Annotated in this window: 115 protein-coding genes and 1 riboswitch (1 of these 116 running past the window's edge); of the genes, 60 read left to right on the forward strand and 55 right to left on the reverse strand. The window is 66.6% G+C overall.

From position 1 onward, the window contains the following. Positions 1 to 295: IS3 family transposase (locus H977_RS0112670; protein WP_029108220.1), on the forward strand; the 295-nt coding region annotated here is incomplete at its 5' end. Positions 296 to 379: 84 nt separating this feature from the next. Here H977_RS0112670 and H977_RS0112675 read toward each other — a convergent pair. Continuing rightward, complete coding sequence (locus tag H977_RS0112675) at positions 380 to 1285, reverse strand: SDR family oxidoreductase (RefSeq protein ID WP_029108221.1); 906 nt, start codon at positions 1283 to 1285, stop codon at positions 380 to 382. A 21-nt stretch (positions 1286 to 1306) separates the two neighbouring features. Further along, positions 1307 to 2089 (reverse strand): SDR family oxidoreductase, encoded by a 783-nt coding sequence (locus H977_RS0112680; RefSeq protein ID WP_029108222.1) that lies wholly within the window; start codon positions 2087 to 2089, stop codon positions 1307 to 1309. Positions 2090 to 2148: 59 nt separating this feature from the next. On the opposite strand from H977_RS0112680, the gene echA20 reads away from it, so the two are divergent. The 9 genes from echA20 (at position 2149) to narI (ending at position 13542) form a co-directional block, all read left to right on the forward strand. Continuing rightward, positions 2149 to 2904 carry a (7aS)-7a-methyl-1,5-dioxo-2,3,5,6,7,7a-hexahydro-1H-indene-carboxyl-CoA hydrolase gene (gene echA20, locus H977_RS0112685; protein WP_029108223.1) on the forward strand — a complete coding sequence of 252 codons (756 nt, stop codon included), beginning with the start codon at positions 2149 to 2151 and terminating at the stop codon, positions 2902 to 2904. Between the two features lies 1 nt (position 2905). Beyond that, on the forward strand, positions 2906 to 3793 hold the full coding sequence (gene ipdA, locus H977_RS0112690) for a cholesterol ring-cleaving hydrolase subunit IpdA (RefSeq protein WP_029108224.1): 888 nt from the start codon (positions 2906 to 2908) through the stop codon (positions 3791 to 3793). Then, positions 3790 to 4539 (forward strand): cholesterol ring-cleaving hydrolase subunit IpdB, encoded by a 750-nt coding sequence (gene ipdB, locus H977_RS0112695; protein ID WP_029108225.1) that lies wholly within the window; start codon positions 3790 to 3792, stop codon positions 4537 to 4539. The genes ipdA and ipdB overlap by 4 nt, the downstream gene beginning before the upstream one ends. A gap of 3 nt (positions 4540 to 4542) precedes the next feature. Next, positions 4543 to 5613 carry a (3aS,4S,5R,7aS)-5-hydroxy-7a-methyl-1-oxo-octahydro-1H-indene-4-carboxyl-CoA dehydrogenase gene (gene ipdC / locus H977_RS0112700; RefSeq protein WP_029108226.1) on the forward strand — a complete coding sequence of 357 codons (1071 nt, stop codon included), beginning with the start codon at positions 4543 to 4545 and terminating at the stop codon, positions 5611 to 5613. A 119-nt stretch (positions 5614 to 5732) separates the two neighbouring features. Then, the gene (locus H977_RS0112705; protein ID WP_029108227.1) at positions 5733 to 6407 is read left to right on the forward strand and encodes a class I SAM-dependent methyltransferase; all 675 of its coding nucleotides are present in this window, start codon (positions 5733 to 5735) and stop codon (positions 6405 to 6407) included. Between the two features lie 329 nt (positions 6408 to 6736). Then, positions 6737 to 10384 carry a nitrate reductase subunit alpha gene (locus tag H977_RS0112710; protein WP_502691169.1) on the forward strand — a complete coding sequence of 1216 codons (3648 nt, stop codon included), beginning with the start codon at positions 6737 to 6739 and terminating at the stop codon, positions 10382 to 10384. Positions 10385 to 10418: 34 nt separating this feature from the next. Beyond that, on the forward strand, positions 10419 to 12023 hold the full coding sequence (gene narH / locus H977_RS0112715) for a nitrate reductase subunit beta (RefSeq protein ID WP_051288824.1): 1605 nt from the start codon (positions 10419 to 10421) through the stop codon (positions 12021 to 12023). Next, complete coding sequence (gene narJ, locus H977_RS0112720; protein WP_029108230.1) at positions 12020 to 12691, forward strand: nitrate reductase molybdenum cofactor assembly chaperone; 672 nt, start codon at positions 12020 to 12022, stop codon at positions 12689 to 12691. The genes narH and narJ overlap by 4 nt, the downstream gene beginning before the upstream one ends. Before the next feature lie 107 nt (positions 12692 to 12798). Beyond that, on the forward strand, positions 12799 to 13542 hold the full coding sequence (gene narI / locus H977_RS0112725) for a respiratory nitrate reductase subunit gamma (protein ID WP_029108231.1): 744 nt from the start codon (positions 12799 to 12801) through the stop codon (positions 13540 to 13542). 3 nt (positions 13543 to 13545) lie between these two features. Here narI and H977_RS0112730 read toward each other — a convergent pair whose 3' ends face one another. The 5 genes from H977_RS0112730 to H977_RS0112750 form a co-directional block, all read right to left on the reverse strand. After that, positions 13546 to 14181 carry a DUF1345 domain-containing protein gene (locus H977_RS0112730; RefSeq protein ID WP_029108232.1) on the reverse strand — a complete coding sequence of 212 codons (636 nt, stop codon included), beginning with the start codon at positions 14179 to 14181 and terminating at the stop codon, positions 13546 to 13548. 78 nt (positions 14182 to 14259) lie between these two features. Further along, complete coding sequence (locus H977_RS0112735) at positions 14260 to 15228, reverse strand: cation diffusion facilitator family transporter (RefSeq protein ID WP_029108233.1); 969 nt, start codon at positions 15226 to 15228, stop codon at positions 14260 to 14262. Between the two features lie 83 nt (positions 15229 to 15311). After that, positions 15312 to 16460 carry a steroid 3-ketoacyl-CoA thiolase FadA6 gene (gene fadA6 / locus H977_RS0112740; protein ID WP_029108234.1) on the reverse strand — a complete coding sequence of 383 codons (1149 nt, stop codon included), beginning with the start codon at positions 16458 to 16460 and terminating at the stop codon, positions 15312 to 15314. Then, entirely contained in the window at positions 16453 to 17070 is a 618-nt protein-coding gene (gene kstR2, locus H977_RS0112745) for a TetR family transcriptional regulator KstR2 (protein ID WP_029108235.1), read from the reverse strand. Before kstR2 ends, fadA6 begins: the two co-directional genes overlap by 8 nt. A gap of 32 nt (positions 17071 to 17102) precedes the next feature. Further along, entirely contained in the window at positions 17103 to 17756 is a 654-nt protein-coding gene (locus tag H977_RS0112750) for a DNA alkylation repair protein (RefSeq protein ID WP_051288863.1), read from the reverse strand. Between the two features lie 681 nt (positions 17757 to 18437). Here H977_RS0112750 and H977_RS0112755 point away from each other — a divergent pair. Both H977_RS0112755 and H977_RS0112760 read left to right on the forward strand, forming a co-directional pair. Beyond that, a complete protein-coding gene (locus H977_RS0112755; protein WP_036475984.1) occupies positions 18438 to 19142 on the forward strand; it encodes a response regulator transcription factor in 705 nt (234 codons plus the stop codon). Next, positions 19120 to 20622: a sensor histidine kinase gene (locus H977_RS0112760; protein ID WP_036475870.1), complete on the forward strand. Its 1503-nt coding sequence runs from the start codon at positions 19120 to 19122 to the stop codon at positions 20620 to 20622. Before H977_RS0112755 ends, H977_RS0112760 begins: the two co-directional genes overlap by 23 nt. A gap of 51 nt (positions 20623 to 20673) precedes the next feature. On the opposite strand, the gene H977_RS35255 is transcribed toward H977_RS0112760, so the two are convergent. The 6 genes from H977_RS35255 to H977_RS0112785 form a co-directional block, all read right to left on the reverse strand. Then, positions 20674 to 20895, reverse strand: coding sequence for a hypothetical protein (locus H977_RS35255; protein ID WP_175538015.1), 222 nt, complete (start codon positions 20893 to 20895; stop codon positions 20674 to 20676). A 292-nt stretch (positions 20896 to 21187) separates the two neighbouring features. After that, positions 21188 to 21835: an AmiS/UreI family transporter gene (locus H977_RS0112765; protein WP_036475988.1), complete on the reverse strand. Its 648-nt coding sequence runs from the start codon at positions 21833 to 21835 to the stop codon at positions 21188 to 21190. Then, positions 21835 to 22593: a cysteine hydrolase family protein gene (locus H977_RS0112770; RefSeq protein ID WP_029108240.1), complete on the reverse strand. Its 759-nt coding sequence runs from the start codon at positions 22591 to 22593 to the stop codon at positions 21835 to 21837. The genes H977_RS0112765 and H977_RS0112770 overlap by 1 nt, the downstream gene beginning before the upstream one ends. Positions 22594 to 22658: 65 nt before the next feature. Continuing rightward, a complete protein-coding gene (locus H977_RS0112775) occupies positions 22659 to 24206 on the reverse strand; it encodes a DUF4153 domain-containing protein (protein ID WP_029108241.1) in 1548 nt (515 codons plus the stop codon). Then, on the reverse strand, positions 24203 to 25222 hold the full coding sequence (locus tag H977_RS0112780; RefSeq protein WP_029108242.1) for a HAMP domain-containing sensor histidine kinase: 1020 nt from the start codon (positions 25220 to 25222) through the stop codon (positions 24203 to 24205). The genes H977_RS0112775 and H977_RS0112780 overlap by 4 nt, the downstream gene beginning before the upstream one ends. Before the next feature lie 46 nt (positions 25223 to 25268). Continuing rightward, positions 25269 to 25946, reverse strand: coding sequence for a response regulator transcription factor (locus H977_RS0112785; RefSeq protein WP_036475871.1), 678 nt, complete (start codon positions 25944 to 25946; stop codon positions 25269 to 25271). 144 nt (positions 25947 to 26090) lie between these two features. Here H977_RS0112785 and H977_RS34425 point away from each other — a divergent pair, with 144 nt between their 5' ends. The 5 genes from H977_RS34425 to H977_RS0112810 are packed head-to-tail and all read left to right on the forward strand — an operon-like array spanning position 26091 to position 33267. Beyond that, a complete protein-coding gene (locus tag H977_RS34425) occupies positions 26091 to 27398 on the forward strand; it encodes an SWIM zinc finger family protein (RefSeq protein WP_196808231.1) in 1308 nt (435 codons plus the stop codon). Further along, positions 27395 to 28852, forward strand: coding sequence for a DUF5691 domain-containing protein (locus H977_RS0112795; RefSeq protein ID WP_029108244.1), 1458 nt, complete (start codon positions 27395 to 27397; stop codon positions 28850 to 28852). The genes H977_RS34425 and H977_RS0112795 overlap by 4 nt, the downstream gene beginning before the upstream one ends. Further along, a complete protein-coding gene (locus H977_RS0112800; RefSeq protein ID WP_029108245.1) occupies positions 28849 to 29943 on the forward strand; it encodes an ATP-binding protein in 1095 nt (364 codons plus the stop codon). The genes H977_RS0112795 and H977_RS0112800 overlap by 4 nt, the downstream gene beginning before the upstream one ends. Further along, a complete protein-coding gene (locus H977_RS0112805; protein WP_231395945.1) occupies positions 29940 to 32120 on the forward strand; it encodes a DUF5682 family protein in 2181 nt (726 codons plus the stop codon). Before H977_RS0112800 ends, H977_RS0112805 begins: the two co-directional genes overlap by 4 nt. After that, complete coding sequence (locus H977_RS0112810) at positions 32113 to 33267, forward strand: VWA domain-containing protein (RefSeq protein WP_029108247.1); 1155 nt, start codon at positions 32113 to 32115, stop codon at positions 33265 to 33267. Before H977_RS0112805 ends, H977_RS0112810 begins: the two co-directional genes overlap by 8 nt. On the opposite strand, the gene ipdF is transcribed toward H977_RS0112810, so the two are convergent. Both ipdF and ipdE1 read right to left on the reverse strand, forming a co-directional pair. Next, a complete protein-coding gene (ipdF, locus tag H977_RS0112815) occupies positions 33264 to 34055 on the reverse strand; it encodes a (5R,7aS)-5-hydroxy-7a-methyl-1-oxo-2,3,5,6,7,7a-hexahydro-1H-indene-carboxyl-CoA reductase (RefSeq protein WP_029108248.1) in 792 nt (263 codons plus the stop codon). The genes H977_RS0112810 and ipdF overlap by 4 nt on opposite strands. Further along, positions 34055 to 35203, reverse strand: coding sequence for an acyl-CoA dehydrogenase IpdE1 (ipdE1, locus tag H977_RS0112820; RefSeq protein ID WP_029108249.1), 1149 nt, complete (start codon positions 35201 to 35203; stop codon positions 34055 to 34057). The genes ipdF and ipdE1 overlap by 1 nt, the downstream gene beginning before the upstream one ends. A gap of 47 nt (positions 35204 to 35250) precedes the next feature. Here ipdE1 and fadD3 point away from each other — a divergent pair, with 47 nt between their 5' ends. Genes fadD3 through H977_RS0112845 form a run of 5 tightly spaced genes read left to right on the forward strand, consistent with a single transcriptional unit; the run spans position 35251 to position 41063 of the window. After that, positions 35251 to 36855 carry a 3-((3aS,4S,7aS)-7a-methyl-1,5-dioxo-octahydro-1H-inden-4-yl)propanoate--CoA ligase FadD3 gene (gene fadD3, locus H977_RS0112825; RefSeq protein WP_051288827.1) on the forward strand — a complete coding sequence of 535 codons (1605 nt, stop codon included), beginning with the start codon at positions 35251 to 35253 and terminating at the stop codon, positions 36853 to 36855. Further along, the gene (locus H977_RS0112830) at positions 36846 to 37988 is read left to right on the forward strand and encodes an acyl-CoA dehydrogenase family protein (protein ID WP_029108251.1); all 1143 of its coding nucleotides are present in this window, start codon (positions 36846 to 36848) and stop codon (positions 37986 to 37988) included. Before fadD3 ends, H977_RS0112830 begins: the two co-directional genes overlap by 10 nt. Beyond that, positions 37985 to 38938: an acyl-CoA dehydrogenase family protein gene (locus tag H977_RS0112835; RefSeq protein ID WP_029108252.1), complete on the forward strand. Its 954-nt coding sequence runs from the start codon at positions 37985 to 37987 to the stop codon at positions 38936 to 38938. Before H977_RS0112830 ends, H977_RS0112835 begins: the two co-directional genes overlap by 4 nt. Then, on the forward strand, positions 38938 to 39873 hold the full coding sequence (gene ipdE2 / locus H977_RS0112840) for an acyl-CoA dehydrogenase IpdE2 (RefSeq protein WP_029108253.1): 936 nt from the start codon (positions 38938 to 38940) through the stop codon (positions 39871 to 39873). The genes H977_RS0112835 and ipdE2 overlap by 1 nt, the downstream gene beginning before the upstream one ends. 32 nt (positions 39874 to 39905) lie before the next feature. After that, on the forward strand, positions 39906 to 41063 hold the full coding sequence (locus H977_RS0112845) for an aminotransferase class I/II-fold pyridoxal phosphate-dependent enzyme (RefSeq protein WP_029108254.1): 1158 nt from the start codon (positions 39906 to 39908) through the stop codon (positions 41061 to 41063). A 56-nt stretch (positions 41064 to 41119) separates the two neighbouring features. On the opposite strand, the gene H977_RS0112850 is transcribed toward H977_RS0112845, so the two are convergent. The 3 genes from H977_RS0112850 to H977_RS0112860 are packed head-to-tail and all read right to left on the reverse strand — an operon-like array spanning position 41120 to position 45128. Then, positions 41120 to 43060, reverse strand: a complete 1941-nt coding sequence (locus H977_RS0112850) for an acetoacetate--CoA ligase (protein ID WP_036475992.1) — start codon at positions 43058 to 43060, stop codon at positions 41120 to 41122. Then, positions 43057 to 43803, reverse strand: coding sequence for a 3-hydroxybutyrate dehydrogenase (locus tag H977_RS0112855; RefSeq protein WP_029108256.1), 747 nt, complete (start codon positions 43801 to 43803; stop codon positions 43057 to 43059). Before H977_RS0112855 ends, H977_RS0112850 begins: the two co-directional genes overlap by 4 nt. After that, complete coding sequence (locus H977_RS0112860) at positions 43800 to 45128, reverse strand: MFS transporter (protein ID WP_029108257.1); 1329 nt, start codon at positions 45126 to 45128, stop codon at positions 43800 to 43802. Before H977_RS0112860 ends, H977_RS0112855 begins: the two co-directional genes overlap by 4 nt. Positions 45129 to 45246: 118 nt before the next feature. On the opposite strand from H977_RS0112860, the gene H977_RS0112865 reads away from it, so the two are divergent. The 4 genes from H977_RS0112865 to H977_RS0112880 are packed head-to-tail and all read left to right on the forward strand — an operon-like array spanning position 45247 to position 47684. Then, the gene (locus tag H977_RS0112865) at positions 45247 to 46167 is read left to right on the forward strand and encodes a LysR family transcriptional regulator (protein ID WP_029108258.1); all 921 of its coding nucleotides are present in this window, start codon (positions 45247 to 45249) and stop codon (positions 46165 to 46167) included. Positions 46168 to 46195: 28 nt separating this feature from the next. Continuing rightward, on the forward strand, positions 46196 to 46444 hold the full coding sequence (locus H977_RS0112870) for a type II toxin-antitoxin system VapB family antitoxin (protein WP_029108259.1): 249 nt from the start codon (positions 46196 to 46198) through the stop codon (positions 46442 to 46444). After that, positions 46431 to 46859, forward strand: a complete 429-nt coding sequence (locus tag H977_RS0112875; RefSeq protein WP_029108260.1) for a type II toxin-antitoxin system VapC family toxin — start codon at positions 46431 to 46433, stop codon at positions 46857 to 46859. Before H977_RS0112870 ends, H977_RS0112875 begins: the two co-directional genes overlap by 14 nt. Positions 46860 to 46916: 57 nt before the next feature. Beyond that, the gene (locus tag H977_RS0112880) at positions 46917 to 47684 is read left to right on the forward strand and encodes an alpha/beta fold hydrolase (RefSeq protein ID WP_029108261.1); all 768 of its coding nucleotides are present in this window, start codon (positions 46917 to 46919) and stop codon (positions 47682 to 47684) included. On the opposite strand, the gene H977_RS0112885 is transcribed toward H977_RS0112880, so the two are convergent. After that, entirely contained in the window at positions 47681 to 48247 is a 567-nt protein-coding gene (locus H977_RS0112885; RefSeq protein WP_029108262.1) for a TetR/AcrR family transcriptional regulator, read from the reverse strand. The two genes, H977_RS0112880 and H977_RS0112885, sit on opposite strands and share 4 nt — an antisense overlap. A gap of 85 nt (positions 48248 to 48332) precedes the next feature. On the opposite strand from H977_RS0112885, the gene H977_RS0112890 reads away from it, so the two are divergent. The 9 genes from H977_RS0112890 to H977_RS0112930 all read left to right on the forward strand — a co-directional run bounded on the left by H977_RS0112890 (position 48333) and on the right by H977_RS0112930 (position 58712). Then, positions 48333 to 49163 carry a mycofactocin-coupled SDR family oxidoreductase gene (locus tag H977_RS0112890; protein WP_029108263.1) on the forward strand — a complete coding sequence of 277 codons (831 nt, stop codon included), beginning with the start codon at positions 48333 to 48335 and terminating at the stop codon, positions 49161 to 49163. Beyond that, a complete protein-coding gene (locus tag H977_RS0112895) occupies positions 49163 to 49963 on the forward strand; it encodes a mycofactocin-coupled SDR family oxidoreductase (RefSeq protein ID WP_196808232.1) in 801 nt (266 codons plus the stop codon). Before H977_RS0112890 ends, H977_RS0112895 begins: the two co-directional genes overlap by 1 nt. Further along, a complete protein-coding gene (locus tag H977_RS0112900) occupies positions 49960 to 50769 on the forward strand; it encodes a carboxymuconolactone decarboxylase family protein (protein ID WP_029108264.1) in 810 nt (269 codons plus the stop codon). Before H977_RS0112895 ends, H977_RS0112900 begins: the two co-directional genes overlap by 4 nt. Then, positions 50766 to 52232: an aldehyde dehydrogenase family protein gene (locus H977_RS0112905; RefSeq protein ID WP_029108265.1), complete on the forward strand. Its 1467-nt coding sequence runs from the start codon at positions 50766 to 50768 to the stop codon at positions 52230 to 52232. Before H977_RS0112900 ends, H977_RS0112905 begins: the two co-directional genes overlap by 4 nt. Before the next feature lie 85 nt (positions 52233 to 52317). Continuing rightward, entirely contained in the window at positions 52318 to 53097 is a 780-nt protein-coding gene (locus tag H977_RS0112910; protein WP_029108266.1) for a DeoR/GlpR family DNA-binding transcription regulator, read from the forward strand. Positions 53098 to 53183: 86 nt separating this feature from the next. Further along, positions 53184 to 54650, forward strand: coding sequence for an amino acid permease (locus tag H977_RS0112915; protein ID WP_029108267.1), 1467 nt, complete (start codon positions 53184 to 53186; stop codon positions 54648 to 54650). Continuing rightward, a complete protein-coding gene (locus tag H977_RS0112920; RefSeq protein ID WP_029108268.1) occupies positions 54647 to 56077 on the forward strand; it encodes an FGGY family carbohydrate kinase in 1431 nt (476 codons plus the stop codon). Before H977_RS0112915 ends, H977_RS0112920 begins: the two co-directional genes overlap by 4 nt. Then, positions 56074 to 57477 carry an NAD(P)/FAD-dependent oxidoreductase gene (locus tag H977_RS0112925; protein ID WP_029108269.1) on the forward strand — a complete coding sequence of 468 codons (1404 nt, stop codon included), beginning with the start codon at positions 56074 to 56076 and terminating at the stop codon, positions 57475 to 57477. The genes H977_RS0112920 and H977_RS0112925 overlap by 4 nt, the downstream gene beginning before the upstream one ends. Continuing rightward, positions 57474 to 58712 carry an NAD(P)/FAD-dependent oxidoreductase gene (locus tag H977_RS0112930; protein WP_029108270.1) on the forward strand — a complete coding sequence of 413 codons (1239 nt, stop codon included), beginning with the start codon at positions 57474 to 57476 and terminating at the stop codon, positions 58710 to 58712. Before H977_RS0112925 ends, H977_RS0112930 begins: the two co-directional genes overlap by 4 nt. A 12-nt stretch (positions 58713 to 58724) precedes the next feature. Here H977_RS0112930 and H977_RS35600 read toward each other — a convergent pair whose 3' ends face one another. From H977_RS35600 to H977_RS0112945, 3 genes are read right to left on the reverse strand one after another with little or no spacing between them, the layout of a single operon-like run. Then, on the reverse strand, positions 58725 to 60152 hold the full coding sequence (locus H977_RS35600; protein ID WP_231395946.1) for a histidine phosphatase family protein: 1428 nt from the start codon (positions 60150 to 60152) through the stop codon (positions 58725 to 58727). A gap of 34 nt (positions 60153 to 60186) precedes the next feature. Continuing rightward, a complete protein-coding gene (locus H977_RS0112940; protein WP_029108271.1) occupies positions 60187 to 61467 on the reverse strand; it encodes a cytochrome P450 in 1281 nt (426 codons plus the stop codon). 3 nt (positions 61468 to 61470) lie between these two features. After that, the gene (locus H977_RS0112945) at positions 61471 to 61707 is read right to left on the reverse strand and encodes a ferredoxin (RefSeq protein ID WP_029108272.1); all 237 of its coding nucleotides are present in this window, start codon (positions 61705 to 61707) and stop codon (positions 61471 to 61473) included. Positions 61708 to 61848: 141 nt separating this feature from the next. Between H977_RS0112945 and H977_RS0112950 the strand changes: the two genes are divergently transcribed. Beyond that, on the forward strand, positions 61849 to 62442 hold the full coding sequence (locus H977_RS0112950) for a TetR/AcrR family transcriptional regulator (RefSeq protein ID WP_029108273.1): 594 nt from the start codon (positions 61849 to 61851) through the stop codon (positions 62440 to 62442). Here H977_RS0112950 and H977_RS0112955 read toward each other — a convergent pair. From H977_RS0112955 to hsaA, 6 genes are all read right to left on the reverse strand, one after another. Further along, positions 62435 to 63274 (reverse strand): mycofactocin-coupled SDR family oxidoreductase, encoded by an 840-nt coding sequence (locus tag H977_RS0112955; RefSeq protein WP_029108274.1) that lies wholly within the window; start codon positions 63272 to 63274, stop codon positions 62435 to 62437. The two genes, H977_RS0112950 and H977_RS0112955, sit on opposite strands and share 8 nt — an antisense overlap. A gap of 178 nt (positions 63275 to 63452) precedes the next feature. Continuing rightward, positions 63453 to 64865 (reverse strand): hypothetical protein, encoded by a 1413-nt coding sequence (locus H977_RS0112965; protein WP_231395954.1) that lies wholly within the window; start codon positions 64863 to 64865, stop codon positions 63453 to 63455. A 283-nt stretch (positions 64866 to 65148) separates the two neighbouring features. Beyond that, positions 65149 to 65715 (reverse strand): 3-hydroxy-9,10-secoandrosta-1,3,5(10)-triene-9,17-dione monooxygenase reductase subunit, encoded by a 567-nt coding sequence (gene hsaB / locus H977_RS0112970; RefSeq protein WP_029108276.1) that lies wholly within the window; start codon positions 65713 to 65715, stop codon positions 65149 to 65151. A 2-nt stretch (positions 65716 to 65717) separates the two neighbouring features. Beyond that, complete coding sequence (hsaC, locus tag H977_RS0112975; RefSeq protein ID WP_029108277.1) at positions 65718 to 66617, reverse strand: iron-dependent extradiol dioxygenase HsaC; 900 nt, start codon at positions 66615 to 66617, stop codon at positions 65718 to 65720. 3 nt (positions 66618 to 66620) lie between these two features. After that, positions 66621 to 67487 carry a 4,5:9,10-diseco-3-hydroxy-5,9,17-trioxoandrosta-1(10),2-diene-4-oate hydrolase gene (gene hsaD, locus H977_RS0112980; RefSeq protein WP_029108278.1) on the reverse strand — a complete coding sequence of 289 codons (867 nt, stop codon included), beginning with the start codon at positions 67485 to 67487 and terminating at the stop codon, positions 66621 to 66623. A 15-nt stretch (positions 67488 to 67502) separates the two neighbouring features. Further along, the gene (gene hsaA / locus H977_RS0112985) at positions 67503 to 68693 is read right to left on the reverse strand and encodes a 3-hydroxy-9,10-secoandrosta-1,3,5(10)-triene-9,17-dione monooxygenase oxygenase subunit (RefSeq protein WP_029108279.1); all 1191 of its coding nucleotides are present in this window, start codon (positions 68691 to 68693) and stop codon (positions 67503 to 67505) included. A 168-nt stretch (positions 68694 to 68861) separates the two neighbouring features. Here hsaA and H977_RS0112990 point away from each other — a divergent pair, with 168 nt between their 5' ends. Both H977_RS0112990 and H977_RS0112995 read left to right on the forward strand, forming a co-directional pair. Next, a complete protein-coding gene (locus tag H977_RS0112990; protein WP_029108280.1) occupies positions 68862 to 69923 on the forward strand; it encodes a ferredoxin--NADP reductase in 1062 nt (353 codons plus the stop codon). Positions 69924 to 69951: 28 nt separating this feature from the next. Next, a complete protein-coding gene (locus H977_RS0112995) occupies positions 69952 to 70521 on the forward strand; it encodes a hypothetical protein (protein ID WP_029108281.1) in 570 nt (189 codons plus the stop codon). Here H977_RS0112995 and H977_RS0113000 read toward each other — a convergent pair. Further along, positions 70450 to 70965: an Rv1443c family protein gene (locus tag H977_RS0113000; protein WP_029108282.1), complete on the reverse strand. Its 516-nt coding sequence runs from the start codon at positions 70963 to 70965 to the stop codon at positions 70450 to 70452. The two genes, H977_RS0112995 and H977_RS0113000, sit on opposite strands and share 72 nt — an antisense overlap. 60 nt (positions 70966 to 71025) lie before the next feature. Here H977_RS0113000 and H977_RS0113005 point away from each other — a divergent pair, with 60 nt between their 5' ends. Beyond that, entirely contained in the window at positions 71026 to 71643 is a 618-nt protein-coding gene (locus tag H977_RS0113005) for a TetR/AcrR family transcriptional regulator (protein ID WP_029108283.1), read from the forward strand. Positions 71644 to 71732: 89 nt separating this feature from the next. Here H977_RS0113005 and H977_RS0113010 read toward each other — a convergent pair whose 3' ends face one another. Beyond that, positions 71733 to 73874 carry an acyl-CoA dehydrogenase family protein gene (locus H977_RS0113010; RefSeq protein ID WP_029108284.1) on the reverse strand — a complete coding sequence of 714 codons (2142 nt, stop codon included), beginning with the start codon at positions 73872 to 73874 and terminating at the stop codon, positions 71733 to 71735. A 273-nt stretch (positions 73875 to 74147) separates the two neighbouring features. Between H977_RS0113010 and kstR the strand changes: the two genes are divergently transcribed. Beyond that, positions 74148 to 74753 carry a cholesterol catabolism transcriptional regulator KstR gene (kstR, locus tag H977_RS0113015; RefSeq protein ID WP_164480958.1) on the forward strand — a complete coding sequence of 202 codons (606 nt, stop codon included), beginning with the start codon at positions 74148 to 74150 and terminating at the stop codon, positions 74751 to 74753. A gap of 3 nt (positions 74754 to 74756) precedes the next feature. Beyond that, positions 74757 to 75536, forward strand: a complete 780-nt coding sequence (otsB, locus tag H977_RS0113020) for a trehalose-phosphatase (protein ID WP_029108286.1) — start codon at positions 74757 to 74759, stop codon at positions 75534 to 75536. A 46-nt stretch (positions 75537 to 75582) separates the two neighbouring features. Here the strand turns inward: otsB and H977_RS0113025 are convergent, their stop codons facing one another. The 4 genes from H977_RS0113025 to H977_RS0113040 are packed head-to-tail and all read right to left on the reverse strand — an operon-like array spanning position 75583 to position 79350. Then, a complete protein-coding gene (locus H977_RS0113025) occupies positions 75583 to 76683 on the reverse strand; it encodes an Rv3575c family transcriptional regulator (protein WP_029108287.1) in 1101 nt (366 codons plus the stop codon). 11 nt (positions 76684 to 76694) lie between these two features. Beyond that, positions 76695 to 77576, reverse strand: a complete 882-nt coding sequence (locus H977_RS0113030) for a metal ABC transporter permease (protein WP_051288828.1) — start codon at positions 77574 to 77576, stop codon at positions 76695 to 76697. Further along, entirely contained in the window at positions 77576 to 78358 is a 783-nt protein-coding gene (locus tag H977_RS0113035; protein ID WP_029108289.1) for a metal ABC transporter ATP-binding protein, read from the reverse strand. Before H977_RS0113035 ends, H977_RS0113030 begins: the two co-directional genes overlap by 1 nt. Further along, positions 78358 to 79350 carry a metal ABC transporter solute-binding protein, Zn/Mn family gene (locus tag H977_RS0113040; RefSeq protein ID WP_036475873.1) on the reverse strand — a complete coding sequence of 331 codons (993 nt, stop codon included), beginning with the start codon at positions 79348 to 79350 and terminating at the stop codon, positions 78358 to 78360. Before H977_RS0113040 ends, H977_RS0113035 begins: the two co-directional genes overlap by 1 nt. 57 nt (positions 79351 to 79407) lie before the next feature. Here H977_RS0113040 and H977_RS0113045 point away from each other — a divergent pair, with 57 nt between their 5' ends. Further along, positions 79408 to 80541, forward strand: coding sequence for a GTP-binding protein (locus tag H977_RS0113045; RefSeq protein WP_029108291.1), 1134 nt, complete (start codon positions 79408 to 79410; stop codon positions 80539 to 80541). A gap of 108 nt (positions 80542 to 80649) precedes the next feature. Here the strand turns inward: H977_RS0113045 and aztD are convergent, their stop codons facing one another. Beyond that, positions 80650 to 81810 (reverse strand): zinc metallochaperone AztD, encoded by a 1161-nt coding sequence (gene aztD / locus H977_RS0113050; RefSeq protein WP_051288864.1) that lies wholly within the window; start codon positions 81808 to 81810, stop codon positions 80650 to 80652. Positions 81811 to 81851: 41 nt separating this feature from the next. After that, on the reverse strand, positions 81852 to 82964 hold the full coding sequence (locus H977_RS33025) for a hypothetical protein (protein ID WP_051288829.1): 1113 nt from the start codon (positions 82962 to 82964) through the stop codon (positions 81852 to 81854). 82 nt (positions 82965 to 83046) lie between these two features. Between H977_RS33025 and bluB the strand changes: the two genes are divergently transcribed. From bluB to H977_RS0113075, 4 genes are all read left to right on the forward strand, one after another. Further along, positions 83047 to 83706, forward strand: coding sequence for a 5,6-dimethylbenzimidazole synthase (gene bluB / locus H977_RS0113060; RefSeq protein WP_029108293.1), 660 nt, complete (start codon positions 83047 to 83049; stop codon positions 83704 to 83706). A gap of 9 nt (positions 83707 to 83715) precedes the next feature. Continuing rightward, positions 83716 to 84477: a LamB/YcsF family protein gene (locus H977_RS0113065; protein WP_029108294.1), complete on the forward strand. Its 762-nt coding sequence runs from the start codon at positions 83716 to 83718 to the stop codon at positions 84475 to 84477. A 67-nt stretch (positions 84478 to 84544) separates the two neighbouring features. Then, on the forward strand, positions 84545 to 85501 hold the full coding sequence (locus H977_RS0113070; RefSeq protein ID WP_051288865.1) for a permease: 957 nt from the start codon (positions 84545 to 84547) through the stop codon (positions 85499 to 85501). Further along, positions 85498 to 86214, forward strand: coding sequence for a TIGR03943 family putative permease subunit (locus H977_RS0113075; protein WP_029108296.1), 717 nt, complete (start codon positions 85498 to 85500; stop codon positions 86212 to 86214). Before H977_RS0113070 ends, H977_RS0113075 begins: the two co-directional genes overlap by 4 nt. Before the next feature lies 1 nt (position 86215). Here the strand turns inward: H977_RS0113075 and H977_RS35605 are convergent, their stop codons facing one another. The 8 genes from H977_RS35605 to rpmB all read right to left on the reverse strand — a co-directional run bounded on the left by H977_RS35605 (position 86216) and on the right by rpmB (position 90292). Then, the gene (locus H977_RS35605; protein WP_036475875.1) at positions 86216 to 86380 is read right to left on the reverse strand and encodes a (2Fe-2S)-binding protein; all 165 of its coding nucleotides are present in this window, start codon (positions 86378 to 86380) and stop codon (positions 86216 to 86218) included. After that, the gene (locus H977_RS0113085; RefSeq protein WP_029108297.1) at positions 86377 to 87162 is read right to left on the reverse strand and encodes an ABC transporter ATP-binding protein; all 786 of its coding nucleotides are present in this window, start codon (positions 87160 to 87162) and stop codon (positions 86377 to 86379) included. The genes H977_RS35605 and H977_RS0113085 overlap by 4 nt, the downstream gene beginning before the upstream one ends. After that, positions 87159 to 88175, reverse strand: a complete 1017-nt coding sequence (locus H977_RS0113090) for a FecCD family ABC transporter permease (protein WP_029108298.1) — start codon at positions 88173 to 88175, stop codon at positions 87159 to 87161. Before H977_RS0113090 ends, H977_RS0113085 begins: the two co-directional genes overlap by 4 nt. Beyond that, complete coding sequence (locus H977_RS0113095) at positions 88175 to 89146, reverse strand: ABC transporter substrate-binding protein (RefSeq protein ID WP_029108299.1); 972 nt, start codon at positions 89144 to 89146, stop codon at positions 88175 to 88177. Before H977_RS0113095 ends, H977_RS0113090 begins: the two co-directional genes overlap by 1 nt. A 43-nt stretch (positions 89147 to 89189) precedes the next feature. Further along, positions 89190 to 89323: riboswitch (cobalamin riboswitch) on the reverse strand. Then, complete coding sequence (gene rpsR / locus H977_RS0113100) at positions 89324 to 89509, reverse strand: 30S ribosomal protein S18 (protein WP_502691170.1); 186 nt, start codon at positions 89507 to 89509, stop codon at positions 89324 to 89326. It abuts the riboswitch before it with no gap. A gap of 77 nt (positions 89510 to 89586) precedes the next feature. Further along, on the reverse strand, positions 89587 to 89892 hold the full coding sequence (gene rpsN, locus H977_RS0113105; protein WP_029108301.1) for a 30S ribosomal protein S14: 306 nt from the start codon (positions 89890 to 89892) through the stop codon (positions 89587 to 89589). Next, positions 89892 to 90056, reverse strand: a complete 165-nt coding sequence (gene rpmG / locus H977_RS0113110) for a 50S ribosomal protein L33 (RefSeq protein ID WP_029108302.1) — start codon at positions 90054 to 90056, stop codon at positions 89892 to 89894. The genes rpsN and rpmG overlap by 1 nt, the downstream gene beginning before the upstream one ends. Next, a complete protein-coding gene (gene rpmB / locus H977_RS0113115) occupies positions 90056 to 90292 on the reverse strand; it encodes a 50S ribosomal protein L28 (protein ID WP_029108303.1) in 237 nt (78 codons plus the stop codon). The genes rpmG and rpmB overlap by 1 nt, the downstream gene beginning before the upstream one ends. 72 nt (positions 90293 to 90364) lie before the next feature. Here rpmB and mrf point away from each other — a divergent pair, with 72 nt between their 5' ends. From mrf to H977_RS0113130, 4 genes are all read left to right on the forward strand, one after another. Next, the gene (gene mrf, locus H977_RS0113120) at positions 90365 to 91543 is read left to right on the forward strand and encodes a ribosome hibernation factor-recruiting GTPase MRF (protein WP_029108304.1); all 1179 of its coding nucleotides are present in this window, start codon (positions 90365 to 90367) and stop codon (positions 91541 to 91543) included. Then, positions 91540 to 91803, forward strand: coding sequence for a type B 50S ribosomal protein L31 (locus H977_RS0113125; protein ID WP_029108305.1), 264 nt, complete (start codon positions 91540 to 91542; stop codon positions 91801 to 91803). Before mrf ends, H977_RS0113125 begins: the two co-directional genes overlap by 4 nt. A gap of 348 nt (positions 91804 to 92151) precedes the next feature. Further along, entirely contained in the window at positions 92152 to 93111 is a 960-nt protein-coding gene (locus H977_RS35270) for an ESX-1 system-associated protein (protein ID WP_196808233.1), read from the forward strand. Positions 93112 to 93258: 147 nt separating this feature from the next. After that, positions 93259 to 94182 carry an MBL fold metallo-hydrolase gene (locus tag H977_RS0113130; RefSeq protein WP_029108306.1) on the forward strand — a complete coding sequence of 308 codons (924 nt, stop codon included), beginning with the start codon at positions 93259 to 93261 and terminating at the stop codon, positions 94180 to 94182. On the opposite strand, the gene H977_RS0113135 is transcribed toward H977_RS0113130, so the two are convergent. Beyond that, positions 94175 to 95149 (reverse strand): glycerophosphodiester phosphodiesterase, encoded by a 975-nt coding sequence (locus H977_RS0113135; RefSeq protein ID WP_036475880.1) that lies wholly within the window; start codon positions 95147 to 95149, stop codon positions 94175 to 94177. The two genes, H977_RS0113130 and H977_RS0113135, sit on opposite strands and share 8 nt — an antisense overlap. 100 nt (positions 95150 to 95249) lie before the next feature. Here H977_RS0113135 and H977_RS0113140 point away from each other — a divergent pair, with 100 nt between their 5' ends. After that, positions 95250 to 96497, forward strand: coding sequence for an SLC13 family permease (locus tag H977_RS0113140; RefSeq protein WP_029108308.1), 1248 nt, complete (start codon positions 95250 to 95252; stop codon positions 96495 to 96497). Here H977_RS0113140 and H977_RS0113145 read toward each other — a convergent pair. Genes H977_RS0113145 through carD form a run of 6 tightly spaced genes read right to left on the reverse strand, consistent with a single transcriptional unit; the run spans position 96484 to position 101145 of the window. Next, entirely contained in the window at positions 96484 to 97104 is a 621-nt protein-coding gene (locus tag H977_RS0113145) for a GIY-YIG nuclease family protein (RefSeq protein ID WP_029108309.1), read from the reverse strand. The genes H977_RS0113140 and H977_RS0113145 overlap by 14 nt on opposite strands. A 3-nt stretch (positions 97105 to 97107) precedes the next feature. Continuing rightward, positions 97108 to 98052 (reverse strand): 23S rRNA (guanosine(2251)-2'-O)-methyltransferase RlmB, encoded by a 945-nt coding sequence (gene rlmB, locus H977_RS0113150; RefSeq protein WP_029108310.1) that lies wholly within the window; start codon positions 98050 to 98052, stop codon positions 97108 to 97110. Next, a complete protein-coding gene (cysS, locus tag H977_RS0113155; RefSeq protein ID WP_029108311.1) occupies positions 98053 to 99489 on the reverse strand; it encodes a cysteine--tRNA ligase in 1437 nt (478 codons plus the stop codon). Between the two features lie 19 nt (positions 99490 to 99508). Next, the gene (gene ispF, locus H977_RS0113160; RefSeq protein ID WP_029108312.1) at positions 99509 to 99985 is read right to left on the reverse strand and encodes a 2-C-methyl-D-erythritol 2,4-cyclodiphosphate synthase; all 477 of its coding nucleotides are present in this window, start codon (positions 99983 to 99985) and stop codon (positions 99509 to 99511) included. Further along, positions 99982 to 100650 carry a 2-C-methyl-D-erythritol 4-phosphate cytidylyltransferase gene (ispD, locus tag H977_RS0113165; RefSeq protein WP_029108313.1) on the reverse strand — a complete coding sequence of 223 codons (669 nt, stop codon included), beginning with the start codon at positions 100648 to 100650 and terminating at the stop codon, positions 99982 to 99984. Before ispD ends, ispF begins: the two co-directional genes overlap by 4 nt. A gap of 6 nt (positions 100651 to 100656) precedes the next feature. Further along, the gene (carD, locus tag H977_RS0113170; protein WP_003882506.1) at positions 100657 to 101145 is read right to left on the reverse strand and encodes an RNA polymerase-binding transcription factor CarD; all 489 of its coding nucleotides are present in this window, start codon (positions 101143 to 101145) and stop codon (positions 100657 to 100659) included. Between the two features lie 297 nt (positions 101146 to 101442). Between carD and H977_RS0113175 the strand changes: the two genes are divergently transcribed. The 4 genes from H977_RS0113175 to disA all read left to right on the forward strand — a co-directional run bounded on the left by H977_RS0113175 (position 101443) and on the right by disA (position 105845). Beyond that, positions 101443 to 102030, forward strand: a complete 588-nt coding sequence (locus H977_RS0113175; RefSeq protein ID WP_029108314.1) for a copper chaperone PCu(A)C domain-containing protein — start codon at positions 101443 to 101445, stop codon at positions 102028 to 102030. Positions 102031 to 102218: 188 nt separating this feature from the next. Beyond that, positions 102219 to 103136 (forward strand): MBL fold metallo-hydrolase, encoded by a 918-nt coding sequence (locus H977_RS0113180; protein WP_029108315.1) that lies wholly within the window; start codon positions 102219 to 102221, stop codon positions 103134 to 103136. A 141-nt stretch (positions 103137 to 103277) separates the two neighbouring features. Continuing rightward, on the forward strand, positions 103278 to 104687 hold the full coding sequence (gene radA / locus H977_RS0113185) for a DNA repair protein RadA (RefSeq protein ID WP_029108316.1): 1410 nt from the start codon (positions 103278 to 103280) through the stop codon (positions 104685 to 104687). A gap of 78 nt (positions 104688 to 104765) precedes the next feature. After that, the gene (gene disA, locus H977_RS0113190; protein ID WP_196808244.1) at positions 104766 to 105845 is read left to right on the forward strand and encodes a DNA integrity scanning diadenylate cyclase DisA; all 1080 of its coding nucleotides are present in this window, start codon (positions 104766 to 104768) and stop codon (positions 105843 to 105845) included. Between the two features lie 2 nt (positions 105846 to 105847). On the opposite strand, the gene H977_RS0113195 is transcribed toward disA, so the two are convergent. Both H977_RS0113195 and H977_RS0113200 read right to left on the reverse strand, forming a co-directional pair. After that, positions 105848 to 106621, reverse strand: coding sequence for a hypothetical protein (locus H977_RS0113195; protein ID WP_029108318.1), 774 nt, complete (start codon positions 106619 to 106621; stop codon positions 105848 to 105850). 75 nt (positions 106622 to 106696) lie between these two features. Next, on the reverse strand, positions 106697 to 107317 hold the full coding sequence (locus H977_RS0113200) for a carbonic anhydrase (protein ID WP_029108319.1): 621 nt from the start codon (positions 107315 to 107317) through the stop codon (positions 106697 to 106699). A 25-nt stretch (positions 107318 to 107342) separates the two neighbouring features. Between H977_RS0113200 and H977_RS0113205 the strand changes: the two genes are divergently transcribed. Both H977_RS0113205 and H977_RS0113210 read left to right on the forward strand, forming a co-directional pair. Then, positions 107343 to 108233, forward strand: a complete 891-nt coding sequence (locus H977_RS0113205) for an iron-sulfur binding domain-containing protein (RefSeq protein WP_029108320.1) — start codon at positions 107343 to 107345, stop codon at positions 108231 to 108233. A gap of 98 nt (positions 108234 to 108331) precedes the next feature. Next, positions 108332 to 108637 (forward strand): hypothetical protein, encoded by a 306-nt coding sequence (locus H977_RS0113210; RefSeq protein WP_231395947.1) that lies wholly within the window; start codon positions 108332 to 108334, stop codon positions 108635 to 108637. A 4-nt stretch (positions 108638 to 108641) separates the two neighbouring features. On the opposite strand, the gene H977_RS0113215 is transcribed toward H977_RS0113210, so the two are convergent. Further along, positions 108642 to 109613, reverse strand: coding sequence for a GlxA family transcriptional regulator (locus H977_RS0113215; RefSeq protein WP_029108322.1), 972 nt, complete (start codon positions 109611 to 109613; stop codon positions 108642 to 108644). Positions 109614 to 109684: 71 nt separating this feature from the next. On the opposite strand from H977_RS0113215, the gene H977_RS0113220 reads away from it, so the two are divergent. Then, positions 109685 to 109927: a hypothetical protein gene (locus H977_RS0113220; RefSeq protein ID WP_029108323.1), complete on the forward strand. Its 243-nt coding sequence runs from the start codon at positions 109685 to 109687 to the stop codon at positions 109925 to 109927. Here H977_RS0113220 and H977_RS0113225 read toward each other — a convergent pair. Continuing rightward, positions 109910 to 110671 (reverse strand): alpha/beta fold hydrolase, encoded by a 762-nt coding sequence (locus tag H977_RS0113225; protein ID WP_029108324.1) that lies wholly within the window; start codon positions 110669 to 110671, stop codon positions 109910 to 109912. The genes H977_RS0113220 and H977_RS0113225 overlap by 18 nt on opposite strands. Positions 110672 to 110748: 77 nt before the next feature. Here H977_RS0113225 and H977_RS0113230 point away from each other — a divergent pair, with 77 nt between their 5' ends. Both H977_RS0113230 and H977_RS0113235 read left to right on the forward strand, forming a co-directional pair. Next, a complete protein-coding gene (locus H977_RS0113230) occupies positions 110749 to 111066 on the forward strand; it encodes an antibiotic biosynthesis monooxygenase family protein (protein ID WP_029108325.1) in 318 nt (105 codons plus the stop codon). After that, positions 111041 to 112376, forward strand: the 5' portion of a protein-coding gene (locus H977_RS0113235) for a serine hydrolase (RefSeq protein WP_196808234.1). It continues 32 nt past the right edge of the window; the window shows 1336 of its 1368 coding nt (coding positions 1-1336); the start codon lies at positions 111041 to 111043; the stop codon falls past the right edge of the window. Before H977_RS0113230 ends, H977_RS0113235 begins: the two co-directional genes overlap by 26 nt.

Below are 112376 nucleotides of genomic sequence, written 5' to 3' on the forward strand. Positions count from 1 at the left end.
GGTGCATTCCGATCAGGGCTTCCAATACCGGCATTGGTCCTGGCGTAAGTTGCTCGGCGACGTTGAGGCGGTGCAGTCGATGTCGCGCAAAGGCAACTGCTATGACAACGCGGTCATGGAGAACTTTTTCGGCCACCTGAAGTCAGAAATGTTCCACCACAACCGGTTCGACACTGTCGAGGACTTCGCCGCTGCCCTCGACACCTACATCCACTGGTACAACATCGAACGAATCTCGACAAAGCTCAAGGGCCTGAGCCCGGTCCAATACCGGGCCCAGGCCCTTGCCGCTTAGGCTCCAAACGTCAGAGTCCAACTTCTGGGGACCACTTCATTCACGTGAAAAGGGGCAGTTTTGTGTCTGCTCGGCGAGAAAAAGTCAGGCGCCGTAAACGGGAACCGCGGGCCGCGCCTTGGCCAGCAGGTCGTTGACCACCGGGCCCAGCTCGGCGGGATCCCACTTGGCGCCCTTGTCGATCTGCGGGCCGTGCGCCCAGCCCTCGGCGATGCGGATCTTGCCGCCCTCGATCTCGAACATCTTGCCGGTCACGTCCTTTGACTCGACGCTGCCCAGCCAGACCACCAGGGGCGAGATGTTCTCCGCGGCCATGGCATCGAACGACTGGTCCTGAGTGGCCATCATGTCGGCGAAGACGGTCTCGGTCATCCGGGTCCGGGCCGAGGGCGCAATGCCATTGACGGTGACGCCGTACCGGCCCATCTCGGCCGCGGCGACCAGGGTCAGCGCAGCGATGCCCGCCTTGGAGGCGCTGTACGTGGCCTGGCCGACACTGCCCTGCAGGCCGGCGCCCGAGCTGGTGTTGATGATGCGGGCATCGACGGTCTCGCCGGCCTTGGACTTGGCCCGCCAGTACGCGGCGGCGTGCTTCATGGTGGCGAAGTGCCCCTTGAGATGCACTGCGGTGACGGCGTCGAACTCTTCTTCGGTGGCGTTGGCGAACATCCGGTCGCGCACGATCCCGGCATTGTTGACCAGGACGTCCAGGGTTCCGAACGCGTCAACCGCGGTCTGGATCAGGCCCTCGGCCTGGGCCCAGTCGGCGACGTTGGCGCCGCTGGTGACGGCTTCGCCTCCGGCCGCGACGATCTCGTCGACGACGTTCTGCGCCGCGCTGCCACCGCCGGCGGGTGAACCGTCCAGGCCCACTCCGATGTCGTTGACCACCACGCGGGCACCCTCGGCGGCGAACGCGAGCGCGTGCTCACGCCCGATACCGCCACCGGCGCCCGTCACGATGACCACGCGGCCGTCGAGCAATCCCATTGTCATGTCTCCTTTTTCGAATTACTTGATGTCGGCGGTCGTGGTGGACAGGTAGTGCGGTGGTTCGCCGCCACCGTGCACCTCCAACGACGCGCCGCTGATGTACGAGGCCGCATCCGAGGCCAGAAATGCTGTGGCCCAGCCGATATCGGCCGGCTTGGCGAGCCGGCCCAGCGGCACATTGCGCGAGATGGCCGCGATGGATTCGGCGTCGCCGTAGAACAGTTCGGACTGTTCGGTCTCGACCATGCCCACCACCACCGAGTTCACCCGGACCTTCGGCGCCCACTCGACGGCCAGCGTCGCGGTGAGGTTGTCGATGCCGGCCTTGGCCGCACCATAGGCAGCCGTCCCCGGAGTGGGCCGGTGGCCGCTGACGCTGGAGATGTTGACGATGGAACCGCCCGAGTCCTGGCTCTGCATCACGGCGTTGGCATGTGTGGACACCGACAGCGCGCCGATCAGGTTGAGCTCGATGATCTTGGTGCTGAACTTCGCCGACGCGTCGGCGGCCAGCACGTACGGCGAGCCGCCGGCGTTGTTGACGACCACGTCGATGCGGCCGTGCTTCTCGACGACCGCATCGACGAGGGCTTTCACCGAGTCGTCATCGCGGATGTCGCAGGAGTGGAACTCGTACGGCAGTCCCTCAACCGGACGGCGTGCGCAGGTCACCACAGTGGCGCCCTGACCGGCAAAAACCGCGCTGATCCCAGCGCCGACCCCTCGCACTCCGCCGGTCACCAGGACCACCTTGCCGGCCAAACCCAAACTGATGGCACCGGCTTCTGGCGTATCTGTCACTGTGCTAGCGTACCAAGCAAGTGCTTGCTTAGGTAGCGACCCCTTCAGGAAGTGGATTGATGACGATCACCACCAAGACAGTCGAACCGGGCATTGTCTCGGTCACCGTCAACTACCCGCCCGTCAACGCCATCCCGTCGGCCGGATGGTTCGAACTCGGCGACGCGATCACGGCCGCGGGCCGCGACCGCAGCACCCACGTCGTGATCCTGCGGGCCGAGGGCCGTGGCTTCAACGCCGGCGTGGACATCAAGGAAATGCAGAACACCGAGGGCTTCACCGCGCTGATCGACGCGAACCGTGGGTGCTACCACGCGTTCAAGGCGGTCTACGAGTGCGAGGTCCCCGTCATCGCCGCCGTCAACGGCTTCTGCGTCGGCGGTGGAATCGGCCTGGTCGGCAACGCCGACGTGATCGTCGCTTCCGATGACGCCAAATTCGGCCTCCCCGAGGTCGAACGCGGCGCACTCGGTGCGGCGACCCATCTCTCCCGACTGGTCCCCCAGCACCTGATGCGTCGGCTGTTCTTCACCGCCGCCACCGTTCCCGCCGAGACGCTGCACCACTTCGGCTCTGTGCACGAGGTCGTCCCCCGCGAGGATCTCGACGAGGCTGCCCTGCGCGTCGCCCGCGACATCGCCAGCAAGGACACCCGGGTGATCCGGGCCGCCAAGGAGGCACTGAACTTCATCGACGTGCAGCCCGTCAACGCGCGGTACCGGATGGAGCAGGGCTTCACCTTCGAACTCAACCTGTCCGGTGTGTCCGACGAACACCGCGACGCCTTCGCCGGCACCGAGAAGGGATCCAAATAACATGGGAGACAAGAGGACAACGCTCGATGAGGCGGTTGCCTCGATCGAGAGCGGCATGACCATCGGTATCGGCGGCTGGGGCTCGCGGCGCAAGCCCATGGCCTTCGTGCGCGCCCTGCTGCGCACCGACGTCAAAGACCTGACCGTGGTCACCTATGGCGGCCCGGATCTGGGCCTGCTGTGCTCGGCGGGCAAGGTCAAGCGCGTCTACTACGGCTTCGTCTCGCTGGACTCGCCGCCGTTCTACGACCCGTGGTTCGCCAAGGCCCGCACCAGCGGTGCGATCGAGGCCCGCGAGATGGACGAGGGCATGCTGCGCTGCGGGCTGCAGGCTGCCGCTCAACGGCTGCCGTTCCTGCCGATCCGCGCCGGTCTGGGTAGCGACGTCCGTACGTTCTGGGGCGATGAGCTCAAGACCGTGAAGTCCCCATACCCCACCGGCGACGGATACGAAGAGTTGATCGCAATGCCCGCGCTGAACCTCGACGCGGCCTTCGTTCACATGAATCTCGGTGACGCCCAGGGCAATGCTGCCTACACCGGTATCGACCCGTACTTCGACGACCTGTTCCTGATGTCGGCACAGCGTCGCTTCCTGTCCGTTGAGCGCGTGGTCTCCACCGAGGAACTGGTCAAGGCTGTTCCGACGCAGGCCCTGCTGATCAACCGGATGATGGTCGATTCTGTGGTGGAGGCACCCAACGGTGCGCACTTCACCACCAATGAGCCGGATTACCGGCGCGACGAGAAGTTCCAGCGCCACTACGCAGAGGCCGCAGGGTCCGACGAGACCTGGGCCGAGTTCGTCAAGACGTATCTGTCCGGTAGTGAGGCCGACTACCAGGCCGCGGTCCGCGCGTTCAAGACTGCTCAGGAGGAAACCAAGTGATTGCCGTGACCCGCGCCGAGGTGTGCGCCGTTGCCTGTGCCGAACTGTTCCGCGACGCCGGCGAGATCATGGCCAGCCCGATGACCACCGTCGTCCAGATCGGTGCCCGGCTGGCCCGGCTGACCTTCTCCCCCGACATCGTGCTGACCGACGGTGAGGCCCGGATCCTGGCCGACACCCCGGCGATCGGCGCTCCGTTCACCGTCGAGGGCTGGATGCCGTTCAACCGCGTCTTCGAGACCTTGGCCTGGGGCAAGCGCCATGTGGTGATGGGCGCCAACCAGATCGACCGCTACGGGAACCAGAACCTCTCGGCTTTCGGCCCCATCCAGCACCCGACCCGACAGATGTTCGGCGTCCGCGGTGCCCCGGGCAACAGCATCAACCACGCCACGAGCTACTTCGTGGGCAACCACTCCAAGCGTGTCTTCACCGAATCGGTGGACATCGTCTCCGGAATCGGCTGGGACAAGATCGATCCCGAGAACCCGGCCTACCGGTTCGCCAACATCTACCGCGTGGTCTCCAACCTGGGTGTGTTCGACTTCAACGGTCCCGACCACCAGATGCGGGCGGTGTCGCTGCACCCCGGTGTCGAAGCGCAACAAGTGGCCGATAACACCTCCTTCGAGGTGCACGGCCTCGACAGCGCCGAGACCACCCGGCTGCCCTCCGACGACGAGCTCAAGTTGCTCCGCGAAACGATCGATCCGAAGTCGTTGCGCGACAAAGAGATCAAGGTCTAAAGAATGGGCAAGCTCAAGACTCCGCTGACCGAGCTGGTCGGCATCGAGCATCCCGTCGTGCAGACGGGAATGGGCTGGGTGGCCGGGGCACGACTGGTCGCCGCAACCTCCAACGCCGGCGGGCTCGGCATCCTGGCGTCGGCGACGATGACGCTCGAGGAACTGCAGACCGCCGTCACCAAGGTCAAGGCCGCCACCGACAAGCCCTTCGGCATCAACATGCGTGCCGATGCGGGCGATGCCGGTGCGCGCGTCGACCTCCTGATCCGCGAAGGAGTCAAAGTCGCCTCCTTCGCTCTAGCACCCAAGCCCGAGCTGATCGCCAAGCTGAAAGACGCGGGCGTCGTGGTGATCCCGTCGGTCGGCGCGGCCAAGCACGCCAAGAAGGTGGCCGGCTGGGGCGCTGACGCGGTGATCGTGCAGGGCGGGGAGGGCGGTGGCCACACCGGTCCGGTCGCCACCACTCTGCTGCTGCCCTCGGTGCTCGATGCCGTCAAGGACACCGGTATGCCCGTGATCGCCGCCGGCGGCTTCTTCGACGGGCGCGGCCTGGCCGCCGCACTGTCCTACGGTGCGGCCGGAGTCGCCATGGGGACCCGGTTCCTGCTGACCTCGGACTCCACCGTGCCCGACGCGGTCAAGGAGCGGTATCTGCAGGCCGCGCTGGACGGCACCGTGGTGTCCACCCGGGTGGACGGCATGCCGCACCGCGTGCTGCGCACCGGACTGGTGGAGAAACTCGAGAGCGGTTCGCGGGCACGCGGCTTCGCCGCCGCCATCGGCAACGCTCAGAAGTTCAAGAAGCTCTCGGGCATGACGTGGTTGTCGATAGCGAAGGACGGCCTGGCCATGCGGCACGGCAAAGAGCTGACCTGGTCGCAGGTCGTGATGGCGGCCAACACCCCGATGTTGCTCAAAGCCGGTCTGGTGGAGGGCAATACCGACGCCGGCGTGCTGGCGTCGGGCCAGGTCGCCGGCATCATCAACGACCTGCCATCATGCGCTGAGCTGGTCGAGAAGATCGTCGACGAGGCGATCGAGCATCTGCAGTCCGCGTCGGGCTACATCCAGTAACCCTCCCTGCCGAGCAGACTTAGAACTGCCCCTTTTCTCATGAAAAGGGGCAGTTCTGCTGGGGGCCCCTCCCGCTTGCGGGGGACTGCTCGCGGGGGAACGCCGGGCACAGTGGAGGCATGGACATCCGACGCGTCGAGAACCCCGTGGTGAGGCGGGCCGCCCAGGGACTGCACAACTTCAACAGCAGGCACCCGTGGAGCCACAACGACCATTTCCACGGCTGGATCCTGGCCAACCTGCCCGCGCATCGTGGCACCGCGATCGACATCGGCTGCGGTCAGGGCGGATTGGTGACGCAACTGGCCGGTCGGTTCGCACAGGTCCGTGGCACGGATCTGGATGCGGGCATGCGCGCCGAGGCGATCCGGCGGTGTGCCGGCCTGACCAACGTCACCATCGACGACAGCCAACTGGCCGAACTCGACGGGCCGGTCGACCTGATCAGCATGATCGCGGTGCTGCACCACCTCGACGTCGAGCGAGCGCTGGTCGACATCAAGCGACTTCTGGCTCCAGGCGGGCGGTTCCTGGCCGTCGGGCTGGCCGCCCCCGGCTCCCTCCGCGATACCGCGTGGGATCTGGCGTCCGCGGTGACCAACCCGCTGATCGGCCTGATCAAACATCCGCGGCCGGTGCGCGGCGGTCCGGTGCCCGCGCCGTTCCCGGCCCGGGATCCGCAACTCAGCTTCGCTCAGTTGCAGACGATCGTCGAGCGGGTCATGCCGGGCGCACAGATGCGCCGCCGGCTGGCGTTCCGGCACACGATCTGCTGGACGAAGCCGGGCCGGTAGCCCCGCGCATTGTTACCGCGGTGATAAATCATCGGCCCCACGGCGGCCATCCGAACCGTTGACCACCGCGCCCCGACCGCTCACCTCAAGCCGTCAACCAGGCGGTCGCCGCAGGTGGAAGCGGTAATCGTGCCCGCGACGGCGGATCAGCGTATGACTGCCACGTTCCCGCGAAATGACTTGCGCGTTAACGCGATTTCACAGGGCTGAATGCCCTCCAGTGCGTTCTTTTGACGGCCTCCGCAACCCTCTTACGCTCGTGAATCAACAGCTTGGAGGGACGGATCGTGGTCGATTCACACGCAGGCGGCACAACACCTGCCGATGCTTTGCTGCGCCTTGGCAAGTACTTCCACCGGGGTGAAATCTCCGACGATCAGCGAACCCTGCACAAGATCGGTGGCCGCTCGGCCGACGACTTCTACCGGGACCGCTGGGCACACGACAAAGTCGTGCGTTCGACCCATGGCGTCAACTGCACCGGATCCTGCTCGTGGAAGATCTACGTCAAGGACGGCGTGATCACGTGGGAGTCGCAGCAGACCGACTATCCATCGGTCGGCTCCGACAAGCCCGAGTACGAGCCTCGGGGGTGCCCGCGCGGCGCGTCATTTTCGTGGTACACGTATTCGCCTGCGCGCGTTCGCTATCCGTACGTCCGCGGGGTGCTGCTGGAGTATTACCGCGAGGCCAAGGAGCGTCTGAAGGACCCCGTGTTGGCGTGGGCCGACATCGTCGAGGATCCCGAGAAATCGAAGCGCTACAAGACCGCCCGCGGCAAGGGCGGATTCGTGCGCGCCGAATGGTGGGAGGCAGCCGAGATCGCCGCCGCCGCCCATGTCCACACCGTCAAGAAGTACGGACCGGACCGCGTGGCCGGATTCTCGCCGATCCCGGCGATGTCGATGGTGAGCCATGCCGTCGGCGCCCGATTCATCTCGCTTCTCGGTGGGTCGATGCTGTCGTTCTACGACTGGTATGCCGACCTGCCGGTGGCCTCGCCGCAGGTGTTCGGAGACCAGACCGATGTACCCGAGTCGGCCGACTGGTTCGACGCCGGATACCTGATGATGTGGGGCTCCAACGTCCCCGTCACCCGAACGCCGGACGCGCACTACATGACCGAGGCCCGGTATCGCGGCCAGAAGGTGGTCGTGGTGTCGCCGGACTACGCGGACAACACCAAGTTCGCCGACGAGTGGCTACCGGCCCGCCCCGGCACCGACGCCGCTCTCGCGATGGCGATGGGTCACGTGATCCTCAAAGAGTTCTTCGTCGACAACAAGACGCCGTACTTCACCGATTACGTCAAGAAGTACACCGACCTGCCGTTCCTGGTCACCCTGGTCGAACGAGACGGACGGGTGCTGCCCGGGAAGTTCCTCACCGCGGCCGATCTCGGCGGCGAACACGCGGACACGGAAGCGGCATCCTCGAAGACCGTGCTGCTGGACCAAACCGGGCGGCCCGTGGTGCCCAACGGCTCACTCGGACACCGGTTCACCGCGTCCGGCGAGGGCCATTGGAATCTCGACCTGCAGGGTGTCCACCCGATGCTGACCCTGCACGGCAACAACGACGACACCGCGAATGTCGCCCTGCCGCGGTTCGACAGCGACAAACCCGGCGTGCTGGAACGCGGCGTACCGACCAAAATGGTTGCCGGACATCGGGTGACGACGGTCTTCGACCTGATGCTCGCGCAGTACGGGGTGGCCCGTGACGGACTCCCCGGACAGTGGCCGTCCGGTTACGACGATGCCTCCGAGCCCTACACACCGGCCTGGCAGGAAGCGATCACCGGTGTGCCCGCGCAGGCCGCCGAGCGCATCGCACGGGAGTTCGCCGACAACGCCGAACGTTCCAAGGGCCGGTCGATGATCCTGATGGGCGCGGGCACCAACCACTGGTTCCACTCCGATCAGATCTACCGCTCGTTCCTCACGCTGGTCATGCTCACCGGTTGTCAGGGCGTCAACGGCGGCGGCTGGGCACACTATGTCGGCCAGGAGAAGTGCCGGCCGGTCACGGGTTGGTCCACCCTGGCATTCGGCCTCGACTGGCAGCGGCCGGCACGGCAGATGCAGGGCACGATCTTCTGGTATCTGGCGACCGATCAGTGGCGCTACGACCCGTTCACCTCAGAGGTGATGGCCTCTCCCCTGGCCGAGGGACGCTTCGCCGGTCGCACCGTGGCGGACAGTATCGCGCTGGCCACCCGGCTCGGCTGGATGCCGAGTTACCCGACCTTCAACCGCAACCCGCTGGACCTGGCCGATGAAGCCATCCGGATGGGCAAGGACGCGGCGGAATACGTTGTGGACGGCCTCAAGTCGGGGCATCTGCAGTTCGCCTGCGAGGATCCCGACGCCCCGGAGAACTTTCCGCGGTGCCTGACGGTGTGGCGGTCGAACCTCCTGGGATCCTCGGCCAAGGGCAACGAGTACTTCCTCAAACATCTGCTCGGCACCGATTCCGCGGTGGCCGCGCGCGACGAGGACGGTATCCGCCCGCAGGAGGTGCGCTGGCGCGACGAAGCCCCCGTGGGAAAGCTCGACCTGTTGCTGTCGCTCGATTTTCGCAACACCAGCACCACGTTGTTCTCCGACATCGTGTTGCCCGCCGCGACCTGGTACGAGAAGCACGACCTGTCGAGCACCGACATGCACCCGTTCGTCCACGCGTTCTCGCCTGCCATCTCCCCACCTTGGGAGACCAAGACCGACTTCGATGCGTTCCACCGCATCGCCCGCGGCTTCTCGTGGCTGGCAGAGAAGCACCTCGGCAAGCGCAAGGACATCGTGGCCATGCCCCTGCAACATGACAGCGCCGACGCCACCGCGCAGCCCGGCGGTCACGTGCTGGACTGGAAAGCCGGTGAGTGCGAACCGATTCCCGGCAAGACCATGCCCCGGCTGGTCACCGTGGACCGCGACTATCCGGCGATCGCCGAGAAGATGGCCGCGCTCGGGCCGATGGTGGAAACCGTGGGACTCACCACCAAGGGGGTGACCACCCACCCCGATGAGGAGGTCGAGTACCTGCGCGGAATCAACGGCACAGTGGTCAGCGGCGTCGCTGTCGGACGCCCGTCGCTGGCCAAGGACACCCACGCCGCCGAGGCGATCCTGGCGCTCTCGGGCACCACCAACGGTCGCCTGGCCGTCGAGGGCTTCGAGGCGCTGGAACGACGCACCGGAACCGAACTGTCCGACCTGGCCAAGGAGAACGAAGGCAAGCGAATCACATTCGCCGACACCCAGGCCCGGCCGGTCCCCGTCAACACCTCACCGGAGTGGTCCGGGTCGGAAACCGGCGGCCGGCGCTACTCCCCTTTCACCATCAACACCGAACGGCTGAAGCCCTGGCACACATTGACCGGCCGCCAGCATTTCTACCTGGACCACGACTGGATGAGTGAGCTCGGCGAACAGCTGCCGACGTTCCGGCCACCGCTGGACATGACGGCGCTGTTCGACGAACCCGTCGTAGGTAGCACAGTCGGGGACGCGTCCAGTCGCTCCATCACGGTGCGGTACCTGACCCCGCACTCGAAATGGTCGATTCACTCTGCCTACCAGGACAACCTGTACATGCTCACGCTGTCCCGTGGCGGCCAGTGCATCTGGATGTCGGACGTCGACGCCGCCAAGATCGGGGTCAAGGACAACGACTGGATCGAATGCACCAACCGCAACGGAGTGGTGAACGCCCGCGCGATCGTCAGCCACCGTATGCCCGAAGGCCTGGTGTTCATGTACCACGCCCAGGACAAGGCGGTCGACGTACCGCGCACCGAGAAGAACGGGAAGCGTGGCGGCATCCACAATGCGCTCACCCGCATCATGATCAAGCCCACCCACCTGATCGGTGGATACGCGCAGCAGTCCTTCGCCCTGAACTACCACGGGCCCACCGGAAACCAACGCGACGAGGTCACCACGATTCGTCGCCGCTCGCAGGAAGTGGAGTACTGACCATGACCGGACCCCAAGCTTGCGGAGTGGCCCAATGAAGGTGATGGCGCAGCTCGCGATGGTGATGAACCTCGACAAGTGCATCGGCTGCCACACCTGCAGCGTCACGTGCAAACAGGCGTGGACCAACCGCGGCGGTGTGGAGTACGTGTGGTTCAACAACGTGGAAACCCGTCCAGGACAAGGATATCCGCGCCAGTACCAGGATCAGGAACGCTGGAAGGGTGGCTGGACGCTGAACAAGCGCGGCAAGCTCACCCTGAAATCCGGCTCCCGGTTCAAGCGGCTGCTGAACATCTTCGCCAACCCTGACCTGCCCACGGTGTCGGACTACTACGATCCCTGGACCTACGACTACGAGAACCTGCTGTCCGCGCCGGCGATGGACACCACGCCGGTGGCCCGGCCCAAATCGCTGATCACCGGCCGGGATACCAAGGTCACCTGGGGAGCCAACTGGGACGACGACCTGGGCGGCGGGCCCGAGCAGGTGGGCCGAGACCCGTTGTTGGCCAAGGTCGCCGAAGTATCCGAGAAGGTCAAGCTCGAATTCGAGCAGACGTTCATGTTCTACCTACCCCGGATCTGCGAGCACTGTCTCAACCCGGCGTGCGCGGCGGCATGCCCGTCCGGCGCGATCTACAAGCGCTCCGAAGACGGCATCGTGCTGGTGGATCAGGACAAATGCCGCGGCTGGCGACAGTGCGTCACCGGGTGTCCCTACAAGAAGATCTACTTCAACCACAAGACCGGCAAGGCCGAGAAGTGCACATTCTGCTACCCGCGGGTCGAGGTCGGCATCCCCACGGTGTGTTCGGAGACCTGTGTCGGGCGGCTCCGCTACATCGGCGTGATGCTCTATGACGCGGACGCGGTGTTGGAGGCAGCGTCGGTCACCGACGACAAGAACCTCTACCCGTCACAGCTCGGCGTGTTCCTCAACCCGCACGACCCACGCGTCGTGGCCGAAGCAGAGCGGGCCGGAATCTCCCCGGAATGGATTGAGGCAGCCCAGAATTCACCGGTATACCGGCTGATCGTCGACTATCAGGTGGCCCTGCCCCTGCATCCGGAATACCGGACCATGCCGATGGTCTGGTACGTGCCGCCGCTATCACCGGTGGTGGACATTCTCAAGGAGACCGGCCACGACGGCGAGAACAAGAACAACCTGTTCGGCGCCATCGACACGCTGCGGATCCCGATCGAATATCTCGCCGAGTTGTTCACCGCCGGCGAGGTGGGCCCGGTGCGGGCATCGCTGCAGCGGCTTGCCGCCATGCGGTCCTATATGCGGGCCGCCAACCTGGGCGAGGAATTCGACGAGACCATCCCGGAGTCTGTGCGCCTCAGCGGCGACGAGATCGAATCGATGTACCGGCTGCTGGCCATCGCCAAGTACCAGGACCGGTATGTCATCCCGACCGGGGCCGGGTCCGACGCGCACCGCCTCGACGCGCTGGCCACCGGTTGCAGCCTGGACGGTGACGGCGGGCCGGGAATGACCGCGTACGACACGATGGTGAACAAGTTCCACCTGACAAATACCAATGATGCTGTTCCACAAGGTGATCCGACCCGGGTCAACCTGCTCAACTGGGACGGCCGGAGCACAGACGGGTTGCTGCCGACCACATGAAGCTACTCACCCTTGGTCGCAGAACAGGTACCGGTACGAGCCTGTCCGAACGTCAGCAGCGTCTGGTGTGGCGGATGACTGCGCTGCTGCTCGACTACCCGACGACCGAAACAGCCGATCTTGCCGGACAACTGGACGCTGTCGCCGCGGAGTTGCCCGAGGCGGTCCGAGTGCCGCTGAGCGAGTTCCTGCGGGAGTTCGGCGAAACCGACCCGATGCAGCGCGCGTCGAACTATGTCGCGACGTTCGACATGCAGCGGCGCAGCAGCCTGCATCTCACGTACTACGCCTACGGCGACACCCGTAAACGGGGAATGGCGCTGCTGCGGTTCAAGCACGCGTACCGCCAGGCGGGCATCGAGATCGGTGACGCAGAGCTGCCCGACTATCTGCCGATGGTGCTGGAGTTCGCGGCGATGATCGATCAGGTCCAGGGCGAGCGGCTGTTGGCCGAGCACGTTCCGGTGCTCGAACTGCTGCGGCTTTCCCTGCAGGACAACGGATCCTACTACACCGGGCTGCTGGCGGCCGTCCTCGCCACGTTGCCTCCGGTGAACACTGCCGACCGCCGCCGCATCGCTCAACTCGCCGCCGAGGGCCCACCCGATGAGGATGTCGGACTCGATCCGTTTGCGATGGACCCGATGGCATCCGGAGGAAGCCAATGAGCGCGCACCCGATGAGCGCTCGCGCGAAGAGAGAAAGACTCCGATGAGCGCTCGCGCAAAGTGAGAAAGACTCCGATGAGCGCTCGCGCGAAGAGAGAAAGGCTCCGATGAGCAACGTACTGTGGATGACCTTGCCGTACATCGCGTTCACGTCGTTCGCGCTCGGGCATATCTGGCGTTACAAGGCCGACCAGTTCGGTTGGACCACAAGGTCTTCGCAGATCTACGAGAGCAGACTGCTGAGGCTGGGCAGCCCGCTGTTCCACTTCGGCATCCTCGGGGTGCTCGCCGGACACGTGGTCGGACTGCTGATCCCGCAGTCCTGGACCTCGGCGGTGGGCGTCTCCGACCACGTCTACCACCTGATGTCGGTGAGTATGGGCTCGCTGGCCGGAGTGGCCGTCGTCGCCGGGGTGTCCATCCTGCTCTACCGCCGAGTCACCGTCCCGGAAGTGCGCACGGCGACCACTCTGAACGACAAGGTGATGTACCTGCTGCTCGTCGGGGCTCTGGCGACCGGGATGCTGAACACCCTGACCAACGTCTTCTCGACGTACAACTATCGCGAAACCGTGTCGCCGTGGTTCCGCAGCTTGTTCACGTTGCACCCGGCACCACAGCTGATGGCCGATACTCCGTGGACGTTCCAGGCGCATGTGCTGATAGTCGTTGCCCTGCTGGGGCTTTGGCCGTACACGCGGTTGGTGCACATGTTCAGCGCACCGATCGGCTATCTGGTCCGCCCCTATGTGATCTACCGCAGCCGGGACCCGCGGCGTGCGGGCAAGAACCGCTACGCCAAGGCGTGGGTGACACCGCAGGCACCACCTCCGCGCAGCCGCTGGGTGTGAGCCTCAACTGGACACGATGCCGACGACCAGGTTGATGGTGGTCGCCAGTATGACTGTGCCGAACAGGTATGACAGCAGGCAGTGCCGCAGTGCCACCGACCGGATGACCGAATCTGTGACGCTCGTGTCGGACACCTGATACGTCATACCGAGGTTGTAGCTGAAGTAGAAGAAGTCGCGGAACGCCGGTGCGTCTGGACAGTTGAAGTCGATGCCGCCCACCGGGGCCGTGTAGTACAGCTTCGCGTAACGCGCCGCGTACATCAGGTGCATACCGGCCCAGGCCATGAAGACCCCGGCCAGCGCCGCGGTCGCCGCGGTCGGATCACTGTGCGAGCCACCGTGCACGAGCATGAAGACGATGCTGACCAGGGCGCCGACGGCAGCAGCCACGATCACAAGCTCCTCGACCACCGGGTTGAAGGCTTCCTGATGTGCGTGATCGTGGGTGCCCTCGGCGTCCATGGGCCACAGCAGGATCCAGCCGGCGAGTACGAACATCGCTCCCGTGGTGGCGATCCCGACCAGCACTCCCAGCGGGGCGTCGGTCAATCCTCCTGTGATGGCGCCGGCGGCGACCCCGACGATCACCGAACCGCCGAGCCGGCCGGGCGCGGAGAGCAGTCTGGTCGTGTCCATCAGGCGGACGCCGTCGCGATGTCATCTGGCATGAGGTAAGTGTGCGCGCCGGAATCGGTGTTGGCACGCACACTAGCGCTACCCGCCGGGCAGCTCCTCTGGCCGCAGATCGGTGGGGTCACCCGGGCGGGTCAGCGTCAGGACCGCGCGCACGATCTCGGGTCGGGTCTGGAGTGCGTCGGCGATCGCGTTGAGCCGTTCGGCGACATTGGATTCGGCGGCGTCACCCGCGAGGTCGACCGCGGCCACCAGGTACATCCGGTCGGCCCCAACCCATTCCATGTGTAAGTAGCTGATGCGCTCGATGTCGGTATGGTCGAGTAGAGATCGCAGGACGTAGTTGCGGGCGGGCGGAGCCACCGCCTCCCCCGTGAGGAAGTCCATGTTGCGCCCGATGAGAAACAGTGCGACACCGCCCAGCAGCACACCGATCAGGATCGAGCCGACTCCATCCCACACCGCGTTGCCGGTGAGTTGGTGCGCCAGGATGCCGAGCGCCGCGATGACGACGCCGATCAGCGCCGAGAGGTCTTCGGCGAATACCGCACGCAACATCGGATTCGACGTCACCCTGATGTATCGCAGCGGGTGAATGTGTCGCCGCACCGCAGTCGATCTGGTCTGGTGCAGCGCCTGCAAGAAGGATGTGCCTTCGAGCACGAATGCGACGCCGAGCACCGCGTAGGCCCAGCCATACGACGTCGCTTCGGCCTCCCCGCCCAGCGAGGCGACGCCGTGCCAGATCGACACCACCGCACCGACGGTGAACAACCCGAAGGCGGCGAACATCGACCAGATGTAGCCGGCCCGTCCGTATCCCAACCGATGTTGCGCGTCGGCCGGTTTCATCGACTTACGGGTCCCGATCAACAGAAAGACCTCGTTGCCGGTGTCCGCCCACGAATGAGCCGCCTCGGCCAGCATGGACGCCGAACCGGTGATGCCCGCGACGACGGTCTTGGCGAGCGCGATCAGTACGTTGGCGCCGAGGGCGATGATGACGGTCAGGGCACTCTCGTTGTGTGTTGCCTCCCCGTCGGTGGTCATCACCCACACTTACCCGTTGGCGGCCAGACGCAAAAGTGCCCCGAAACTTGCGTTTCGGGGCACTCGTGCTCGGGGTGCGAAACCTAGAGGCGTTCGATGATCGTGACGTTGGCGGTGCCGCCGCCCTCGCACATGGTCTGCAGCCCGTAGCGGCCGCCCGTGCGCTCCAGGGTGTTGAGCATGGTCGTGAACAGCTTGGCGCCGGTGGCTCCCAGCGGGTGCCCCAGGGCGATGGCGCCACCGCTCGGGTTGACCTTGGCCGGATCGGCCTTGGTCTCCTTGAGCCAGGCCAGCACGACGGGTGCGAAGGCCTCGTTGATCTCGACGGTGTCGATGTCGTCGATCGACAGGCCGGTCTTCTCCAGCGCGTACTGGGTGGCCGGGATCGGGCCGGTCAGCATCATCACCGGATCGTCGCCACGCGCGCTGATGTGGTGGATGCGGGCGCGCGGCTTCAGGTTGTACTTGTTGATCGCTTCCTCGGAGGCCAACAGGACTGCCGCCGCGCCATCGGAGATCTGGCTGGCGAGCGCGGCGGTCAGCCGGCCACCCTCGACCAGCGGCTTCAGCGAGGCGAGCTTCTCCAGCGTCGACTCGCGCGGGCCCTCGTCGACGCCGAAGTCACCGACCGGAACGATCTCGTTGTCGAAGTGCCCGGCACGGATCGCGGCGAACGCCCGCTGGTGGCTGTTGTAGGCGAACTCCTCCATCTCCTCGCGGGAGATGTCCCACTTCTCGGCGATCATCTCCGAGCCGCGGAACTGGGAGATCTCCTGGTCGCCGTAGCGGTGCAGCCAGTTCTTGGATTCGTTTGTGGGCGAGGTGAATCCGAATTCCTTACCGACCACCATGGCCGAGGAGATCGGGATCCAGCTCATGTTCTGCATTCCGCCGGCCAGGATCAGGTCGGCGGTGCCGGACATGATGGCCTGGGCGCCGAAGGAGATGGCCTGCTGGCTGGAGCCACACTGCCGGTCGACGGTGACGCCGGGGACTGCTTCGGGGTATCCCGCGGCCAGCCAGGTCAGCCGGCCGATGTTGCCGGCCTGCCCGCCGATGGCATCGACGCAGCCGACGATGACGTCGTCCACCGCACCCGGGTCCACGTCGGTGCGGTCGAAGATGGCGCGGAACGCGTGCACGCCGAGGTCGATCGGGTGCACCTCTGCCAGCGAGCCGTTCTTCTTTCCGACCGGCGTACGCACTGCGTCGACGATGTATGCCTCAGGCATTGTTTGTCTCCTTTGACAGGGTGATTCCGCCGAGAACTACGGCGAGGTACTGGCGGCCGACCTGTTCGGCCGTGAGTGGTCCGCCCGGCTGGTACCAGCGGACCGAAACCCAGGTGGTATCGCGGATGAACCGGTACACCAGGTCGACATCCAGATCGGGGCGGAAGGAGCCGTCGGCCATGCCCTGTTCCAGGATGTCCAACCACATCCGGCGCTGCTCTTTGTTGCGCTCATCGACGAAGCCGAACTGCGGCAGCGAGGACAACCGCTTGGCCTCGTCCTGGTAGATCACCACCTGCGCATGCCGATGCTCGATTGCCTCGAACGAAGTCATGAACAACCCGGTGAGCCGCCCCAGCGGGGTGGACTCCTGATCCAGGATCTGCTCGTACCGGGCGAACAACCAGTCCAGGAAGTCCTTGAGCACTTCCTCGACCATCTGCTCTTTGGACTTGAAGTGGTGATAGAGGCTGCCCGACAGGATTCCCGCGGAGTCGGCGATATCGCGGACCGTCGTCGCCTTCAGTCCGCGTTCGGCAAACATGGTCGCGGCCAGGTCCAGAAGCTCGTCGCGTCGGCTTGCCGGCTGGGCAGGGGTATCCGGCTCCATCGACACAGCATAGCAACCAAGCGCTTGCTAGGTCACCCCCGGAGCGAATCGGTCTTCCGACGCACCATCTCGGCGATCCAGACGGGGGCATACGGAGATGTGCATCCCGGTGACGTCGGGTAGTCCTTGAGTACCGCCAGGCGTTCGCCGATCTCGATGGCCCGAGCGCGATGTCCGGGGTGCTCGATCCCGATTTGAGCCAAGCAGGTGTTCATCGCCCACTGCAGGCGAGCCGGGGCATCGTTCATCTCAGCCTCGATGACATCGAGCAACGCGTCGAGATCGAGACCGTCGGGCTTCTTCGCCACCCGATCGGCGGTCAGAGACCACCCGGCACCGGCGACCACTGGATCCGGGTCGACGCACCAGGCCACCCGCAGCTCTTCTGTGTTCGGGTTCTTCTTCACCACGTAGTTCACGAGCCAGTCATGAACCTTGGGCGCACGGGCCTCGCGCAGCATGCTGTCCAGCTCGTCGCGCCCGAAGTCCTTCGGCCGACAGATCAGCAGCGCCAGCAGTCTCGCCGCCGTGTCACCCGTCCCCCAGAGCTGTTGTGCCAGTTCCTGTTGCGATTTCAGTCGCTTCGCGAGTGCTCGCAGCTTGCTGAGGTTCACGCCGTGATCATCGCCATGCCTCTCGTTGACCTCGCGCATCTTCGGGTCTTCGAGCCCTGCCAACTCCGCCATCACATCGGCCAGCTTGGTCTCGGCCACATCCGCCTCCCGTTGATCGAGTGCGGAATTCAGCCTACGGCGGCAAAACGCGCCGGCCGGCAGCTGAGCTTGCTCCAGACAAGCGATGGGGTCCGGGACAGCACGGCTGCGCCGGACCCCATTCGTAGTCGATCAGCAGGGTGTGAACGGCAGGCAGGGGCCGCGTCCCGGAGGCGGCGGCAGACCCGGCCCTGGCGGCGGCAGACCCGGACCCGGTCCGAATCCCGGTCCACCCGGACCGCAGGGCGCGCCCGGCGGGCAAGGTGGAGGCGGTGCCGCAGCGGCAACCGCAGAACCGATGGTTGCTCCCCCGCACAGCGACAGTGCAATCAGGGCCGAACCTACGGCCGCTCGACGTTTCATCGTCCGCACAATTCACTTCCTCTCAATATCGATACGTACACATCGCCGCCGCGGCAGGACATCGGGCGACAGACCAATGGTGTCGAAACGGACTATGCGGCCGCTTTCGCTCCCCTGTCCCCCATCTATGAATCCAGCCAGCGCAGACCGGCCCCGCCCCTGCGTCCTCTTCATAGCTGTGCCACACAATCACCACAGTCGACGCACAACGCGACTTACGACAATTTGCCGGTGCCCAGTTCCGACGACGCCGCCTTTGAAAAATTGATGTCCGCCAATGCGCGGGCCGTGATGACGCGCGCTGACGGCAGCCCGATTCAGGTGCTCGTGGTCGATGACGAACCCGGACTGGCCGAGTTGGTATCCATGGCGCTGCGATACGAAGGCTGGCAGGTCTCCATTGCGGCCGACGGATCATCGGCGATCCGCCAAGCCCACCAGAATCCGCCCGACGTCGTCGTCCTGGACATCATGCTGCCGGACATCGATGGACTCGAACTACTTCGGAAGCTCCGCGAGACGCGACCCGGACTGCCATTGCTCCTGCTGACCGCCAAGGAGTCACTCGAAGACCGCATCGCCGGGCTCGCCGCCGGCGGCGACGACTACGTCACCAAACCTTTCAGCGTCGAAGAACTCGTGCTGCGGTTGCGTGCGCTCATGCGGCGTACCGGCGTTTCCGACGACACCGGGGCGTCAAAGCTCGTCGTCGGCGATCTGGTGCTGGACGAAGACAGCCACGAGGTCTTCCGAGGTGGGGACGAAATTACTTTGACAGCAACTGAATTCGAGCTGCTTCGGTACCTCATGCACAACTCCAGACGGGCGCTGACCAAGGCGCAGATCCTCAGCCACGTGTGGAACTACGACTTCGACGGGCGTTCCAATGTCATCGAGCTCTACATCTCCTACTTGCGCCGGAAAATCGACGCGGGCCGCACACCGATGATCCACACGCTCCGCGGTACCGGATATGTCCTCAAACCGCCCCGCTGAGCCACGACCGCCGGTTCGGCTGCGACGCCCCCGGACGTGGTCACTGCAGGCCCGCCTGCTGCTTGTCCTCGCTGGGTTACTCACCTTCGTGTGCTGCGGCATCGGAGCCGGGACGCTGCTGGCCATGAACCATTTCCTGACCGAACAGTTGGAGCACCAGGTACTCGACGCCGGATCACGATCGATAGTGTTCCAAAACTTCGGGCCCCCACCGTTCGTGCGGTTCGACGGCCCCGGACCGATGTTCCTCGACGCCCCAGGTCAGTCGGTCGGCACCGTGGGAGCTCTGGTCGCCGACGGCCACACCTCCGAGGCGGCCGTGATCGCTTCCGACGGAGACCGACGGGAGCTCTCGCCCAAAGCTTTCGAGCAACTGTCCGGGATCGGAAAACAAACTCTGGTCCGCATCGATCTGGACGGACTCGGCGACTACAAACTCGTCAACGTCGCCGCCGACGACGGGCGGACAGTCGTCGCCGGTCTGCCCATGGCTGGCGTCACCAAGACCCTTCTGTCGACGTTTGGCTTCTTCAGTGCCGTCGCGGCAACCGCGTTGATCCTGGCCACTGCGGCCGGGATCGTGATCATCCGGCGCCAGTTTGCACCACTGTCGCGGGTCGCGGCCGCCGCGTACCGGGTCGCCCAGCTCGAACTCGACCGCGGTGAAGTCGACCTGCCGACGCCCCTGGTTCCCGTTGACCCAGACAGTGCCCGTACCGAAGTTGGCCAACTGGGTTCGGCCTTCAACCAGATGCTGGACCGCATCGCCGACGCGCTCGCGGTGCGGCACGCCAGCGAGACACGGGTACGCCAGTTCGTCGCCGACGCCAGCCATGAACTGCGTACACCACTGGCGTCTATCCGGGGCTACACCGAACTGGCTCGCCGCAGACTTGCCGGCTGCCCGGACGACCTCGCTCATGCGATCGAACGCGTCGACGCGGAATCCAAACGGATGACCCAACTGGTCGAAGACATGCTGCTGTTGGCGCGCATGGACGCCGGTCGCCTGCTCGACTACGCATCTGTCGATCTGTCCGAGCTCACCGTAGACGCCGTGAGCGACGCTCACATCGCGGGGCCCGTCCATCGCTGGTCGGTCAACGTGCCCGACGAACCGGTACTGGTCACCGCAGACCGGCTCCGGGTACACCAGATGCTGGCGAACCTGCTGACGAATGCCCGGGTGCACACGCCCCCGGGGACCGGGGTGGACACCACCCTGCGCCGACGCGGAAAAGATCAGGTGGTCTTGACGGTGACCGACAACGGGCCAGGAATCCCGAAGGACCAACAAACCGAGATATTCGAACGTTTCGCCCGCGGCGACTCATCCCGGTCCCGGCGCGCCGGGAGCACAGGTTTGGGCCTGGCCATCGTTCGAGCACTCGTCAAGGCCCACGACGGCACGATCGAGGTTCAAAGCGTTCCGGGCAAAACATCGTTCGCCATAACGCTTCCCGCGATCATCCCGGACTAGACGGCCCCGAGGGTGCGGCGCGCAGTCGTACGCGCCGCACCCGCAGTTTCGCTAGCGGGGGCCGGGACCGCCCGGATGGCCCGGGGCGGGCGCGGGAGCGCCGGGGCCCGGAGGCGGGCACGGCTGCAGCGGTGCACACGGGGCCGGGGCGGGGCCTGGTCCGGGCGGCGGGGGCGGAGCGGCATTGGCCACCCCACTGAATCCCAATGCAGCCAGCGACATTCCACCGAGGATTGCGACTCCGCCGATCAGGCGGCGCGGATGCGACTTCATTCTCATTCCTTTCCGTGCGCGGACCCCTAATTTGACACCGCCTGCACCGCAGCAACTTTGGCGCACGACGATCTCTTCACCGCAACGGAAACATTACAGTCTGCACACTATGGAAACACTGTGCGAAACCTATGCCTGATATTGGAATGCATTGCACTGCATCGTATTTAGACATTACCAGGAAATGATAGCTATGACACAGGATCTTGATAGCTAACGCTTATCCTCAGCACTACCTGCCCGCGAACGGCTGAAACCGAGATAACTTGGCCGACGCGGTAAGACCACACGGTCAAGCGGGCTGAGGCACGCTCCCGACGACCGAGACCTCGGGCATCCTTGCGGCCGCACGCCTGGACAACACCACAGACAGCGCGGTTGCCGCGACCAGGACCACCAACGCCACGGCACCAGCCGATACCGACGTCGGCCACACCCCGTTCAACAACAAGATGGCCGGCACGGTGCAGGTCGGGATTCCCAGCAGCACCAAGAACCATCCGGTGAAGTGGCCCAGGTCGATCCGGCCGGCTTTCGTCACCCCGAGCCCCATGAGGACGAAGAACAGCGTCCACATGATCGCCCAGGTCGCCCAGATGACGGTGAACACCGGATCGGTCTGGACGCTCTTGATCGCGTAGTACGCCGCGATCACCGCGACGAACGTGCTGTACCAACCGAATCCGCGCGGATCGATGTCGAAGATCTGGATGAAACCGAACCACAGATAGGTGAATCCGAACAGGTAACTCGGCCATGTCGCGTTGACGATGCCGGGATCGCCTCCCGCTTGGGCGAGGACGAGGGTGGGCAGAACCACCTGGGCCGCACCGACGAAGAGGTTGAGCGGCGCAGCTCCCCGGGGATCGACGATCCCGATCGAGACCAGCCCGTTGACGAACAGCGCCACGCCGACGAGAAGCAGCCCGACGTTTCCCATCAGCGGCCGATCCATTCCACGAACTGGTCCGACGTGATGACCGGTGCGAAGAAGTTGTTGATCCGCTCGAACGCTGCCCGCTCCTGGTCGGGGTGTGCCGCACCGGTCGCATCGCCGATCACGATCGGCAACAGACCGTGATCGCGCGCCGCGCGGGCATTGCCTTCCACGCACCAATCGAGATGGATCCCGGTGAGCACCAACACCTCGACCCGCTGCCGACTCAGTGCGCCGGGCAGGTCGGTGCCGACGAACGCCGTCTGCAGCGCCTTCTCGTACAACTCGTTGTCGCCCGGCTCGACCAGGTCGCGCAGTTCTCCGACAAGTTCGTTGTCCCAGGCGATCTGCTCAGGCGTGGCATCAATGTGTCCGGTCCAGCCGTCGTACTGCACCCGGTCGAAATCAGTCTTCGGGTAGTCGTCACGGAACACCGAGAACCCGATCCAGTTGAACGAGACGAAGTTCGGGGCCGAGCGCGCCGCTTTCGCCACCTTCACCGTCGCGTCGAGACTGCCGCGGAACGCGTGCCCTTCGGCGTATTGGACCCCACCCGGCTTGTACAGCGAGTTGGATTGGCTGATCGACAGAAAAGCGGCCGGCCGGGAGAGAATCTCGCGAAAATCCAGGCGTTCCCACTGCTTGGCCAGCGGTGGGATGGCGGCCCGGTTGTCGACCGGATAGCCGAGCTCCTCTGGATCGAGCGCGATCGGTTCCAGCGGAGTGGTTCGAGAAGAGCCCTCGACGGAGAGTGCGGTCACACGGCATACCTTCGGCCGGTGACGGCGAGGTTGACAGTCTTTGAATCTCCGCGATTCTGGCGCACCTACCGGTAGTCGTACGACCAGTACACCGAGCAGTACTCCGGCAGATCGGTCACCGCCGGACGGTCGGCTCGCGACCGCGAGAGATTGAACAGGTACCACGGGTCCGAGTCCTGGCCATCGGATCGCACGCAGGCGCGGATGTGCTCGGGCAACCGGTGCAGCGCCGGGTCGATGTCCGACGACAGCCGGGACAGGTATTCGGCGTCGAGCTGACCGTTCTGCTGGAACCGGTCGATGTTTCGATCGGCGACGAGCCGCTCGGGATTGAGCGCCGCCAGCCCGAGCAGCGCCACGACACCGGCGACCAGCACCGCGTGCGGTAGCCACCGGCCCGACATCCGCACCCCCGTCCCGGCGACGAGCAGGAACACCACCCCCAGCCACAGCTCGATCGTCACCACCATCAGCCGATCTGTACTGAAGCCGTATGCCTGCTGGTACAGCCACATCCGGTGAATGGCCGAGATCACCACGACAACCGATGTGGCGCAGAGTATTCCGATCAGGGTCCGCAGCAGACGACGGTCAGCCGCGTCGGCCCGGCCTGCCACCCTGATCACCGCGCCGAGCACCAGCAGGGTCAGCGCCGAGACCCACAGCAGCTGCCAGAAGCCTTGCCGGGCGTATTCGGCGTAGGTCAGCCCTTCGGTTTCCAGCACATGGGTGTGACCACCGAACAACACCGCGGCCTGCACCGCCACGAATGCGAGGAACAGCGCGTCGAGCACGCCCAGCGGTAGCGCCCACTCCCAGCGCGGCACCGCCTTCACCGGCGCGGGCGCCAGGACATCGAGCCGCGGTGGGAACCGGGTCAGGTAGGCACCGCCGAGCACGCAGGACGCAACGATCCCGAAAACCACGACCCGCGCGACGGCGTCGACGCCGTCGAAGCTCGGCACCAGGTTGCCGACCAGATGCGCGAAAGCCGCGTCCGCCGAGGCGAACAACGCCCCGAACACGAACGCCAGCAGCACGGTGAGACCGATGACGACGGCGACGCGACCCGGGTTGGCGACACCCACCCGGCTCGGCAATCCACGCCGGACCCACCCGCTCACCCGGGCCGGCAGGGCCCACGCCAGGAACGGCGCGCTGAACACTGCGGTCCAGGTCCGCCCGCCGAAAAGCGTGCACCAGCCGACGATCCAGGCCGCCATGATGCACAGCACACCCAGCCAGTCGGCCGCCAGCAGCGCGGGTACCGCCAACAACGCGATGGTCAACGCCATCCCGGCCCACTCCGTGCGAGTCGGTCGACGCTCGGCAGTGCCGAACACCACGCCGAAAACCATGATCCCGACGGCCAGGTAGCCGATGCTGAGCACGGACGGCCGCCACACCGCCGTTCCTACCAAACCTGCGACGACGGCGAGGATCAGCAGTCGGCGTGGGGCCGACGACAGCGGCTCGATCGGCCATACCCGCCGCGGCCACACCGTCCAGCCGGGCTCGCCCGAGCTCGGCAGCGCCGGACCGATCAGTGGCGGTATCACGGGGTGTCCCGGGTACGGCGGAACTCCTGAAACTCCTGGAACCACAGTCGTCATGGCAACCCTTCCCCCGTCGTCGATTCGGGAATACCAACCTTGATCCGGCATCCCGCCCCGGTATCCATCACTTCGATTACCCCGCCGTGCAATTCGACTGCCCACCGCGCGATCGCCAGCCCCAGGCCCGTGCCACCGTCAGACGTCGCACCGCGGGTGAACCGCTGGAAGACGCGCTCACGCTCGGCGGCCGCGATGCCAGGGCCCTGATCCGACACTTCGAGCCGCAAGCCCGACACCTGGCCAGTCGCCAGGACCATCACTCGGCCACCGGTCGGACTGTGCCGAATGGCGTTGTCCACCAGATTGACCACCACCTGCCGTAGCCGTGCCGGGTCGGCGACGGCCTTCAAGTCGGGCGGGGACACCCTGATGACGACCGGTATGTCGCTCGCCGACACAGAGACGTGTTCGACGGCGTCCCGCAGAAACTCGTTGACGTCGAACCGACTGATCTGCAACGGAATCGCCCCGCCTTCGATACGGGACAGATCGAGTAGGTTGCTCACCAGCTCACCGAGGCGCTCGGTTTGCGACAGCGCCATCCGCATGGTCTGGGCGTCGGGCTCGACCACACCGTCCACCACGTTCTCCAACAATGCCTGTAGCGCCGTGATGGGCGTGCGCAATTCGTGGGACACGTTGCCGATGAGGCCGCGCCGGTACTCGTCGGCCGCCTCGAGATCCGCCGCCATTTGATTGAATGCAGCCGCCAATTGACCGATTTCGTCTCGGGAGGTGGCGCGCACGCGGATGCTGTAGTCGCCGCGGGCCATCGCCCGTGCTGCCGTCGTCATCTGCCGCAGCGGTGAGGTCATTCCGTGCGCCAGGAACTGCGTCAAGATCAACGAAGTGGCGAGTGCGGCAAGCAACGCGTACCGGAACTGCCAGCTGGCGCCGACCCAGAAAGTGAACGAGGCCAGCAGGATCGCCCCGCCCACCAGCAGGCCGGTCTTGACCTTGAACGACGCGAATGGATCCAGCGGACGAGGCAGCCGGTCCCACAGTGCGGTCACCCGGCCGGCCAGGCTCATCGTGCCCCTCGGCTCTTCGCGCAAGCGCTCATCGCGGTATCTCCAGGGCGTAACCAACGCCGTGCACCGTACGAATCAGCTCGGATCCAAGCTTTCGCCGTAGCGCCTTGACGTGACTGTCCACGGTGCGACTCTCGACGTCCGAGGTCCATCCCCAGACGTGTTCCAGCAGCGTGTCCCGGGCTACCGCGGCCCGGGGCCGGCCGGCGAGGAACGCCAGCAGGTCGAATTCGGTTCGAGTGAGGTGAATCTCCACGGCATCGTCGCCGGAGCCCTGGTGAACCCGACGCTCGGCCAGGTCGATGCGGTAATCCCCCACTGACAGCGGCTGATCGGCAACCGCACGGTCCACCCGCCGCAGTAACACCCGCACCCGAGCCACCAATTCACGCATGCTGAACGGTTTGGTCAGGTAGTCGTCAGCACCGATCCCCAAACCGATCAGCATGTCGGTCTCGTCGGTGCGCGCGGTCAGCATGAGCACCGGCACGACCCGCTCGGCCTGGATGCGCCGGCACACCTCGAGTCCGTCGAAGCCCGGCAGCATCACGTCGAGCACGACCAGGTCGGGCCGGGTCGACGCGGCGGTTGCCACGGCCGAGGGGCCGTCGACGGCGGTCTCGACCTCGAACGCCTCGGCGCGCAGCCTGGTGGCCACCGCGGCCAGGATGGTCGGCTCGTCGTCGACCACCAGGATTCGCTTCACGAACCCGACTCTAGGTGCAGGTTGTGGTGGTCACGGGCAGTGTTTGTGAAGATCCTGTGGAGACCGTCGCGAATTTGCTGTGGTCGGGTGTCGGGCGTTCTGGTTAGGCTGGCCGGGGTCAGTACGCATCTGGAGGGGCGGCGGTTGGATCAGCAAACGGTGTGGTCCACCGACGAGGTGCGTCAGTTTGCCGGGAAGGCGTACGCAGCGGGCCAGAAACTCGCAGGCGCCGCCGGTTGGTCCGGCACCGGTGCCACCCAAACCTTGGTGTGGGGAGACTTCCAGGGCAGCGGGCGTACCCCTTATCGCGTGCAGGTCAACCTGGTGGGCCCGACGTACAAGTGCTCGTGCCCGTCGCGGCAGTTTCCCTGCAAACACGTGGTCGGTCTGGTGCTGCGCTGGTGCGGCGGCAGCGTCGACGCCTCGGAGGCCCCGGCGGGCGTCGTCGCGGCTCCCGCGGCTCCCTCAGCCCCGAAAGCGCCACGTGAGGTCAGTGAAAAGGCCATCGAGGCGCGAGAGCGCAGTGTCAGCGAGGGTCTGGAGCAGCTCCAGCGGTGGATCGACGATCAGGTCCGCAACGGCATCGCCGGCATCAGCGCCGATCCGTATGCCGGCTGGAGTGAGCCGACCGCCAAACGCATGGTCGACGCCAAGGCCCCGGGCCTGGCGCGCTGGTTGCGCAGCCTGCCCGGACATCTCACCCACGACGAGTGGCCACGTCTGATCATCGAGGACCTGGGGCTGATCCGGCTGCTGATCGACGCCTACCGCACCATCGACACGCTGTCCGAGGAGACCGCCGCCGCGGTTCGCCGCCACATCGGATTCACGGTGGGGCGAGCCGAGGTGCTGGCCGCCGACCCGGTCAACGACACCTGGCAGGTACTCGGTTACGCAGAGACCTTGGAGGATCGGTACACCACCCGGCGAATGTGGTTGAGCGGCACCGCCACCGGGCTCCTGGTCAACGTGCAGTCCACCGCGCCGAGCGGGGCCAGCTTCGACAACCGGCTCACCCCCGGGCGGGAGTTCACCGGCGGCGTCTACCTGTATCCCGGCGGCCCGTCGAGCTTCCGAGTCGCAATCCCCGACGGCGACGTGCCGACCGAGCCCATCGGGCAACTCGCGGTCGCCGGCACCGGGATCGATTCGGCGCTGCGCGGGCGCGCCCGCGCGCTGACGGTCGACCCGTGGTTGCTCCGGTACCCCGCGATCGTCGCCGCCCGGCCCGTAGAACTCAGCAGGCCCAAGCGTCGCTACCTGGTCGATGCCTCGGGCAGCGCAATGCCGGCGATCTGCGACGACGCCCGCTGGGCTCGACTGCAAGTCGGAAGCGGCGGACGATTACTCCCGCTGCTGACCGAGATCACCACCGACGGGATGGATCCGCTGTCGATGTTGAGCGACACGCCGCCATCGCGTCTGGCCGGACCGGCGGTGACCGCACTGTGAGCGATTACCAGCGGATGATCTCCGCCGCCACCGTGGGATTCGGCGCGAAACCCTTACCCGACAGCACATTCGATGTTCCGGTCGACGGCAGCGTCGCGGCGGTGCGCGACGCCGGCGACCCGGTGGGGTCGGTGCTGCGGGTGGCCGGCCTCTACGCAGTCGCCCGGCGAGCCGGGCAGTTGCCGACGTCCGTCGAGACGGGCTCGGATCCGGCACCGCCGGAAACCCGGCCGCTGATCACCGCTGCACACGCCTTTCTCATCGAGCGGGCGCTCACGACTCGTCCCATCCTCGACGGTGTGCTGGCCGACATTGCGGCGGCGGGCCTCCGCCTCCCGCCGCGGCTCATCCCCGAGCTGTTGCGGATCCAGCAGAGCGGCGTTGTGACACAGGAACTCTGGGATGCGATCGGCAACGGTGGCCAGTGGTACGCCGTCGAACACTACGGCCGCGGACATCGCGCGCTGCGCGACGTTCTGCGGGCCCAGCCCACAGAGTGGCCCAAGGAAACCGACTACACCCACGGCGACACCGCCAAACGCCTCGACTGGCTCGCCGCCGCGCGCGGCCTCGACCCGGACCGGGCCCGCGACCTCGTGGCGCAGCATTGGGCGACCGAGGACGCCGAGTCCCGGGCGGCGTTGTTGGCGGCGTTCGCGTCACCCGAACACGACGCCGACGAGCCTTTCCTGGAAGCCGCGCTCGACGACCGGGCCGTCACCGTGCGCAGTGCCGCCATCGCCGTGCTGGGTGGCCGCTCGCGTAGCCGCTACCTGGACCGCATGAAAGTGCGTGCTGCTCAGATTTTCTCGGTGAAGAAGTCGTTGCTCGGGGTGAAGGTCGCCGTCCATCCGCTACCCGGGCCGGACGCTGCGGCGGTTCGGGACGGGCTGAGCACCACCAAACCCGAAGCCGTCGTCGCGCGCACGCCGATCGCCTTCTGGAGCGAGGTCTTCGGCGCGGTGGCACCGGAGAAGGTGGCTCGTGCGCTGTCCGACAGCGATCAGGCGGTGCTGGCGGCGCTGACCCTCAGTGCGCTGCGCGGCAACGACCCCACCTGGGCCGTGCCGCTGTTGCAGCGTTGCCTGCCCGCCGATTACGCCACCTGCTACGACCCGGCCACCGCACATCCGGCCATCACCGCCGAGATGATCCGCGCGCTCACCAACATCGCGGACGCAGCACCTCTGGTGCGCGTCGCCGCGGGCCTGCCCCGACCGTTCGCTCCCGACGTTGCCGCAGCGCTGTTCGAGTCCCTGGCCGGCGCCGGCTGGGGCACGGCACGCCAACGCCGCGAGGCCGCAGCGCACCTCGCCGCCGGGTACCCGCTGGACTGGCTGCGGCGCATCGCGACTCTCGTCGACCACACCGCAGACGAGGAACTGCACAAGTTCTACGCGACCATCTTCGAGCTGCTCACCCTGCGATCCGACATTGCAAAGGAACTCCAATGACCGAAGCGCCCACGCTCCTGCGTCCGCACGCCGAGCAGCTGTTCGACGCCGAACTCGTCGCCCTTCGGGAGGCCGACGACAAGCCCGTGCCGCCGAACTGGCTGATGTCGCCGCACGCCGTCGTTCGTTATCTGCTCGGTGGGGAAACCGTTGAGGGAGTGGAGATCACCCCGAAGTACATCGGTCCCCGGCGGATCATCGAGGTGGCCGTCGCGACACTGGCCACCGACCGGGCTCTGCTGCTTCTCGGGGTGCCCGGTACCGCCAAGACCTGGGTGTCGGAGCATCTCGCCGCAGCGGTGACCGGGGATTCGACGCTGCTGGTGCAGGGCACCGCGGGCACCGTCGAGGAAGCGGTGCGATACGGCTGGAACTATGCCCGGCTGATCGCCGAAGGCCCGTCACAGCAGGCCCTGGTTCCGTCACCGATCATGACCGCGATGCGCGACGGCAAGATCGCCCGCCTCGAAGAGCTCACCCGTATCCCGTCGGAGGTACAGGATGCGCTCATCACCGTGCTGTCCGAAAAGACCTTGCCCATACCCGAACTCGGTAGCGAGGTGCAGGCAACGCAGGGGTTCAACGTGATCGCGACGGCCAACGACCGCGACCGCGGCGTCAACGACCTGTCGTCGGCGTTGCGCCGGCGGTTCAACACCGTGGTCCTTCCGCTGCCTGCGAGCCTCGACGACGAGGTGGAGATCGTGACGCGCCGGGTGGCCGACGTCAGCGGGTCGCTGCAGCTGCCCGAGGTACCGACCTCGGCCGACGAAATCCGCCGGGTCGTCACGGTCTTCCGGGAACTGCGCTCGGGGCTGACCGCCGACGGCCGCAACAAGCTCAAGCAGCCGTCGGGCACCCTGTCCACCGCCGAGGCGATCTCGGTGGTCACCCAGGGCATCGCGATGTCGGCACACTTCGGCGACGGAGTGCTCCGGCCGGCAGACACCGCAGCCGGCATCGTCGGTGCGGTCGTGAAGGATCCGGTCAACGACGCCGTGGTGTGGCTGGAATACCTCGAAGCAGTAGTGCGTGAACGCGACGGCTGGGCCGACTTCTACCGGGCATCGCGGGACGTCCTGCACTCGTGACCACCCACGTCCTGGGTATCCGGCACCACGGTCCCGGATCCGCGCGTGCCGTGGTATCGGAGCTGGACCGCATCCAACCGGACATCGTGGTGATCGAAGGGCCGGCCGATGCGGACCGGCTCACCACCGACGTGGATGACACCGACATGGTGCCACCGGTGGCGATCATGGCCTACGCGGTCGACGACCCCGCGGTGTCGGCGTTCTGGCCGTTCGGCGGCTTCTCACCCGAGTGGCAGGCGCTGCTGTGGGCCGCCCGCCACCGGGTGCCGGCGCGATTCTGCGATCTGCCCGCGGCCACTGTGCTGGCCCAGCGCGACCAGCGGCACGCGGACCAATCGCGGGTTCGGGTCGACCCGATCGCGGCACTCGCCGATGCAGCGGGCTACGACGATCCCGAACGCTGGTGGGACGATGTCGTCGAATCACGCACGGATGGAAGCGGATTCGAGGCGATCACCGAGGCCATGGGGACAGTGCGGGAGCTCGAACCCGACGAGGACGACATAGGCGAGCAACAGCGCGAAGCACACATGCGTCAGGTGATCCGCAAAGCCGCCAAGGAATTCTCGACGGTCGCCGTGATCTGCGGGGCCTGGCACGCTCCCGCACTGGCTGGGAAACTGCCTCCGGCAAGCGCGGATTCGGCACAGCTGCGCGGCCTGCCCAAGGTCAAATCCGCGACGGTGTGGGTGCCGTGGACGCATTCGCGGCTGGCCGCGGCGTCGGGCTATGGCGCGGGTATCCGCTCGCCCGGCTGGTATCAGCACGCGTTCCTGGAGAGGGAACGTCCGGTGGAAACCTGGCTCACGCTGGCGGCCAGGGCATTACGCGACCACGACATCTTCGTCTCCTCGGCCCACGTCATCGAAGGAGTCCGGCTGGCCAACGCGCTGGCTGCGATGCGGGGCCGGGCCCATCCCGGGTTGAGTGAGGTCAACGAGGCCACCGAATCCGTGCTGTGCGAAGGGTCCGACACCCGATTCGGGCTGATCGTGCGCGAGCTGGTGATCGGGGAACGGCTTGGCGGCATTCCCGAACATCTGCCGATGGTGCCGCTGCTCGCCGACATCACCAAGCAACAAAAGTCATTGCGCCTCAAACCCGACGCAGGTGCCAAGCAGGTCACCCTCGACCTGCGCAAGCCGAACGACCTCGCGAAGTCCCATCTGCTGCATCGGCTCGCCGTGCTCGACATCCCATGGGGCGAACCCGAGCTGACGACCGGGCAGGGCACGTTCAAGGAAGCCTGGACCCTGCAGTGGCAACCCGAGTTCGCCGTGAAGGTCGTGGTGTCGTCGGTGTGGGGCAACACGGTGTACCGCGCCTGCAAGGCCAAACTGGCCGATACCGCCGAGAACGCGACGCATCTGGGACAGGTCACCGCGGCGATCGAGGCCGCTCTGCTCGGTGGGGTCGACGAAGCGGTCCCGCAACTGCTCGCGATCCTGGAGAACAAGGCCGCCGTCGACCGGGACCTCACCGAGCTCATGGCGGCCCTGCCCGCGCTGGCCCGGTCATTGCGCTACGGCGATGTGCGCCGCACCGACGCGGGTGCGCTCGGTGTGGTCACCACATCGCTGCTGCGCCGCGTCAACGTCGGCCTGCCCGCGACGCTGACCGGGCTCGGCCCGGACGCGGCCGCCGAAATGCTGGCACACGTCAACGCGGTCACCGACACCGTCGACCTGCTCGATGCCGACATCCGCGGGGAGTGGCTGGCCACGATCGCGCGTCTGGCCGATCGCGACGATCTGCACGGCAGCCTGGTCGGCCGTTTCGTCCGCATCGGTGTCGACGGCGCGGTGTTCACCACCACCGAAGCGGCGCGACGCATGCGCCGCGCCTTGAGCATCGGCGCACCGGCCGACGAGAAGTCGGCCTGGATCGAGGGTTTTCTGTCCGGCAGCGGGCTGCTGCTGGTGCATGACACCGAACTGCTTTCTGTTATCGACGAATGGCTGACCGGTTTGACGGCAACGGAGTTCACCGACGTATTGCCGCTGGTGCGTCGGACCTTCAGCACCTTCGACGCCGGCATCAAACGCAACATCGGGCATGCGGTGGCCACGGCAGGCTCCGCTGTCCACACCGAATTCGCCATCGACGCCGAACGCGCCCGCCCCGCGGTGATCGCGGCGGCGGCCATCTTCGCACGAGGTATCGCCCATGACTGACGAGACCATCTCCGACGAACGGGACCGCCGGTGGCGGCTGGTGCTGGGGTCGGATGCGGAGTCACTGCCGAGCCTGCAAGGCGGCGACGTCGAGATGGACAAAGCGCTGTCGGCGCTCTATGACCGCAAAGGGGGACTCGGCGGTTCGGCTCCATCGGTGGCGCGTTGGCTGGGCGATATACGAAAGTACTTCCCCAGCACCGTGGTTCAGGTCATGCAGCAGGATGCCATCGAACGGCTCAACCTGCGCATGCTGCTGCTCGAACCGGAGATGATGGACAGCGTCGTACCGGACCTGTCTTTGGCCACCACGCTCATCACGCTGGGGCAGGCCATTCCCGACGAATCCAAGGCATCGGCCCGGGCCCTGGTGCGTAAGGTCGTCGAGGACATCGAGCGGCGCATCGCCGACGGCACCAGGGCCACGCTGCGCGGGGCGCTGTCCCGCAATGCCCGCACCAGCCGTCCGCTGGCGTCCGACATCGACTGGAACCGCACCATCGCGCGCAACCTGAAGACCTTTCAGCCCGAACTGAACACGATCATCCCCGAACGGCTGGTCGGGTTCCGCCGCGCCGGCCGCTCCGTGACCAAGGACATCGTGTTGGCCATCGACCAATCCGGATCGATGGCCGAATCGATCGTGTACTCCGCGGTTTTCGGCGCGGTGATCGCCTCGATGCGGTCGCTGCGCACGTCGCTGGTGGTGTTCGATACCGAAGTCGTCGACCTCACCGACCTGCTCGACGACCCCGTCGACGTGCTGTTCGGCACTCAACTCGGCGGCGGCACCGACATCAACCGGGCCATCGCGTACTGCCAGACCCTGATCACGCGCCCGGCAGACAGTATCTTCGTGCTGATCTCCGACCTCTACGAGGGTGGCGTCCGCGACGAGATGCTCGCCCGCGTCAGGCAACTCGTCGACGCGGGCGTCCAGGTGGTCGTGCTGCTGGCGTTGTCCGATTCGGGCGCACCGTCGTTCGACCGGGAGATCGCCGCCGATCTGGCCGCCATGGAGATCCCGGCGTTCGCCTGCACGCCCGACGCGTTCCCCGAGCTGCTGGCACTGGCCATCAACAAGGGCGACATCCGCGGCTGGGCGGACCGTACCGGCCTTGCCCAGCGCGGGATGGACGCGCCCTAGGCCCGCTGGCTGGAAACCGAGATGACCTCGCCGGTGAGGTAGCTCGAGTAGTCGCTGGCCAGGTAGGCGATGGTGGTGGCGATCTCCCACGGCTCGGCCGCACGGCCGAACGCCTCGTCCGAGGACAGCCGGTCCAGCAGAGCCGCGTCGGCCGAGCGCTCCAGGAACTTGTGCCGGGCGATGCTCGGCGACACCGCGTTGATCCGCACCCCATATTCGACGGCTTCGATTGCGCTGCAACGGGTCAGTGCCATGACGCCGGCCTTGGCGGCGGCGTAGTGGGACTGCGAGTGCTGCGCGCGCCAGCCGAGAACGCTGGCGTTGTTGACGATGACGCCGCCGTGCTCGACGTCGCGGAAGTACCGCAACGCAGCGCGGGTGGCCCGCATGACGGAGTTCAGCGTCACGTTCAGGACGCGGTCCCACTCGTCGTCGGTCATGTCGACCAAAGGCGTCTCGCCACCGAGGCCGGCGTTGTTCACCAGAACGTCCAAACGCCCCATCTTCTCGACCGAGCGGGCGATCAGCGCGTCGACCGCCTCGGTGGAGGTGACGTCGCACACCACGGCATCGACCCGGCCGAGGCCGAGCTCGGCCAGCTGGTCGCGGGTCTCGTTCAGGCGCCGCTCGTGGTAGTCGGACACCACGACGTCGGCACCCTCCAGCAGCGCGCGGCGCGCGGTGGACGAGCCGATGCCGGTGCCGGCAGCAGCGGTCACGAGGACGACCTTGCCTTTCAGCAGGCCGTGGCCCTCAACCTCTTTGGGGGCTATGGAGAGATCGCTCATCAGCCTTTTACCTCTCGGGGTAGACCGAGCACCCGCTCGGCGATGATGTTGCGCTGGATTTCGTTGGACCCGCCGTAGATGGTGTCCGAACGCGAGAACAGGTAGAGCCGCTGCCACTCGTCGAACTCCCCGTCGGGCAGCGTCAGGCCGGCCGTGCCCTGCACGTCCATGGCGATCTCGCCGAGTTCGCGGTGCCAGTTGGCCCACAACAGCTTCGACACATTGTCTTGGCCGGGTTGCTCGACGTCCATGGTGGCCAGCGCGTAGGACCGCATGGCCTGCAGACCGGTCCACGACTCGGTCAGCCGCTGACGGATCAGCGGATCGTCGGCGGCACCGGTGCGCTTGGCCAGCTCGACCAGGTTGGAGTGCTCACGGGCGTAGCGGATCTGCTGGCCCAACGTGGACACCCCACGCTCGAAGGTCAGCGTGCCCATGGCCACGCGCCAGCCGTCACCGGGCTGGCCGACCACCAGCGACGCCTCGGTACGGGCGTCGTCGAAGAACACCTCGTTGAACTCGGAGTCACCGGTCAGCTGGATGATGGGGCGGATCTCGACGCCCGGCTGATCCAGCGGCACCAGCAGATAGGACAGGCCGGCGTGCCGCTTGGAGCCCTTTTCCGTGCGTGCCACCACGAAGCACCACTGCGCCCAGTGGGCCAGTGACGTCCACACCTTCTGGCCGTTGATCACCCACTCGTCACCAACCAGCTCGGCCGTCGTCGCCACATTGGCCAGATCGCTACCGGCGTTGGGCTCGGAGTAACCCTGGCTCCACAGCTCGGTGACATCGAGGATCTTGGGCAGGAACCGCTGCTGCTGTTCGGGGGTGCCGTACTCGATGAGCGTCGGCCCGAGCAGTTCCTCGCCCAGGTGGTTGACCTTGTCGGGCGCGTTGGCGCGGGCGTACTCCTCATAGAAGGCGACGCGATGCGCAACCGACAGCCCTCGGCCGCCGTGCTCCACCGGCCAGCCGAGGCACGTCAATCCCGCGGCGGCGAGATGCTGATTCCACGCGCGACGCTCTTCGAAGGCTTCGTGTTCACGCCCCGGTCCACCAAGGCCCTTGAGTGCCGCGAATTCGCCAACGAGATTGTCTGCGAGCCACTGCCGGACCTCGGCCCGGAACTCCTGGACCTCTATCACCCCTGTAGGCTAACCTACCAAGCACTTGCTTTGTTAAGGGAGCATCGATGACCGGGGCACACCACCCGCTCGTGAGGCCAGATCGCCGTACCGTCCCAGCGGTACTGGACCGGGTCGCCGTGGAGTTTTCCGACCACGAAGCGCTGGTCACTGCCGGCGGGGCCGGCGATTCAGCAGGTGACCACAAGCGCCTCACGTATTCGGAACTGCGGGCGCATGTCCGCCAAGCCGCGGCGGCGATGATCGACCTCGGTGTCGCACCCGGCGATCGGGTGGCGATCTGGTCGCCCAACACCTGGCACTGGGTGGTCGCCTGTCTGGCCACCCACTACGCCGGGGCGCAGGTGGTGCCGCTGAACACCCGCTACACCGCGAGCGAGGCCACCGACATCCTGGCCCGCACCGAGGCTCCGCTGCTGATCGCCGCGGGCGAGTTCCTCGGCTCGGACCGCACCACCGAACTGGACCGGGACGCGTTGCCCGCGCTGCGGCACATCGTGCGGGTGCCCGTCGAGAAAGAGGAGACCGGCGACCAGTCCTGGGACTCCTTCTTTGCCCGCGGGACCGACCTGGATGCCGTGGACGCACGCGCCGCGGCGGTAGAACCCGACGACGTCTCCGACATCCTCTTCACCTCCGGCACCACCGGACGCAGCAAGGGTGTGCTGTGCGCACACCGCCAGTCGCTCGACGGATCGGCAGCGTGGGCGGAGTGCGGGCAGCTCACCAGCAACGACCGCTACCTCGCCATAAACCCGTTCTTCCACAACTTCGGCTACAAGGCAGGCATCCTGCCCTGCCTGCAGACCGGCGCGACGCTGTACCCGGTGCTGACATTCAAGCCCGAACAGGTCCTCAAAACCATTGCCGAACAGCGCATCACCGTGCTGCCCGGCCCGCCGACCATCTTCCAGACCCTGCTGGACCATCCCGACCGCTCCGAATACGACCTGTCCTCGCTGCGCTTCTCGGTGACCGGCGCGGCCGTGGTCCCGGTGGTCCTGATCGAGCGGATGCAGTCCGAACTCGACATCGACATCGTGCTGACCGCCTATGGCCTGACCGAGGCGGCCGGATTCGGCACCATGTGCAGTGCCGACGACGATGCCGTGACCGTGGCCACCACCTGCGGCCGGCCCATCGCTGATTTCGAACTGCGCCTGGATGATTCGGGGGAGGTGCTGCTGCGCGGGCCGAACGTCATGCTCGGCTACCTCGACGATCCGGCCGCGACGGCCGACGCCATCGACACCGACGGCTGGTTGCACACCGGCGACATCGGGACCCTCGACGCGCGCGGCAACCTGACCATCACCGACCGACTCAAGGACATGTACATCTGCGGCGGGTTCAACGTGTACCCGGCCGAGATCGAGCAGGTGCTGGCCCGGTTGGACGGCGTTGCCGAGTCGGCGGTGATCGGCGTCCCGGACGAACGACTCGGCGAGGTCGGCAAGGCGTACGTGGTGGTCAAGCCGGGCGTGACGCTGGATGAGGCCGCCGTGATCGCCCATACCCGCGAGCATTTGGCGAACTTCAAGGTGCCGCGATCAGTGGAGTTTTTGGATGTGCTGCCGCGAAATCCGGGCGGCAAGGTGATCAAACCGGTGCTGCGGAGCAGAGGGACCCGAGAAGGGGTGCAATGGACCTGAATTTCGACGACGAGACCGAGGCCTTTCGGGCCGAGGTCCGTGAATTCCTGGCGGCGAATCGGGAACACTTCCCGACCAAGTCGTACGACACGCTTGAGGGCTTCGAACAGCACCGCCGTTGGGACAAGGTGCTTTTCGACGCCGGACTGTCAGTGATCGCCTGGCCCAAGGAATACGGCGGCCGCGATGCCACCCTGCTGCAGTGGGTGGTGTTCGAGGAAGAGTACTTCCACGCCGGCGCCCCCGGCCGGGCCAGCGCCAACGGCACGGCGATGCTGGCACCGACACTGTTCGCGCACGGCACCGAGGAACAACTCCAGCGCGTCCTGCCGAAGATGGCCAGCGGCGAGGAGATCTGGGCCCAGGCCTGGTCGGAGCCCGAGTCAGGCAGCGACCTGGCCTCGCTGCGCTCGACGGCCACCAAGGTCGACGGCGGCTGGAAGCTCAACGGACAGAAGATCTGGAGCTCACGCGCGCCGTTCGGTGAGCGCGGGTTCGGCCTGTTCCGATCCGACCCGGAAGCGCAGCGCCACAAGGGTCTGACCTACTTCATGTTCGACCTCAAGGCGCCCGGCATCACCGTGCGACCGATCGCCCAGCTCGGCGGCGACACCGGTTTCGGCGAGATCTTCCTCGACGATGTGTTCGTGCCTGACAACGACGTGATCGGCGGCGTGCACGAGGGCTGGCGCGCGGCGATGAGCACGTCGAGCAACGAGCGCGGCATGTCGCTGCGGAGCCCGGCGCGCTTCGTGGCCCCGGCGGAGCGTCTTGTCGCTCAATGGAAGTCCAATCCTGACCCGGTCTTCACCGACCGCGTCGCCGATGCGTGGATCAAGGCGCAGGCCTACCGGCTGCACACTTTCGGCACCGTGACCCGGCTGGCCAACGGCGGTGAACTGGGCGCCGAGTCGTCGGTGACCAAGGTGTTCTGGTCGGACCTCGACGTCGCCCTGCATCAGACCGCTCTGGACATGCAGGGACCCGACGCCGAGCTGGTCGATCACTCGACCGAGGGGCTGCTGTTCGCTCTGGGCGGCCCGATCTACGCCGGCACCAACGAGATTCAACGCAACATCATCGCGGAGAGATTGCTCGGCCTACCGCGTGAATCGGGAGGGAAGCCGAAGTGAATTTCGAGATCGACGAACAGCAGCGGGACTTCGCGGCCAGCATCGACGCGGCGCTGGGCGCCGCCGACGTCCCGGCCGCCGTGCGCGCGTGGGGCGACGGCGACACCGCGCCCGGCCGCAAGGTGTGGGCCCAACTGACCGACCTCGGGGTGACCGCCCTGCTGGTGCCCGAGAAGTACGACGGCATCGACGCCAGCCCGGTCGACCTGGTTGTGGCCCTGGAACGGCTCGGCTACTGGGCGGTGCCCGGCCCGGTGACCGAATCCATCGCCGTCGCACCGGTTCTGCTGGCGAACGACGAGCGGTCCGCCGGTCTCGCCTCCGGTGAACTGATCGCCACGGTCGCCATGCCGCCACAGGCACCGCGTGCCGCCAACGCCGATTTCGCCGGACTGACGCTGCTTGCCGCCGACGGACAGGTCGGCGAGGCCACCACGAGCGCTGCTCACGATTCCGTCGACCCGGCCCGAAAGCTGTTCGACGTCACCGCTTCCGGTGACACCCAGGCTGCCGACACCGCGCGGGCGTACGAGTTCGGTGTCCTGGCCACGGCCGCCCAGTTGGTCGGTGCGGGACAGGCCATGCTGGATCAGTCCGTCGAGTACGCCAAGCAGCGCGCGCAGTTCGGCCGGATCATCGGCTCGTACCAGGCCATCAAGCACAAGCTGGCCGACGTGCTCATCGCCGTCGAACTAGCTCGTCCACTGGTCTACGGCGCGGCACTGTCGCTGGCCGAAAACTCCTCCGACACCGCCCGCGACATCAGCGCCGCCAAAGTCGCTGCCGCCGACGCCGCGCTGCTGGCCGCCCGTTCAGCGCTGCAGACCCATGGCGCGATCGGGTTCACCCAGGAACACGACCTGTCCCTGTCACTGCTGCGCGTCCAGGCGTTGCGCAGTGCCTGGGGCGATCCGACCGCACACCGTCGTCGACTGCTGGAGGCCCTCTGATGAGCGAAGAACGGCAACTGCTACGCGAAACCGTCGCTGCGCTCGTGGACAAGCATGCCTCCCCCGAGGCTGTCCGCACCGCGATGGAATCCGAACGCGGCTACGACGAAAAACTGTGGAGCCTGCTGTGCGAGCAGGTCGGTGCCGCGGCGCTGGTGGTCCCCGAGGACCTCGGCGGCGCCGGAGGTGAACTCGCCGATGCCGCAGTGGTTCTCGAAGAGCTCGGCAAGGCCCTGGTGCCCACCCCGCTGCTGGGCACCACATTGGCCGAGCTCGCTCTGCTGGCCGTCGATGACCACGAACCGCTCGAAGGATTGGCCGAAGGCACCTCGATCGGCACCGTGGTTTTCGACGCCGACTACGTGATCAACGGTGACGTGGCCGACGTCGTCATCGGCACCGACGGTGAGAACCTGACCCGCTGGACCACATTCACCGCCACCCCGAAATCGACCATGGATCTGACCCGTCGGCTGTCCGCGGTGATCGCCGGTGACACCGCTCCCCTCGGCGCCGATCCCGGCCTGGCCGACACCGCGGCGCTGCTGATGGCCGCCGAACAGATCGGCGCCGCCTCGCGCTGCCTCGACCTCACCGTCGCCTACACCAAGGACCGGGTGCAGTTCGGGCGCGCGATCGGCAGCTTCCAGGCGCTCAAGCACCGCATGGCCGATCTCTACGTCAAGGTGTCCTCGGCGCGCGCGGTCGTGAACGACGCCATCGCCGCGCCGTCACCCACCACAGCCTCCCTGGCCCGCTACTTCGCCAGCGAGGCGCTGTCAGCGGTGACCGCCGAGGCCATCCAGCTGCACGGCGGGATCGCCATCACCTGGGAGAGCGACATCCAGCTGTACTTCAAGCGCGCCCACGGCAGTGCTCAGCTGCTCGGACCGCCGCGGGAGCATCTGCGCCGGCTCGAAGCTCAGGTGTTCTAGGCGGCTCGATCGGCATTGCTAACCTCACTTCGATGACCGATCACGTGGCGCTACGAGCCGGCATTCCGCCGTTCCACGTCATGGACGTGTGGCTGGCCGCGGCCGAACGCCAGCGCACACATGGCGACCTGGTCAACCTGTCGGCCGGGCAGCCCAGTGCCGGGGCACCGGCGGCGGTGCGCGACGCCGCCGTCGCCGCTCTGAATCACGGCGGCCTGGGTTACACCGTCGCGCTCGGTTTGCCCGAGCTGCGAGCCCAGATCGCGGCGTCGTACCGCAAATACGGCGTCGACGTAGGCGTCGACGAGGTGGTGCTCACCACCGGCTCGTCCGGCGGATTCCTGTTGACCTTCCTGGCGTGCTTCGACGTCGGCGATCGGGTGGCCATCGCCAGCCCTGGCTACCCCTGTTACCGCAACATCCTCACCGCGCTGGGTTGCGAGGTGGTCGAGATCCCGTGCGGCCCCGAGACCCGTTTTCAGCCGACGGTCGCGATGCTCGATGCACTGGATCCGCCGGTGGCCGGCGTGATCGTCGCCAGCCCGGCCAATCCGACCGGCACCGTCATCCCGCCCGCCGAATTGGCGGCCATCGCCACGTGGTGTGACCGTTCGGGCGCGCGGTTGATCAGTGACGAGGTGTACCACGGCCTGGTCTACCCCGGTGCTCCCGAAACCAGCTGCGCGTGGGAAACCTCACGAAATGCCGTGGTGGTCAACAGCTTCTCGAAGTACTTCGCGATGACCGGGTGGCGGCTGGGCTGGCTGCTGGTGCCCACCGAATTGCAGCGGGCGATCGACCGGCTGACCGGCAACTTCACCATCTGCCCGCCCGCCTTGGCCCAGCACGCCGCAGTGGCCGCCTTCACGCCGGAGGCGCTGGCCGAGGCCGACGGTCTGCTCTCGCACTACGGCGACAATCGCACCCTGCTGCTCAACGGGTTGCGCGGCATCGGCATCGACCGGCTGGCCCCGACCGACGGTGCCTTCTACGTGTACGCCGACGTCAGCGATCACACGGACGACTCGTTGGTCTGGTGCTCAAAGCTGCTGGCAGACACCGGCGTCGCCATTGCACCCGGCATCGACTTCGACACCGTGCGCGGCGGTTCCTATGTCCGGCTGTCCTTCGCCGGGCCGACCAGCGACATCGAAGAGGCGCTGCGCCGCATCGGTGCCTGGTTGCAGTAGATCGACTCTGCGGTGAGTGCGTTGTCCACTCGCACTTTCCCGCCCTGTGCGCAGAGTCAGCCCTTTGGACGCTGCGTGGCGTACCAGTCCAGCAGCTCCGGGTTGTCGACGGCGCTGCGCTCGACCACCTTGGCCGCATCCGCTCCCTGGAACAACTTCTTGATCGGAACTTCGAGCTTCTTACCCGTGCGGGTGTGCGGAATACCCGGGGCCACGATGATGTCGTCGGGCACGTGCCGCGGCGACACCTCCGTGCGGATAGTCTGAATGATCTTGTCCCGCAATGTTTCCGTGAGCTCGACACCTTCGGCCGGCACCACGAACAACGGCATCCAGTACCCGCCGTCGGGCTGCTCGGCTCCGATCACCAGCGCCTCGGCGATCTCGGGCAGCCGCTCCACCGACTGGTAGATGTCGGCGCTGCCCATCCGGATGCCGTTGCGGTTCAGCGTGGAGTCCGACCGGCCGTGCACGACGATGCTGTCGTGGTCGGTGATGGTGATCCAGTCACCATGGCGCCACACACCGGGGAACATCTCGAAATAGGCTCCACGGTAACGGGATCCGTCAGGGTCGTTCCAGAACGCGATCGGCATCGATGGCAACGGCTTGGTGATCACCAGTTCGCCGACCTCGCCGCGCACCGGATTGCCGGATTCATCCCAGGCATCCACGGCCGCACCGAGGTAGCGGGTGGACAACTCGCCCGGCCACACCGGCACCGTCGGCGCGCCGCCGATGAACGCCGAGACCACGTCCGTGCCGCCACTCAAGGAGGAGACCTGCACCTGCTCGCCGACGTTGTCGCGCAACCACAGCGCTGACGACGGCGGCAGCGAAGATCCGGTGATGCCCACGGTCTTGAGCGCCGAAAGGTCATGCTCCTCACGCGGAACCGCGCCTGCCTTGGAGCAGGCCAGTACATATCCGGGACTGGCGCCCAACACCGTCGCATGGACAGTGGCCGCGATGTGCCACAGGGCGTCGGCCGTCGGGTAGGTGGGGCTGCCCTCGTAACAGACGATGGTGGCCCCGACCAGCAGCCCGGCGACCTGGAAGTTCCACATCATCCAGCTCGGGCTGGTGTACCAGAAGAAGGTGTCGTCACCGCCGATGCCGGACTGCAGCGCCACCGCCTTGAGGTGTTCGAGCAACACGCCGCCGTGGCCGTGCATGATTCCCTTGGGCAGGCCGGTGGTGCCCGACGAATATAGGACCCACAGCGGATGGTCGAAGTCCACTGGTGTCGTGGACAATTCGGCCTTGCCTGCCGTGGCCGAATCCCAGTCGAGCCAATCTTCGCGGGCCGCGCCCAGTCGCGATACCAGCACCGAGGCTTTCAGCGAGGGCAGGCCATCACGTACGGCGGCGATGTCGGCACTTTTGTCGTGGGACTTGCCCCCGAACTGGTAACCGTCCGCGGTCACCAGCACGGTCGGTTCCAGCTGGCCGAGCCGGTCCAGGGCAGCCTTGGCGGTGTAGTCCTGCCCGCACGCACTCCAGATCGCGCCGATGCTCGCGGTCGCCAGGAACGCGATGATGGCCTCGGCGATGTTCGGTAGGTAACCGACCACCCGGTCCTCCGGCTGAACCCCCAGCGATCGCAGGGTGTGCGCGAATGCCGCGGTCCGGCGCAACAATTCGGACCAGGACAGCTCGGTGACAGCGCCGCCCTCGGCAACGGTGAGGATGGCCGGCCGGTCGGTCCGGGCATGTCGCGCCACCTGGTCGACGTAATTGAGGCGGGCGCCGGGAAACCACCGCACGCCCGGCATCTCGTCGCCGGTGAGCACCTCGTCCGGCCGCTCACCCAGATCGAAGTAATCCCACAACGCGCCCCAGAACGCCGCCGGATCATCGACCGACCACTGCCAGAGGTGCTGATAGTCCGGAGCGCTGATGCCGGTGCGGGACTCGACGAACCGGGCGAAGTCGGTGACCCGGGCCGCCTCGATACCTTCCGGCGTCGGCTCCCATTGAGCTTCTGTTGCGGTCATCGTGCGCTCCACCCACCATCCATCGTGTACGACGCTCCCGTCACCATCCGGGCGCTCGGGGACGCCAGCCAACCTACCAACGCGCCAACCTCTTCCGGCTCCACCAGTTGCTTCACGGCGCTTTCCTTGAGCAACACCTCGGCGAGCACGTCCTGCTCGGGTATGCCGTGGATGCGGGCCTGATCGGCGATCTGTTTGGTCACCAACGGAGTTCGCACATAGCCGGGGTTGACGCAATTACTGGTGACTCCGTGCGGTCCGCCCTCCAGCGCGGTCACCTTCGACAGACCCTCCAGTCCATGTTTGGCGGTGACGTAGCCGGACTTGAACTCCGACGCGCGCAAGCCGTGCACCGATGAGATGTTGACGATGCGGCCGAACTGCCGCGAGTACATGTGTGGCAGAGCGGCGCGGATCAACAGGAACGGCACCTCGACCATCAAGGCCAGCAGCATCCGGAACCGCTCGGGCGGGAAATCCTGGATCGGGTGGATGCTCTGCACCCCGGCGTTGTTCACCAGGATGTCGCAGTCCAGCTTCAGTGATTCCAGCGATGAGACGTCGAGAAGGTCTACCGCCCACGCTTTTCCGCCGACCTCGCGGGCGACGGCCTCGGCCCCTGCCGCGTCGAGATCCGCGACCGTGACCACCGCACCTCGAGAAGCGAGCTCGCGGGCGCAGGCGGCGCCGATGCCGCCGGCAGCACCGGTGACAAGGGCGGTGCGGCCGGCCAGATCACTCATGCCGCGGCCCGCTGCAGGTCGGCGGCATCGATGTCGGCCAGATCCACGCCCTTGGTCTCGCGGGTGAACGCCAGCGCGATCAGTGTCACCAACGCGGCCACCGCGAGGTACACCGCGATCGGCACCGAGGAGTTGTAGGTCTTCAACAGCCACACGGCGATGATCGGCGCCAGCGATCCGGCGGCGATCGAGGTCACCTGATAGCCAAGGGAGACACCCGAATAGCGCATGCGGGTCGGGAACATCTCGGACATCAGCGCGGGCTGCGGCGCATACATCAGCGCGTGGATCACCAGACCCAGCGTGATGGCCGCCGTCACCGGCAGATACTCACCGCTGTCCATCATCGGATAGGCGAAGAAGCCCCACGAGGCCGCGCCGACGGCACCGATGAAGTACACCGGGCGGCGGCCGTAGCGATCCGAGAGCGCGCCCACGGTCGGGATGGCCACCAGGTGCACCGTGTGCGCGACGAGCAGCCACCACAGGATGTCGCTGGTGTCGGAGTGCACGTGCTCCTTGAGGTAGGTGATCGAGAACGTGACCACCAGGTAGTACATGATGTTCTCGCCGAATCGCAGACCCATCGCGGTGAACACCCCGCGCGGATAACGCTTGAGCACCTCGATCGCGCTGAACGAGCTTGCCTTGATCTGTTCGGCTTCCTGTTGGGCCGCAACGAAAATCGGGGCGTCGGTGACCTTGGTGCGGATGTAGTAGCCGATCAGGACCACCACTGCTGACAGCCAGAACGCCACGCGCCAGCCCCAGGACAGGAACGCCTCGGCGCTGAGCAGCCCGTTGAGCAACAGCAACACCACGGTGGCCAGCATGTTGCCGACCGGAACTCCGGCCTGCGGCCAGCTGGCCCAGAAACCGCGTGACTGGTTCGGGCTGTGCTCGGCCACCAGCAGCACCGCGCCACCCCATTCGCCGCCGACGGCGAAGCCCTGCAGGAAGCGCAGGACCACCAGCAGGACAGGCGCCAGGTAGCCGATCTGACCGAAGGTCGGCAGGCAGCCCATCAGGAACGTGGCCAGGCCGACGAGCACGAGGCTGAACTGGAGCAGCTTCTTGCGGCCCAACTTGTCGCCGTAGTGACCGAACACGACGCCACCGAGGGGACGGGCCAAAAAGCCGATCGCGTACGTACCGAAGGCCGCCATGATGGCGTCGAACTCGTTGCCGCCCTGCGGGAAGAACAACTTGTTGAAGACCAATGTGGCTGCGGTTCCGTAGAGGAAGAACTCATACCACTCGACCACCGTGCCTGCCATCGAGGCGGCGACGACGCGGCGCAGACCGGTCAGATTTGGCGCGCTCATCCGCGGCTCTCCTTGTGACGTGGCACTGTGATGCCCCTTACAGCTTTCGTGAGTATTCATGCACGCCGAACTCGCCGCAATGGGTAAAACCGCACCATCAGTCTGCAAAAATGCAGAAATGGATGGTGTGCAAAGGCCTGCCCGCCCCAGCGCGGACGATCTGCTGGTCCTGCTGGCCGTCGGCCGCTCCGGTCGGTACACGGCGGCGGCCGATGAGCTGGGCATCAACCACACCACGATCTCGCGGCGCATCGCCGCGCTCGAGCAGGCCATCGGGGGCCGGGTGCTCACCCGGGCGGGTGGCGGATGGGAACTCACCGACCTCGGCCGTGAGGCACTGGCGGCGGCCGAGGCCGTCGAGTCCGCTGTGTCCACGCTCGGCGCCACCGGCACCCGGCAACTCGAGGGCGTGGTGCGGATCTCGGCGACCGACGGTTTCAGCGCCTACGTCGCCGCGCCCGCCGCGGCCCAGGTCCAGCGTCGTCATCCGCGGCTGACAGTCGAGATCGTCACCGCCACCCGCAGGGCCTCCCAACAGCGTTCGAGCCTGGACCTCGAGATCGTCGTGGGCGCACCCCAGGTGCGGCGTGCCGAAGCGATCCGCCTCGGCGACTACTGCCTGGGCCTCTACGGCGCGCGTTCCTATCTCGCCGAACACGGTTTCCCCGACAGCATCGCCGATCTGGCCCGGTTTCCGCTGGTGTACTTCATCGACTCGATGCTGCAGGTCGACGAACTCGACATGGCCGCCAGTTTCGCACCGGCCATGCGCGAATCGGTGACCTCCACCAACGTGTTCGTCCATGTCGAGGCCACTCGCGCCGCGGCCGGCCTGGGCCTGCTGCCGTGTTTCATGGCCGACCGTCACGAGGATCTGGTGCGGGTTCTGCCCACAGAACTGACAGTCCGGTTGAGTTATTGGCTGGTGGCCCGGGCGGAGACCCTGCGCCGGCCGGTGGTGGCGGCCGTGGTCGAGGCGATCCAGGACCGGATGGCCGACCAACAGGATGTCCTGCTGGGAAAGCTCGCCGCATCTTGATGCGCATGCCTGATGCTATGATGCGTAGGTGCGTACCACCGTCAACATCGACGACGCGCTGCTGGCCGAGGCGAAGATCGTCGCCGCGCGCACGTCGCGTTCCCTCGGTTCCGTGGTCGAGGACGCGTTGCGCGAGATGCTGAGTCGCGTCGCCGACGAGAGCCGCGCCCCGGAGTTTCGATTGCCGACGCACGGCAGCGGAGGTCTACGCCCCGGAGTCGACCTCGATGACAAGGAAGCTCTCGCCGAACTGTTGGGCGACAATGCTTCTCCCTGACGTCAACGTGTTGATCTACGCCGTCCGCGAGGACAGCGATCAGCATGAGCGGTACGCCGCGTGGCTTTCGGGAGCACTCAACGCTGACGAACCAGTGGGCATCAGCGATCTAGTGCTGTCGGGCGTGATCCGGCTACTGACCAACCACCGGGTCTTCCGGGAGCCCAGCTCGACAGTTCAGGCGCTCGAGGCGTGCCGGGCGATCCGATCAGCACCGTCCGCGGTGCCACTTCGCCCCGGCCCACGCCACTGGGCCATATTCGACTCGCTCTGCACCGATACCGGGGCCAAGGCCAACACTGTTCCGGACGCCTACCACGCCGCGCTCGCCATCGAGAACGGCGCCACCTGGGTCACCACCGATCGAGCATTCGCACGATTTCCGGGCTTGCGCTGGCGAGCACCGTTCGACTGATGCGCCGGCTGAGCCAAATCCTTGCGGTCGTGGCCCGATATTGCTGCAGTGAGAGGCATGCCATTCATCGAGCACGACCGCGGGCGGGCCTATTACCGGCACTGGGCGGTACCGGAGCCCCGCGCGGCAGTCGTCTTCCTGCACGGATTCGGTGAACACACCGGGGTGTACCACCGTTACGGATTCGCGCTCAACGCCGCGGGGATCGACCTGTGGGCGGTCGATCAGTTCGGTCACGGCCTGACCGGCGGCACCCGGGGCGACTTCGGATCGATCGAGGACAGTTCGTCGCTGGCCGACACACTCACCGTCCTGGCCGAGCGCGAGTCTCCCGGCATACCGCTGGTGGCACAAGGACATTCGTTCGGTTCGGTGGTCACCCTGTTCCGGCTACTCGGCGAGCCCGACCGGTATAGGGCCGGCATCATCTCGGGCGCACCACTGGTGCCGATTCCCGAAATGCTGGACCAGGACACGTCATTGGACCTGGATCCGAGCTGGCTGTCGTCCGATCCGTTCTATCTGGACGCACTGGAAAACGACCCGTTGGCGTTCGTCGACGCCGACGGCGCCGCGCTCACCCGCGAACTGGACCGGGCGTGGGACCGGTTCGGAGCCGAGCTGCCCAAGCTCACGGCGCCTACCCTGGCCTTGCACGGCTCGGCCGATGTGATCGCCCCGGCCGCGGCGGTGAAGGCCTACGCCGACGAGATAGAACCGTTGCAGTTCAAGGAGTTTCCCGGCTGTGGCCACGACATTCTCAACGAATCCGTGCACCGGGAGGTGGCCGCGGCCATCGAGGAATTCATCGACGCGCAGATCTAACGCCGGGCCTCATAGCCGGCGGTGAGCCAGTACACGGTCCGGTCGAGGCTGGGCAGAATCTCGGTGATGTCGATCTCGCCGGCGGTGAAGCGGCCGACCAGCCCGAACACCAGGCTGGTCACGATGGTGTCGACATCGTGCACGAATTCCTCGTCGACCCCGGTCAGGATGGACAGACCCGTGGGCACGACGGTGTCGAGGCCCCGGCGCACCAGACGGTCACCGCCGGGTGCGGCCCTGGCCCGCGAGTAGGCCCTGAGCATGTCGGGGTGCTTTTCCCACGGTTCGAAGATGGTGCGGAACATCCGCATCAGCCCGTCGTACAACGACTCACCAGCTTCCCGCGCATGCCCGGTCATGGAAAGCCCCGAATACCGGTTCTCGGCCATCCACGAATCCAGGGCGGCGAGGATCAACTCGTCGCGGGTGGAATAGCGCTTGTAGATCGTGGCCAGTGAGGTTTTGGCCCTGCGCGCCACCTCACGCAATTGCACGGCGTCGTAGCCCTCGGTCTCGAGGAGTTCCACGACGATGTCGAGGATCCGATCACGTTCTTCTGCCAAATCGAGAACACCCTTGCCGCTGGAGAGTAACCAGGTTACCGTACCGCTGTAACACGGTTACAGCCATTCGGCGGAGTGAGGATCAATGGGAAATCTGGACGGAAAAGTCGCCTTCATCACCGGGGTGGCCCGGGGTCAGGGCCGGAGTCATGCGGTGACGCTCGCCAAGCAAGGCGCCGCGATCATCGGTGTGGACATCTGCGCCGAGATCGCCTCCAACCCGTACCCGATGGCCAGCCGCGCCGAACTCGACGAGACGGTCGCTCTGGTCGAGGCCGCGGGCGGCAAGATGGTCGCCACGGTCGCCGATGTCCGCGACTTCCACGCGCTCAAGGCCGCACTCGACGCGGGTGTCGAGCAGTTCGGGCGGTTGGACATCGTGCTCGCCAATGCCGGTGTCGCCCCCACGGCGTTTCGTGAGGTGAGCATCGAAGAAGACCTCGAGATGTGGAACGATGCGGTCGGCGTCAACCTGGTCGGTTCATTCCACACCGCCAAGGCCGCCATCCCCCACCTGATCGAGGGCGGGCGCGGCGGTTCGATCGTCTTCACCAGCTCCACCGCCGGACTGCGCGGCTTCGGTGGGATGCAGGGCGGCGGCCTGGGCTACGCGGCGTCCAAGCACGGCATCGTCGGGCTGATGCGCACACTGTCCAATGCTCTTGCCCCACACAGCATCCGGGTCAACACCGTGCATCCCACGGCGGTCAACACGATGATGGCGGTCAACCCGGCGATGACGGCGTTCCTGGAGAACTACCCCGACGGCGGTCCGCATCTGCAGAACCCGATGCCGGTGTCGCTGCTGGAACCGGAGGACATCAGCGCGACCATCAGCTACCTGGTGTCCGACGCCGCCAAGTACGTCACCGGGGTCACGCTCCCCGTCGACGCCGGCTTCACGAACAAACTCTGATGGGACGGGTCACCGGCAAGCGTGTGCTGATCACCGGCGCAGCACGCGGCATGGGCCGAAGCCACGCCGTACGCCTGGCCGAGGAAGGCGCCGACGTCATCCTCGTCGACCTGTGCCGATCGGTGGACGAGATCGACTATCCGCTGGCCTCGCGTGAGGACCTCGACGAAACCGCGCGACTGGTCGAAAAACACGGCCGGCGCGCCCTCACCTACGTGGTCGACGTGCGCGACGCCGACGCGCTGGCGACCGCTGTCGCCGACGGCGTCGCGGAGTTGGGCGGCCTGGAGGCCGCGGTGGCCAACGCCGGCGTCATCACCGCGGGCACCTGGGACACCACCACCGCCGAGCAGTGGCGCACTGTCGTCGACATCAACCTGATCGGGTCCTGGAACACCTGCGCGGCCGCACTGCCACACCTGGTGGAGCGCGGCGGCAGCCTCGTCAACATCAGCTCGGCCGCGGGCATCAAGGGCACGCCGCTGCACACCCCGTACACCGCGTCCAAGCACGGCGTGGTGGGAATGAGCAAGGCGCTGGCCAATGAGCTTGCCGCCCAGCATGTTCGGGTCAACACCGTGCATCCGACCGGTGTCGAGACCGGGATGCGGCCGGCGACGCTGCACACCTTGATCGCCGAGCAGCGTCCCGATCTGGCGCCGCTGTTCGGCAACGCCATCCCCATCGTGATGGCCGAGGCGATCGACATCAGCAACGCGGTGCTGTTCCTGGTCTCGGACGAATCCCGCTATGTGACCGGCCTGGAGTTCAAAGTCGACGCAGGAGTGACGATCCGATGACCGCATCCGACACCCGGACCGAGCGCGGACGCCGCGAGTTCGCCGAGGTGATGACGTTCACCGCACCCACCGATAATTCCCCGGCGACCACCAACCTCATCGACTTCGTATTCGCCGAGGTGTGGCCGCGCACCGCGCTGAGCCGTAGGGATCGGCGATTCGTCACGTTGCCGTGTGTTGCAGACGCCGACGCCGAAGGGCCGTTGCGCGATCACGTCTATGCCGCGCTGAACAGCGGTGACGTATCCATCGTCGAAATGCGAGAAACCGTCCTGCATTTCGCGGTCTACGCTGGCTGGCCGAAGGCATCTCGTTTCAACGGCGTGGTCGACGAACAGTGGGAACGGATACACCGCGAACGGGGTCTGACCCCGCCGGCACCCGAGCCGCTGCTGCCGCTGACCACGCCGAGCGATCCGGAGGACCGGTTGCTGTGCGGCGAGCAGTCCTTCCGGGACGTCAATTGCATGCCGCACACGCCGATTCGGGACAATCCCTTCTCAGGTGCCGGCATCCTCAACTTCGTCTTCGGGGAGATGTGGCTGCGTCCCGGACTCGGCATGAAGGAACGACGACTGATCACGGTGGCGTGTGTGGCGTTTCAGGACGCACCCATTCCGATCGACAGCCACGTCTACGCCGCACTGAAGAGCCGCGACGTCTCCTTCGACGAAATGGATGAATTGGCATTGCATTTCGCGGCCTACTACGGATGGCCCAAGGCTTCGCACCTGAACCAGGTGATCGGCGAGCAGAAGCAGCGCGCCGAAGCGGAATGGGCCGCTGAGGCAGAGGCGACGTCATGAGCAGCGTTCTGACTGCGCTACCCGCCGGCCCGGCCGGACTCGTGGTGGGCGGTGAACGCATCACCCGATCATCGGTGGCGCAACACCCACATATCTACCCCGCCACGGGACAACCCAACGCGAGCATCGTCCTGGCGGGCCCGGCGGAGATCGACCTGGCAGTGAGCACCGCGTGGGACGCACAGCGCGGCTGGACGGCACTGACCGCGGACCGCCGCCGGGACATGCTGATCGATTTGGCCGACGTGGTGCATGCGCATCTCGACGAACTCACCGCGCTCAACGTGCACGACTACGCGGTGCCGGTGGCCTACGCGGGGACCGCGCACCTGCTCGAACGGTTCCTGCGCCACTTCGCCGGATACGCCGACAAACCCCACGGATCGAGCTCGCCGGTGAGCGGGTCTCACGATGTCAATCTGATCGAGCGCGAGCCCTATGGCGTTGTCGGGGTCATCGCTCCGTGGAACGGCTCGTTGGTCGTCGCCGCGTCCTGCATCCCGGCCGCCCTGGCGGCCGGGAACGCCGTGGTGTTCAAGCCTTCGGAGTTGGCTCCGCTGGCCGCGCTGCGCTTCGGTGAGCTGTGCCTGGAAGCCGGGTTACCTCCCGGGCTGGTCAACGTCGTACCCGCCGCCGCGGAGGGCGGCGAACTGCTGGTTCGCCATCCCGGCATCCGCAAGATCCACTTCACCGGCGGTGGAGTCACGGCGCGCGCGGTGCTGACAGCGGCTGCGGAGAACCTGACACCGGTGGTCACCGAACTCGGCGGCAAGTCCGCCAACCTGATCTTCGCCGACGCCGACCTGGACACCGCCGCCCAATTGTCGGCCCATCAGGGTCCGTTGATGCAATCCGGGCAGAGCTGCGCGTGCGCCAGCCGAATCCTGGTGCACGAGTCCATATATGACGCCTTTGCCGAGAAGTTCCTCGCGATTGTGGGAGCCGCCCGCATCGGCGACCCGTTCGACCCCGCCATAAACTTCGGTCCGGTCATCAGCGACGCTGCCGCTCACCGGATTCTGAACACCATCGACCAGGCGGTCAGCGAACGGGCCGGTGAGTTGCTCATCGGCGGTCAGCGGATCGGCGGTGATCTCTCAGAGGGCTATTACATCGACCCGACCGTATTCGGCAACGTGGACAACGCCTCTCAGCTCGCCCAGGTCGAAACATTCGGTCCGGTCGTCTCCCTCATCAGGTTCAGCGACGAGGCCGAAGCTGTCCGGCTCGCCAACGACACCCCCTATGGCCTGAATGCCTTTGTCCATACCCGAGATCTGGCTCGAGCACACGGGGTCAGCAGGCAGCTCGAAGCCGGCTCGGTATGGGTCAACCAGTTCAGCCAGATTTCCCCACAGGGCCCTTACGGTGGATACAAGCAGAGCGGATTCGGGCGTACCGGCGGCCTCGACGGACTGCACGAGTTTCAGCAGATCAAGAACATCCGGATCGCTGTGCGCTGATTTTCCCGGCTCCGGTTGACGTGAGCCAGACAACACCCCACAATTGCCGTCATGAACGGTCAGAAATCCACATCGACGGTCAACCGTGCTACCGGTTGAGCGTCATGAGGCGATCGTCGAGGCGGTTGGCAGCGCGCAGGCGATCAGCACGGACGAACTCGTCCGTCGCCTCGGGGTATCGGCCGAAACCGTCCGCCGCGACCTGGCCCTTCTCGAAGAACGAGGAGCATTGCGCCGGGTTCACGGCGGCGCCGCCGCGGTAGCCGACCACCGTCCCATCGAGCCGTCGTATTCCGAACGCACGATGATCCGCCACCAGGCCAAGGCTCAATTGGCCCGGGTGGCAGCGGGCCTGCTCGAAAACGGGCAGACGGTGATCATCGACATCGGAACCACTGCCGTCGCCGTGGCCAAGGCCATCCCCCGCTCGTTCACCGGCACCGTCATCACCCCGTCACTGCCGGTCGCGGTGGAGCTTGCCGACCGCCCGGGAGTCGAGCTGCTGCTGGCCGGCGGACGGGTCCGGGCCGGCGACCTGGCCTGCTCGAACGCACACACCAAAGCCTTCTTCAACGACATCTACGCCGACATCGCCCTGCTCGGGTCCGGCGGCGTGGACGCGGCAGCCGGGCTCACCGACTTCCATCTCGACGAGATCGACGTGCGTCGCACGATCATCGCCAACAGCGCGCGCAGCTACATCCTTGCCGACTCGTCCAAGCTCGGGCAGGTAGCGCGGTACCGGGTCTGCGATCTCAGCGCGGTCAACGGACTGATCACCGACCAGAACACCGACTCGGCTTTGGAAAAGGCCTTCGGAGAGACGGGAGGTGTGGTCATGCCGGCGCGGCCGGCGAACGCCTGAAACGGGCGCGGGCGACGTTGCAGCGTCGCCCGCGGACCGAGCCTCATCTTCGCGAAACAGTCAATTCCAGTCAGAAAGCCCGATCGATGACAAATTCTTCCACATCGCCATACGGCTACACCGAGACCTTGGAACGCAACACCGGCAAGTTCGCCTCGTTCGCCGTGGCCTTCGCCTTCGTCTCCATCGCCACGGGCATCTTCACCGCCTACGGCAGCGTGCTCAACACCTCAGGGCCAATGGGCATCTGGACCTGGCCGATCGTCATTGTCGGCCAGATCGCCGTCGCCCTGCTGCTCGGCTCCTTGGCCGCCCGCATCCCCGTCACCGGCTACGCGTACCAATGGGTGTCGCGGCTGGCCAATCCGATCCTGGGCTGGATCACCGGGTGGATTTCGTTCACCTTCCTGGCCATCGTCGTCGTCGCGGTCGACTACACGGTGGCAGCGACCGTGGTGCCGGCACTGTTCGACTTCACCGGCACCCCCGGCACGTCATTCCTGATCACCGCGGGCGTGATGCTGTTGCAGGCGCTGCTGGTCGGGTTGTCGACCAAATGGACCGAACGCGTCAACAACTTCGCCGTCACCGCCGAACTGATCGTCATGGTGGCCTTGGTGGTGCTGCTGTTCATCGTCGGTGTGATCGCGCACAAACTGTCCGTCGGCAACCTGTTCTCCCACGGCGACATCCCCACCGAGGGCTATTGGAGTTTCGGCACCGCCACCTCCGCCGGACCGTGGATGCTGGGATTCCTGCTCGGCGCGTTCACCATCGTGGGTTTCGAGTCCGCCGCCAATCTGGCCGAGGAGACCAAGCGACCGGAAATCGTTGTGCCGCGGGCGATGTGGCAGGCCGTGCTGGCCTCCGGCGTGCTGGGTTTCCTGTTTCTCTTGGTGGTGACCGCCGGTGTCAACGATCCCACCGCGTTGGCCCAGTCGGGTACGCCGATCGCCGACGTCATCCGCGACATCCTCGGATCGTTCGTGGGGACCGCCCTGCTGGTCTTCGTCGCCGTCGGAATCTTCGCCTGCGGTTTGGTCATCACGATGAGTGGCGTGCGGTTGGTCTGGGCGATGTCCCGCGACCAGCGCTTCCCGGGTTGGCAGGTGCTGCACAAGGTGTCCCCGCGGTTCAAGACGCCGCTCAACGCCACCATCGCCATGTTCATCACCTCCGCCGTGATCTTGGGCGTCTTTTCCACCAGCACCGACGCCCTGTTCAAACTGTTCTCAGCGGCGACTCTGCTCCCGGCGATCATCTACGCGATCACGGTGACGCTCTACGTGGCCACCCGCCGCAAACTGCCGCCCAGCGCAGGATTCAGCCTCGGCCGTTGGGAGACACCGGTGATCGTCGTGGCGGTCGCCTGGCTGGTCTTCGCGCTGGCGCTGTTCCGGGACGCGTCCTTCCGTGATCCCTGGTTGTACATCGCGGTGATGGTGGCAATCGGCGCGGTGTACCTCGGCTACCTGCTGGTCACCCGCGGCAAGGACGGTTTGAAGATGCCCGAGATGGCCTCGATCGACGCCGAACTGGACGCCGTGAAATGACGGTACTGGCCATCGACCAAGGCACCTCGGGCACCAAGGCGATCGTTGTCGATCCCGACGATGGTGTGGTGGGCGTTGCCGAGGTCGCTGTCCACCCGCGTTACCTCGACGGCGGCGGCGTCGAGCAGGACCCGGCAGAACTGCTGGAGTCCGTGCTCGGCGCCGGACGCGCCGCGCTCGAGCAGGCGGGCCGCCCGGTCGACGTCGTGTCTCTGGCCAATCAGGGCGAAACCGTCCTGGCCTGGGATCCCAGCACCGGCAGACCCCTGACCCAAGCGATCGTGTGGCAAGACCGCCGAGCCGAGGCCCTGTGCGCCGACCTCAGCCGGCACGCCGACATGCTCGCCGCCCGAACCGGATTGGTGCTCGACCCCTACTTCTCGGCACCGAAGATGGCCTGGCTGCGTCGCAACAGCGGAGCGGTGGCCGGCAGCGTCATAACAACGTCCGATACCTGGCTGCTGAACCAGCTCACCGGTGAGTTCGTCACCGACGCCACCACCGCCAGCCGCTCGGCGGCCGTGGAACTGGGCGCCCGGGAGTGGAGCCACGAGTTGCTCGCACTGTTCGGCCTGGACGGCGAGAAACTTCCCCGAATCGCCGCCAACGACGAGATCATCGGCACCACATCGGCTTTCGGGGCGAATGTCCCGGTCGGCGGCATCGTGGTGGACCAGCAGGCCGCGCTTCTGGCCGAGGCGTGCCTCGAACCGGGCATGGCCAAGTGCACATTCGGGACCGGCGCGTTCCTACTGTCCAACACCGGGACCACTCCGGTGCGGTCCACCACCGGACTGACCTCGTCGGTGGCCTGGCGGGTCGGCGGTGTCGACGCCTTCTGCATCGACGGCCAGGTCTACACCGCGGCCTCGGCCGTCAAATGGCTGACCTCCCTGAACGTGATCAGCGAAGCCGCGGAGATGGATGCCATCGCCGAGTCCGACAACGCCGGGGTGCTGTGCGTGCCCGCACTGGCCGGCCTTGCCGCGCCATGGTGGAAATCGCAAGCCACCGCGACGATCTCGGGAATGACCTTGTCCACCGGTCGCGGGCACATCGTGCTGGCGGTACTGCAGGGCATCGCGGCCCAGGTTGCCGAGCTGGTCTCGGCGATCGACGCCGATGCGCCGCCACTGACCCGACTGCGTGCCGACGGCGGGCTCACCCAGTCCACGGTCCTGATGCAGGCCTGTGCCGACATCCTTCAGGCGCCCGTCGACGTGTACCCGTCGGCGCACGCCACCGCGTTGGGCGCCGCCGCGCTGGGCCGGCTCAGCCTGGCACCCGAGCAGTCGGTGGCCGACGTCGTCGCCGACTGGACCCCAGCGGCCGGTTACGAACCCCGATGGGACCCCGGGCGTGCCGCCGAATTCCGCTCGGCCTGGCGCGAACTCGCCGCGACCACATATCACCAGGAGATTTCATGAACACCCCGAGTGCACCCGACGTGTTCGACGTCGTGGTCATCGGAGCCGGGATCGTCGGTTCAGCCATAGCGCGTGAGCTGTCCGGACACCAACTGTCGGTTGCCCTGCTCGAAGCCCGCGACGATGTCGGCGACGGCACCAGCAAGGCCAATACGGCGATCCTGCACACCGGGTTCGACGCCAAACCCGGAACGCTGGAATCCACCATGGTCAGCCGCGGCTACGAGTTGCTGTCCGACTACGCGATGCGCACCGGGATCCCGGTCGAGCACACCGGCGCCATCCTGGTGGCCTGGGACGACGAACAGCTCGATGCCCTACCGGGATTGAAGGAGAAGGCCGAGGCCAACGGGTATCACCGGTGCGAGATCGTGGATTCCGCAGCCGTCTACGCCGCGGTCCCCGCTCTGGGTGAGGGCGCCCTCGGGGGGCTCACCGTGCCCGACGAGTCGATCATCTGTACCTGGACGGTCAACCTCGCGCTGGCGACCGATGCGGTCAACAGGGGCACCACCCTGCTGACCGATCACCGGGTGGAGCGCATCGAGACCGGCCCCGAGGTCACGACGCTGCACACCTCCGCCGGCCCGGTGCGCACCCGGTGGGTGGTCAACGCGGCCGGCCTGGGCGCCGATGTCATCGACAACCTGTTCGGCTTCTCGCGATTCACCGTGACCCCGCGCCGCGGCGAGCTCATCGTGTACGACAAGCTGGCCCGGCCATTGGTCGACAAGATCGTACTGCCGGTGCCAACGTCGCGCGGCAAGGGTGTTCTGGTCAGCCCCACCATCTACGGCAACGTCATGCTCGGCCCCACTTCGGAGGATCTCACCGACCGCACTGCGACCGGCACCTCGGAGACCGGATTCGAGTTTCTGCTGGAAAAGGGTCGCGCGCTGATGCCGCGGTTGCTCGATGAGGAGGTCACCGCGACGTATGCCGGATTGCGGGCCGCAATCGACCACGGCGACTATCTGATCGAGGCCGATCCGGCGCAGCACTACCTGCTGGTCGGCGGGATCCGGTCCACCGGTCTGACCGCGGGCATGGCGATCGCGGAATACACCCGCGACCAACTGGTCTCGGCCGGTCTCGACCTGGTCCCCGCAGGCGAACTGCCCGATCCACCGCAGATGCCCAACCTCGGCGAGGCGTTCCCCCGCCCCTATCAGCAGGCCGACAAGATCGCCGCCGACCCCGCCTACGGCCGGATCGTGTGCTTCTGCGAACGGGTCACCGAAGGTGAGCTGCGCGACGCCTGCCATTCCGTGATCCCACCCGCAGCCTTGGAAGGCCTGCGACGACGCACCCGCGTGATGAACGGTCGCTGCCAGGCATTCTTCTGCGGTGCCGAGGTGCAGTCGGTGTTCGAGCGGGAATCCGAGGAGATTTACCAGTGAGTACCTACGACGTCGCGATCATCGGCGGCGGGCCCGCGGGCCTGACCGCCGCCGCCGAGTTGGCCCGCGGCTCAGACCTGAACGTGGTTGTGCTGGAACGCGAATACGAGGCCGGCGGCATTCCGCGGCACAGTGACCACCCGGGCTACGGCATCCGCGACATGAAGACCTTCATCGGCGGTCCGGCGTACGCACGTCGCCTGGTCCGCGACGCCGCGGAGGCCGGGGCCGAGATCCGTACCGCCACCATGGTCACCGGCTGGGCCGGCGACAGGGCCCTTGAGCTCACGTCGCCCGCCGGCCGTGAACGCCTCGACGCACGTGCGGTCATCTTGGCCACCGGCGCCCGCGAGCGGGCCCGCCCAGCGCGGATGATCCCCGGCGACCGGCCCGGTGGTGTCTACACGACAGGGCAGCTGCAGAACACCGTGCACCTTCAGCATCGCAGCGTCGGCAAGCGTGCCGTCATCGTCGGAGCCGAACTGGTCAGCTACTCGGCGGTGCTCACCCTGAAGCACGCGGGATGCGAAACCGTCCTGATGACAAGCGAATACCCGTCACCCGAGTCGTATGCGGTGTTCAACATCGCCGGCCGCACCCCGCTGATGGGTGTCGAGATTGCCACCACCACCCGGGTGACCCGCATCATCGGCAAGGGCACCGTTCAGGGTGTGGAGGTCGAGAACACGCGGACTAGGCAGCGCCGAATCGTGGCCTGCGACACCGTGGTCTTCACGGGTGACTGGATTCCCGACCACGAGCTGGCCCGCTTGGCCGGTCTCGACATGGACCCGCACAGCCTCGGGCCCGTCGTCGACACCGCACTGAGGACCAGCCGGGAGGGGGTGTTCGCGATCGGAAATCTGCTGCACCCCGTGGATACCGCCGACATCGCCGCGCTCGACGGCCGGCACGTGGCTGCACAGGCGCGTCGCTACCTCGACGGCACGCCCGCCCCGGACCAGGCGATCCGCATCGAGGCCACGGCCCCGCTGCGCTGGGTCGCCCCAGGCCTGCTGCGGCCCGGCGATCCCGCGCCCGCGCGGCACCGGCTGCTGCTGTGGACCGACACCCTGGTGCGCATCCCGAAAGTGGTTGCGCACCAGGATGGGAAGGTCATCGGCCGCAAGGTTCTGCCGTGGCCGGCCTCACCCGGGCGGGTGTTCCGGGTGCCGTCGAGCATTCTCGACAGGGCCGATCATCGCGGCGGGGCGGTCACGCTTTCGCTGGGGTGAACCCGCCCAACGTCACGCGGCATCATGTCCGCTACGGGGGCCATCTGCGCCGTCCGCTTTGCCCGCGTCGCGTGCGGTGTCAGACTTCGCGGTGCTGGGTTTGGCGTTGCCATGGCTGGCGGTGCCGGTGTTCTTCTTGGCACTGTTCCCGCTGACACTGTTCTGGCTGACACCGTCACGGACCTTGTCGACCGATGCCGAGACCCGGCCCGTCACATCTTGGACAGCCCGCCGCACAACGTCTTTCGCGCGGATCGTCGATGTCGCGGTCTTGTCGGGCACCGCCGTGTCGCTGTCCTTGGTGGCCAACTCGGCTCGCTTCTTCGGAGCAACGCTCTTTACCCGCTCCGCCACCGGGGCTTTCAGCTCTGCCACCGGGGCCTTCAGCATCCCCAGCTGGTCGGCGGCCGACTGGACCGGGTCATCCGAGGGCGACGTCGCGGGCGAACGCTGGTCAACCGCCTGCTCGACCTCATGGATGACCTTGGCGGTCACCGCGCGATTGAACTTCACGACAGAAAAGCTCGCCTGCGCGACACTCCGGTTGACCGCGGTCGCGATGGTGGCGATATTCCCGGTGGCGAGCGCATCGGTCACCTGCTGTGCGGCAGCAGCGAGCTGCCGGGTCAGCGTGCGGGCTTGGAGTTTCACCTCGGCGCCGAGCGTCGGTTCGGGGCTGAACTCTTTGCCATTCCAGCTCACCAGGGTCCAGCCGTCTTCGGGGTTGCCCTCGATGACCACGTAATCGGTGTTGTCCAACACACCGGTCCGCAGCAGTTCGACCTTCTGCGCCAGCGTGAGGTTCTGTGCGTTCATCATCGTCCAGAACATGATGGTGCCGCCATGGGAGAACACCACGGGGTTACGGTCACCCTTGTCGTACATCGTCTTGAGCGCACCGTCGACTCTGGCGTCGAACTCGTTGCCGTCGATCGAACCCGGTATCCGCGCGTCGCGTTGACCCCCGAGTGCCCACGCAACCATGAAGCTCGCGTAGCCGCTGCCGGCCTCGCTCTCCGGTGTCCCCTCGTAGTCACCGGCCTCGATCTCTTGCAAACCGGGCAGCACCTGAATCGGCAGGCCCAGGTATTGCGACATCGGCGCGGCAGTCAGCTGAGTCCGCACCATCGTCGAGGCATAGATGGCGTCGTAGTTGTTGTCCCCCAACGTGTCCACCACGTCTTGCGCTTGCTGCTGGCCCTTCGGCGTCAGGACAGGGCCGGGTGTCGAGGTGTCGATGATGCCGGATGTGTTGCCGTATGACTGGCCATGACGCACGAACGTCACCCTCATCAATTCGGCTGCCGCGGCGGGGATCGCAGCTCCGACAAGAAGCGCGCACACCCCCAGGGTGATACCCAGGAACCTCCAGAATTCGGCTCGGCGGCGGCGCCCTCCCGTGGCGATCTCGAAGGAGCCGGGATGACAAGGATCGTTCACTCTGCTTGTCCTGTTCGTGAGTGCGGAGGTACGGCTATGCGGCCGAGGTGAATCCGATGTGCAGTCCGGTGAGACCCCGCAGCAGGAACGTGGGCTCGTAGGTGTAGTTGCGCGCTCCCGCCGGACCGTGGACGGATTCGTCGATGGTGATGTCCCGCATCCGGTCGAGCAGGCGGCGGACGGTGATTTGTCCTTCGACCCGCGCCAACGGCGCCCCGGCGCAGGTGTGGATGCCGCGGCCGAAAGCGATGTGCTCGCGGACGTTTTTGCGGTCCGGACGGAATACGTGGGGGTCATCGAATTTCCGTGGATCGCGGTTGGCCGCGCCGAGGCACAGCATGACGATCGTCCCGGCCTTCAGGTGTACGCCGCCGAGTGTGGTGGTCTTGCGGACCAGCCGGAAGTCGACCTTCGTGGGCGCGTGCATCCGCAGTGCTTCCTCGATGAAAGTTGGTATGCCGTCGGGGTTCTCGCGCAGCGTCTGCTGATACTCCGGGTAGTCACCAAGGGTCTGGACGGCGGCGGTGAGCAGCTTGGTCACGGTCTCCTGGCCGGCAGCGAACAGGAAGGTGGCCGGCTTGACGACCTCGAGCAGCTCGGGCGTCGACCCGTCGGGATAAGTGGCGGTGGCCATACCGGAGAGCACATCTCCGCGCGGCTCGCGCCGGCGCTCCGCGAGATACCCGGCGAACTTGTCGTCCAGATACCCCAGCGGGTCGCGCCCGACGGCCGATCCGTCGAGGGCGCCGACATGGTTGCCCTCCGGAGGCCCCGCGCCCAACTCGGCGAGGAACTCGGGCCGGTCCTCCTCCGGCACACCGAGGAGATCGATGATCGCCGAGGTGGCGAAGGGCTTGGCGTACTCCGACAGGAACTCGCACTTTCCGTTCCCGATGAACTGGTCGATCTGGTGATCGACCAGTTGCCACATGAAGTCCTCGTTCTCCTTGAGCCGACGAGGCGTAAGCAGCTTGCTCAGCAGCGAGCGGGCCCGCTCGTGCTGCGGCGGGTCCATCACCACCATGTGCTCGTGGATCGGGAACAGATGGCGGTGCGCCTCGATCTGCTCGCTGATGTCGTCGCCCTCGGGCTCGAAGGGCAGCGGCGGGAAGAGGCCGCCGATCGCGTTGACTGCCGAGAACGACGCATGGTCTTTGAAGGCCGCCATCACTTCCTGGTAGCCGGTCACCGCCACCACACCGTGATGCGGTTCGGCGAACACCGGCCCGTTGCTGCGCAGGTACTCGTAGTAGTCGTACGGATCCTGAGTGACGGCAGGATCGGTGAAATAGTCGACATCGGCGAGATCGGTCATGGCTCACTGGCCTTTCGTGCTGGTGTTGAGCAGGCTGATCGCCTGGCGCGGGCAGGCGTCGACAGCGGATTTGACGTTGTCCCAGGTATCTTCATCCCACTGTCCGTCTCCCTGGGAAGCGTTGGCCACCTCGTCGTCGGACAGGTCGAATACGTCAGGGGCAAGTTGGATGCACAGGGCATGGCCCTCACACAGGCCGGCGTCTACCCGAACCCGGGTTGCGCTCGTGTCTTCCGGCATCAGTTTCCTCAGTTCTGAATTTGATCAATCGATCAAACCGTTAGGATGGCTCATGCTTACCACCCCCGGCCTTCGGCGGTCAAGGTTCTCTGCCGGCCTGAAATCTCCCTTGTCGGGCAATGATTTTCGGAGACTCGACTGATGGCGGCGGCACGCGCGGCCAAAGAGAAGGACGCCGGCACGCGCAAGCGCCTGATCGAGGCGACCGCCCAGGTGATTCGCGACGAGGGCTATGCCGCCGCAACCACCCGGCGCATCGCGGCTGTGGCAGGCGTGCGCTCGGCGCTCGTCTATTACTATTTCGACACCCTCGACGATCTGTTCATCTCGGTGCTGCGCAGCGGGGCCGACGCCGCCCTCGCGCGAATGCGTGAGGCCGTCACCACCGACGATCCGCTGCGCGCCCTGTGGTTGATCAACTCCGACTCCCGGGTGACCGGACTCAACGCCGAGTTCATGGCACTGGCCAACCACCGCAAGGCAATTGGCGTCGAACTCAAGGCCTACTCCGAGCGGGTCCGCGACATCGAAGCCACGGCGATGGCGGGCGTGCTGCGTGCCCACGGCGTGGACATGGAGGAGTTTCCGCCGGTGGTGATGTCGATGCTGCTCACCCAGTCCGCCCGCAGTCTGTGCAACGAAGAGGCGGTCGGCGTGACCGAGGGCCACGCCGAATTCCGCGCCTTCGTCGAACGGTTCCTGCGCCGGTTCGGCACCGGCGGAGCTGCTACTTGAGCATGCTCCCGGCGTCCACCGTCACCGGCAGACCGGTGATGTAGCGGGCCTCGTCGGAAGCCAGGAACAGCACCGCGTTGCTGATGTCGACGGGTTCGACCCAGCCGACCGGAAGCACGTGCATGAGCTGGGCGACGACGGCCATATCGTCGGGGCCCGGGTTCTCCAGGTCGGGGCGGAACAGCTTCATCGTGCCCTCGTTCATGAACATCGGGGTGTTCACGTTCGTCGGGCACACCGCATTCACCCGGATCGAGTGCTGACCCAATTCCACCGCAAAGCTGCGCATCAGGCCGATCACACCGTGCTTGGCTGCGATGTAGTGGCCGGTGTGCGGGTAGGCCTTGAGCCCGCCGACCGAGCTGGTGAGGATGATCGACCCACCCCGGCCGCCCGAAATCAGATGGGGCACCGCGGCTTTCACGGTCTTCCAGACTCCCGACAGATTGACGCCGATCATGTCGTCCCAGTCGGATTCCTTGGTCTCGTGCAGCACATCGCCACCGTTACCGATGCCGGCGTTGGCCGCCACGATGTCGAGGCGGCCCAGCTGCTCGACGCCGCTGTCGACCGCGGCCTTGAGCGCATCGAAGTCCCGCACATCGAGCTCCGCCGTGACGATCCGGCGGTTCAGGCCCTTGACCAGATCAGCCGTCTCGGCCAGATCGTCCGGGGTCGACGCCGGGATCGCACTGGTATCGGTGATCGGGCTGCAGACGTCGACGGCGATGATGTCGGCACCCTCTTGCGCCAATCGCAGCGCATGGCTGCGCCCCTGCCCGCGTGCCGCTCCGGTAACGAGGGCTACCTTGCCCTCGACTCTGCCTGCCATGGCCATCCTTTCGATGATTTGATCAGTCGATCAAACCGTGACAGCCGGAGGCCTTGTTGTCAATGGCATCTTTGATCAGTTGGTCAGCTTCGGGGTCGAATTCCGAGCGCCCCGGCCGGCCGTACACGAAACTGGGCCCCACCCGTGACGGATGGGGCCCAGCTACGCACAGTGCTATCTACTCGGACGAAGAACCCGAGCTGTTGTTCGAGTCGCCGGAGCCGGTGGACTTGCTGGACTCGCCGGCCTTGGCCTTGGTTTCCTTCGCCTTGACCGCCTTGACCGCCTTGGCCGCCTTCGCTTCCTTGGCCTCCTTGGCCTTGGCCTGCCGGGCTTCCTTGGCCTCACCGATCTTGGCCTTGATCCGGTCCGTCACCTTGGTCTTGGCCTTCGCAGTGGCCGATGTGGTGGCTGCCGGAGCGGTGGCGGATTCGGCCGCCACTGCCTCTTCGGTCGTCGCAACTGTCGTGGCGACCGGGGTTTCGACCTTCGGCGCCTCGACTGCCGGCGTCTCAGCCTTCGGAGCCTCGACGGCCGGGCTCGCTTCCTTCGGGGCCTCCACGGCCGGGGTCGCAGTCTTCGGGGCCTCGACGACCGACTCGGCGGCCGACTCGGTCAACGCCGCCTTGGGCGTCACCCCGGAAACCAGCTGAGCGGTCACGCTGGTCGGCACCGCCGACGGGGCGGCGACCTCCGGGGTGTTGTCGATGGCATCGGCGAGAGACTTGGGGATGTTGACCAGCAGGTTCTGCAGAAGACCCGCGACCACCCTGGCGCCTCCCTGCTCGCCGGGTTCGGCCCACGTGAGCAGCGCCGGCCACTCGGTGTAGCCGCCGGTGCCCGTTTCAGGGTCGGGGTCGGAGTACTTGAACCCGTTGAGCGCCGCGTTGACCAGGATTCCCGGGGTGTTGATCACCGCGTTGAAGGCGCCCTGCGCATCTCCGGCGGCCACGCTGGTGCTGATCGACTCGGCAACGCGGGCCAGCTCGAACGCCGGGCCACTGACGGTGGCGAACGCACCCTGGAACACAGCGCTGACGAGGACGCTCGAGGTGAAGGTCGCACCGATCAGATTCGTGAAGTTCTGCGCGATCTGCTCCGGGATCCCGGTCAGGTACTCGGTGCCGCCACGCGGAATGCCCGAGAGGATGAACCCGGGAGCGATCAGCGAACCGAAGGCGCCCTGGAACGCGTACAGCATGGAGTGGTTGAACCACCGGTACGCCTCGCCGATGTCTCCGGCCTCGAGTGCGGCCTGCGCCTGATCCAACCGCGCCTGCCCGTTGGGGCCCTCGTACCAGTTCTTCAGGTTGGTGGGGATGGCCTCGAACGCCGCGCCGAACTTCGCCGCGTAACCCTGCTGGTTCTCCAGCACCTGGCTCAGCAGCGGTGCGGGATTCTCCGCAAGCGCGGCGCCCAGTGACTTCAGGTTGCCGAACGTGTTGTTGAACAGCGTTCCGTACACATCGATCGGCGACGCGGTGGCGTCCATCGTCGCCGCCGTCAGGTCATACGCAAAGTTCTGCGCCTGCTGGATGAGCGTCGTGTTCTGAGCGACCGGGGTCACGGCGATAGCGCTGGCACTCACCATGGCGACGCCGGCGATAAGGAACCTATCCTTCCGGCTCACCGCTGGGGCGCCGCCGGAAGAGAGGGCAGGTTGAGGCACAAAAACTCCTGAAAGCTGATAGTTGACTGAGGAACGACCAAAAATTAGCTTAGGTTTCCCTAAATATCAATAGGTATGCCTACCCTGACTTTCTGAACCGTAAATATGTGCTGGACGGGTGTGGATCGATGCCACTACGGGGCGTCACAACACGAACTGGGCCCCCTCCATGGGAGGGGGCCCAGTTGCTGTCAACGACGAAAAGTCAGAGCCAGGTATCGGATGTGGTGGTCGTCAGGAATGCTTCCAGATCGTCACGCCACTGTGCCGGGGTGTTCTTGTCAGGCTCGATGCCCGTGTACTCGCCCCGATAGAACAGCAGCGGCCGAGGCTTGCGTTTGGGAACCTCGGACAACGAGTGCACCGCACCGAACACCACGAAGTGGTCGCCGCCGTCGTGCACCGAGTGCACATTGCAGTCGATGTGGGCAAGGCTGCCGTCGAGCACCGGAGAACCGAGTTCCGATGGCGTCCAGTCGATTCCGGCGAACTTGTCCGGCGCCTTCGAACCGAACTGTGCAGACACATGCTGCTGCTTCTCGTGCAGCATGTTGACGCAGAACTTCCCACTGGCCTCGATGGCCTGCCACGCCCGTGACTGCTTGGTCGGGCAGAACAACACCAGCGGCGGGTCGAGCGACAGCGCGGCGAACGACTGGCAGGCAAAGCCGATCGGCACGTCGTCGTGGAGTGTGGTGATGACCGTGACGCCAGTACAGAACTGGCCGAGCACATTTCGGAACGTGCGCGGATCGATCGTGGGACCCGACATGATTACTTGAAGCCTACCGAGAAGTCGTGACCCCACAAGCTCACGCCGACGCTCTCGCGGGCGATCCAGCTCTCATCCTCGACTTCGAGTCCCTCACAACCGAATTCCATGTCGAACCCACCCGGGGTCTTCATGTAGAAGGACAGCATCTTGTCGTTGATGTGCCGGCCGAGGGTGGCCGACATCTTCACCTTCCGGCGATTGGCGCGATCCAGGCACAGGCCGACGTCGTCCGAGTTCTCCACCTCGACCATCAAGTGCACGATGCCGGTCGGGTTGGGCATCGGCATGAAAGCCAGCGCGTGGTGACGCGGATTGCAGCCATAGAAGCGCAGCCACACCGGATCGCCGTCGGCCGGGCGCCCCGCGAGCTGCGGGGGCAGCTGCATCGAGTCACGCAGCCGGAAGCCCAGCACATCCTGGTAGAACGCTTGCGCTGCCGCGTCGTCGTCACAGGTCAGCACCACATGCCCGAGACCCTGCTCGGCGGTGACGAACTTGTGGCCATACGGGCTGACGAACCGCCGGCCCAGGTATTGCGCGCCGTAGAACGCTTCGAGCACATTGCCGGACGGATCGGAGAACCGGATCAAACCCTCGACCCGGCGCTCGCGGACCTCGTCCTTGGTGCCCTCGACGAAATCGACGCCCGCCTTGGCCAGGCTCTCCCGCAGACCCTGCAGTGCGGGCGCGTCAGCGACCTCCCAGCCGGAGATCAGCAGCCGGTCCTGCTCGCCGGGCACGATCACCAGGCGCGCGGCGAAGTCGTCCATCCGCAGGTAGAGCGCATCCGGGATGACACCTTCGCCCTCCACCATGCCCAGGACCTTCAGCCCGAACTCGCGCCAGGCTGCCACGTCGGTGGCCTCGATGCGCATGTAGCCCAGTGCCTTGATGCTCATCTGCTAACTCCCGAGGAAATCGATGGTGAGTTTGTTGAACTCGTCGAACTTCTCGACCTGAGCCCAATGTCCACACTGCCCGAAGACGTGCAGCTGCACCCGCGGAATCTGCTTGACCGCGACCAGTGCCCCGTCGAGCGGGTTGACCCGGTCCTCACGGCCCCAGATCAGCAGCACCGGCTGACGCAGCTTGTACACCTCGCGCCACATCATGCCGAGTTCGAAGTCCGCCCCGGCGAACGACTTGCCCATGGCGCGCGTGGCGGCCAGCGACTCCGGCGTACTCGCGATCGCGAACCGCTCGTCGACGAGCTCAGGGGTGACCAACTTCTGGTCGAACACCATGATCCGGATGAAGGCTTCGAGGTTCTCGCGCGTCGGTTCGAAGTTGAACTTCGCGAGCGCCTTGACGCCCTCGGTCGGATCCGGCGCGAACAGGTTCACCGAAAGGCCACCAGGGCCCATCAGCACCAGCTTGCCCGCCCGGTCCGGGTAGTCCAGCGCGAAGCGGACCGCGGTGCCGCCGCCGAGCGAGTTGCCCAGCAGCGGGATCCGTCCCTGCAGACCGAGGTGGTCGAACAGACCCAGCAGCGCTTTGGCGCTGTAGCGGTTGTACTGCTCGTGCTCGGTGTGCTTGTCGGAGTATCCGTAGCCGGGCTGGTCGACCGCGAGCACGTGGTAGCGCTCGGCCAGCACGGCGATGTTGCGGCCGAAGTTCGACCAGCTCGATGCGCCGGGACCACCGCCGTGCAACAGCACGATGGTCTGCGCATTCGGGTCACCGGCCTCGTGGTAGTGCAGCCGCATGTCATCGCGGACCTGGGCGTACCGCGAGGTGGACTCGAAGGTGATCTCTTGGGTGGCAGTCATTCTCAATCCGCCGGATCAGACCATCGTGTCGGCCGGGGGCAGGCCGAACTCGTTGTTTCCGAAGATCAGGTAGGCACGCTCGGGATCGTTGGCCGCGTGCACCCGGCCGGCATGCGCGTCACGCCAGAACCGCTGCACCGGAGCATCGTTGGACAGCGCGGTGGCACCCGAGGCCTCGAACAGCCGGTCGATCGAGGCGATCGCGCGGCCGGTGGCACGCACCTGATCGCGACGGGCGCGGGCACGCAGCTCGAACGGGATCTCCTCGCCGGCCTTCAGCAGTGCGTACTCGTCAGCGACGTTGCCGGACAGCTGGCGCCAGGCGGCGTCGATGTCGCTGGCCGCCTCGGCGATCCGGATCTTGGCGAACGGATCGTCCTTGGCCTTCTCACCGGCGAATGCCGCGCGCACACGCTTGCCCTGATGCTCGACGTGCGCGTCGTAGGCGCCGTAGGCCATACCCACGATGGGAGCAGAGATGGTGGTGGGATGGATTGTGCCCCAAGGCATCTTGTACACCGGCGCAGTGTTGGTCCGGTATCCACCGGCGGTGCCGTCGTTCATCGCCTTGTAGGACAGGAAGCGGTGCTTGGGCACGAACACGTCCTTGACCACCACGGTGTTGCTGCCGGTGCCACGCAGGCCGACCACGTTCCACACGTCGTCGATCTGGTAGTCGGTGCGCGGGATCAGGAAGCTGCCGAAATCGACCGGCCGGCCGTCCTTGATGACCGGGCCACCCAGGAAGGCCCAGCTGGCGTGATCGCAACCCGAGGACCAGTTCCAGGCGCCGTTGACGATGTAGCCGTCAGCAGCCTCGGTCACCACACCGGCACCCATCGGGGCGTAGGAGGAGGAGATCCGGACGGCGGTGTCCTCACCCCAGACATCTTCCTGGGCCTGCTGGTCGAACAGGGCGAGGTGCCAGTTGTGCACGCCGATGATGCCGGCCACCCAGCCGGTGGAACCGCAGGCGCTGGCCAGCCGCCGGACCGCCTCGTAGAAGTCGGTCGGGTCGCATTGCAGGCCGCCCCACTGCTCGGGCTGCAGCAGCTTGAAGAAACCGATGTCCTCCAGGGCCTTGACGTTCGCGTCGGGCAGCTTGCGCAGATCCTCGGTCTCCTGAGCGCGCTCACGCAGCGTCGGCAGCAATTCATCGATGCCGGCCAGAACTGCCTGCACGTCACGCTGTTCAATGGATGTCACGGAAATGCCTCCCAAGAATCGGACTGCGATAAGCGCGAGCTGACCGCCTAGACAGAGATTAGAACACGTTACGATTTGTGTCGAGTAGCGCCTTGCAATGCAGGGCTGGACCTGGGCAAGTACGTTTTTGTAACATGTTCTAGTTATGAAGGATGAGAGGGTCCAGTCGTGACTGATGAGCCATTGGGCAGCCATGTGCTCGAACTGCAGGTGAGCGCGGTCATCGAGGAGACAGCCGACGCGCGGTCTCTGGTGTTCTCCGTACCTGATGGTTCGCAGATTCCTGCCGACCGGCTGCGCTACGCCCCGGGCCAGTTCCTCACCTTGCGGGTGCCGAGCGATCGCACCGGCTCGGTGGCCCGTTGCTATTCGCTGTCCAGCTCGCCGGTGACCGACGACCAACTGACCGTCACGGTCAAGCGGACCGCCGACGGCTACGCGTCAAACTGGCTGTGCGACAACGCACACGCCGGGATGCGGATGCACGTGCTGGCCCCGTCGGGGACATTCGTACCGCGCAATCTCGACACCGACTTCCTTCTGCTGGCCGCCGGCAGCGGCATCACCCCGATGATGGCGATCTGCAAGTCCGCACTCGCCGAGGGCAGCGGCAACGTCGTACTCGTCTACGCCAACCGAGACGAGAACTCGGTCATCTTCGGCGCGACGCTGCGCGAGCTGGCCGCCAAGTACCCCGACCGGTTCACCGTCGTGCACTGGCTGGAGACAGTGCAGGGGCTGCCCAGCCCCACCGCGCTGGCCGCGCTCGTCGGCCCCTACGCCACCCGCGAGGCCTTCATCTGCGGACCCGGACCGTTCATGGCCGCAGCCGAGGAGGCATTGAAGACGGCCGGGGCAGCCGACGAGCGCATCCACATCGAGGTGTTCAAGTCGCTGGATTCAGACCCGTTCGCTGCTGTCGTGATCGAGGACGACGACGACAGCGACCAGGGGCCGGCCACCGCGGTCGTCACCCTGGACGGCACCACCCACGAGGTCCGCTGGCCGCGTTCGGCCACGCTGCTCGACGTCCTGCTGGACAAGGGCCTGGACGCGCCGTTCTCCTGCCGCGAAGGCCATTGCGGCGCATGCGCGGTGCTGAAGAAATCCGGGGACGTCGAGATGAAGATCAACGACGTGCTCGAACCCTCTGATCTCGACGAGGGCCTGATCCTGGGTTGCCAGGCCACGCCGGTGTCGGATTCGGTCGAAGTCACCTACGACGAGTAACGAGCGGATACCTTTCTTGACGATGACGATCAACAGGCTCTCCGCAGCGAGCGCGGCAGCAGTGCTGACCGCGGCGGCGCTGGCGTTTCCGGCGGCGGCTGAAGCGGCCGCAAACTCGGCCGTCACCTCGATACCGAGCCCACAGGGCACCATCGAAATGCACGTCAGCGCCAACTGCGCCGGCACCCAATGCACGTTCAACACCCAGGCCAACCTGCTGACGCCGGACGGCCCCATCGGATTCCCCGGCGACGCGTGGGCACGCCAGACCATCACCCTGCGCAGCACCAACAAGGACACCTGGCAGGAGGCCTCCTACAGCGCGCCGGCAGGCATGCCACGGGAGATCAAGGGCTCCAACCACGACAACGTGCTGTCGAAGCTGTACCGGTCGACCAACAAGGTCGAGATCTCGGCGACCTACTTCGGCGGCGGACCGCTCGAACGCTTCGCCATCGAAGGCGTGTCCACCCCCACCGAGTGGCGCACCGGGCAGCCGAACACCAAGGACCAGTTCATCATCTGCTCAGTCATCCAGGTGGTCTTCGGCGGAGTCAACCTGACCACGCCGACCGCCTGCACCCAGACGGGCTTTTGACATGTGCGTGCCCACGAGCTTGCGCCACCGGCGGTGCCGGTAGGCGTAGATGCCTCGGGCCAGCACCACCACCACGGAAGTCAGTCGGCCCGCGTCGATCTCGACGGTGTCGCTGTACCGGCACGAGCGGTCATCCACCGCCTCGACATGGAGGGTGTGGTCCCAGGACCGCAGCACCCCGCCGTACTCATGGGTGCGGATGGTGCGGGTGGTGTCGTCGACATCGAGAACCTCGATGGTGTGCCGGTAAGCCGGTATCACGTGGAAGGCGAACAACCAACCAGAGCCCCGGTCCCCTGCCTCGAACGGTTCGGTACGCCCGGCCAGCGCCGGTACGCCGAACAAACCGCGGCAGACGTAGAGGAACGTCGGAACCTGTTGCATGGCCTGCCACACTCGACCGGTGTCGGCGGGCAGAATCGTCTCGACATGAATGCGCTGCATGGCACCAATTCTCGAGGGCGGCGCACCGGCTGACTACTCGCTTTTCGGGCGGAGGCGACGATGACCCCGACTGATCGTTTTCGGGCCCGCAAGCAGCCGAGACAGCAGCGCGCCGTGGAAACACGGCAGGCCATCCTCAAGGCGGCGGCTCGCGTTTTCGCCCAATACGGGTACGCCGCAGGCACCACCAACCGCATTGCCGCGGCGGCGGATCTGTCGATCGGTTCGCTGTATCAGTACTTCCCGAACAAAGACGCGATCCTGTCCGCACTCGCCGATGCCCATGTGGATGCGGGTGCGGCGCTACTACGCGAACGCACGGCCCAGGGACTCCCCGAATCACTCGAGGACCTGCTTCGGCTGTTCGTCCGGGCAGCCATCGACAACCATCGCGACGACACCCGCCTGCACCGCGTGCTGTTCGAAGAAGCACCGCGATCGCCGGCGCTGCTGGACCGGTTGCACCACACTGAAGAGGATGCCGTCGGCGCAGCAAAAGCCTTGCTGGACAACCATTCTGAGGTGGGCTTGGCCGACACCGCGTTCGCGGCTCGCATGGTGGTCGCCGCCGTCGAATCGCTGACCCACCGAATGCTGGCGTGCGAGAAGCCGGCCGACGCCGAACAACTCGAGGACGGCATCGTCACGATGCTGGCCGGCTACCTACGGGGTCACTGACCCTCCGCGAGCAGACACAAACCTGCCCTTTTCCGGGTGAAAATGGGCAGTTTTGCGTCTGCTCGCGGGGAGAACTCGCGGGGAAAGTCCTAGCGCGGCAGGCCGAGCAACCGCTCACCGGCGACGGTCAACAGGATCTGCTCGGTCCCGCCCGCGATGGTCAGGCAGCGGGTGTTGAGGAAGTCGTGCACCTCGCGGTTGCGCACCACACCCCCACCGTCGGACAGTTCCAGCCGGAACTCCGCAAGCGACTGGCGGTAGCGCACACCGATCAGCTTGCGGGCGCTCGCCTGCGCACCGGTGTCCTGACCGCCGACGGCCAGCTGGGCTATCCGCTGATCGAGCAGAGAACCCTCCTGGGCGGTCAGGATCAACTCACCCAGCCGGTCCAGATCGGCCGGATCGACCTCCGGCTTCTCGCCGAGGGTCCGCAGCAGCTCCTCCATCGGATTGCCCAGTGCGGTACCGCCGGCCATGGCCACCCGCTCGTTGGCCAGCGTGGTGCGCGCCAGCCGCCAGCCGTCGTTGACGGTGCCCACCACCATCTCGTCGGGCACGAAGACGTCGTCGAAGAACACCTCGTTGAACAGCTCGTCACCGGTGATCTCGCGCAGCGGGCGGATCACGATGCCAGGCGTCTTCATGTCGATCAAGAAATACGTGATGCCCTTGTGTTTCGGAGCGTCGGCATCGGTGCGGGCCAGGCACACACCCCAGTGCGCCTTCTGCGCCGCCGAGGTCCACACCTTCTGGCCGGTCAGCTTCCAACCCGGCTCGCCGTTGGGGCCTTCTGCCCGAACAGCTTTCATACGCAGCGCAGCCAGGTCAGACCCGGCGCCCGGCTCGGAGAACAGCTGGCACCAGGACAGGTCGCCGCGCAGCGTGGCCGGCACGAACCGGTCGATCTGCTCGGGACTGCCGTGCTCGAGGATGGTCGGCACGGCCCACCACCCGATCACGAGATCCGGGCGTTCCACCTTCGCGGCGGCGAGTTCCTGATCGATCAAAAGCTGTTCGGCCGGAGATGCGTTGCGGCCGTACGGACGTGGCCAGTGCGGCGCCAACAGGCCGGACTCGGCCAGCGCCACCTGCCGCTTCTCCACCGGCAGTGCGGCCACCTCGGCGACGGCAGCGCTGATCTCGGGGCGCAGGTCAGCCACCGACGCCAGATCGATACGCAGTTCACGACGCACGCCCTGCTGGGTGAGCGCCGAGATCCGGCGAATCCACCGGCGCCGGCCGCCGAGCGCATGCGAAATTCCGTATGCGCGACGCAGATACAGGTGCCCTTCGTGCTCCCAGGTGATGCCGATACCGCCGAGCACCTGGATGCAGTCCTTGGCGTTGGCCTCGGCCGCGTCCACCCCCGCGGCCGCAGCCACCGCCGCGGCGACCGAAAGCTGGGAGTCATCGGATTCCGACACCGCGCGCGCCGCATCGCCGGCCGACACCGAGATCCGCTCGGAGCGCAGCAGCATCTCGGCACACATGTGCTTGACGGCCTGGAAGCTGCCGATCGGCTTGCCGAACTGCTCACGCACCTTGGCGTATTCCGTGGCGGTCTGCAGCGTCCAGCGAGCCAGCCCCGCGGCCTCGGCGGCCAGGACCGTCGCGGTGATGTCCTCGAACCGCTGCAGCGACACCGCGAGCACCCGCGCGGGCGCCGAGTCCAGCACCACCCGGGCCAGCGGCAGCGAGAAGTCGGTGGCGGTGAGCAGCTCGACGCTCACGCCTGCTGCGCTCGCGTCGACCAGCACCACACGATCGCCGGCCGGCAGCAACAGCACCCCGCCGGCGTCGGCGCCCAGGACGTAGTCGGCGGTGCCCGACACCGTGCCGGTTTCGAGGTCGCCGTCGAACGTCAGGTCCGCGCGCAGCGCCGCACCGGCAGTGCGCTCACCTGACACCAGGGCCTCGAGCACGGTCTCGTCAGTGACGATCAGGGTCGCCAGAGCCGTCGTGGCCACCGGACCGGGTGCCAGAGCGGCGGCGGCCTCGTCGACCATCGCGCACAAGTCCTCGACCGTGCCGCCGGCGCCACCCTGCTCCTCGGGAACCGCGACGCTGAAGATCCCTAGTTCGGCGAGACCTCGAAACGGCGTGCGCCACGCATCGGCATCGTGTTCGGACTCGCGGACGGCGGTGGCTGTAGCGGTCGCTGCCGCCCAGCTCCGCACCAGGTCACGGGCGGCAAACTGCTCGTCGGTGATGGTGGCAGATGCGCCGGACATGGTGGACCTCCTGGTGCCTAACGCGAGAAGTCCGTGCTTCCCACTAGAACGTGTTCTAATGGTGACAGTGTTCGACCGTCAAGTCGACCCGCATCACAGCAGGACACGTCCGTGTGTTTACCGGCGCGGAGGTGCGTAGAAGGAGATCGCCGTGCGTATCGTTTTCGCAGAGGTACGCGACGAGAGGGGGCCACACACCGCATGTCCAGCGCACCACAGCAGGCAGGCAGCGAATCGTCCGGGTCTGACACCCGACCGCGTGAGGTTCTGAACGTGGCCGTTCTCGCCGAATCCGAACTCGGTTCAGAAGCCCAGCGCGAGCGCCGCAAGCGCATCCTGGACGCGACCCTGGCCATTGCCTCAAAAGGCGGTTACGAGGCCGTCCAGATGCGGGCCGTGGCCGAGCGTGCCGATGTCGCCGTCGGAACGCTCTACCGCTACTTCCCTTCCAAGGTCCATCTGCTGGTGTCGGCCCTCGGCCGGGAGTTCGAGCGCATCGACGCCAAGACCGACCGGGCCGCGCTGGCCGGCGGCACCCCCTACCAGCGGCTCAGCTTCATGGTCGGCAAGCTCAACCGGGCCATGCAGCGCAATCCGCTGCTGACCGAGGCCATGACGCGGGCGTTCGTCTTCGCCGACGCATCCGCCGCGGGCGAGGTCGACCATGTCGGCAAGCTGATGGACTCGATGTTCGCCCGGGCCATGAGCGACGGTGAGCCGACGGAGGATCAGTACCACATCGCCCGGGTCATCTCGGATGTGTGGCTGTCGAACCTGCTGGCCTGGCTGACCCGGCGGGCCAGCGCCACCGACGTCAGCAAGCGACTGGACCTCGCGGTGCGGCTGCTGATCGGCGCCGAGGACAAACCTAAGATCTAGCGGGTGAGCCTTCCCGTCGAACTCCAGGACGCACTCGACCGGGCCGCACACGTCCCACGGCTGCTGATCACGTCAGATTTCGACGGCACCCTCGCGCCGATCGTCAACAACCCGGCCGACGCGCGCCCGCTGCGCACAGGTGCCGAAGCGCTCGTGGCGCTGTCCGACCTGCCGGGCACCGAGACCGCCCTGATCTCCGGCCGCGCGCTTGCGGTGCTGCGGGACCTGTCGGGGATGCCCGCGACCGTGCACATGATCGGCAGCCACGGCGCCGAATTCGACTCCGGGTTCACCCATCCCATCGACAGCGCCCTGCTGGACACGATCGCCGATGAGCTTCAGGCGATCGCGGCCGGCAGGCCCGGCGTGACGGTCGAACTCAAACCCGCAAGCGTGGCCCTGCATGTGCGCAACGCCGAGCCCGGTGATGCCGGCGCCGCGCTCGCGCAGGCACGTGAATCGGCACAGGCCTGGGATGCGCAGCTGACCGAGGGCAAGGCCGTGCTCGAATTCGCGGTGATCACCACCGACAAGGGCGAGGCGATCGACATCCTGCGCGACGAGCACCAGGCGTCGGCGGTGATCTACTTCGGCGACGATGTCACCGACGAGAAGGCGTTCCGCCGGCTGCGCGACGGCGATGTCGGCGTCAAGGTGGGGCCGGGCGAGACGCTGGCCGAATACCGGGTCGACGAGCCCGAAGACGTTGTGGCAGCCCTGAAATACCTGCTTCGGGCGCGCCCCTCCGCCGAAACCGCATTCCAGCAGGAGAAGTCCGAGTAGCAGCCTGGCGGAATGCCGTTTCGGCGCAAATCGGGCGCAAATTGGGCTAGGCCGGCGGGCCCGACGTCCGGCCGCGCACCACTTCGGTGGGCAGCACGTCGATCACGGGCAGTCCCGACCGGGGCGGATTGTGCAGTAACTCTCCGGCCCGCCGTCCCTTGGCCACACTGGACTGCACCACGGTCGACAGGCCACGGCGCAACGCCTCGGGCACCCCGTCGAATCCGGTCACCGTCATGTTCCCCGGCACGTAGATGCCCCGTGAGCGCAGATAGTCCATGGCCGACAAGGCCAGCACGTCGGCGGTGCACATCAGTGCGGTGATACGGGGATTGGCGTCCAGCGCAGTCTCGGCAGCGGCCGCGCCGGACGTCGGCATATGGTCGTAGCTCTCGACCACCGTCAGGGTGTCCGGTGCCAGACCGGCGGCCGTCATCGCGTCGTGCACACCGTGAATCCGCTCGCGCTGCACATGGAAATGCGGGGACATCACCCGGTCCGGGTCCGCCAATGCGGATCTCGTGCCCGCGTGCGGCCAGTCCCGGCCCAGCCGCATGGTGAGCAGGCCGATGTCGCGATGACCCAACTCCAATACGTACTCGGCCAGCCGCCGCATCCCGCCGCGATCGTCGATGCCGACCCGCGAGACCCCGGGAACGTCTTTGGGCTGGTCCACCACCACGACCGGCAACTGGCGCTGACGCACCACCGGCAGGTACGGATCGTCATCGGATGCCGAATACACCACGAATCCGTCGACGCCGGCCGCGAGCACCGCCGCCGAACCGTCCTCGAAACTGCGGTTGGGCCCGATCGCCACCAGCAGCAGCCCCTGACCCACCGCCTCGCAGGATTCGGCAAGTCCCGCAACGAAATCCAATGCGGCGGGATCACTGAACGAATAATTGAGGGGCTCGGTGATGATCAACCCCACGGCGCCGGCCTTGCGAGTTCGCAGCGAGCGCGCCACCGGATCCGGTCCCGCGTAACCCAGGCGCTTGGCCGCGTCGAAGATCCGGTCGCGCAGCTCGGCGGACAACTGGTCCGGACGGTTGTAGGCGTTGGAGACGGTGGTCCGCGAAACCTTCAGTTCAGCCGCCAACGAAGCCAGGGTGGCCCGCCGTGGCGGATGGGGACTCCGTGGCATGCTTTCCGAGGCTAGTGGAACGCTGAATTCCTCACCCGATCAACCGCCCACACGGCCAGCCAGATTCCGCAGGCAATCGTGACGATCACGAAGCTCGGCGGCATGTTGAAGATCGCGGACACCGTCAGCCCGGCCCACACCGACACCACGCTGATGGCGGTCGAGATGGTCATCGCCAGAATCGGCCGCGCCGTCACCATGATCGCTGTCGCAGCCGGGGTGACGACGAGCGCGAACAGCAGCAGTGTGCCCACGGCCAGCACGGCCATCGTCACCGCGATGCCCAGCAGGACCATGAAGAGCACCGACAGTGCGCGTACCGGCACCCCTTTGGCCTCGGCCACCTGCGGGTTGACCGAGGCGAACAGCAATGGGCGGAAGACGAATACGACCGTGGCAGCCAACAAGACCAGCAGCGCGGTGAACATCAGCAGCTGCTGGTGAGTGATGGCCAGCAGGTTGCCGAACAGAACGTTGGTCAGCGTCGACGAATTCTTGGTGGCCAGCGAGTTGAAGAACAGGCCGAAACCGGTGGCAAGGGCCAGCACCGTGCCGGTGGCCACCTCGCGGTCATGGGCGCGGCTGCCCAATGCGCCGATCACGAGCGCTCCACCGACGCAGAACGCGCCCAGCCCGAACCCGACCGGCAGCCCGAGCAGCGCCGCACCGGTGGCGCCGGGCAATCCGATGTGGGCCAGTGCATGGGCGGCGAACGCGGTGTTGCGGACGATGACGAAATAGCCGATCAGCCCGGCTGCCAGGGCCACCAGCGTGCCGCCGACCAACGCGTTGCGCATGAACGCCGAGGTCAGGATCTGCCACCAGTTGTGCTGGTAGCCCAGTGCCAGATTGCTTTGAGCGAACGTTCCAGCAGCAGCCAAACCCGCCGGCATCACACGCTCCTCATGTACATCTGCCCCAGTGGGGTGTTGGCCACCTGCACCTTGGTTCCGTACAAGTGGGTCAACAACTCGGCATCCACCACCTCGTCGATGGCCGCGTGGTGGGCGTGTCCGTCGAGCAGGTAGATGGCGCTGTCGAGGACGCTGAGCAACGGATTGAGGTCATGGGCGACAACGAGAATCGTGACGCCGAGGTCCTGGTTCAGCCGGGCCAGCAGCTGGACGATCTCGTGCTGGTTACGCAGGTCCAGCGCGGCCAACGGTTCGTCGAGGATGAGCATCTTCGGATGTCCGACAAGGGCATTCGCCAAGGCAATACGTTGCCGCTGACCGCCGGACAGTTCTGACAACCGCATGGTCGCGAACCCGGTCGCCTCCACCCACGTCAATGCCTCGTCAACCCTGGCCCGGTCGGCGGCCGAGGTACGGGTGAAGCCCCACCGCCGCCCCGTGAGCCCGAGTGTCACCGCACCGCGCGCCCGGATCGCCTCCCCCGCGCCCGCGGCATAATCCTGCGGGACGTAGCCGATCAGGTCATTGTGCTCACCCGGCGCGCCACCGAGGACCCGCACCGAACCCGACGCCGCGGGCAGCAGGCCCAGCATGACCTGCAGCATCGTCGACTTGCCCGATCCGTTGGAGCCGATCAGCGCGACGATGCCCCCGGCCGGGATCTCGAAGGTGCCCTCCGACCAGATCAGCCGTCCCCCGCGCACGGCACTGACATCGTCGAAGACCAGCGCGGGCTGCTCCGCGGCGTTGTTCGATGACACTAGTTCTGTATACCGAGCGCTTTGGCCAGCGCGGTCAGTTGGTTCACCTGCCAAGCCTCGAACGAATCCGCTCCCGGCGCCACCGTTTCGGTCACATCGACAACCGGAATTCCCGCGCTCTCGGCGGCGGCCCGGATCTGCTTGGGCAACGAGCCCTCCGTCTGGGTGTTGTAGATCAGCACGTCGACACCCCGATCGCCGAGCAGGCGCAGGAACGCATCCAGGTCGGCCGGCGACGGGTCGGTCTCGTTGGACGACGCCGACTGGTAGCCCGGCGGTGTCTGGTTGACCAGGCCGACCGCGGCAGCCATGTCGTCGAACACCGTTTCGGTGGCGGCGTAGCGCTTACCGGGGGCCTTGGTCTTGATGTCGTTGATCAGGTCTTGGTAGGGCTGCATCGAGGTGGTGAACGCGGTGCGGCGCTGGGCGAAGTAATCGCGCGCATCGGGAGCCAACTGGCCGAGTTCCTCGGTCACCGTGTCGGCGACGCCGGTCACCGCGGCCGGGCTGTACCAGGCGTGCGGGTTGTTCGAGTGCTCATGGGCATGTCCGCCGTCCCCGTCTCCGTGGTCATGGTCGTCATCGCCTGTCCCGATGGCGGAGACCACGACGGCATTCGGCGCCGTGCTTTGGGCCAGTTTGGTCGCCCACTCGTCGTAATGCCCACCGTTGATGACCACCAACTGCGCGCCCTGGAACTTGGCCGCGTCCGCGGGCGAGGGCTCGAAGTCATGCGGATCGACCGACGACCCGGCCAGCACCGTCGTCACCTTCGCGCAGTCACCGCCGAGTGCGGACACGATGTCGCCCCACTGGTCGACGCTGACGACCACGTTGACCGGTGTGGTCACGCAGTTTCCGGCGGACTCGGCCTGCTGGGTTTCGTCGGAGCCGCAGGCGGCGAGGGCGAATGGGGTGGCCAGCAGCAACGCAGTGGCCAGGGCGCGAAGGTTCAGGGGCGGGAGCACGGCGATAACGATAACCGTTTGCATTAGCGGATGCACGCCCGGATGATGATTTATTGAAAATCGTTTTCAATAAGGAGTGCGATGTCCGATTTGCTGCCCGTCACCGTCCTGTCCGGCTTTCTCGGCGCCGGGAAGACCACGCTGTTGAACCACATCCTCGCCAACCGGGACGGCCGGCGCGTCGCCGTGATCGTCAACGACATGAGCGAGGTCAACATCGACGCCGCGCTGATCGCCGGGCAGGGCCACCTCGACCGAACCGAGGAGAAGCTCGTCGAGCTGACCAACGGCTGCATCTGCTGCACGCTGCGCGAGGACCTCGTCGAGGCGGTCGGCGTGCTGGCCCGGCAGAACCGCTTCGACCAGTTGGTCATCGAGTCGACGGGCATCTCCGAGCCGATGCCGGTGGCCGCCACCTTCAGCTGGGAATTCGAGGACGGCTTCAGCCTGGGTGCGCTGGCCCGGTTGGACACGCTGGTGACCGTCGTCGACGCGTCGACGTTTCTGACCGAGTTGGCCAAGGGCGAGGCGCTGGCCGAGCGTGAGATGACGGCGGGTCCGGGGGATGCGCGCAGTGTCGCCGATCTCCTTGTCGACCAGGTGGAATTCGCCGACGTCATCCTGCTCAACAAGACCGACCTCGTGACTCCTGAGCACGTCGGTGCTGTCGAGGCCGTCGTGCGCCGGCTCAACCCCTCCGCGCAGCTGCTACACACCACGCACGGTGTGGTCGACCTCGACAAGGTGCTGGGCACCGGCTTGTTCGATCCGGTCGCCGCGGCCGAAGCACCAGGGTGGGACGAGGAGCTCGCGATGGGCCATACCCCCGAGACCGAGGAGTACGGCATCGGCTCGATGACGTTTCGCGCCGACCGGCCGTTTCACCCCCAGCGCCTCGCCGAGGTGCTCGAGAACGTTCGAGGCCTGTTGCGCAGCAAAGGTTTCTGCTGGATCGCCAGCCGGCCGTCGGTCGCGGCGATCTGGTCGCAGGCCGGCCCGAACCTGGTGTTCGAACCGGCCCAGTTCTGGTCGGCCACCGAGATCCAGCCGGGTCAGGAAATCGTGTTCATCGGAATCCGGATCGACCGCGAGGGCGTCGACAGGATGCTGCGCCGCGCCCTGCTGACCGACGCCGAACTGGCCGAGGGCGAGCAAGCCTGGCAGCGGTATCCCGATCCGCTACCGGCCTGGAACATCACCCACGCGCACCATTAGCCAGGAGCACCCTAGGTCCACACCGAGATTGAAGCCAGGGACAACATCCACGCTGTTTCTGTCCCTGGCTTCAATCTCGTTGCGGTACTGGCCTATCAGCGAGTGCGGCTAGTGCGTGTGGCCCACCGTGCCGCTGAGCTCGTTCGGGGCCTGATCCAGCGTCACCGATACCCCCACCTGGCCGGATTCGATGTCAACGCTATGAATCTGCTTGGTGGCGGGGTCGGTGACATACACGTCGTGCCCACGGGCGAACACACTCGGCCGGGGCTGCTGCCAGTCGTCGGGTTCGGTCCACGGCTCGACCACCGCGACGGTCTTGATGGTGCGCCCGGACGCCGGGTCGATGACATGGAGGTTGCCGTCGGTGCCGAGAACGAGGCCTTCGGCGTGCGGCCCGCGCGCCAGTGACCGGAACGAGTAGCTGACCGACTGCGGCAGCGGCACCAGGCGCAACTGACCTGTCGCAGTGTCGACGAGGGCGAACCGGTCCGGCCGTTCCAGTTCGGCATCGGGATCGACCTTGTAGTCGCCCAAGGCCACCGGTGAGTCTTCGTGTCCGCGAACCGTTCCCACCCGGCCGTAGGCGTCCGGGGCGGCGACCTTGGTGAAGACGCCGTCAGAGTACGTCAATGCGCCGTTCTCACAACCGAATACAAGTGTCGAGGAATCCGCGACGGTTTCTCCGTGAATACCGGGGCACTCGTTGTTGCGGGCGATCTCCCGGTCCGAGGCGTCGAAAGCGACCGCACCGCTGCGCTCGTCGGCATTGCCCTCACTACGCACCCAGCTCCCGTCGTCGAGCACCACTGCGACACCGTGATGCGGCTGTGGTGCTTTCATCTGTCGGATTCGAGGCACGGACGCGGTGAGATTGTGCGGATCGAGCACGGTGATCTCGCCTGACCCGTCGGCGAACAGCACGGTGTGTTCACCGTGGGCGACAACGTGACCGGGCTCATCGGCCACGAAGGTGGTGTCGGTCAGTGTCCCGGCCGACGCGTCGAGCAATCGGAATCCCTCTCCGGTGGAGACCAGCAGATGCGAATCGTCACCGGCCGGGTTGACCCGCAGGAATCCGTCCAGCGGCACGTCGGCCTTGACCTGAAGGCTGTTGCCGTCCAGCACGTACAACCCGCCGTCGTAGGTGACCGCCAGCGGATCGGGTACCGGCTCACGCGCCGCGGGCTGCGTTTCACCGCCGGCACAACCGGTCAATGCCGCCGCGAGCGCACCGACCAGCACGAGGACCTTCGATCGATTCTGCATTCGTTCTCCTTGCTTGCTGTGGGGTTGCTTGTTGTGGGGGATCACCAGCCCGCGGCCGCCAGAAAATCGGGGATGACGTTCGTGCGGTGCGTGCGCTCGACCCGTAGGCCGTTCGAGTAGTCGATTTCGTGTACGGCCTTCGCCGCCGCGTCGTTCACGTAGGCCTGCCCGGCGCCGACCTCGATCACCGGAGTGCCGACCGGAGCGGCCAGCAATTCGAGGCGACTGGTCTCGATGCCCGCCGCCACGTCGAGCGCGTGCAAGACGCCGTCTTGCGTCACGGCCAGCACGGTGGTCCCGCCGGCGGTGTTCACCGCGATCACACCCGGCAGCCGCATCGAGGACCATCGACGGCCGTTGAGCAGCCACACCTCGTCCCCGGCCACGGCAGCCAGCGAATTGCCTTGTCTGCGATAACCGAAGGGCCCCAACGGCACCCGAGGCCGAACCGGCCCGAAGGGGATGCTCTCGGCCACCGGGCCACCGCCGCGACGGGAGATCTTCAAGGCACCGTCGCGGCAGCCGAGCACGACGGTCCGGCGCAGCGCCACCGCGTCGGTGAGCGCCGGGCAGTCTCCGAGCACTGAGACCTGTTCGGCAACCCTGCTGACCAGTCCCCCTTCGGTCACCGTCAGGAGGTCGTTACCCAATGAGATTGCAGCTGTCGCCTTTTCAGGCACCTGCGCGGCCACGGGCGTGACCTCACCGCGCGCGAACGCGTCCCGGTCCAGCGTTGCAACCGTGCCGTCGGCGCGACGCGCGACGGTCACCGCGCCTTGACCACGTACCGCGGTGATCTGCCCGGCGATCCGGCCCACCACCGAGGGCGCGGCGTCGTAGTAGTGCGAGTGATCGCCGTGATCGAAGGTCCAGGCCCCGCCGTCGAGGACCGTCACGCCCTCATCGCCGTGCAGGTAGGCATATCGACCGTCACCGCTCACGGCTTCGACACGGCCGTGTTCCCCCAGACGGGTCTGGGCGGAGCCTGCGACATCGAGCACCGCGCCGGCACCGGTCTCTCGCTCCACCAGGACCAGGCGCGTCACCGGCCGCTCAGACTCCCGGGGAGCTGTCGCCTGCCGGGCGTCCGGAGTGGCAGAGCACCCGACGATCAGCAGGGCGACGAGCACCGTCACCAAGGCCCTGTTCAGCACCCCAAACTCTTATCATTAATGATATTCATTTTCAATAAAGCGGGATGTCCGGGACACCGCGCGGCCCACCTAAGCTCGACCCGTGTCTGAGCACGCCTTCAACCCCGACGAGCGTCGCGCCGTCTACCGGGCCATCGCCGAACGTCGGGACATGCGCCGGTTCGTCCCCGGCAGCACGGTGCCGCCCGAAGTCCTCGGCCGGCTGCTGCAGGCCGCCCACGCGGCGCCCAGCGTCGGCCTGATGCAGCCGTGGCGGTTCATCCGGATCACCGACGAGGCGTTGCGCGGCAAGATCCACGCCCTCGTCGATCAGGAACGCATTCACACCGCCGACGCGCTCGGCTCCCGCGGCGACGAGTTCCTGGCACTGAAGGTGGAAGGCATCCTCGACTGCGCCGAGCTGTTCGTCGTCGCCCTCGGCGAGAACCGCGACCGGCACATCTTCGGCCGCCGGACCCTGCCCCAGATGGACCTGGCCTCGGTCTCCTGCGCGATCCAGAACATGTGGCTGGCCGCACGCGCCGAGGGCCTGGGCATGGGCTGGGTGTCGATTTTCGAGCCGCTGCCCCTCGCCCAACTGATGGGCATGCCCGCCGACGCCGAACCGGTGGCCATCTTGTGCCTCGGTCCGGTGCCCGAGTTCCCGGACCGGCCCGTGCTGGAGATCGAGCACTGGACTGTCGGGCGCCCGCTGCCGGAATTCGTGGCGGAGAACGGCTGGCCGAGCGAGGCATCGCCTTAGGGTGGACGGATGGCTGCCTCCGTCGATCTCAACGCCGATCTCGGTGAGAGCTTCGGTGCGTGGAAACTCGGAGACGACGAGGCCATGCTGGGGCTGGTCACCAGCGCCAACGTCGCCTGCGGGTTCCACGCCGGGGACCCGGCGCTGCTGCTGCGCACCTGTCGCGAGGCCGCGGCCCGGGGCGTACGGGTCGGCGCCCAGGTGAGCTATCGGGACCTGGCCGGATTCGGCAGGCGTTTCATCGACGTCACCCCTGAAGACCTGACCGCCGACGTGATCTATCAGATCGGCGCACTACAGGGCATCGCCCGGGCCGCGGGGACGGCGGTGACCTACGTGAAACCCCATGGCGCGCTGTACAACACGATCGTCAGCCACCCCGAGCAGGCTGCCGCCGTCGCGGCTGCCGTCGCGGCAGTGGACGCCGGCCTGCCGGTGCTCGGCCTGTCGGGCTCTGCGTTCTTCGAGGAGGCGCGGCAGCGTGGGCTACGTACCGTGGCCGAGGCCTTCGCCGATCGGGCCTACCAGCCTGACGGCACACTCGTGTCCCGCCGCGACCCCGGCGCGGTACTGCACGATGCTCCCGAGATCGCCGAGCGGGTGGCGGGCATGGTGGCGACGGGGCGGGTGACCGCCGTCGACGGATCCGTGATCCCCGTGACGGTGGAATCGATTTGCGTACATGGTGATTCGCCGGGGGCGGTAGAGATTGCCACGGCAGTGCGCGAGCGCCTGCTCGCCGAAGGGGTCACACTGAGCGCCTTCAGCTGACAGCTTCGCCTGGCATGATGGCCGCGTGGTGGCGAATCCGGCGGTGATGCGGTGGCGGCCGAGTTCCATGCAGGTGCTCGTAGTCGGCATCATCGCGCTGGCACTGGCCGGCACCACGTTGCGGTCTTTCGTCGAGGGCACGCCCGACGTGGCGACGGCCGCCACGGTGTTCTGCGGCGTATTCGTCCAAGCGCTGCCGTTCCTGGCGCTCGGCGTGGTGATCAGCGGGCTGATCGCGGTTTTCGTGACACCCGACCGGCTGGCCCGCTGGCTGCCCCGACGTCGCAGCGCGGCAATCCTGGCAGCCGGTATCGGCGGCGCGGCACTGCCCGGCTGCGAGTGCGGTTCGGTTCCGGTGGCGCGCAGGCTTTTCGGCGACGCCGAGAGCGACACCGTGGGTGCCGCCGCGCTGACGTTCATGCTCGCGGCACCGGCGATCAATCCCGTCGTACTGGTGGCGACTGCCGTCGCGTTCCCCGGCCATCCGGAGATGGTGGCCGCCCGGTGCGCGGCATCCCTGGTGACCGCGCTGACCATGGGCGCGCTCTGGGCCCATTTCGGCAGCCCGCAGTGGATCACCCGCCGCCTGCCCAAGGCGCACGACGGCGACGGATCCCGGTGGGCCGTCTTCACCGAAGCGGCACGGCACGATTTCCTTTCGGCGGCCTCATATCTCGTCGTGGGTGCGGCGGCCGCGGCCGCCTTGCACGTTCTGGTTCCACCCTGGGTGTACGAGCACCTGGCAGGGCAGATCGTGCTGGGCGTGATCACGATGGCGGTACTGGCGGTGGTGCTGGCGTTGTGTTCGGAGGCCGACGCCTTCGTCGCGGCCAGCCTGACCATGTTGCCGCTGCTGCCGCGGCTGGTGTTCCTGGTTGTCGGGCCGGCCGTCGACCTCAAGCTGTTCGCGATGCAGGCCGGAATGTTCGGCCGCGCATTCGCAGTCCGGTTCGCGCCCACCACATTCGCGGTGGCCACGCTCGTGGCGACCGGCATCGGACTGCTGATCCTGGGGCCACAATGAGCCGCGAAACCGAGAACGCGCTGCTGCTCCTGACCGGGGTCAGCACCGCGATCATCGCCGTCAGCGGGGCCTACACGCGCTACGTCAAACCGGGACTGCTGCCGTATCTGGCGGCCACCGCGGTGTTGCTCATCGCCCTGGCGCTCGCTGCGATCGTGCGCGATATCCGGCGCGGCCATAGTGAGGCCGACACGGATGAGCCGCACGATCATCCGCACTCCCCCGGCGTCGCGTGGCTGCTGCTCATTCCGATCGCGCTGCTGGCTTTCGTGGTGCCCCCGGCGATCCGGCCGGACGCCGCATCGGTGACCGAGGTGTCCACCGATGTGCTGCGACATCCCTTCCCACCCCTGCCCGATGGCACTGCTCCGGAGATCTCCCTGCCCGACGCCCTGATCCGGGTGGCACAGGACTCCGCGGGCACCCTCGACAACCGCACGATCACGGTCACCGGCTTCACCCTGCGCGACGGTGACCGCACTGATCTGGCTCGGGTGGTGATCATCTGTTGCGCGGCCGATGCTCAGCTGGCCCGCATTCGGCTCTCCGGCCCGGCAGCGACTCAGGTGGCCGGCTATCCTGACAACACGTGGATCAAGGTGGTCGGCACAATCCCTGCGGGGCAGGGGGATTCGAGCCGCAGGGCCATCCCGACGATCACGGCCCAGAGCGTCACCCGCACCGATCCCCCGGCGCGCCCCTACGCCTACTGAATTACCCGCGTGGCCGCGTGAGTGCGCAATCACCGCAGTCCGATCCGCCGGGCACCTGGTAGTACAGGCAACAGCTGCGCCGGCGGAACGTGAGGCCATCCAGATATCCGGTGCCGGCCAGGTTGCCGGTGGCCAAGAGGGACTCGGTGACCGCGACGATGTTCACACCCTCGTCACCGCCTTGGGAGCCACTGCGATCTGCGGCCTGCCGGTATCGGCATCTGGAGTGATCCGCGCCGTGACCCCGTACACGTCGGCCAGCAATCCCTCGGTGAGGACATCTCCGGGCGGGCCGTCGGCCACCAGCCGCCCACCGTCGAGCACGCAGATCCGATCGCAGTAGGCCGCAGCCAGATTCAGGTCGTGCAACGCCGCGACGACGGTGGCTCCGGTCTCCCGCAGCAGGTGCAGGGCTTCGTGTTGATGGCGCAGATCGAGGTGGTTGGTGGGTTCGTCGAGCACGATCACGTCGGTGCGCTGCGCCAAAGCCCGGGCGATGAGCACTCGTTGTTTCTGTCCTCCCGACAACCGGCCGTAACCGACCCCGCTGAGTTCCGCAATGTCCAGCGCCGTCAGAGCCGCGCCGATGATCTCGCGGTCCTCGGCGTTGTCGGCCTCGAACGATCGCTTGTACGGGGTGCGGCCCATCGCGACCATGTCGAAGACCGTCAGCTCGAAATCGCCTATGGTTTCCTGCAATACCGCCGCCACTCGGCGTGCGGCCTGCTTCCCCGGCAGCTTCCACACGTCGGTACCGTCGACCAGCACCCGTCCGGCACTCGGCCGCTGCGCCCGGTACAACGTGCGCAGCAGAGTGGTCTTGCCCGCTCCGTTGGGACCGACCACGGCGAGCACCTCCCCTGGGGCCACCGACAACGAGACATCGGTGATCAACGGTGTTCCGCGAATCGTCACCGAGACCGCCTCGAACGACACTGTCGCTGTCACGTCACGACCTTTCGGCGCATGAGCCACAGGAAGAACGGTCCCCCGACGAGCGCGGTCAGAATCCCCACCGGCAGTTCCTCCGGCGCGGCCACGGTCCGGGCCACGATGTCGCACAGCACCAGGAACGCCGCACCTAACAAGGCAGCGGCCGGCAGGGCCCGGCGATGGTCAGCGCCGACCAGAAGGCGCACCACGTGCGGCATGATCAGGCCGACGAACCCGATGGTGCCGCTGACCGCGACCATGGCACCGACCATGAGCGCCACGACGACGAACATTCCGGCCCGGAACCGGTGTACGTCCAGTCCGAGCGAGGCAGCCGCTTCCTCGCCGGTGTAGAGCAAGTTCAACGGCCGGGTGAAGGCCAGCAGCACCACCACGCCGAGAAACACCGCCGCCGCGGGCACCCAGACCATCCCCCAGGTGGCACCACCGAGACCGCCGAGCATCCACCGCACCGCCGCCTGCGTCTTGTGCGGATCATCGGACGTCACGATCAAGAGGCTGGCCACCGCGGACAGCACCTCGGCCACCGCCACACCCGCCAGGATCAACCGCACTGTGGTCATCCTGCCGCCCGAGCGGGCCAGAAAATACACCGCGACGAGTGCGAGGAACGCTCCGAGGAAGGCCGCCAGCGGCATGGTGAACACCTGCAGGGCTCCGGCGCCGAACACCAGGATCACCACAGCGCCGACCGAAGCGCCCGAAGAGACCCCCAGCAGCATCGGATCGGCGAGCGGATTGCGCACCACGGCCTGCAGCGCCATCCCGCAGGCCGCCAGTCCCGCCCCCACCACCGCCCCGAGGACCACCCGGGGCAGCCGGGCGTCGACCACGATGGATTCTCTTACCGCAGGCCAACTCTGCTCGATCAAACCCGGATGGATGGCATGCACCACGATGGCCCACACCTGTCCCGCCGGGATGGACACCGAACCGATTGCCACACCCGCAGTCATCGCGACAACCAACAGCCCGCCCAGTCCGACGAGGGTCAGCCGGTAGGACATCACACAAACCGGTCCGGGTGCAGCTGCCGGGCCAGCGCATCGACGGCCCGGCCCACCCGTATACCGACCACCACCGAGGACAATGGCAGCACCGCGAACCGCTGATGCTCGACGGCCGGAACATGCTGTAGCAGAGGACTTTCGGTCAGAAAGCGCTTCTTGTCCGCGACCGGCTGGTCTCCGTAGTCGTAGATCACGATGACCTCGGGGGCCCGTTCGGCGAATTGCTCGAACGACACGTCGCCCCACACCTTGGGAACGTCGGCGAACACGTTGACCCCGCCGGCTGCCTCGATCATCAGGTTGCCGATGCCCTTGCCCCCCGAAGTGAACACCGTCGCCTCGCCGCTGTCGTACACCGCGACCCGCATCGGCCGCGCCCCGCGCACCTTCGCCTCGGACTGCGCCAACTCGCGGTGCAGCTTCTCGATCTGCGCGCCGGCCCGATCGCTGATTCCGAAAATCATTCCGATGTTTCGCAGTTCGTCGTCGACGGTGGACATGGTGACAGGCTCGGGCCGGCAATCCTCGATATTGAGGTAGGTGTGGACCCCGGCATCGCTGAGCCGTTGCCTACCCCGGCCCTCCTTTTCGTCGAACGCGCTTTCCCAACCGCCGTAGACGAAATCGGGTTCGACGGCCAGCAGCGACTCATACGACGGGTACTCCTTGGCCAGCACCGGAACACTGTCGAACGCGGCCTGGTATTCGGGCAGAATCCGATCGTCGATGTAGGACGTGCCGACCATGGAATCCTGCAGGCCCAGCGCCAACAGCGTCTCGATCGCGTGCTGATTGAGTGCGACGGCACGGGTCGGCGGCCGGTCGTAGGTGGTGCTGACGCCGCAATTGTCCACGGTCACCGGGAATCCCGGCGGTGCGTTACCCGCGGCTTCAGGGGCAGGCGTCGTGCCGCACCCCGATACCAGTAATGCCGACACCAACGCGGCGACCAAACGACGAGCAGCCATGGGCGTACCCATCCTCTCCGGGGAGATCCGCCCCAGTACGTGCGAGGTGGCGACTGCGGTGCGTATCTGGCTCTCGACGGTCGGAAGATGCCGACCCATCGATCACAGTGGCGGGACCGCGCCGGATTCACACCGGCTTCCACGATCCGCAGTCGCCCTATCGCCGTCGATGGTAAATCAAGTCGGTCCGACGAAGGGCAGCAGCGCCATCTCCCTGGCGTTCTTGATCGCCGTGGCGACCTGGCGCTGCTGCTGCGGAGTGAGTCCGGTGATGCGCCGGGACCGGATCTTGCCCCGCTCACTGATGAAGGTGCGCAGCAGGTGGACGTCCTTGTAGTCGACTTCGGTCACCCCGAGCGCCATCAGCTGATTGCGTCTGGGCTTCTTCAGTTCCGTTGCCGGGGAGCGCTTTTTGAGGTTCTTTCGGGAATTCGCTGCCATCACCAGCTCGACTTCCGCACGCCGGGCAGTTCACCGCGGTGGGCGAGTTCCCGCACCCGGACCCGCGAGAGCCCGAACTTTCGGAGGTGACCTCGTGGGCGGCCGTCGACCGCGTCTCGATTACGCAGCCGCACCGGGCTCGAATCACGGGGCAGGCGTTGCAGCGCCGAGACCGCGGTGGCCCGCTGCTCCCGCGAGGTCGCCGGATTCCGGATGGTCTCCTTGAGCTCGGCACGACGTTCGGCGTAGCGCTCCACGAGTTCGCGGCGCTGCTCGTTCTTGACGATCTTCGACTTCTTGGCCATCAGCGCTCCTCACGGAAGTCGACGTGACGCCGGACGACCGGGTCGTACTTGCGCAGCACGATCCGGTCGGGGTCGTTGCGGCGGTTCTTACGGGTGACGTAGGTGTAGCCCGTCCCCGCGGTTGATTTCAGCTTCACGATCGGCCGAATATCGGTGCTGGCCATCAGATCTTCTCTCCTTGGCTACGCAGCCGGGCCACGACGGCCTCGATGCCGTCGCGGTCGATCACCTTGATTCCCTTGGCGCTGACCCGCAGCCGGATCCGGCGCCCCTCGGTGGGCAGGTAGTAGGTCTTGCTCTGGATGTTCGGGTTCCAACGGCGGCGACTGCGCTTGTGCGAGTGCGACACCGTGTTGCCGAACCCGGGCGAGCGCCCGGTGACTTGGCAGTGGGCAGACATCGGTCTCCTTCGAGTGGGGTAGCCTTACGATAATGATAATCGTTTTCAACAACAAACGTGCTGGGAGGTGCGGTGCGAACCCCTGTGGTGCTGATCTCCGGACAAGGTGACAGCGACGGCGTAGTAGAAGAACTGAGCCGCAAGGCGGGAACCGTGCTGGTACGCCACACCTTTGACGGCCAGGTGGTGCTGAGGACTCTGTCCGACACCGGCGGGACGTCTGAACTCGCCCTCGAGCTGGCCCATGGCTGCGTGACCTGCACGGTCCGCGACGATCTGCTGATCCTGCTGCGGCGCCTGCACCGGCGCAGCGATGTGGAACGCATCGTCGTGCAGTTGATGCCGTGGCTGGAGGCCGAGCCGGTGTGCTGGGCGATCAACAGCATTCCGGTCCGCGTCGGCCCCGGGTACGTCGACGGGCCGGCGTCCCGCGACGTCGAGATCGAGGCCGTGATCGCGTCCCTGGATGCGGCCGTCTGGCTGCAGCAGTCTGTCGGCGACGACGAACTGCCCGACGGCCGCACGGTCGCCCAGGTGGTCGTCGGTCAAGCCGAGTTCGCCGACATGCTGGTGCTCAACGCGCCCGAGGCCACCACGCTCGCGGTGCTGCGCCGGCTCGCTCCCCGAGCCCGCATCACCGTGGGCCCTGACCGGGTCGAGCTGGCCCTGGCCCATCTCGACCCGGGCAGCCGACGCGGGCGCTCCTCTGCCCCGCATGACCCGCTGCTGGCCGGCGAACCACCGCTGGAAGCCGACGACGAGGTGATCATCGTCGAATTCACCGCGCGCCGACCGTTTCACCCGGCGCGCCTGCACGACGCCGTCGACCTGTTGCTCGACGGCGTCGTGCGCACCCGCGGGCGCGCCTGGTTGGCCAACCGCCCGGCCGATGTCATGTGGATCGAATCCGCTGGCGGCGGAATGCATTTCAGCAACGCCGGGAAATGGCTGGCTGCGATGGATTCCACCGAGCGCGCCTACACCGACCCCGAGCGCATCGCCATGGCCGCGATTGATTGGCATCACCAGTTCGGTGATCGCCACATCTCGCTGACGGTGCTGGTCTGCGGTGCCCGGCCCGGCGAGGTTATCGACGCTCTGCGCGGGGCGCTGCTGACCGACGACGAACTGGCGCGGCCCGAGCAGTGGGCCGACTACCCCGACCCGTTCGGGGATTGGCACGAAGAACCGTGTCAGCCCGGAATCGACGAACCGGCGACATCCGCATATCAGGAAGGGGAATCCCAATGAAATCCGATATCCACCCCGACTATCACCCTGTGGTGTTCCAGGACGCCTCGACCGGGACCCAGTTCCTGACCCGGTCGACGGCGACCAGTGACCGCACCATCGAGTGGCCCACGCCGGAAGGGGTCCGGACCTACCCGCTGATCGTCGTCGACGTCACAAGCGATTCCCACCCGTTCTGGACCGGCTCGGCACGGCACTTCGACTCGGCCGGCCAGGTGGAGAAGTTCCGGCGTCGCTACGGACAGGTCACGCGGAATTAGCGCATCGGGCATGGGCAACGGGTCGTTAAGCTGACCGTTGCTCATGCTGGTCGTGTGCCGCAGGCGCCCGTCAATGCCCGCTGCAACCCGGTCAGTCAGCGACTGCAACTAAGGGGGCACGGTGGATCGCGGCAGTGTGGTTGGGATCAGTCCTTCTGGGGTGCATCCATGACCCTGCCGCCTCCACCTCCCGGTTCGGTTCCCCCGCCCAACGGTTTTCAGCCACCGCATGGCGGGCCCAGCGGATATCCAGGCTCCCCGCCGCAGGCGTGGCATCGACCACCGCTGCAGCCCAAACCCCCGAAGCGAGACAACGGCTGGAAGTGGGCGTTGGGCGGGGTGGCGTTGGTGGCCGTCATCGGGGTGACCGCGGCGGTGACCGTATCGGTGGTGGACAAAAGGAGCGAAGGTGGTTCGACCACAGCCCGCACGTCGCCGTCAACTAGCGCCTCCGCGCACTCAGATATCGCCAGCGCGAACGACACTGGGCCGGTCGCGGTGATCCTTGAGGATCCGTCATGCGCAACGCAGTATCCGGTGATTAGCGCCTATATCAGTCGGACTAAGACTGGCTGGGAGAAACGCAATCCAGAGCTACCGGCGATTGAGTGGACCCCACAAGTCCGCGCTCAGCATGAGTCTGCCGGCCAGGCATTCAGGGATGCCGCCGACCAACTCATTCCGTCAGCAAAATTGACCCCGCATCGGGTAATGCGCGAACTCTATGAACAATTTATCGCCTACGGGCGTGCCTATGCCGAGAGTATCCCCACATACACCCCGATCAATAACAACCTGGCTGGGGTCGCAGCCAGGGCGGCGGATGCCATTGACAGAATATGCGCCGCAATCGGATACGGTTCAGCGGCCGCCCGGGGACCGTTGGTTCCAGCGTTGCCGGAGCCCGCCGCACTTGCACCTGTGCAAGCTCCTGCCGATGCGCAAAAACTACTGTTCGAGCCGAATCCGGTCTGTCCACAATGGAACTCCGCGATGGACCAATTTTTGGTTAATAGTCAGAATTGGAATTCTATAGATCCAGATATTCCCGGGGTTGAATGGTCACCAGAACAACGAAAGATCAACGACGAAGTGGTTCCGGTGATGAGGCTATTTAATACAGAATTGTCGGCATTGGGTCGGCAAAGTGGGAATCCTACTTTGCGGGATTTCGCTGACCTGGCCAGTCAGTACCTTAAAGCCTATTTGGAGGCCCTCCCTACTTACACCCCGGCCGATAATTATCTGGCGATCGCAGCGACTCGCACTGCGCACATAGTTCAATTCGCTTGCAAGGCGTTGGGGTAATGGCATCCAGATGGGTTGTCGCGCCGGGAAGCCGGGACCGGGTGGCCGCTGTGGGGACAAGCTTCTCGATTCAACTATGACGTCCAGCGAGTCGACATCAACCCAGCGGGACGACGTTGTCCCTAGGGCCGGCTCTAGGGTGGGTCCATGCGGCTCAAGCCCGGCAGACCCGACCTGGCGCCCTATGCGCGGTACTTCGATGCGCCGGCGGCCACACCGCAATCCCCGGTCAACGTCACCTGGGCCGGGGTCAGCACGCTGTTGGTCGACGACGGCACCTCGGCTGTCCTCACCGACGGATTCTTCTCGCGGCCCGGGCTGCTGAGCGTCGGCCTGGGCAAGCTGGCACCGTCACTGCCCCGCATCGACGGCTGCCTGGCCCGCCTCGGCGCCGACAAGCTGGAGGCCGTCCTGCCGGTCCACACCCACTTCGACCACGCCATGGACTCGGCGGTGGTGGCCGAGCGCACCGGCGCTTTGCTGGTCGGCGGCACCTCGACCGCCCAGGTCGGCGCCGGGGGCGGACTGGCACCCGATCGGATCGTCACGGTCACCTCCGGTGAAGCCGTCCCCCTGGGCAGCTATGACGTGACGCTGTTCGAATCCGAGCACTGCCCACCAGATCGCTTCCCCGGCGTCATCACCGCACCCGTCGTGCCGCCGGTGAAGGTCTCGGCGTACAAGTGCGGTGAGGCCTGGTCCACCCTGGTGCGCCACCGGCCCAGCGACCGCACCCTGCTGATCGTCGGCAGCGCCGGCGCGGTGCCTGGCGCATTGGACGGTCAGCACGCCGAGGTGGTCTACCTCGGGGTCGGCCAGCTCGGGCTGCAATCCGAGCAGTATTTCGAAAGCTATTGGGCCGAAACCGTGCTCACGGTCGGTGCCCGCCGGGTAGTGCTGATCCATTGGGACGACTTCTTCCGGCCTCTGCACAAACCGTTGCGCGCACTGCCGTACGCCGGTGACGACCTCGACGTCTCGATGCGCGTGCTGACCCGGCTGGCCGAACGTGACGGCGTCAGCCTGCATCTGCCCACACTGTGGGAGCGCGCCGACCCGTGGCTCAGCTGAGCTGAAACGGCCGCGGCAGCGGCAGGCCCAGCTCCGCCAGCACGCCGCGCAGCCGCGTCGGGTAGTCGGTGATGAGGCCGTCGACGCCGGCGGCGATGAGCGCCCGCATGGCCTCGGGATCGTTGACGGTCCACGGCGTCACCTTCAGGCCCAACGCGTGAGCCCGCTCGACGAATTCCCGGTCCACCCATTGGTATTGGGGTGAAAGGACTGTGGCGCCCACCGACATCGCGCCGGCGATCGGATCGCCCTCGACAGCCGGGTCAACCCCGCCCAGCCACGGAGAGCCGGGTATCCAGGTGGTGTCATCCCACAGCGCCACCCTCGGTATCGACGGCTCGGCCCGTCGCACCAATGGCAGTGTGCGCCAGTCGAAACTCTGGAAATCTACCTTGTCCACCTTGCCGGCCGCACGCACGACGCCCAGGATCACGTCGACGAACTCCTCTGGTGTGGCAGATGTTTCGGGCTTGTCGGCTTCGATCTTCGTCTCGATGTTGTAGCGGACGTCGGCGTGATAGGTATCGGTCAGCTCGAACACCTCAGGCAGCACGGCAATCTTGTTGTCGTGCACCACCTCAGCATCGGGAAATCCACTCAGCAACTTGCCGCAATCGAGGGTGCGGATCTGCTCCAGCGTCAGATCGTGGACCAGCTTCCCGACGTACGGGTACATCGGATCTCCCGGGAACGCCGGGGCGGTGTCGGCACATTTGGTCTCGTCGATCCTGGGGTCGTGCCACACCAGCGGTTGCCCGTCCTTGGTGAGCACGATGTCGAGCTCGAGTGTGCTCACCCCGAGCTCCAACGACTTCGCGAAGGCCCGCAGCGACTCCTCGGTCGTCTCGCCACGCCCGCCGCGGTGTGATTGCAGGTCGAATCCGGTGGGCGCCGCAACAGCCGGCGGGACCGACTGGAACACGGCAGCCAGAGCGAGCAACAACACCATCGGAACGGCCGGACGCATGGTGAGCAACGCTATCGGGCAAGCCGAGTACGGTCAGGTCCGCGTGGCTTCACCGCGCGAATCGTCATCGAATGTTCGACTGGCCGAAAGGAACCGCGCCGTGATTCTGGCCCTGGTGCTGCTGGCCGTCGTGTTGGTGTTCGCGCTGGCGCGGCCCGAGGGCTGGCCCGAGGCGGTCGTGGCGATCCCGGCGGCCGGGCTGCTCATCGTCGTTGGAGTCATCTCAACCGACGACGCTCTGGCCGAGGTGAATCGTCTGCTGCCCGTGGTGGGCTTCCTCGCGGCCGTTCTGGTGCTGGCCCACCTGTGTGACGACGAGGGGCTGTTCCACGCCGCGGGCACGGTGATGGCCCGCGCGAGCAGGGGCGATTCCCGGCGGCTGCTGACTCGCGTTTTCCTGATCGGCGCGCTGACGACCGCCGTGCTGAGCCTGGACGCCACCGTCGTGCTGTTGACTCCCGTGGTGCTGGCCACGGCCCGCACACTGGCAATACCGCCCAGGCCGCATGCCTACGCCAGCGCACATCTGGCCAACTCCGCGTCGCTGCTGTTTCCGGTGTCGAATCTGACCAACCTGTTGGCCTTCGCGGTGGCCGGACTGTCCTTCACCCAGTTCAGTGCTGTGATGGCGCTGCCGTGGCTGGCGGCCATCGGCGTCGAATTCGTCGTACTACGTTGGCTTTTCCGCCACGAACTGAGCCGTCCGGCCGCCGAGGTGACTCCGCCGCCCGCCGAGATTCCGGTGTTCGTGCTCGTGGTACTGGGTTTGACGCTTGCGGGTTTCGTCGTCACCTCGGTGTTCGACGTGTCGCCGGCGTGGGCGGCCTTGGCCGGGGCGGTGGTGCTCGGTGTGCGCGGTCTGGCCCAACGTCGCAGCACGGTGGGTGGAATCGTGCGCGCCGTCAATGTGCCGTTCCTGGCATTCGTGCTGTGTCTCGGTGTGGTGGTCGACGCTGTCGTCCACCCGACCGACCAGGCCGGCCTCGGCGACGCCATGCGTGGGGTGCTTCCGGCCGGCGATTCCCTGCTGGCGCTGCTGGGCTTCGCCGCAGTGGCGGCCGTGCTGGCCAATCTGGTGAACAACCTGCCCGCGGTGCTGGTCCTGCTGCCGTTGGTGGCGGGCTACGGACCGGCCGCGGTGCTGGCAGTGCTGATCGGTGTCAACGTCGGCCCCAACCTCACTTATGTCGGTTCGCTGTCAAACCTGCTGTGGCGCAATGTGGTTCACCGGGACGGCCTGCCGGCGAGGTTCACCGAGTTCAGCCGGATCGGGCTGGCCACCGTGCCACTGACCTTGGTGGCCGCTGTCCTCGGGCTGTGGATCAGCCTGCGGTTCACCACTCTTTGAGCACGCGCAGCTTGTTCGCGTTGTTCATCGCCGCACGCCGCAGCCGCTTCAGCTCCGGATAGAAGGTGTTGCTCTTGTTGGCCTCCTGGCCATTGAGCGGCAGGTCGAACGCGGCGATCAGTTTGTCCTCCACGAACCACGGCTCGGGGTGGACCATCCACGACACCAGCGCGTTCTCGGCCATCCACTGCGTCAGAACGGCTTCTCCGCCGGCAAAAGTTCGCTTGTCGCCGGAGCCGATCCGGCGCAACTTGAAGCCGAGCTCGTCGGCGAGGAGGATTCCCAGCGTCTTGCGCAACGTCGAGCCCTCGGCGGTGGCGTTGGCCGCGCCGTAGTGGTACTTCACCCGCTTGCGCAGATTCTGGGTGCTCGGCGGCTTCCCACTCGTCGGCGGGCGCGTCGGGCTGATCCCGACGTAGAGAAGCGTCAGTCCATCCCGCTGCTGACACCCCGAGACGTCGATGCCCGCAGGCACCGTCCTGAACCACAAACCGTAGGCCCCGGGCTCCTCGGGAACGGGGCAGGGATCGCTGAACACTTCATCACGGGTGAACGGCCGGGCGGCCACAAGGCCCGCGGGGCTGCTGGCGCTTCGCCCTTTGAACATCGGCTAGAGATTCCGGCGCTGACGCGCGATCTCGGCCAGCACCACGCCCGCCGCGACCGAGGCGTTCAACGACTCCGTCGGCCCGGCCATCGGGATCGACACCACCGCATCGCAGGTCTCGCGCACCAGCCGTGACAGACCCTTGCCCTCCGAACCGACCACCACGACCATCGGTCCGCTGCCCTCGAGCTCGTCGAGCGACGTGTCGCCGCCGGCATCCAGGCCGACCACCTGCAGACCGGCGTCGGCCCAGCTCTTCAGTGTCCGAGTCAGGTTCGTCGCCCGTGCCACCGGCGTACGGGCTGCAGCGCCGGCGCTGGTACGCCAGGCCACAGCGGTGACCGAGGCCGAACGGCGCTGCGGGATCAGCACGCCGTGCCCGCCGAACGCCGCCACCGAACGCACGATCGCACCCAGGTTGCGCGGATCGGAGATGTTGTCCAGGGCCACCATCAGCGGAGGCTCCCCGGAATCGCGGGCCGTCTTCAGCAGATCGTCGGGATGGGCATAGCTGTACGGCGGCACCTGCAGAGCCAGGCCCTGGTGCAACGCGTTCGAGCTCATGCGGTCCAGATCGTGCCGCTGCACCTCAAGAATCGAGATACCGCGGTCCGCGGCGATCTGCACGGATTCGGTGAGGCGCTCATCGGCCTCGGTGCCCAGCGCCACGTACAGCGCAGTGGCAGGGACCTTGGCCCGCAGACACTCCACCACCGGATTGCGGCCCAGCACCAACTCGGTGTCGTCGGTCTTCTTGTGCCTGCCCTGCGCCTGGCGCGCCGCCTTCGCGGCCTTCTTGGCAGCCGGATGGTGCGGGCGCTGGTCCGCCCGTGGCGTGGCTCCCCGGCCTTCCAGCCCGCGGCGACGAACGCCGCCGGACCCGACGGTCGGCCCCTTCTTGGTGCCCGCCTTGCGCACTGCGCCGCGCCGCTGTGAATTCCCGGCCATCTATGCTCCGTTCCCGTCCACCAGTGCCCATTGTGGACCGTCGGCGGTGTCGGTGACCTCGATGCCGGCCGCCTTGAGCCGATCCCGGATGGCGTCGGCCGCCGCCCAGTCCCGATTGGCCCGGGCCTCGGCCCGGCCCGCCAGTGCCCACTGCACCAGTTCGTCGACGGCAGCCAGTGCGGCCGAAGTCTCATCGCGGGATTCCCAGCGCTCGTCGAGCGGATCGCACCCCAGGATTCCCATCATCGCCCGGATCGAGGTCGCCTGCGCCATCGCGCCCACGTGATCACCGGCGTCCAGCGCGCGGTTGCCCTCGGCGCGGGCGGCATGCACCTCGGCCAGTGCGATCGGCACCGCGAGGTCGTCGTTCAGGGCGGCCGCGAACTTCGGCGTCCAGTCACCCACGGCCACGGCGCCGACGCGGTTGCGCACCCGGTGCAAGAAGTCCTCGATGCCGCTGTAGGCCTTCACCGCGTCCTGCAGCGCGTTCTCGGAGAACTCCAGCATGGAACGATAATGCGCGCTGCCCAGGTAGTAGCGCAGCTCGGCGGCCCGAACCCGTTGCAGCACAGCAGGAATCGAGAGCACATTGCCCAGCGACTTGCTCATCTTCTCGCCACCCATGGTGACCCAGCCGTTGTGCAGCCAATAGCGGGCGAAGCCATCGCCCGCGGCCCGGGCCTGGGCGATCTCGTTCTCGTGGTGCGGGAAGACCAGGTCCATACCGCCGGCGTGGATGTCGAACTCGGCGCCCAGATAGGCCTCGCACATCGCGACGCACTCGGTGTGCCAGCCGGGACGGCCCCGGCCCCATGGCGTCGGCCACGACGGCTCGTCGGGCTTGGCGCCCTTCCACAACGTGAAATCACGCTGGTCGCGTTTACCCGTCGCCGCGCCCTCGCCCTGGTGCACATCGTCGATCCGGTGCCCGGACAGCGCACCGTAATCGGACAGGCTCAGCACGTCGAAGTACACGTCGCCGCCCGCAGCGTAGGCATGGCCCCGCTCGATCAGCCGGTCGATGAGCTCGACCATCTGGGTGATGTGGCCGGTGGCCCGTGGCTCGGCCGACGGCGGCAGCACGCCCAACGCGTCGTAGGCGGCGCTGAACGCCCGCTCGTACGTCGCGGCCCACTCCCACCACGGTCGGCCCGCGTCAGCGGCCTTGTTGAGGATCTTGTCGTCGATGTCGGTGACGTTGCGGATGAACGCAACGTCGTATCCATTGGCGGTCAGCCAGCGGCGCAGCACATCGAACGCGACTCCGCTACGGACATGACCGATGTGCGGCAACCCCTGGACGGTGGCACCGCACAGGTAGATCGAAGCGTGCCCCGGCCGCAGCGGTACAAAGTCTCGTACGGCACCCGCCATGGTGTCGTACAGCCGCAGGCCGGTCTCTGACGCCGGCCCGACAGCTTGAGCGCGATCGGTCACGACGTGCCAGCTTACCGGGCTATTCAGCGGTAACTAGCAACGCCGTCGCAATCGCGGCCAATCCTTCACCCCGACCGGTGAGCCCGAGCCCGTCGGTGGTGGTGGCCGATACCGATACCGGGGCCCCGATCAGCTGCGCGAGCAACCGTTGCGCCTCCTCGCGGCGCGGGCCGATCTTCGGCCGGTTTCCGATCACCTGCACCGTGGCATTGCCGATCTCGAATCCCGCCGCCCGCACCAGGTCCCGGACGTGACGCAGCATGTCCGCGCCGGTGACGCCGTGCCATTCCGGCCGGTCGGTGCCGAAGACGGCGCCGAGGTCACCGAGGCCGGCCGCACTGAGCAGCGCATCGCACAACGCGTGAGACGCGACGTCGCCGTCGGAGTGACCGGCGCAGCCGTCGGCGCCTTCGAATTCCAAGCACAGCAGCCAGCAGGGGCGCCCCGGCTCGATCGGATGGACGTCGGTACCGAGGCCGACCCTGGGAATGCTCACGTGGCACGCGCCATGACGGCCTCGGCGAGCAACAAGTCCAGAGGTGTGGTGATCTTGAAGGCCAGCGGATCGCCGTCGACGATCTGCACGGGCGTACCGATCTGTTCGACGAGCGAGGCGTCATCGGTGACCGCGCCGGCACCGGCGCGCTGGTAGGCGCGGCGCAACACGTCCGTGCGGAAGCCCTGCGGGGTCTGCACGGCCCGTAGGCCGGCCCGTTCGGGTGTGCCGAGCACCGCGCCGTTGGCGTCGACCGCCTTGATGGTGTCGGCCAACGGAAGCCCGGGAACGACAGCGGCGTGGCCGGCGGCCAGCGCCGCAACCACGCGGGCGATCAGCGTCGGAGGAGTCAATGCCCGGGCGGCGTCGTGCACAAGGATGAAATCGGGGTCACCGGCGGCTGCAAGAGCAAGCCCTACCGATGCCGTCCGGTCGGGGCCACCGGCCACGACCTGCGCGCGCCCACCGAACACCATCATGGCTTCATCGGTGAGCGCGGGCGGTACCGCGACCACGACCTTGTCGATCGCCCCTGAGGACAGCAGCCCGTCAAGGGCATGCTCCAACAGAGGTTTGCCCGCCAAGTTGACGAACGCTTTGGGTCTGTCCGCGCCTAGCCGCTCACCAGAGCCGGCGGCCGGTACGACCGCGACAGTTGTTGCCACGACGCGTCAGGACGCGGCAGCCAGAACCTCGTCGAGGATGGTCTCGGCCTTGGCGTCATCGGTGTTCTCGGCCAGCGCAAGCTCGCCGACCAGAATCTGCCGGGCCTTGGCCAGCATTCGCTTCTCACCCGCGGACAGACCGCGTTCCTGATCGCGACGCCACAGATCCCGGACAACCTCGGCAACCTTGTTCACGTCACCTGAGGCCAGCTTCTCGAGATTGGCCTTGTAGCGGCGCGACCAGTTGGTCGGCTCTTCGGTGTGCGGAGCACGCAACACCTGGAAAACCTTGTCGAGGCCTTCCTGGCCCACGACGTCGCGGACTCCGACGTACTCGGCGTTATCTGCGGGCACTCGAACGGTCAGATCCCCTTGGGAAACCTTCAGTACGAGATATTCCTTCTGCTCGCCCTTGATGGTCCGGGTTTCGATCGCCTCGATCAACGCAGCACCGTGGTGTGGATAGACGACGGTGTCTCCGACCTTAAAAATCATCTGATTCGAGCCCCTTTCGCTACTCCATGCTAACACGAGCCCAGTTCACATGCGCACCAACTGCGCAGGTCAGGGGCACTGCAGGTGAAGAACAGGGGTTGACATGGTGACGAAAGCGTGCAACCGCACGTCAGTCCGGCCGCCCCAAATGAGTGCCCCCGCAAAGCGGTTGCGGGCCTGGACCACCCGTCACGGGGCGCACTCGACACCCCTCTGCCACGCCCTCGCATTCCGTCCGCGGAGGCCACCTACTACTCTGCATAGTCGAAGTACGTCGACCCAGCTCAGGAGGCTTGAGTGAACCGCTTCGCAATGCGTGCCTCGGCCGGTCTGGCCGCATGTGGCCTGACCGCAGCCGTTCTCACCGGTTGCAGCGCCGGGCAGGTCTCCCAGACGGCGACCCAGGAGCCCGCCGTCAACGGCGTCAACGCACAGGCCGGCGCCATCTCGCTGCGCAACGTGCATCTGCGCGCGCCGCAGCAAAAGGACTACGTCGAGCCCGGCTCGGAAGCCGAACTGCTGTTCGTCGCGGCCAACGGATCCACCGAGGCACCCAACAAGCTCGTCTCCATCCAGAGCACCGTCGGCGACGTGGCATTGAGCGGGGACCAGACCATCCCGGCCGGCGGCGTGCTCGTGGTGGGCGAGCCCGACGGCCAGACGAAGCCACTGGAGAAGACCGAGGCAGCCGAGGCCGCGACCGCGAAGGTCACCTTGACCAAGCCTGTCACCAACGGGCTGCTCTACGACTTCACGTTCAAGTTCGAGAACGGCGAGACGACCGTCGCCGTGCCGATCTCGGCAGGCGACGCGCCCCGGCGCGACAAGTCGGGCGAGGAGCCCGGTGAGGCCGCCGAGGCCGGCGGCGCGGGCGGTCACCACTAGTCCCTGGGGGCTGCCCCTGAGGCGAAACCCGTCGCGGTGATCCGCGACGGGTTTTGTGCTGTGTCGGCGCGCTGAACCTCGCGTCATTCTCCGACCCCCTGATCGATGAAAACGGCACCCGCTGTGCGTTCTCACGAGAAGGCAGGTCATTCCACCTGTCGTCGACAAGACAATCAGGAGGAGAAAGCATGAGCGTGGACAACGTTGCGCGCCAAGGGACGTCGGGGCTCGATGAGTCTTTGCCGTCGCACTATGCGCTGAAGGTCGGCGACATTGACGTGCTGGTGATCAGCGATGGCGTGCTGTCGATGCCATCCCCGATGCTGGCGACCAACGCCGACCCTGCTGTGCGCGCCTCCTGGCTGGACGACATGTTCCTGCCGCCGGACGACCTTGCCTTGCCTTTGAACCAGGTCGTGGTGCGCAGCGGCGATCGGACCATTCTCATCGACGCCGGGGCCGGCCTCGACCACCAGGACTTCACACCTCGAGCCGGGCGGTGGGCGCTGCGGCTGCACGCTGCAGGCATCGATCTCGCCTCGGTGACCGACGTGGTGCTCACCCACATGCACTTCGACCACGTCGGGGGGCTGCTCATCGACGGGGTGAAGGACTGCCTACGTGCGGACCTTCGGATCCACGCGGCCGCAGCCGAGGCCGAGTTCTGGGAGTCGCCCGACTTCTCCCATACCGTCGTGACCGCGCCGGTTCAGGACGCGATGCGGTCGTCCGCCAGCCGGTTCCTCGACCAGTACCGCGATCAGTTGCGTCCGTTCGAGACGGAGTACGAGGTGGCCCCCGGGGTGCTCGTCCAACGCACCGGCGGGCACACCCCCGGACACAGCGTGGTCCGCCTGGCGTCGGGCGGCGAAGGGCTGACGTTCGCCGGCGACGCCGTGTTGCAGGCCGGGTTCGACCACCCAGACTGGTTCAACGGATTCGAACACGATCCAGAGGAGGCTGCCCGCGTCAGGGTCGATCTCCTGAGGGAGCTGGCATCGACCCGCGAGGCGCTGGTGGCCACTCATCTGCCGTTCCCGTCCGTCTGCCACGTGGCGGTCGCCGGCGACGCCTTTCGTGCCGTACCGGCCGTCTGGGATTACTGACGGTCCCGGCACTACGTTGCGGGGCGGCTGCCGAATCGAGTTCTGAACGGTGGTGGCGCACCGATCGGCGGAAGCACGTACTCATCGCAGGCGCAGTGCGCCTGATCAGGAATTGTCGGGGGCACCCGTTACTGTCACGGCGTGGCCGCTTCGAAAGTACGTTCGCAATACCGCTGCTCGGAGTGCCAGCACGCCACCCCCAAATGGGTCGGCCGCTGCGCCAATTGCGGCACCTGGGGCACGGTGGACGAGGTAGCGGTGCTCGCCCTCTCCGACAGGGTGGGCGGGGCCGTGCGCCGCTCGGTGGCGCCCACCTCACCCGCAGTGCCGATCACCTCGATCGACCCGGGCATCACCCGCCACTACGCGACCGGGGTCAGTGAACTCGACCGCGTGCTCGGCGGCGGCCTGGTCGCCGGTTCGGTCACGCTGCTGGCCGGGGATCCCGGCGTCGGCAAGTCCACCCTGCTCCTGGAGGTCGCCAACCGCTGGGCGCACACCGGCCGGCGCGCGCTGTATCTGTCCGGCGAGGAATCCGCCGGACAGATCCGGCTACGCGCCGAACGCACGGGGTGTACGCACGACAACGTCTATCTGGCAGGCGAATCCGATCTGCAGATCGCCCTCGGTCACATCGACGAGGTCAAACCCAGCCTCGTGGTGGTCGATTCGGTGCAGACCATGTCCACCACCGAGGCCGACGGGGTGTCCGGCGGGGTGACCCAGGTCCGTGCGGTGACCACGGCGCTCACCGGCTACGCCAAGACCGCCCAGTCCGCCCAACCGGGCCACCCGGCGGTGGCCATGATCCTGGTCGGGCATGTGACCAAGGACGGCGCCATCGCGGGGCCGCGTTCTCTCGAGCATCTGGTCGACGTGGTGCTGCACTTCGAGGGTGATCACGCGTCGAGCCTCCGCATCGTGCGCGGGGTCAAGAACCGCTTCGGCGCCGCCGACGAGGTCGGCTGTTTTCAGATGCACGACAACGGAATCGAATGTGTCAGCGATCCGTCCGGACTGTTCCTGGACCAGCGTCCGGCGGCGGTGCCCGGTACTGCCATCACGGTCACTCTCGACGGCAAGCGCCCGATGATCGGCGAGGTGCAGGCGCTGCACGCCCAGCCGATCGGGCCACCGCGGCGGGCGGTCAGCGGCATCGACTCGGCCCGCGCGGCGATGATCGGGGCGGTGCTGCAGACCCGGTGCGGGCTGCCCATCGGCAGCAACGATCTGTATCTGTCCACCGTCGGCGGGATGCGGCTGACCGACCCGTCTTCGGATCTGGCGGTGGCGGTGGCCATCGCCTCGGCCTATCTCGACATCGCGTTGCCGATGAACGCCGTGGTTATCGGCGAAGTGGGGCTCGTCGGCGATCTGCGCCGCGTCACCGGCATGGAGCGCAGACTGGCCGAGGCCGCCCGGCTGGGGTTCAACGTTGCCGTGGTCCCGCCCGGGGTCACCAACGCGCCCCCGGGGCTCCGGGTCATCACCGTCGATCACATCGGGGCGGCCGTGCGGGCACTCAAGGACATCGCGATTGCCAGCAATTGAGGACATCACGGACAATAGCGGCCGACCCTAGGAGAAGTGATGGCCGTGAACTCCGGTGCCAGGACCAGCCGCACCGTCGTGCATCTGGCTCGGCCGACGCTACGAGAGACCCTCGGCCGGTTGGCGCCCGGCACCCCGTTGCGCGACGGCCTGGAACGCATCCTGCGCGGCAGGACGGGCGCGCTGATCGTGCTGGGCTACGACGACAGCGTGGAAACCATCTGCGACGGCGGGTTTGCCCTGGACGTGCGGTATGCCCCCACACGGCTGCGTGAGCTGTCCAAGATGGACGGCGCGGTGGTCCTGTCCAGCGACGGCAGCCGCATCGTGCGGGCCAACGTGCAGTTGGTGCCTGACCCATCGATCCCGACCGACGAGTCCGGGACCCGCCACCGCTCGGCCGAGCGCACCGCGATCCAGACCGGCTACCCGGTGATCTCGGTGAGCCATTCCATGAGCATCGTCACGGTCTACGTCGCCGGGGAGCGGCACGTGGTTCCCGATTCGGCGACCATCCTGTCGCGGGCCAACCAGACCATCGCGACGCTGGAGCGCTACAAGGGCCGCCTCGACGAGGTCAGCAAGCAGCTGTCCACCGCCGAGATCGAAGACTTCGTGACGCTGCGCGACGTCATGACCGTGGTGCAGCGGCTGGAGATGGTGCGCCGGATCAGCCTTGAGATCGACGCCGACGTCGTCGAACTCGGCACCGACGGGCGCCAGCTCAAGCTGCAACTCGACGAGCTCGTGGGCGACAACGAGGCCGCACGCGAGCTGATCGTGCGGGATTACCATGCCCTGCCCGACCCGCCCACCGCCGCTCAGGTGCATACGACATTGGATGAGCTCGACGCCCTCACCGACAACGAGCTGCTCGACTTCACCACGCTGGCAAGGGTTTTCGGATATCCGTCGACAGCCGAGGCGCAGGACTCGGCCATGAGCTCGCGCGGCTACCGTGCCATGGCGGGGATACCGCGCCTGCAGTTCGCCCATGTCGATCTGCTGGTTCGCTCGTTCGGCTCACTGCAGGGACTTCTGGCCGCCAGCGCCGACGATCTGCAGTCGGTGGACGGTATCGGGTCGATGTGGGCCCGCCACATTCGTGAGGGCCTGTCCCTGCTGGCCGAGTCGACCATCGCCGACCGGCTGGCCTGAGCTCAGTTGCCCGGGGTGGGCACCTCAGCCGCCGGAGCGCCCTCTGCGGGCGGCGGCCCGGGTTGCTGCGGATTGGCCTGGGCCAGGATGAACGGCACCGGCGCCGATCTGAGATTGCCGAGCTGCACCATCAGGTTGTAGGTGCCGGGCCCGATCGGCTGACGGGGCATCGGGCACTGCGGCGCCGACCCCATGCCGGTCCAGGTCACCTCGGTGGTCACCTGCTCACCCGGGTTGAACGTCTTCACCAGCGTCTCGTTGGACGGCGCGCAGTCCAGATTGGACCAGAGCCGGTTGTTGTCCAGCGAGTACACATAAGCGGCCAGCACCGCGGCGCCGACGTCCCGCTTGCAGGCCACCAGGCCGATGTTGGTCACCACCATGGTGAACTTCGGCTGATCGCCCACGACGTACTCGGGCTGGCTGGTGATGCCCTTGACCGCGAGCGTGGAGTCCGGGCAGTCGTCACCCTCTTTGAGCAAAGGCGGCGGCGTGACGGCCGCGGTCGGTGTGGCCGTCGGCGGCGGCGCATGCTGGGCCGGCGGTACCACCGGAGTCTTGACCTCAGGGTTTTCACCCGGCAGCGGCGTCGGTGGGGCGGCTGTGGCAGAGGCTCCGTCGGCGGATTTGGTCTCGGCTCCGGAGCTGCTGGTCACGATGACCGCGACGATCGCGGCGATGATCCCCACGACGACCACCGCGATTCCGATGGCCAGCGCGCGGCGCCGCCAGTAAATCTGCGAGGGCAGTGGCCCATGAGGTTCGAGATCCAACACGGCTTTCACGGTAAGCCCAGGTCATGCCCAGTTGCCCGAGGCTCCCCGGCGTGTCGGGAGCCTCCAGCAATATTCTCAGACTTCGCCGATGTTGCCCAGGTGACTGCGCAGTTCGACGTGACCGTCGGACAGGTGGTAGGTGGCGCCGACGATGGCCTGGGTGCCCGCGGCGAGACCGTTGGAGATCGCGGCCGAGCGCATCTGCAGCTGGTTGACCGTCTCCTTGACGTGGTAGGCCTCGAACTCGTCGACGCGGGTCAGGCCGGAATGACGACCCATCAGGATCGACGGCGTCACCCGCTCGACGATGTCGCGTACATAACCGCCGGGCATCTCGCCATCGTCGAGGGCGTTGATGGCGGCCTTGACCGCGCCGCAGCTGTCGTGACCCAGAACCACGATCAGCGGAACGTTCAGGACCGACACGGCGTATTCGATCGAACCCAGCACCGCGTTGTCGAGGACGTGGCCGGCGGTACGCACCACGAACATGTCGCCCAGACCCTGGTCGAACAGCAGCTCGGCGGCGACACGGCTGTCACCACAACCGAACACCACGGCAGTGGGCTTCTGCCCGTTCGCGAGGCTGGCCCGACGTGCGACGTCCTGGCTGGGATGCTGCGGTTCGCCTGCGACAAAGCGGGCGTTACCGTCCTTGAGTGCCTTCCAAGCGGACACCGGATTCGAGTTGGGCATGCCAGTCATTGTGCCTGAGGCGACGATGAGCATCGACCCGGAGGAACTCCTGCGCTGGTACGCCGACGCCCGGCGCGACCTGCCCTGGCGCCGGCCTGGCGTCACTGCCTGGCAGATCCTGGTCAGCGAGTTCATGCTGCAACAGACCCCGGTGGCCAGGGTCGAGCCGATCTGGCTGAACTGGATCGAACGGTGGCCCACCCCGTCGGCCACCGCCGCTGCCGGGTCAGCCGAGGTACTACGGGCCTGGGGCAAGCTGGGTTACCCACGCCGGGCCAAGCGCCTGCACGAGTGCGCCGTGGTGATCGCGGCCGAGCACGGCGACCAGGTACCCGCGAACGTCGAGACACTGCTGACATTGCCCGGCATCGGCGCCTACACAGCGCGTGCGGTGGCCTGCTTCGCGTACTCGGCCGATGTTCCGGTGGTCGACACCAACGTGCGCCGGGTGGTCACCAGGGTGCTGCACGGACAGGCCGACGCACCGGCCCGAGCCCGCGATCTCGACGACGTGGCCGCACTGCTGCCCGCCGATACGACCGCGCCGACATTCTCGGCCGCCCTGATGGAACTCGGTGCGGTGGTGTGCACCGCACGCGCGCCGAGGTGTGGGACCTGTCCGCTGAGCACGTGCCGCTGGCGCACGGCGGGCTACCCGGCCGGGACGGTCGCCAAGCGGGTGCAGCGCTACGCCGGGACCGATCGGCAGGTCCGCGGAAAGCTACTGGATGTGTTGCGCGACAGTACAACTCCGGTCACCCGCGCCCAACTCGACGTGGTGTGGCTGTCGGACACCGCCCAACGCGACCGCGCACTGGACTCGCTGCTGGTCGACGGGTTGGTGGAGCAGACCGCGGAGGGCCTCTTCGCGCTGGCGGGCGAAGGTGACGATGCACGCGACGCAGGCGCGCGCTGAGGAACCGAGAATCCGGCACCGAGGCGGAATTACATGAGGTCGGCATGAATCCGTACCGCGGCACACCATTTGGACGTCGGCTCACATAAAACGGAAGCATGTCAAGCAAATTCTCGATGATTTTTGCGTGCACGGCAGTGGGCCTGGGACTGGGTGTGGGCCTGGCGGCACCCGCCGGCGCCGCACCCTCGGGCACCGGGTCGGCAGCCGATACCGTCGGCGACCTACAGAGCCGCGGCTATCACGTGCAGGTCAACTCCAATGCCAATACGGCCCTGTCGAACTGCCGGGTGACCGGGGTGCACGGGCTGGCCGACTCCAACATCGACGAGGACGGGTACCGGATCGATCCGTCCCGGCACACCACCGTCTACGTCAACGTGTCCTGCCAGCCCGACGGCTGAGGCGTTACGCCGTGACGGCTTCTTCGTCTACGCCGCAGGCGAATTGGCGTCGATAGTCCGAAGGCGTCAGTCCGATCACCCGGCGGAAGTGATGACGCAGCAGCGTCGCGGTACCGAAACCGGTCTGCCCCGCGACCCGGTCGATGTCCAGGTCGGACTCCTCGAGCAGCCTGCGCGCGTACAACACCCGCTGATCGGTGATCCACTGCATCGGGGTGGTGCCGGTCTCCTCGACGAACCGGCGCGCGAAGGTGCGCGTGGACATGGCGGACCGCCTGGCCAGGGTGGTCACCGTGTGCGGCTTGTCGAGATTGGCGATGATCCAATCGAGATGCGGGGCAAAGCCTTCCGAACATCGGACCGGAATCGGCTGGTCGATGAACTGGCGTTGCCCGCCATCGCGCTGCGGCGGGACCACCATCCGTCTGGCGATCTTGTTGGTGACCTCACTGCCGAGTTCGCGGCGAACAAGGTGCAGGCACGCATCGATGCCGGCAGCGGTGCCCGCACTGGTGATCAGATTGCCGTCGTCGACGAACAGGACGTTGCGATCAACCTTTGCGGTCGGGTATTTCCGCGCCAGCTCGTCGGCGTGCATCCAGTGCGTGGTGCACGGCCTACCGTCCAAGAGGCCGGCCGCACCCGCCAGGAACGCCCCCGAACACACAGTCAGGATGATGGAGCCGGCATCGGCGGCGGCCCGCACGGCGTCCAACGCCTCGGGCAGGTAATCGGCAGTGCCGATCGCCGGGATGGCCACCAGATCGGCGCCGCGTAGGGCATCGAGGCCGTGCTCGGGCGTCAGCGTCGCTCCGACCGACGTCCGCACCGGCCGGCCCGGCTCGGGGCCGCAGACCTTGAAGTCGAAGTTGGGCACCCCGTCGGCGGACCGGTCGATCCCGAAAACCTCACAGATCACCCCGAACTCGAAAACGGCAAGACCATCGAGCACCAGTGTTGAGACGCTTTTCAGCATGGCAGTATTTTATCGCAAGGTGTCAGCGCTGCCACTGTTGGCGGTATATCTACCTGGCAACAATTACTGCCATGACTGTTGCACTCGCTCTGATCATTCTGATCTCACCCTTCGCGGTCGCCGCGGCAGTGGGCTGGGCGGCACAGCGCGGCAATGTCCTGCGGTTCCGCCTCGACCTGTTCGACCTGCCGTTCGGGGTCAACCAACGCGACTACGACACCTACCGCGCAGGCCACGACCTCGACGCGATACGCAGCCGCTTCGAGCACCAGCCGGCCTGGCCCAGTGCGGGCGTCCTAGGCGAGCGCCGTTAGGAACCCCGTCACCGCTTCGCGGTACACCTCGGGGGCGTCGTCATGGATGAGATGCCCGGCGCCGGGAACGTGCAGATACCTTGCGTCCTGCGCGATGTCGGCCATCTCACGCATCTGCCCCGGCGGCGCCACCGAATTGCCCGCCTCGATGAGCAGCGTCGGAACCCGTACGTCCCGCCACTGCCGCCAGTAGTCCCGTGTCCCCCATTGGGCGGCGATGTCCAGCCACCACTGCGGATAACCGTGCAGCCGCCATCCGGTGGCCGTCCGGTCGAACGCCTCCAGGAAGTACCGGCCCGCGACCGGCCCGAATTCGTCGTAAACCTCTTGTGCTGAACCGAATTCGACCGGGAGGGCATGCACCCACGGCTCCCAGGGCCCGGTGGTGCGGCCACGGAAATCAGGAGCCATGTCCTCGACCACCACAGCGGCGGCCAGCTCCGGCCGGGCCGCGGCCAGGCACCAGGAATGCAACGCGCCCATGGAGTGGCCGACCAACATCACCGGGCTGCCGAGCGCCGCGACGGCGTCACCGAGATCGTCGACGAAACGCTCGGTGCTGATCGGGTGCGGGTCGACGACATCGCGCCCTCGGTGCCATGGAGCGTCGTAGGTGTAGACCTCGCCCAACCCGGTCAGCCACGGCAATTGACGGGACCAGGTACTGCCCCGGCCCATCAGGCCGTGCACCAGGACGATGGGCACGCCGCGGCCCCCTCGGTGGGTGAGCAGATCTGTGACCATCCCGATATCCTGCCGGGTCGGCATTCGGCGGGCAGGAGCGGAGCGACCCGGGATGGCTGTTGGGTAACCTGAACACCATGCCCGTCGTGAAGATCAACGCCATCGAGGTCCCGCCAAACGCCGGCCCGGAACTGGAGAAGCGGTTCGCGAACCGTGCACATGCCGTCGACAGTCAGCCCGGTTTCCTCGGCTTCCAGTTGCTGCGCCCGGTCAAGGGTGAAGACCGCTACTTCGTGGTGACGCAGTGGGAAACCGAAGAGGCCTTCCAGGCCTGGGCCTCGGGCCCGGCGGTCGAGGCACACAAGGGCCAGCAGGCAAAGCCTGTGGCGACCGGCGCATCGCTGCTGGAGTTCGAGGTTGTGCTGGACGTTGCAGGGCCCGCTGCCCAGGCGTAGCCGCGGCCGGACGCTGCGCCGCACGGTTGGCCTTACGGCCATCACGGCGGTCGCCGCTGCCCTGGCTTGTGGCTGTTCGCAGAGCGTCGCGCCGGCGGCGGAACTGTCCTACGGCGCGCACATCGACACCATCACCCCGCCTGGTCTGCGAGCCAAGCAGACCATGGACATGCTGAACTCCGACTGGCCCATCGGGCCCATCGGTGTGCGCACCCTGGCCGCACCCGAGAAGGTCGATCTGGTGGGCACCAAGATGGACTCCATCTGGTGGGATCGCCCGTTCAAGGTCACCTCGGTCGACATCGGGGCCGCGCAGGCGACGTTGCACGTGCTGACGTCCTACAACGTGGCTCAGGACATCGAGCTGCGGACCAATGACGTGGGCCTGGTCGACCGTTTCGACGTCACGCTGGTACCGCCGAAGATCGAGAAGTGGTCCGACATCGACACCGAGCTGACCAAGTCGGGCGCGCGCTACTCCTACCGGGTGTCCAAAGTGGTCGACGGCAAGTGCGAGCAGGTCGCGGGCACCAACACCGACATGTCACTACCGTTGGCCTCGATCTTCAAACTGTATGTGCTCCTTGCGGTTTCGGATGCGGTCAAGGCCGGCACCGTGAATTGGGACGATCACCTCACGATCACCAAAGAAGGCAAGAAGCTGGGCTCCGCCGGGTTGGACAAGCTTCCCCCCGGAGCTCAGATCACCGTGCGGACCGCCGCCCAGCAGATGATCTCGGCCAGCGACAACATGGCCACCGATCTGCTGATCGGGCGGGTCGGCCCGGCGGCCGTGGAACGTGCGCTGGTGACGGCGGGTCATCACGATCCGGCGAGCATGACGCCGTTCCCGACCATGCACGAGGTGTTCTCGGTCGGTTGGGGCGAGCCCAACCTTCGCGACCAGTGGCGCAACGCGTCGCACGCCGATCGGGTGGCACTGCTGCAGCAGACCAATTCCCGCCCGTACGAACCGGATCCGTACCGGACCCACACCCCGGCTTCCAACGACGGCCTGGAATGGTTCGCCAGTGCCGCCGACATCTGCCGGGTGCACGCCGCGTTGCAGGCCTCGGCCGTCGGACCGGCCGCACCGGTGAAGGACATCCTGTCGGCCCTCCCCGGCATCGACCCAGACCCCGCGAAATGGCGCTACATCGGCGCCAAGGGCGGCAACCTGCCGGGCGACCTCACTTTCAGCTGGTACGCGGTGGACTACACCGGCCAGCCTTGGGTCTTCAGTTTCCAGCTGAACTGGCCGAAGTTCCGCAGCCCTACTGCCGCTGGCTGGCTGTTGCAGATTGCCAAGC

It is taken from the genome of Mycobacterium sp. URHD0025 (assembly GCF_000426065.1).
Taxonomy (GTDB): Bacteria; Actinomycetota; Actinomycetes; order Mycobacteriales; family Mycobacteriaceae; genus Mycobacterium.

What these genes read in the sequence shown, in the direction of transcription:
- H977_RS0112675 (WP_029108221.1), bottom strand. Translation starts at nt 1,285, where the DNA reads ATGGGATTGCTCGACGGCCGCGTGGTCATCGTGACGGGCGCCGGTGGC.
- echA20 (WP_029108223.1), top strand. Translation starts at nt 2,149, where the DNA reads ATGACGATCACCACCAAGACAGTCGAACCGGGCATTGTCTCGGTCACC.
- ipdA (WP_029108224.1), top strand. Translation starts at nt 2,906, where the DNA reads ATGGGAGACAAGAGGACAACGCTCGATGAGGCGGTTGCCTCGATCGAG.
- ipdC (WP_029108226.1), top strand. Translation starts at nt 4,543, where the DNA reads ATGGGCAAGCTCAAGACTCCGCTGACCGAGCTGGTCGGCATCGAGCAT.
- H977_RS0112705 (WP_029108227.1), top strand. Translation starts at nt 5,733, where the DNA reads ATGGACATCCGACGCGTCGAGAACCCCGTGGTGAGGCGGGCCGCCCAG.
- narH (WP_051288824.1), top strand. Translation starts at nt 10,419, where the DNA reads ATGAAGGTGATGGCGCAGCTCGCGATGGTGATGAACCTCGACAAGTGC.
- narJ (WP_029108230.1), top strand. Translation starts at nt 12,020, where the DNA reads ATGAAGCTACTCACCCTTGGTCGCAGAACAGGTACCGGTACGAGCCTG.
- narI (WP_029108231.1), top strand. Translation starts at nt 12,799, where the DNA reads ATGAGCAACGTACTGTGGATGACCTTGCCGTACATCGCGTTCACGTCG.
- H977_RS0112730 (WP_029108232.1), bottom strand. Translation starts at nt 14,181, where the DNA reads ATGGACACGACCAGACTGCTCTCCGCGCCCGGCCGGCTCGGCGGTTCG.
- H977_RS0112735 (WP_029108233.1), bottom strand. Translation starts at nt 15,228, where the DNA reads ATGACCACCGACGGGGAGGCAACACACAACGAGAGTGCCCTGACCGTC.
- fadA6 (WP_029108234.1), bottom strand. Translation starts at nt 16,460, where the DNA reads ATGCCTGAGGCATACATCGTCGACGCAGTGCGTACGCCGGTCGGAAAG.
- kstR2 (WP_029108235.1), bottom strand. Translation starts at nt 17,070, where the DNA reads ATGGAGCCGGATACCCCTGCCCAGCCGGCAAGCCGACGCGACGAGCTT.
- H977_RS0112750 (WP_051288863.1), bottom strand. Translation starts at nt 17,756, where the DNA reads ATGGCGGAGTTGGCAGGGCTCGAAGACCCGAAGATGCGCGAGGTCAAC.
- H977_RS0112755 (WP_036475984.1), top strand. Translation starts at nt 18,438, where the DNA reads ATGACGCGCGCTGACGGCAGCCCGATTCAGGTGCTCGTGGTCGATGAC.
- H977_RS0112760 (WP_036475870.1), top strand. Translation starts at nt 19,120, where the DNA reads ATGTCCTCAAACCGCCCCGCTGAGCCACGACCGCCGGTTCGGCTGCGA.
- H977_RS35255 (WP_175538015.1), bottom strand. Translation starts at nt 20,895, where the DNA reads ATGAAGTCGCATCCGCGCCGCCTGATCGGCGGAGTCGCAATCCTCGGT.
- H977_RS0112765 (WP_036475988.1), bottom strand. Translation starts at nt 21,835, where the DNA reads ATGGGAAACGTCGGGCTGCTTCTCGTCGGCGTGGCGCTGTTCGTCAAC.
- H977_RS0112775 (WP_029108241.1), bottom strand. Translation starts at nt 24,206, where the DNA reads ATGACGACTGTGGTTCCAGGAGTTTCAGGAGTTCCGCCGTACCCGGGA.
- H977_RS0112800 (WP_029108245.1), top strand. Translation starts at nt 28,849, where the DNA reads ATGACCGAAGCGCCCACGCTCCTGCGTCCGCACGCCGAGCAGCTGTTC.
- H977_RS0112810 (WP_029108247.1), top strand. Translation starts at nt 32,113, where the DNA reads ATGACTGACGAGACCATCTCCGACGAACGGGACCGCCGGTGGCGGCTG.
- ipdF (WP_029108248.1), bottom strand. Translation starts at nt 34,055, where the DNA reads ATGAGCGATCTCTCCATAGCCCCCAAAGAGGTTGAGGGCCACGGCCTG.
- fadD3 (WP_051288827.1), top strand. Translation starts at nt 35,251, where the DNA reads ATGACCGGGGCACACCACCCGCTCGTGAGGCCAGATCGCCGTACCGTC.
- H977_RS0112830 (WP_029108251.1), top strand. Translation starts at nt 36,846, where the DNA reads ATGGACCTGAATTTCGACGACGAGACCGAGGCCTTTCGGGCCGAGGTC.
- ipdE2 (WP_029108253.1), top strand. Translation starts at nt 38,938, where the DNA reads ATGAGCGAAGAACGGCAACTGCTACGCGAAACCGTCGCTGCGCTCGTG.
- H977_RS0112845 (WP_029108254.1), top strand. Translation starts at nt 39,906, where the DNA reads ATGACCGATCACGTGGCGCTACGAGCCGGCATTCCGCCGTTCCACGTC.
- H977_RS0112850 (WP_036475992.1), bottom strand. Translation starts at nt 43,060, where the DNA reads ATGACCGCAACAGAAGCTCAATGGGAGCCGACGCCGGAAGGTATCGAG.
- H977_RS0112855 (WP_029108256.1), bottom strand. Translation starts at nt 43,803, where the DNA reads ATGAGTGATCTGGCCGGCCGCACCGCCCTTGTCACCGGTGCTGCCGGC.
- H977_RS0112860 (WP_029108257.1), bottom strand. Translation starts at nt 45,128, where the DNA reads ATGAGCGCGCCAAATCTGACCGGTCTGCGCCGCGTCGTCGCCGCCTCG.
- H977_RS0112865 (WP_029108258.1), top strand. Translation starts at nt 45,247, where the DNA reads ATGGATGGTGTGCAAAGGCCTGCCCGCCCCAGCGCGGACGATCTGCTG.
- H977_RS0112875 (WP_029108260.1), top strand. Translation starts at nt 46,431, where the DNA reads ATGCTTCTCCCTGACGTCAACGTGTTGATCTACGCCGTCCGCGAGGAC.
- H977_RS0112880 (WP_029108261.1), top strand. Translation starts at nt 46,917, where the DNA reads ATGCCATTCATCGAGCACGACCGCGGGCGGGCCTATTACCGGCACTGG.
- H977_RS0112890 (WP_029108263.1), top strand. Translation starts at nt 48,333, where the DNA reads ATGGGAAATCTGGACGGAAAAGTCGCCTTCATCACCGGGGTGGCCCGG.
- H977_RS0112895 (WP_196808232.1), top strand. Translation starts at nt 49,163, where the DNA reads ATGGGACGGGTCACCGGCAAGCGTGTGCTGATCACCGGCGCAGCACGC.
- H977_RS0112900 (WP_029108264.1), top strand. Translation starts at nt 49,960, where the DNA reads ATGACCGCATCCGACACCCGGACCGAGCGCGGACGCCGCGAGTTCGCC.
- H977_RS0112905 (WP_029108265.1), top strand. Translation starts at nt 50,766, where the DNA reads ATGAGCAGCGTTCTGACTGCGCTACCCGCCGGCCCGGCCGGACTCGTG.
- H977_RS0112915 (WP_029108267.1), top strand. Translation starts at nt 53,184, where the DNA reads ATGACAAATTCTTCCACATCGCCATACGGCTACACCGAGACCTTGGAA.
- H977_RS0112920 (WP_029108268.1), top strand. Translation starts at nt 54,647, where the DNA reads ATGACGGTACTGGCCATCGACCAAGGCACCTCGGGCACCAAGGCGATC.
- H977_RS0112925 (WP_029108269.1), top strand. Translation starts at nt 56,074, where the DNA reads ATGAACACCCCGAGTGCACCCGACGTGTTCGACGTCGTGGTCATCGGA.
- H977_RS0112940 (WP_029108271.1), bottom strand. Translation starts at nt 61,467, where the DNA reads ATGACCGATCTCGCCGATGTCGACTATTTCACCGATCCTGCCGTCACT.
- H977_RS0112945 (WP_029108272.1), bottom strand. Translation starts at nt 61,707, where the DNA reads ATGCCGGAAGACACGAGCGCAACCCGGGTTCGGGTAGACGCCGGCCTG.
- H977_RS0112950 (WP_029108273.1), top strand. Translation starts at nt 61,849, where the DNA reads ATGGCGGCGGCACGCGCGGCCAAAGAGAAGGACGCCGGCACGCGCAAG.
- H977_RS0112955 (WP_029108274.1), bottom strand. Translation starts at nt 63,274, where the DNA reads ATGGCAGGCAGAGTCGAGGGCAAGGTAGCCCTCGTTACCGGAGCGGCA.
- H977_RS0112965 (WP_231395954.1), bottom strand. Translation starts at nt 64,865, where the DNA reads ATGGTGAGTGCCAGCGCTATCGCCGTGACCCCGGTCGCTCAGAACACG.
- hsaB (WP_029108276.1), bottom strand. Translation starts at nt 65,715, where the DNA reads ATGTCGGGTCCCACGATCGATCCGCGCACGTTCCGAAATGTGCTCGGC.
- hsaC (WP_029108277.1), bottom strand. Translation starts at nt 66,617, where the DNA reads ATGAGCATCAAGGCACTGGGCTACATGCGCATCGAGGCCACCGACGTG.
- hsaD (WP_029108278.1), bottom strand. Translation starts at nt 67,487, where the DNA reads ATGACTGCCACCCAAGAGATCACCTTCGAGTCCACCTCGCGGTACGCC.
- H977_RS0113000 (WP_029108282.1), bottom strand. Translation starts at nt 70,965, where the DNA reads ATGCAGCGCATTCATGTCGAGACGATTCTGCCCGCCGACACCGGTCGA.
- H977_RS0113005 (WP_029108283.1), top strand. Translation starts at nt 71,026, where the DNA reads ATGACCCCGACTGATCGTTTTCGGGCCCGCAAGCAGCCGAGACAGCAG.
- H977_RS0113010 (WP_029108284.1), bottom strand. Translation starts at nt 73,874, where the DNA reads ATGTCCGGCGCATCTGCCACCATCACCGACGAGCAGTTTGCCGCCCGT.
- H977_RS0113025 (WP_029108287.1), bottom strand. Translation starts at nt 76,683, where the DNA reads ATGCCACGGAGTCCCCATCCGCCACGGCGGGCCACCCTGGCTTCGTTG.
- H977_RS0113030 (WP_051288828.1), bottom strand. Translation starts at nt 77,576, where the DNA reads ATGCCGGCGGGTTTGGCTGCTGCTGGAACGTTCGCTCAAAGCAATCTG.
- H977_RS0113040 (WP_036475873.1), bottom strand. Translation starts at nt 79,350, where the DNA reads ATGCAAACGGTTATCGTTATCGCCGTGCTCCCGCCCCTGAACCTTCGC.
- H977_RS0113045 (WP_029108291.1), top strand. Translation starts at nt 79,408, where the DNA reads ATGTCCGATTTGCTGCCCGTCACCGTCCTGTCCGGCTTTCTCGGCGCC.
- aztD (WP_051288864.1), bottom strand. Translation starts at nt 81,810, where the DNA reads ATGCAGAATCGATCGAAGGTCCTCGTGCTGGTCGGTGCGCTCGCGGCG.
- H977_RS0113065 (WP_029108294.1), top strand. Translation starts at nt 83,716, where the DNA reads ATGGCTGCCTCCGTCGATCTCAACGCCGATCTCGGTGAGAGCTTCGGT.
- H977_RS0113070 (WP_051288865.1), top strand. Translation starts at nt 84,545, where the DNA reads ATGCAGGTGCTCGTAGTCGGCATCATCGCGCTGGCACTGGCCGGCACC.
- H977_RS0113075 (WP_029108296.1), top strand. Translation starts at nt 85,498, where the DNA reads ATGAGCCGCGAAACCGAGAACGCGCTGCTGCTCCTGACCGGGGTCAGC.
- H977_RS0113090 (WP_029108298.1), bottom strand. Translation starts at nt 88,175, where the DNA reads ATGTCCTACCGGCTGACCCTCGTCGGACTGGGCGGGCTGTTGGTTGTC.
- H977_RS0113095 (WP_029108299.1), bottom strand. Translation starts at nt 89,146, where the DNA reads ATGGCTGCTCGTCGTTTGGTCGCCGCGTTGGTGTCGGCATTACTGGTA.
- rpsR (WP_502691170.1), bottom strand. Translation starts at nt 89,509, where the DNA reads ATGGCGCTCGGGGTGACCGAAGTCGACTACAAGGACGTCCACCTGCTG.
- rpsN (WP_029108301.1), bottom strand. Translation starts at nt 89,892, where the DNA reads ATGGCCAAGAAGTCGAAGATCGTCAAGAACGAGCAGCGCCGCGAACTC.
- rpmG (WP_029108302.1), bottom strand. Translation starts at nt 90,056, where the DNA reads ATGGCCAGCACCGATATTCGGCCGATCGTGAAGCTGAAATCAACCGCG.
- rpmB (WP_029108303.1), bottom strand. Translation starts at nt 90,292, where the DNA reads ATGTCTGCCCACTGCCAAGTCACCGGGCGCTCGCCCGGGTTCGGCAAC.
- H977_RS0113125 (WP_029108305.1), top strand. Translation starts at nt 91,540, where the DNA reads ATGAAATCCGATATCCACCCCGACTATCACCCTGTGGTGTTCCAGGAC.
- H977_RS0113130 (WP_029108306.1), top strand. Translation starts at nt 93,259, where the DNA reads ATGCGGCTCAAGCCCGGCAGACCCGACCTGGCGCCCTATGCGCGGTAC.
- H977_RS0113135 (WP_036475880.1), bottom strand. Translation starts at nt 95,149, where the DNA reads ATGCGTCCGGCCGTTCCGATGGTGTTGTTGCTCGCTCTGGCTGCCGTG.
- H977_RS0113145 (WP_029108309.1), bottom strand. Translation starts at nt 97,104, where the DNA reads ATGTTCAAAGGGCGAAGCGCCAGCAGCCCCGCGGGCCTTGTGGCCGCC.
- rlmB (WP_029108310.1), bottom strand. Translation starts at nt 98,052, where the DNA reads ATGGCCGGGAATTCACAGCGGCGCGGCGCAGTGCGCAAGGCGGGCACC.
- carD (WP_003882506.1), bottom strand. Translation starts at nt 101,145, where the DNA reads ATGATTTTTAAGGTCGGAGACACCGTCGTCTATCCACACCACGGTGCT.
- H977_RS0113180 (WP_029108315.1), top strand. Translation starts at nt 102,219, where the DNA reads ATGAGCGTGGACAACGTTGCGCGCCAAGGGACGTCGGGGCTCGATGAG.
- H977_RS0113200 (WP_029108319.1), bottom strand. Translation starts at nt 107,317, where the DNA reads ATGCCCAACTCGAATCCGGTGTCCGCTTGGAAGGCACTCAAGGACGGT.
- H977_RS0113205 (WP_029108320.1), top strand. Translation starts at nt 107,343, where the DNA reads ATGAGCATCGACCCGGAGGAACTCCTGCGCTGGTACGCCGACGCCCGG.
- H977_RS0113210 (WP_231395947.1), top strand. Translation starts at nt 108,332, where the DNA reads ATGTCAAGCAAATTCTCGATGATTTTTGCGTGCACGGCAGTGGGCCTG.
- H977_RS0113215 (WP_029108322.1), bottom strand. Translation starts at nt 109,613, where the DNA reads ATGCTGAAAAGCGTCTCAACACTGGTGCTCGATGGTCTTGCCGTTTTC.
- H977_RS0113220 (WP_029108323.1), top strand. Translation starts at nt 109,685, where the DNA reads ATGACTGTTGCACTCGCTCTGATCATTCTGATCTCACCCTTCGCGGTC.
- H977_RS0113225 (WP_029108324.1), bottom strand. Translation starts at nt 110,671, where the DNA reads ATGGTCACAGATCTGCTCACCCACCGAGGGGGCCGCGGCGTGCCCATC.
- H977_RS0113230 (WP_029108325.1), top strand. Translation starts at nt 110,749, where the DNA reads ATGCCCGTCGTGAAGATCAACGCCATCGAGGTCCCGCCAAACGCCGGC.